The 111,277-nt window shown below is 63.4% G+C and carries 119 protein-coding genes, 1 tRNA gene and 3 pseudogenes (1 of these 123 running past the window's edge); 54 read left to right on the plus strand and 69 right to left on the minus strand.

Annotated features, from left to right (window positions below):
* Positions 1–78: 78 nt before the first annotated feature.
* The 4 genes from NYR97_RS11020 (at position 79) to NYR97_RS11035 (ending at position 6,317) form a co-directional block, all read left to right on the plus strand.
* The gene (locus NYR97_RS11020) at positions 79–633 is read left to right on the plus strand and encodes a RodZ family helix-turn-helix domain-containing protein (protein ID WP_023905004.1); all 555 of its coding nucleotides are present in this window, start codon (positions 79–81) and stop codon (positions 631–633) included.
* 421 nt (positions 634–1,054) lie between these two features.
* On the plus strand, positions 1,055–3,286 hold the full coding sequence (locus tag NYR97_RS11025; protein ID WP_316692927.1) for an NADP-dependent isocitrate dehydrogenase: 2,232 nt from the start codon (positions 1,055–1,057) through the stop codon (positions 3,284–3,286).
* 345 nt (positions 3,287–3,631) lie between these two features.
* Positions 3,632–5,371, plus strand: coding sequence for a bifunctional isocitrate dehydrogenase kinase/phosphatase (aceK, locus tag NYR97_RS11030; protein ID WP_205392722.1), 1,740 nt, complete (start codon positions 3,632–3,634; stop codon positions 5,369–5,371).
* Positions 5,372–5,432: 61 nt separating this feature from the next.
* Positions 5,433–6,317 (plus strand): energy transducer TonB, encoded by an 885-nt coding sequence (locus NYR97_RS11035; RefSeq protein ID WP_316692928.1) that lies wholly within the window; start codon positions 5,433–5,435, stop codon positions 6,315–6,317.
* Positions 6,318–6,790: 473 nt separating this feature from the next.
* Here NYR97_RS11035 and rho read toward each other — a convergent pair whose 3' ends face one another.
* Both rho and trxA read right to left on the minus strand, forming a co-directional pair.
* Positions 6,791–8,692, minus strand: coding sequence for a transcription termination factor Rho (gene rho / locus NYR97_RS11040; protein WP_316692929.1), 1,902 nt, complete (start codon positions 8,690–8,692; stop codon positions 6,791–6,793).
* 219 nt (positions 8,693–8,911) lie between these two features.
* Positions 8,912–9,253: a thioredoxin TrxA gene (gene trxA, locus NYR97_RS11045; RefSeq protein ID WP_205392719.1), complete on the minus strand. Its 342-nt coding sequence runs from the start codon at positions 9,251–9,253 to the stop codon at positions 8,912–8,914.
* 198 nt (positions 9,254–9,451) lie between these two features.
* Here trxA and rhlB point away from each other — a divergent pair, with 198 nt between their 5' ends.
* From rhlB to rpoH, 6 genes are all read left to right on the plus strand, one after another.
* On the plus strand, positions 9,452–11,185 hold the full coding sequence (gene rhlB / locus NYR97_RS11050) for an ATP-dependent RNA helicase RhlB (RefSeq protein ID WP_316692930.1): 1,734 nt from the start codon (positions 9,452–9,454) through the stop codon (positions 11,183–11,185).
* 75 nt (positions 11,186–11,260) lie between these two features.
* On the plus strand, positions 11,261–11,947 hold the full coding sequence (ftsE, locus tag NYR97_RS11055; RefSeq protein WP_023905405.1) for a cell division ATP-binding protein FtsE: 687 nt from the start codon (positions 11,261–11,263) through the stop codon (positions 11,945–11,947).
* On the plus strand, positions 11,944–12,894 hold the full coding sequence (gene ftsX, locus NYR97_RS11060) for a permease-like cell division protein FtsX (protein ID WP_316692931.1): 951 nt from the start codon (positions 11,944–11,946) through the stop codon (positions 12,892–12,894). Before ftsE ends, ftsX begins: the two co-directional genes overlap by 4 nt.
* Before the next feature lie 8 nt (positions 12,895–12,902).
* Entirely contained in the window at positions 12,903–13,745 is an 843-nt protein-coding gene (locus NYR97_RS11065) for a response regulator (protein ID WP_316692932.1), read from the plus strand.
* Positions 13,746–13,759: 14 nt separating this feature from the next.
* Positions 13,760–14,485: a uracil-DNA glycosylase gene (gene ung / locus NYR97_RS11070; protein WP_054591102.1), complete on the plus strand. Its 726-nt coding sequence runs from the start codon at positions 13,760–13,762 to the stop codon at positions 14,483–14,485.
* 197 nt (positions 14,486–14,682) lie between these two features.
* Positions 14,683–15,558: an RNA polymerase sigma factor RpoH gene (rpoH, locus tag NYR97_RS11075; protein ID WP_006453141.1), complete on the plus strand. Its 876-nt coding sequence runs from the start codon at positions 14,683–14,685 to the stop codon at positions 15,556–15,558.
* Positions 15,559–15,701: 143 nt separating this feature from the next.
* On the opposite strand, the gene NYR97_RS11080 is transcribed toward rpoH, so the two are convergent.
* Together NYR97_RS11080 and NYR97_RS11085 are read right to left on the minus strand one after the other, a co-directional pair.
* Positions 15,702–16,316 (minus strand): trimeric intracellular cation channel family protein, encoded by a 615-nt coding sequence (locus NYR97_RS11080; RefSeq protein ID WP_006453142.1) that lies wholly within the window; start codon positions 16,314–16,316, stop codon positions 15,702–15,704.
* Between the two features lie 52 nt (positions 16,317–16,368).
* A complete protein-coding gene (locus tag NYR97_RS11085; protein ID WP_316692933.1) occupies positions 16,369–17,661 on the minus strand; it encodes an NAD(P)/FAD-dependent oxidoreductase in 1,293 nt (430 codons plus the stop codon).
* Positions 17,662–17,779: 118 nt separating this feature from the next.
* On the opposite strand from NYR97_RS11085, the gene NYR97_RS11090 reads away from it, so the two are divergent.
* The 3 genes from NYR97_RS11090 to NYR97_RS11100 are packed head-to-tail and all read left to right on the plus strand — an operon-like array spanning position 17,780 to position 19,796.
* Complete coding sequence (locus tag NYR97_RS11090) at positions 17,780–18,310, plus strand: hypothetical protein (protein WP_316692934.1); 531 nt, start codon at positions 17,780–17,782, stop codon at positions 18,308–18,310.
* Positions 18,307–19,137, plus strand: coding sequence for an NYN domain-containing protein (locus NYR97_RS11095; protein ID WP_316692935.1), 831 nt, complete (start codon positions 18,307–18,309; stop codon positions 19,135–19,137). Before NYR97_RS11090 ends, NYR97_RS11095 begins: the two co-directional genes overlap by 4 nt.
* A complete protein-coding gene (locus NYR97_RS11100) occupies positions 19,134–19,796 on the plus strand; it encodes a glutathione S-transferase family protein (RefSeq protein ID WP_316692936.1) in 663 nt (220 codons plus the stop codon). Before NYR97_RS11095 ends, NYR97_RS11100 begins: the two co-directional genes overlap by 4 nt.
* A 276-nt stretch (positions 19,797–20,072) precedes the next feature.
* Here the strand turns inward: NYR97_RS11100 and NYR97_RS11105 are convergent, their stop codons facing one another.
* The gene (locus NYR97_RS11105; protein WP_316692937.1) at positions 20,073–22,295 is read right to left on the minus strand and encodes a primosomal protein N'; all 2,223 of its coding nucleotides are present in this window, start codon (positions 22,293–22,295) and stop codon (positions 20,073–20,075) included.
* Positions 22,296–22,765: 470 nt separating this feature from the next.
* Here NYR97_RS11105 and NYR97_RS11110 point away from each other — a divergent pair, with 470 nt between their 5' ends.
* From NYR97_RS11110 to sppA, 4 genes are all read left to right on the plus strand, one after another.
* Positions 22,766–23,803, plus strand: a complete 1,038-nt coding sequence (locus NYR97_RS11110; protein ID WP_316692938.1) for a hypothetical protein — start codon at positions 22,766–22,768, stop codon at positions 23,801–23,803.
* A complete protein-coding gene (locus NYR97_RS11115; RefSeq protein ID WP_316692939.1) occupies positions 23,790–24,407 on the plus strand; it encodes a DUF3106 domain-containing protein in 618 nt (205 codons plus the stop codon). Before NYR97_RS11110 ends, NYR97_RS11115 begins: the two co-directional genes overlap by 14 nt.
* 173 nt (positions 24,408–24,580) lie before the next feature.
* On the plus strand, positions 24,581–25,957 hold the full coding sequence (locus NYR97_RS11120; RefSeq protein WP_316692940.1) for an MATE family efflux transporter: 1,377 nt from the start codon (positions 24,581–24,583) through the stop codon (positions 25,955–25,957).
* Between the two features lie 84 nt (positions 25,958–26,041).
* Positions 26,042–27,940, plus strand: a complete 1,899-nt coding sequence (sppA, locus tag NYR97_RS11125) for a signal peptide peptidase SppA (protein ID WP_316692942.1) — start codon at positions 26,042–26,044, stop codon at positions 27,938–27,940.
* Between the two features lie 60 nt (positions 27,941–28,000).
* Here sppA and NYR97_RS11130 read toward each other — a convergent pair whose 3' ends face one another.
* Positions 28,001–28,216, minus strand: coding sequence for a hypothetical protein (locus NYR97_RS11130; protein WP_316692944.1), 216 nt, complete (start codon positions 28,214–28,216; stop codon positions 28,001–28,003).
* Between the two features lie 106 nt (positions 28,217–28,322).
* Between NYR97_RS11130 and NYR97_RS11135 the strand changes: the two genes are divergently transcribed.
* Positions 28,323–29,099 (plus strand): SDR family oxidoreductase, encoded by a 777-nt coding sequence (locus NYR97_RS11135; RefSeq protein ID WP_316692946.1) that lies wholly within the window; start codon positions 28,323–28,325, stop codon positions 29,097–29,099.
* A 172-nt stretch (positions 29,100–29,271) separates the two neighbouring features.
* Here NYR97_RS11135 and NYR97_RS11140 read toward each other — a convergent pair whose 3' ends face one another.
* The 9 genes from NYR97_RS11140 to NYR97_RS11180 all read right to left on the minus strand — a co-directional run bounded on the left by NYR97_RS11140 (position 29,272) and on the right by NYR97_RS11180 (position 39,047).
* On the minus strand, positions 29,272–29,940 hold the full coding sequence (locus tag NYR97_RS11140) for a DUF4124 domain-containing protein (RefSeq protein WP_316692948.1): 669 nt from the start codon (positions 29,938–29,940) through the stop codon (positions 29,272–29,274).
* Positions 29,937–30,707 carry a DUF4124 domain-containing protein gene (locus NYR97_RS11145; protein ID WP_316692950.1) on the minus strand — a complete coding sequence of 257 codons (771 nt, stop codon included), beginning with the start codon at positions 30,705–30,707 and terminating at the stop codon, positions 29,937–29,939. Before NYR97_RS11145 ends, NYR97_RS11140 begins: the two co-directional genes overlap by 4 nt.
* A 153-nt stretch (positions 30,708–30,860) precedes the next feature.
* Positions 30,861–31,436, minus strand: a complete 576-nt coding sequence (gene tsaC, locus NYR97_RS11150) for an L-threonylcarbamoyladenylate synthase type 1 TsaC (RefSeq protein WP_316692952.1) — start codon at positions 31,434–31,436, stop codon at positions 30,861–30,863.
* An 8-nt stretch (positions 31,437–31,444) separates the two neighbouring features.
* Positions 31,445–33,937 carry a DNA topoisomerase I gene (locus NYR97_RS11155; RefSeq protein ID WP_205392701.1) on the minus strand — a complete coding sequence of 831 codons (2,493 nt, stop codon included), beginning with the start codon at positions 33,935–33,937 and terminating at the stop codon, positions 31,445–31,447.
* A gap of 182 nt (positions 33,938–34,119) precedes the next feature.
* Complete coding sequence (locus NYR97_RS11160) at positions 34,120–35,355, minus strand: RDD family protein (protein WP_316692954.1); 1,236 nt, start codon at positions 35,353–35,355, stop codon at positions 34,120–34,122.
* A 61-nt stretch (positions 35,356–35,416) separates the two neighbouring features.
* Entirely contained in the window at positions 35,417–36,142 is a 726-nt protein-coding gene (locus NYR97_RS11165) for a pilin (RefSeq protein ID WP_316692956.1), read from the minus strand.
* A 40-nt stretch (positions 36,143–36,182) separates the two neighbouring features.
* Complete coding sequence (locus NYR97_RS11170) at positions 36,183–36,656, minus strand: DUF494 family protein (protein WP_006453160.1); 474 nt, start codon at positions 36,654–36,656, stop codon at positions 36,183–36,185.
* Positions 36,657–36,699: 43 nt separating this feature from the next.
* Positions 36,700–37,836 carry a DNA-processing protein DprA gene (dprA, locus tag NYR97_RS11175; RefSeq protein WP_316692960.1) on the minus strand — a complete coding sequence of 379 codons (1,137 nt, stop codon included), beginning with the start codon at positions 37,834–37,836 and terminating at the stop codon, positions 36,700–36,702.
* A 74-nt stretch (positions 37,837–37,910) separates the two neighbouring features.
* Positions 37,911–39,047, minus strand: coding sequence for a LysM peptidoglycan-binding domain-containing protein (locus NYR97_RS11180; protein ID WP_006453162.1), 1,137 nt, complete (start codon positions 39,045–39,047; stop codon positions 37,911–37,913).
* A 132-nt stretch (positions 39,048–39,179) separates the two neighbouring features.
* Between NYR97_RS11180 and def the strand changes: the two genes are divergently transcribed.
* From def to NYR97_RS11205, 5 genes are all read left to right on the plus strand, one after another.
* Positions 39,180–39,692, plus strand: a complete 513-nt coding sequence (gene def / locus NYR97_RS11185) for a peptide deformylase (protein WP_316692964.1) — start codon at positions 39,180–39,182, stop codon at positions 39,690–39,692.
* A 108-nt stretch (positions 39,693–39,800) separates the two neighbouring features.
* A complete protein-coding gene (fmt, locus tag NYR97_RS11190) occupies positions 39,801–40,724 on the plus strand; it encodes a methionyl-tRNA formyltransferase (RefSeq protein ID WP_104550011.1) in 924 nt (307 codons plus the stop codon).
* On the plus strand, positions 40,724–42,034 hold the full coding sequence (rsmB, locus tag NYR97_RS11195) for a 16S rRNA (cytosine(967)-C(5))-methyltransferase RsmB (protein ID WP_316692968.1): 1,311 nt from the start codon (positions 40,724–40,726) through the stop codon (positions 42,032–42,034). The genes fmt and rsmB overlap by 1 nt, the downstream gene beginning before the upstream one ends.
* A 47-nt stretch (positions 42,035–42,081) precedes the next feature.
* Positions 42,082–43,800: an ArnT family glycosyltransferase gene (locus NYR97_RS11200; protein WP_316692971.1), complete on the plus strand. Its 1,719-nt coding sequence runs from the start codon at positions 42,082–42,084 to the stop codon at positions 43,798–43,800.
* A 153-nt stretch (positions 43,801–43,953) separates the two neighbouring features.
* Complete coding sequence (locus tag NYR97_RS11205) at positions 43,954–45,225, plus strand: O-antigen ligase family protein (protein WP_316692973.1); 1,272 nt, start codon at positions 43,954–43,956, stop codon at positions 45,223–45,225.
* Here NYR97_RS11205 and NYR97_RS11210 read toward each other — a convergent pair.
* Positions 45,210–46,034 carry a glycosyltransferase family 2 protein gene (locus NYR97_RS11210; RefSeq protein WP_316692975.1) on the minus strand — a complete coding sequence of 275 codons (825 nt, stop codon included), beginning with the start codon at positions 46,032–46,034 and terminating at the stop codon, positions 45,210–45,212. The two genes, NYR97_RS11205 and NYR97_RS11210, sit on opposite strands and share 16 nt — an antisense overlap.
* Here NYR97_RS11210 and NYR97_RS11215 point away from each other — a divergent pair, their 5' ends adjacent.
* Positions 46,035–47,093: a CDP-glycerol glycerophosphotransferase family protein gene (locus tag NYR97_RS11215; RefSeq protein WP_316692978.1), complete on the plus strand. Its 1,059-nt coding sequence runs from the start codon at positions 46,035–46,037 to the stop codon at positions 47,091–47,093.
* Between the two features lie 174 nt (positions 47,094–47,267).
* Here NYR97_RS11215 and NYR97_RS11220 read toward each other — a convergent pair whose 3' ends face one another.
* The 3 genes from NYR97_RS11220 to ribA all read right to left on the minus strand — a co-directional run bounded on the left by NYR97_RS11220 (position 47,268) and on the right by ribA (position 50,519).
* Positions 47,268–48,773 (minus strand): PH domain-containing protein, encoded by a 1,506-nt coding sequence (locus tag NYR97_RS11220; protein ID WP_316692980.1) that lies wholly within the window; start codon positions 48,771–48,773, stop codon positions 47,268–47,270.
* Positions 48,770–49,246, minus strand: coding sequence for a PH domain-containing protein (locus tag NYR97_RS11225; protein WP_316692982.1), 477 nt, complete (start codon positions 49,244–49,246; stop codon positions 48,770–48,772). The genes NYR97_RS11220 and NYR97_RS11225 overlap by 4 nt, the downstream gene beginning before the upstream one ends.
* A 139-nt stretch (positions 49,247–49,385) precedes the next feature.
* Positions 49,386–50,519 carry a GTP cyclohydrolase II RibA gene (gene ribA, locus NYR97_RS11230; RefSeq protein ID WP_316692984.1) on the minus strand — a complete coding sequence of 378 codons (1,134 nt, stop codon included), beginning with the start codon at positions 50,517–50,519 and terminating at the stop codon, positions 49,386–49,388.
* Between the two features lie 245 nt (positions 50,520–50,764).
* Here ribA and NYR97_RS11235 point away from each other — a divergent pair, with 245 nt between their 5' ends.
* Positions 50,765–51,286 carry a GNAT family N-acetyltransferase gene (locus NYR97_RS11235; protein WP_205392687.1) on the plus strand — a complete coding sequence of 174 codons (522 nt, stop codon included), beginning with the start codon at positions 50,765–50,767 and terminating at the stop codon, positions 51,284–51,286.
* Positions 51,287–51,513: 227 nt separating this feature from the next.
* Here NYR97_RS11235 and NYR97_RS11240 read toward each other — a convergent pair whose 3' ends face one another.
* On the minus strand, positions 51,514–52,530 hold the full coding sequence (locus tag NYR97_RS11240) for a lauroyl acyltransferase (protein WP_205392686.1): 1,017 nt from the start codon (positions 52,528–52,530) through the stop codon (positions 51,514–51,516).
* On the opposite strand from NYR97_RS11240, the gene dtd reads away from it, so the two are divergent.
* From dtd to NYR97_RS11260, 4 genes are all read left to right on the plus strand, one after another.
* Positions 52,529–52,969, plus strand: a complete 441-nt coding sequence (gene dtd / locus NYR97_RS11245) for a D-aminoacyl-tRNA deacylase (protein WP_316692989.1) — start codon at positions 52,529–52,531, stop codon at positions 52,967–52,969. The genes NYR97_RS11240 and dtd overlap by 2 nt on opposite strands.
* A gap of 105 nt (positions 52,970–53,074) precedes the next feature.
* On the plus strand, positions 53,075–54,952 hold the full coding sequence (gene rpoD, locus NYR97_RS11250) for an RNA polymerase sigma factor RpoD (protein ID WP_055847682.1): 1,878 nt from the start codon (positions 53,075–53,077) through the stop codon (positions 54,950–54,952).
* A 174-nt stretch (positions 54,953–55,126) separates the two neighbouring features.
* On the plus strand, positions 55,127–55,450 hold the full coding sequence (locus NYR97_RS11255; RefSeq protein ID WP_316692992.1) for a DUF6566 family protein: 324 nt from the start codon (positions 55,127–55,129) through the stop codon (positions 55,448–55,450).
* 279 nt (positions 55,451–55,729) lie between these two features.
* Positions 55,730–55,805: transfer RNA gene (locus NYR97_RS11260), tRNA-Ile, on the plus strand.
* Between the two features lie 67 nt (positions 55,806–55,872).
* On the opposite strand, the gene NYR97_RS11265 is transcribed toward NYR97_RS11260, so the two are convergent.
* From NYR97_RS11265 to NYR97_RS11340, 16 genes are all read right to left on the minus strand, one after another.
* Positions 55,873–57,060, minus strand: coding sequence for a site-specific integrase (locus tag NYR97_RS11265; RefSeq protein ID WP_212580285.1), 1,188 nt, complete (start codon positions 57,058–57,060; stop codon positions 55,873–55,875).
* Positions 57,060–57,284: a hypothetical protein gene (locus NYR97_RS11270; RefSeq protein ID WP_104650065.1), complete on the minus strand. Its 225-nt coding sequence runs from the start codon at positions 57,282–57,284 to the stop codon at positions 57,060–57,062. The genes NYR97_RS11265 and NYR97_RS11270 overlap by 1 nt, the downstream gene beginning before the upstream one ends.
* On the minus strand, positions 57,281–57,490 hold the full coding sequence (locus NYR97_RS11275) for a DUF7696 family protein (protein ID WP_260300132.1): 210 nt from the start codon (positions 57,488–57,490) through the stop codon (positions 57,281–57,283). The genes NYR97_RS11270 and NYR97_RS11275 overlap by 4 nt, the downstream gene beginning before the upstream one ends.
* A complete protein-coding gene (locus tag NYR97_RS11280; protein ID WP_184433184.1) occupies positions 57,487–57,759 on the minus strand; it encodes a hypothetical protein in 273 nt (90 codons plus the stop codon). The genes NYR97_RS11275 and NYR97_RS11280 overlap by 4 nt, the downstream gene beginning before the upstream one ends.
* Complete coding sequence (locus NYR97_RS11285; protein WP_053045216.1) at positions 57,756–57,980, minus strand: hypothetical protein; 225 nt, start codon at positions 57,978–57,980, stop codon at positions 57,756–57,758. Before NYR97_RS11285 ends, NYR97_RS11280 begins: the two co-directional genes overlap by 4 nt.
* A complete protein-coding gene (locus NYR97_RS11290; RefSeq protein WP_104650067.1) occupies positions 57,977–58,249 on the minus strand; it encodes a hypothetical protein in 273 nt (90 codons plus the stop codon). Before NYR97_RS11290 ends, NYR97_RS11285 begins: the two co-directional genes overlap by 4 nt.
* Positions 58,242–58,424: a hypothetical protein gene (locus NYR97_RS11295; protein WP_039408452.1), complete on the minus strand. Its 183-nt coding sequence runs from the start codon at positions 58,422–58,424 to the stop codon at positions 58,242–58,244. Before NYR97_RS11295 ends, NYR97_RS11290 begins: the two co-directional genes overlap by 8 nt.
* On the minus strand, positions 58,417–58,842 hold the full coding sequence (locus NYR97_RS11300) for a hypothetical protein (RefSeq protein WP_039408449.1): 426 nt from the start codon (positions 58,840–58,842) through the stop codon (positions 58,417–58,419). Before NYR97_RS11300 ends, NYR97_RS11295 begins: the two co-directional genes overlap by 8 nt.
* Before the next feature lie 78 nt (positions 58,843–58,920).
* Entirely contained in the window at positions 58,921–59,193 is a 273-nt protein-coding gene (locus NYR97_RS11305; protein ID WP_316693012.1) for a hypothetical protein, read from the minus strand.
* Positions 59,193–59,480, minus strand: a complete 288-nt coding sequence (locus tag NYR97_RS11310) for a hypothetical protein (RefSeq protein WP_316693014.1) — start codon at positions 59,478–59,480, stop codon at positions 59,193–59,195. Before NYR97_RS11310 ends, NYR97_RS11305 begins: the two co-directional genes overlap by 1 nt.
* Complete coding sequence (locus NYR97_RS11315) at positions 59,477–59,695, minus strand: hypothetical protein (RefSeq protein ID WP_039408439.1); 219 nt, start codon at positions 59,693–59,695, stop codon at positions 59,477–59,479. The genes NYR97_RS11310 and NYR97_RS11315 overlap by 4 nt, the downstream gene beginning before the upstream one ends.
* Before the next feature lie 320 nt (positions 59,696–60,015).
* Positions 60,016–62,712 carry a toprim domain-containing protein gene (locus NYR97_RS11320; protein ID WP_316693017.1) on the minus strand — a complete coding sequence of 899 codons (2,697 nt, stop codon included), beginning with the start codon at positions 62,710–62,712 and terminating at the stop codon, positions 60,016–60,018.
* 9 nt (positions 62,713–62,721) lie between these two features.
* Positions 62,722–62,934 carry a hypothetical protein gene (locus NYR97_RS11325; RefSeq protein ID WP_316693020.1) on the minus strand — a complete coding sequence of 71 codons (213 nt, stop codon included), beginning with the start codon at positions 62,932–62,934 and terminating at the stop codon, positions 62,722–62,724.
* A complete protein-coding gene (locus NYR97_RS11330) occupies positions 62,931–63,209 on the minus strand; it encodes a hypothetical protein (protein WP_053045211.1) in 279 nt (92 codons plus the stop codon). Before NYR97_RS11330 ends, NYR97_RS11325 begins: the two co-directional genes overlap by 4 nt.
* Before the next feature lie 10 nt (positions 63,210–63,219).
* Complete coding sequence (locus tag NYR97_RS11335; protein WP_316698183.1) at positions 63,220–63,540, minus strand: ogr/Delta-like zinc finger family protein; 321 nt, start codon at positions 63,538–63,540, stop codon at positions 63,220–63,222.
* Between the two features lie 2 nt (positions 63,541–63,542).
* Entirely contained in the window at positions 63,543–63,800 is a 258-nt protein-coding gene (locus tag NYR97_RS11340) for a DNA-binding protein (RefSeq protein WP_039408422.1), read from the minus strand.
* Between the two features lie 71 nt (positions 63,801–63,871).
* On the opposite strand from NYR97_RS11340, the gene NYR97_RS11345 reads away from it, so the two are divergent.
* Positions 63,872–64,309 (plus strand): helix-turn-helix domain-containing protein, encoded by a 438-nt coding sequence (locus tag NYR97_RS11345; protein WP_316693027.1) that lies wholly within the window; start codon positions 63,872–63,874, stop codon positions 64,307–64,309.
* Between the two features lie 336 nt (positions 64,310–64,645).
* Here NYR97_RS11345 and NYR97_RS11350 read toward each other — a convergent pair whose 3' ends face one another.
* The 27 genes from NYR97_RS11350 to NYR97_RS11480 form a co-directional block, all read right to left on the minus strand.
* The gene (locus NYR97_RS11350; RefSeq protein WP_316693028.1) at positions 64,646–65,542 is read right to left on the minus strand and encodes an SEL1-like repeat protein; all 897 of its coding nucleotides are present in this window, start codon (positions 65,540–65,542) and stop codon (positions 64,646–64,648) included.
* Between the two features lie 77 nt (positions 65,543–65,619).
* Positions 65,620–65,790, minus strand: coding sequence for a hypothetical protein (locus tag NYR97_RS11355; protein ID WP_316693030.1), 171 nt, complete (start codon positions 65,788–65,790; stop codon positions 65,620–65,622).
* Positions 65,791–66,319: 529 nt separating this feature from the next.
* Complete coding sequence (locus NYR97_RS11360) at positions 66,320–67,303, minus strand: phage late control D family protein (RefSeq protein WP_316693032.1); 984 nt, start codon at positions 67,301–67,303, stop codon at positions 66,320–66,322.
* Positions 67,300–67,701, minus strand: a complete 402-nt coding sequence (locus NYR97_RS11365; RefSeq protein ID WP_316693034.1) for a phage tail protein — start codon at positions 67,699–67,701, stop codon at positions 67,300–67,302. The genes NYR97_RS11360 and NYR97_RS11365 overlap by 4 nt, the downstream gene beginning before the upstream one ends.
* A gap of 12 nt (positions 67,702–67,713) precedes the next feature.
* Complete coding sequence (locus NYR97_RS11370) at positions 67,714–70,584, minus strand: phage tail tape measure protein (RefSeq protein ID WP_316693036.1); 2,871 nt, start codon at positions 70,582–70,584, stop codon at positions 67,714–67,716.
* A 29-nt stretch (positions 70,585–70,613) separates the two neighbouring features.
* The gene (locus NYR97_RS11375) at positions 70,614–70,727 is read right to left on the minus strand and encodes a GpE family phage tail protein (protein WP_005922203.1); all 114 of its coding nucleotides are present in this window, start codon (positions 70,725–70,727) and stop codon (positions 70,614–70,616) included.
* Positions 70,728–70,735: 8 nt separating this feature from the next.
* Entirely contained in the window at positions 70,736–71,038 is a 303-nt protein-coding gene (locus NYR97_RS11380) for a phage tail assembly protein (protein WP_228314727.1), read from the minus strand.
* A 45-nt stretch (positions 71,039–71,083) separates the two neighbouring features.
* Positions 71,084–71,593 (minus strand): phage major tail tube protein, encoded by a 510-nt coding sequence (locus tag NYR97_RS11385; protein WP_011038108.1) that lies wholly within the window; start codon positions 71,591–71,593, stop codon positions 71,084–71,086.
* Between the two features lie 30 nt (positions 71,594–71,623).
* A complete protein-coding gene (locus tag NYR97_RS11390; protein WP_316693043.1) occupies positions 71,624–72,790 on the minus strand; it encodes a phage tail sheath protein in 1,167 nt (388 codons plus the stop codon).
* 11 nt (positions 72,791–72,801) lie between these two features.
* Positions 72,802–73,161, minus strand: coding sequence for a GPW/gp25 family protein (locus NYR97_RS11395; RefSeq protein WP_169707211.1), 360 nt, complete (start codon positions 73,159–73,161; stop codon positions 72,802–72,804).
* The gene (locus NYR97_RS11400; RefSeq protein WP_316693050.1) at positions 73,158–73,721 is read right to left on the minus strand and encodes a phage baseplate assembly protein V; all 564 of its coding nucleotides are present in this window, start codon (positions 73,719–73,721) and stop codon (positions 73,158–73,160) included. The genes NYR97_RS11395 and NYR97_RS11400 overlap by 4 nt, the downstream gene beginning before the upstream one ends.
* A gap of 78 nt (positions 73,722–73,799) precedes the next feature.
* Positions 73,800–74,006, minus strand: a complete 207-nt coding sequence (locus NYR97_RS11405) for a hypothetical protein (protein WP_232372850.1) — start codon at positions 74,004–74,006, stop codon at positions 73,800–73,802.
* Between the two features lie 22 nt (positions 74,007–74,028).
* Complete coding sequence (locus NYR97_RS11410) at positions 74,029–75,234, minus strand: glycine-rich domain-containing protein (protein ID WP_316693058.1); 1,206 nt, start codon at positions 75,232–75,234, stop codon at positions 74,029–74,031.
* Between the two features lie 3 nt (positions 75,235–75,237).
* A complete protein-coding gene (locus NYR97_RS11415; RefSeq protein ID WP_316693060.1) occupies positions 75,238–75,786 on the minus strand; it encodes a phage tail protein I in 549 nt (182 codons plus the stop codon).
* Positions 75,779–76,669, minus strand: coding sequence for a baseplate assembly protein (locus tag NYR97_RS11420; RefSeq protein ID WP_316693063.1), 891 nt, complete (start codon positions 76,667–76,669; stop codon positions 75,779–75,781). Before NYR97_RS11420 ends, NYR97_RS11415 begins: the two co-directional genes overlap by 8 nt.
* Positions 76,670–76,821: 152 nt before the next feature.
* Entirely contained in the window at positions 76,822–78,117 is a 1,296-nt protein-coding gene (locus NYR97_RS11425; protein WP_316693065.1) for a hypothetical protein, read from the minus strand.
* Between the two features lie 341 nt (positions 78,118–78,458).
* Complete coding sequence (locus tag NYR97_RS11430; RefSeq protein ID WP_316693066.1) at positions 78,459–78,908, minus strand: phage virion morphogenesis protein; 450 nt, start codon at positions 78,906–78,908, stop codon at positions 78,459–78,461.
* Positions 78,896–79,315, minus strand: a complete 420-nt coding sequence (locus tag NYR97_RS11435; RefSeq protein ID WP_316693068.1) for a phage tail protein — start codon at positions 79,313–79,315, stop codon at positions 78,896–78,898. Before NYR97_RS11435 ends, NYR97_RS11430 begins: the two co-directional genes overlap by 13 nt.
* Positions 79,312–79,800, minus strand: a complete 489-nt coding sequence (locus NYR97_RS11440; protein WP_316693070.1) for a hypothetical protein — start codon at positions 79,798–79,800, stop codon at positions 79,312–79,314. The genes NYR97_RS11435 and NYR97_RS11440 overlap by 4 nt, the downstream gene beginning before the upstream one ends.
* Complete coding sequence (locus NYR97_RS11445; RefSeq protein ID WP_316693072.1) at positions 79,800–80,438, minus strand: glycoside hydrolase family 19 protein; 639 nt, start codon at positions 80,436–80,438, stop codon at positions 79,800–79,802. Before NYR97_RS11445 ends, NYR97_RS11440 begins: the two co-directional genes overlap by 1 nt.
* A complete protein-coding gene (locus tag NYR97_RS11450) occupies positions 80,438–80,713 on the minus strand; it encodes a phage holin family protein (RefSeq protein ID WP_005922189.1) in 276 nt (91 codons plus the stop codon). The genes NYR97_RS11445 and NYR97_RS11450 overlap by 1 nt, the downstream gene beginning before the upstream one ends.
* Positions 80,706–81,062 (minus strand): phage holin family protein, encoded by a 357-nt coding sequence (locus tag NYR97_RS11455; protein WP_005917737.1) that lies wholly within the window; start codon positions 81,060–81,062, stop codon positions 80,706–80,708. Before NYR97_RS11455 ends, NYR97_RS11450 begins: the two co-directional genes overlap by 8 nt.
* Before the next feature lie 4 nt (positions 81,063–81,066).
* On the minus strand, positions 81,067–81,276 hold the full coding sequence (locus tag NYR97_RS11460) for a tail protein X (protein WP_005917735.1): 210 nt from the start codon (positions 81,274–81,276) through the stop codon (positions 81,067–81,069).
* Positions 81,276–81,743 (minus strand): head completion/stabilization protein, encoded by a 468-nt coding sequence (locus NYR97_RS11465; RefSeq protein ID WP_316693098.1) that lies wholly within the window; start codon positions 81,741–81,743, stop codon positions 81,276–81,278. The genes NYR97_RS11460 and NYR97_RS11465 overlap by 1 nt, the downstream gene beginning before the upstream one ends.
* A gap of 98 nt (positions 81,744–81,841) precedes the next feature.
* Entirely contained in the window at positions 81,842–82,561 is a 720-nt protein-coding gene (gene gpM / locus NYR97_RS11470) for a phage terminase small subunit (protein WP_316693099.1), read from the minus strand.
* Positions 82,562–82,564: 3 nt separating this feature from the next.
* Complete coding sequence (locus NYR97_RS11475; RefSeq protein ID WP_316693101.1) at positions 82,565–83,578, minus strand: phage major capsid protein, P2 family; 1,014 nt, start codon at positions 83,576–83,578, stop codon at positions 82,565–82,567.
* Positions 83,579–83,623: 45 nt separating this feature from the next.
* Positions 83,624–84,466, minus strand: a complete 843-nt coding sequence (locus NYR97_RS11480; RefSeq protein WP_316693104.1) for a GPO family capsid scaffolding protein — start codon at positions 84,464–84,466, stop codon at positions 83,624–83,626.
* A 142-nt stretch (positions 84,467–84,608) separates the two neighbouring features.
* Here NYR97_RS11480 and NYR97_RS11485 point away from each other — a divergent pair, with 142 nt between their 5' ends.
* The 4 genes from NYR97_RS11485 to NYR97_RS11500 are packed head-to-tail and all read left to right on the plus strand — an operon-like array spanning position 84,609 to position 88,281.
* Positions 84,609–86,372 (plus strand): terminase ATPase subunit family protein, encoded by a 1,764-nt coding sequence (locus tag NYR97_RS11485; protein ID WP_316698185.1) that lies wholly within the window; start codon positions 84,609–84,611, stop codon positions 86,370–86,372.
* A complete protein-coding gene (locus NYR97_RS11490) occupies positions 86,372–87,385 on the plus strand; it encodes a phage portal protein (RefSeq protein WP_316693106.1) in 1,014 nt (337 codons plus the stop codon). Before NYR97_RS11485 ends, NYR97_RS11490 begins: the two co-directional genes overlap by 1 nt.
* Positions 87,386–87,410: 25 nt before the next feature.
* Entirely contained in the window at positions 87,411–87,656 is a 246-nt protein-coding gene (locus tag NYR97_RS11495) for a Com family DNA-binding transcriptional regulator (protein ID WP_078586676.1), read from the plus strand.
* Entirely contained in the window at positions 87,574–88,281 is a 708-nt protein-coding gene (locus tag NYR97_RS11500) for a DNA-methyltransferase (RefSeq protein ID WP_316693112.1), read from the plus strand. The genes NYR97_RS11495 and NYR97_RS11500 overlap by 83 nt, the downstream gene beginning before the upstream one ends.
* A gap of 56 nt (positions 88,282–88,337) precedes the next feature.
* Here the strand turns inward: NYR97_RS11500 and NYR97_RS11505 are convergent, their stop codons facing one another.
* The 4 genes from NYR97_RS11505 to NYR97_RS11520 all read right to left on the minus strand — a co-directional run bounded on the left by NYR97_RS11505 (position 88,338) and on the right by NYR97_RS11520 (position 92,116).
* Positions 88,338–88,901, minus strand: coding sequence for a hypothetical protein (locus tag NYR97_RS11505; RefSeq protein ID WP_316693114.1), 564 nt, complete (start codon positions 88,899–88,901; stop codon positions 88,338–88,340).
* Positions 88,859–89,824: a hypothetical protein gene (locus tag NYR97_RS11510; RefSeq protein WP_316693116.1), complete on the minus strand. Its 966-nt coding sequence runs from the start codon at positions 89,822–89,824 to the stop codon at positions 88,859–88,861. The genes NYR97_RS11505 and NYR97_RS11510 overlap by 43 nt, the downstream gene beginning before the upstream one ends.
* A 1,169-nt stretch (positions 89,825–90,993) precedes the next feature.
* Positions 90,994–91,152: a DUF4113 domain-containing protein gene (locus NYR97_RS11515; RefSeq protein WP_316693119.1), complete on the minus strand. Its 159-nt coding sequence runs from the start codon at positions 91,150–91,152 to the stop codon at positions 90,994–90,996.
* 94 nt (positions 91,153–91,246) lie between these two features.
* Positions 91,247–92,116, minus strand: coding sequence for a LysR family transcriptional regulator (locus NYR97_RS11520; RefSeq protein WP_184352009.1), 870 nt, complete (start codon positions 92,114–92,116; stop codon positions 91,247–91,249).
* Positions 92,117–92,211: 95 nt separating this feature from the next.
* Here NYR97_RS11520 and NYR97_RS11525 point away from each other — a divergent pair, with 95 nt between their 5' ends.
* The 3 genes and pseudogenes from NYR97_RS11525 to NYR97_RS11540 form a co-directional block, all read left to right on the plus strand.
* The gene (locus NYR97_RS11525) at positions 92,212–93,183 is read left to right on the plus strand and encodes a nitrilase family protein (protein ID WP_316693127.1); all 972 of its coding nucleotides are present in this window, start codon (positions 92,212–92,214) and stop codon (positions 93,181–93,183) included.
* A 358-nt stretch (positions 93,184–93,541) separates the two neighbouring features.
* Positions 93,542–94,724 (plus strand): annotated as a pseudogene (locus NYR97_RS22455) (tyrosine-type recombinase/integrase).
* Positions 94,725–94,735: 11 nt separating this feature from the next.
* A pseudogene (locus NYR97_RS11540) lies at positions 94,736–95,170 on the plus strand (phage late control D family protein); the annotation flags it as partial.
* Here NYR97_RS11540 and NYR97_RS11545 read toward each other — a convergent pair.
* Positions 95,158–95,692, minus strand: a pseudogene (locus NYR97_RS11545) (transposase); the annotation flags it as partial. The pseudogenes NYR97_RS11540 and NYR97_RS11545 sit on opposite strands and share 13 nt — an antisense overlap.
* A 32-nt stretch (positions 95,693–95,724) precedes the next feature.
* On the opposite strand from NYR97_RS11545, the gene NYR97_RS11550 reads away from it, so the two are divergent.
* A complete protein-coding gene (locus NYR97_RS11550) occupies positions 95,725–95,949 on the plus strand; it encodes a hypothetical protein (RefSeq protein ID WP_316693134.1) in 225 nt (74 codons plus the stop codon).
* 276 nt (positions 95,950–96,225) lie between these two features.
* Here the strand turns inward: NYR97_RS11550 and NYR97_RS11555 are convergent, their stop codons facing one another.
* The gene (locus tag NYR97_RS11555) at positions 96,226–96,525 is read right to left on the minus strand and encodes a hypothetical protein (RefSeq protein ID WP_316693136.1); all 300 of its coding nucleotides are present in this window, start codon (positions 96,523–96,525) and stop codon (positions 96,226–96,228) included.
* A 577-nt stretch (positions 96,526–97,102) separates the two neighbouring features.
* Between NYR97_RS11555 and NYR97_RS11560 the strand changes: the two genes are divergently transcribed.
* The 16 genes in view from NYR97_RS11560 to NYR97_RS11635 are tightly spaced (at most 53 nt apart) and all read left to right on the plus strand, a layout consistent with a single transcriptional unit that may run on beyond the window.
* Positions 97,103–97,417: an acyl carrier protein gene (locus NYR97_RS11560; protein ID WP_316693138.1), complete on the plus strand. Its 315-nt coding sequence runs from the start codon at positions 97,103–97,105 to the stop codon at positions 97,415–97,417.
* 3 nt (positions 97,418–97,420) lie between these two features.
* Positions 97,421–98,692 (plus strand): beta-ketoacyl-[acyl-carrier-protein] synthase family protein, encoded by a 1,272-nt coding sequence (locus NYR97_RS11565; protein ID WP_425612989.1) that lies wholly within the window; start codon positions 97,421–97,423, stop codon positions 98,690–98,692.
* Positions 98,689–100,401 carry an AMP-binding protein gene (locus NYR97_RS11570; protein ID WP_316693140.1) on the plus strand — a complete coding sequence of 571 codons (1,713 nt, stop codon included), beginning with the start codon at positions 98,689–98,691 and terminating at the stop codon, positions 100,399–100,401. The genes NYR97_RS11565 and NYR97_RS11570 overlap by 4 nt, the downstream gene beginning before the upstream one ends.
* 4 nt (positions 100,402–100,405) lie before the next feature.
* Positions 100,406–100,660, plus strand: a complete 255-nt coding sequence (locus NYR97_RS11575; RefSeq protein ID WP_316693141.1) for a phosphopantetheine-binding protein — start codon at positions 100,406–100,408, stop codon at positions 100,658–100,660.
* A 12-nt stretch (positions 100,661–100,672) separates the two neighbouring features.
* The gene (locus tag NYR97_RS11580) at positions 100,673–101,512 is read left to right on the plus strand and encodes a hypothetical protein (RefSeq protein WP_316693143.1); all 840 of its coding nucleotides are present in this window, start codon (positions 100,673–100,675) and stop codon (positions 101,510–101,512) included.
* The gene (locus NYR97_RS11585) at positions 101,509–102,075 is read left to right on the plus strand and encodes a hypothetical protein (protein WP_316693144.1); all 567 of its coding nucleotides are present in this window, start codon (positions 101,509–101,511) and stop codon (positions 102,073–102,075) included. Before NYR97_RS11580 ends, NYR97_RS11585 begins: the two co-directional genes overlap by 4 nt.
* 14 nt (positions 102,076–102,089) lie before the next feature.
* A complete protein-coding gene (locus tag NYR97_RS11590; protein ID WP_316693147.1) occupies positions 102,090–103,280 on the plus strand; it encodes a type III PLP-dependent enzyme domain-containing protein in 1,191 nt (396 codons plus the stop codon).
* Complete coding sequence (locus tag NYR97_RS11595) at positions 103,277–104,263, plus strand: ATP-binding cassette domain-containing protein (RefSeq protein WP_316693149.1); 987 nt, start codon at positions 103,277–103,279, stop codon at positions 104,261–104,263. The genes NYR97_RS11590 and NYR97_RS11595 overlap by 4 nt, the downstream gene beginning before the upstream one ends.
* Positions 104,251–105,390, plus strand: coding sequence for an ABC transporter permease (locus tag NYR97_RS11600; RefSeq protein WP_316693151.1), 1,140 nt, complete (start codon positions 104,251–104,253; stop codon positions 105,388–105,390). Before NYR97_RS11595 ends, NYR97_RS11600 begins: the two co-directional genes overlap by 13 nt.
* Complete coding sequence (locus NYR97_RS11605; RefSeq protein ID WP_316693152.1) at positions 105,387–105,989, plus strand: hypothetical protein; 603 nt, start codon at positions 105,387–105,389, stop codon at positions 105,987–105,989. The genes NYR97_RS11600 and NYR97_RS11605 overlap by 4 nt, the downstream gene beginning before the upstream one ends.
* Positions 105,976–106,785 (plus strand): outer membrane lipoprotein-sorting protein, encoded by an 810-nt coding sequence (locus tag NYR97_RS11610; RefSeq protein WP_316693154.1) that lies wholly within the window; start codon positions 105,976–105,978, stop codon positions 106,783–106,785. The genes NYR97_RS11605 and NYR97_RS11610 overlap by 14 nt, the downstream gene beginning before the upstream one ends.
* A gap of 2 nt (positions 106,786–106,787) precedes the next feature.
* Positions 106,788–108,149, plus strand: a complete 1,362-nt coding sequence (locus NYR97_RS11615) for a hypothetical protein (RefSeq protein ID WP_316693156.1) — start codon at positions 106,788–106,790, stop codon at positions 108,147–108,149.
* On the plus strand, positions 108,146–108,703 hold the full coding sequence (locus NYR97_RS11620) for a 3-hydroxyacyl-ACP dehydratase FabZ family protein (RefSeq protein ID WP_316693158.1): 558 nt from the start codon (positions 108,146–108,148) through the stop codon (positions 108,701–108,703). The genes NYR97_RS11615 and NYR97_RS11620 overlap by 4 nt, the downstream gene beginning before the upstream one ends.
* A gap of 2 nt (positions 108,704–108,705) precedes the next feature.
* Positions 108,706–109,524 carry a sterol desaturase family protein gene (locus NYR97_RS11625; protein ID WP_316693160.1) on the plus strand — a complete coding sequence of 273 codons (819 nt, stop codon included), beginning with the start codon at positions 108,706–108,708 and terminating at the stop codon, positions 109,522–109,524.
* Entirely contained in the window at positions 109,499–111,085 is a 1,587-nt protein-coding gene (locus tag NYR97_RS11630) for an AMP-binding protein (RefSeq protein WP_316693161.1), read from the plus strand. Before NYR97_RS11625 ends, NYR97_RS11630 begins: the two co-directional genes overlap by 26 nt.
* Positions 111,086–111,138: 53 nt before the next feature.
* Positions 111,139–111,277, plus strand: the 5' end (the start) of a protein-coding gene (locus tag NYR97_RS11635) for an acyl-CoA dehydrogenase family protein (RefSeq protein WP_316693164.1). The gene runs 1,640 nt beyond the window's last position; 139 of the gene's 1,779 nt are visible here — the first part of the coding sequence; its start codon is at positions 111,139–111,141; the stop codon falls past the right edge of the window.

Below are 111,277 nucleotides of genomic sequence, written 5' to 3' on the forward strand. Positions count from 1 at the left end.
GCCAGGCGCTGGCTTGGTGATCCGTTTCACTCAATGCTTTCCTCAAGAAACCCCATTCGTTTAGCCGGAGATTCATCCATGCGTACCAAATCCGTTTCAAGCACGCTCGCCATTGCTCTTGTCGGCGTGCTCGCACTATCGGGTTGCAAGAAAGAAGAAGATGCAAGCGTGTCGAAGGATCCGACCTCCGGTGCCGCCACCGAAGCGATGCCCGGCCCGGCGGGCACGCCGCCCGCAAGCGATCAAGCTGGTCAGAGTACTGCTACCGGTGCTGCCAGTACCGACAGTGCTTCCGCAACCGGTGCGGCAGTGACGGTGTCCAGCGTTGCGGTCGGTACCACTGCTGCCGCAGACAAGACGGTGACCCCGTCGGCCAATATCGGCAGCAAAGACACCATCATCGTCTCGGTGAAAACCGATGGCAGCGCGAGCAACGTGGCGGTTTCGGCCAAGCTCACCTACCAGGACGGCCAGGTCGCTGGTGAGCAGAACGCCACCTTGACTACCACCGGCGCAGAAACCACCAACCTCAGCTTCAGCAAGCCCGATGGCTGGCCGGCTGGCACCTACACCGCGCAGGTGATGGTGGATGGCAAGCCGGCGGGTAATCCGCAGACCATCACGGTCAAGTAAGAAGGAGCGCGTGCAAGCATGCTGTAGGTAGGCGCGCATGTTGGCGGAGCTGGGCGGTAACACGCTGGCCCGCCAACATTTCGCCAACAGGGCGAGCGCGTCGTCGCTGTTCTTCCAGCAAGCCATCAAGCGGTAAGCCATCAGGGCGCGATCACACGATCGCGCCCTTTTGCTGCGCCACGTTGTGACGCGACACATTCGTTACAGCTGCATCCATGTCCATTGGCCGGGTCACGGGATGGAGCATCCGCCTGTGGTCGCTTTACCCGGGCGCGGCTCAGACGCGACAATGCCGTGCTGATCCATCGCCGCGTTCTACGCGCTGGCCGATCGGCGTGCCACCAGCGACCCCCGTCGCGCACGCCAACGCCATTGCCATGGACACCGGCGCTCCTCCCGACCACAAGAGCCATCGCACCTCATGTCGAAGACACCGAAGATCCTCTACACGCTCACCGACGAAGCACCGTATCTGGCCACGCAGTCGCTGCTGCCGATCATCGCTGCCTACACCGATACCGCCGGCATCGTGGTCGAAACCCGCGATATCTCGCTGGCCGGCCGCATCCTGTCGCTGTTCCCCGAGCACCTGACCGACGCGCAGAAGATCGCCAACGACCTCGGTGAACTGGGTGCGCTGGCCACCACGCCGGAAGCCAACATCATCAAGCTGCCCAACATCAGCGCCTCGGTGCCGCAGCTCAAGGCCGCCATCATCGAACTGCAGGGCCAGGGTTATGCGCTGCCGGCGTATCCGGACACGCCCAAGGACGATGCCGAAAAAGACATCAAGGCGCGCTACGACAAGGTCAAGGGCAGCGCGGTCAACCCGGTGCTGCGCGAAGGCAACTCCGACCGCCGCGCACCGCTGTCGGTGAAGAATTACGCACGCAAGCATCCGCACCGCATGGGCAAGTGGAGCAGCGACTCCAGGTCGCACGTGGCGCACATGGACGAGGGCGACTTCTTCGGCAGCGAGCAGTCCACCACGGTGGCAGCGGCGGGCACGCTGAAGATCGAATTCGTCGGCAACGATGGCAGCACCACTGTGCTGAAGGAAAAAGTGGCGGTAAAAGCCGGCGAAATCGTCGATGCCGCCGTGTTGAGCAAGCGTGCGCTGGCCAGCTTCATCGATGCGCAGATCGCCGATGCCAAGGCCAAGGACGTGTTGTTCTCGGTGCATCTGAAAGCCACCATGATGAAGGTCTCCGACCCGGTGCTGTTCGGTGTGGTGGTCGGCGAGTTCTACAAGGACACGCTGAGCAAGCATGCCGATGCGCTTGCATCGGTCGGCTTCGATCCCAACAACGGCATCGGCGATCTGTACGCACGTATCGCCACGCTGCCGGAAGCGCAGCAGGCGCAGATCAAGGCCGATATCCAGGCCGAATACGCGCAGCGTCCGGCCCTGGCGATGGTCAATTCCGACAAGGGCATCACCAACCTGCATGTGCCCAGTGATGTGATCGTCGATGCATCGATGCCGGCGATGATTCGCGATTCGGGTCAGATGTGGAACGCCGAAGGCAAGCTGCAGGACACCAAGGCGGTGATCCCGGATCGCTGCTACGCCGATGTCTACCAGGCGGTGATCGACAATTGCAAGGCGCATGGCGCATTCGATCCGTCCACCATGGGCTCGGTGCCCAACGTCGGCCTGATGGCGCAGAAAGCCGAGGAATACGGCTCGCACGACAAGACCTTCCAGCTTCCCGCCGCCGGCACCGTCAAGGTCACCGACGACACCGGCACCACCGTTTTCGAACACGCGGTGGAAGCCGGCGATTTGTGGCGCATGTGCCAGGTCAAGGACGCACCGATCCAGGACTGGGTGAAGCTGGCGGTCGAGCGCGCACGTCTGAGCGATACCCCGGCCGTGTTCTGGCTGGACAAGGCGCGCGCGCACGACGCGCAGGTCATCGCCAAGGTCGAAACCTATCTGAAGGATCACGACACCAGCGGGCTGGATATCCGCATCCTGCCGCCGGTGGAAGCGACCACCTTCTCGCTGGAGCGCATCCGCAAGGGCCAGGACACCATCTCGGTCACCGGTAACGTGCTGCGCGATTACCTCACCGACCTGTTCCCGATCCTGGAGCTGGGCACCAGCGCCAAGATGCTGTCGATCGTGCCGCTGATGGCCGGTGGCGGTCTGTTCGAAACCGGCGCCGGTGGCTCGGCGCCCAAGCACGTGCAGCAGTTCGTCGAACAGAACAGCCTGCGCTGGGATTCGCTGGGCGAGTTCCTGGCCCTGGCCGCCTCGCTGGAGCATCTGGGCAACCGCTACGACAACCCGTCGGCCACGGTGCTGGCCAAGGCGTTGGATGTGGCCAATGGCCAGTTCCTGGACAACAACAAGTCGCCGGCGCGCAAGGTCGGTGAACTGGACAACCGCGGCAGCCACTTCTATCTGGCGATGTACTGGGCGCAGGCCCTGGCCGCACAGACCGAAGACACCGCGCTGCAGGCCAAGTTCGCGCCGCTGGCCAAGGCCCTGACCGAGAACGAAGCCACCATCGTGGCCGAGCTCAACGGCGCGCAGGGCAAGCCGGTCGAGATTGGTGGCTACTACCACCCGGACCTGGCCAAGGTCAGCGAAGCGATGCGCCCGAGCAAGACCTTCAACGACGTATTGGCGACGCTGAAGGCCTGATCCAGCGCACCGCGTATCGGTGCGCTCAGCAAGTGCGACATCCAGGGCCCGCCTCGTTCAGAGGCGGGCCTTGTCGTTTCAGCGCAATGGAGACAGCGCAACCGTCATGCATCCGGCCTTGCTGCCGCTTTGCAGTGCATTGCCCGCGGCTGGGTGTTGCCCGGTGTGGCCTTGGCTGGCGAGAGTTCTTGGCGACGTGCGCTGCCTTGCCAGGATCAGCAGGGCCGGCGCGCGCACCGCGTGCTGCGGCAGGTTGACGCGTGATGCAGGTGTTTGCCCGCTTATTACATGCTCGATCGCCCGCACTGGCTGCGCGCCGTCGCAAGTGCTGAGTACACTGCCACCATGAGCCCTGTTCCGTTACCGCCGCAGTCCGAGCGTCGCGCGCTGGCGATCGGCCGCGCCGTGTATGAAGCGTTCGAGGATTACCACGCGCGCTTTGCGCAGATCACCGCACGCGCCAAACAGCGCTTCGAGACACGCGACTGGAACGGCGCGCGCGAGGATGCGGTGGCGCGTATTGCGCTCTACGACCAGTACATCAGCGAATGCATGCTGCGGCTGCGTGCGGTGTTGCTGGGGCAGGCGCACGACCGCGCGCTGTGGATGCGCGCACGCGAGCATTACGCCGCGCTGCTGACCGGGTTGATCGATCAGGAGCTGTACAAGACCTTCTACAACACCCTGACCCGGCGTTACTTCGGCACCCATGGTGTGGATGCGGAGATCGAATTCATCGCGCTGGATATCGAGCCGACCGATGCGATCACGCTGCCGGTTGCGCGGCATACCTACGCGGTCTCGCCCGGCCGGCTGACCGACATGCTGGTGCGCGTGCTGGGCGATTATTCGTTCGATGTGGCGTACCTGCACCGCACCCGTTGCGCGGCGGCAATTGCAGTGCGGCTGCAGGACGATCTTGCGCACTGGGGCGAGCATCCTGTGCGCAGTGTGGAACTGCTGGAGACCGTGTTCTACCGCGAACGGCGCGCCTATCTGATCGGGCGCGTGTTCGGCGAACATCGCTTTTCTCCCTGCGTGATCGCACTGGTCAACGATGGTGCCGGCCTGCGTGCCGAAGCGGTGCTGACCCGGCGCAGTGATGTCGCGCAATTGTTCAGTAACTCGCGCAGTTATTTCCAGGCCGATCTAGCCACCGTCGGTGATGCAGTGGTGTTCCTGCGCAGCCTGCTGACGCACAAGCCCATCGACGAGTTGTACACGATGTTGGGGCGTGCCAAGCAGGGCAAGACCGAGCGCTATCGCACGTTTTTCAGTCATTTTCAGGCGCATCCTGCCGAGCAGCTGGTGCATGCCGATGGCACGCCGGGCATGGTCATGGTGGTGTTTACGCTGCCCAGTTATCCGCTGGTGTTCAAGCTGATCCGCGACCGCTTTGCGTATCCAAAAACCATGAGCCGCGCGCAGGTTGAAGGCAAATACGAACTGGTGTTCCAGCTCGACCGCATCGGCCGCCTGCTCGACGCGCAGCCGTACCGCTTTCTGCGCTTTCCCAAGGCGCGTTTTTCGCCGGCGTTGCTGGAAGAACTGCAGACCAGCTGTGCGATGAGTCTGAGCGAAGATGGCGCCGATGTGTTGATCGCGCTGTGCTACGTGCAGCGCCGGCTGCGCCCGCTCAATCTGTACCTGCGCGAACAACTGCCCGAGGCCGCGCATGCCGCTGCGCTGGACTACGGGCAGGCGATCAAGGACATGGCGCGCAACAACATCTTTCCCGGCGACATGCTGCTGAAGAACTTCGGCATCACCCGCCATCAGCGTGCGGTGTTCTACGACTACGACGAGCTGTGCCTGATCACCGAGTGCACGTTCCGCGATTGGCCCACGCCCACCAGTTACGAAGAACAAATGTCCGCCGAGCCCTGGTTTCATGTCGGCCCGCGCGATGTGTTTCCCGAGCGTTTTGCGCTGTTCATGGGCTTGCCGGCGTCGCAGCTGGAAGCGGTCAAGCACACGCATCCGGAACTGTTCGAGCCGCAATGGTGGCGCGATCTGCAAGCGCGACTGCGCGAAGACGATTACCCGGACACGCCGCCCTACGCGGAATCGCGAAAACTGGCCTGACGATTTACGCGTATGCACCAAGGCTGGTACAACACGCGTTCAATCACGATGGAGCGCGGTCATGCAGTGGAAGCAACGCTTGGGCCTGGGGATTTTGTTGGCAATGGCGAGTATCAACGGCGTGCAGGCACGTCCCAGTGCCGCGCAGGTGCAGGCGCAGATGGAGGCCAGCATGAATGTCGCGGGCGAATTGACGCTGACTCCGGACGGCACCGTCACGGCGGTCAAGCTCACCGACGAAGCAAGCTTGCCGCCAGTGGTCCGCGACCGCGTCAAACAATCGATCGCCTCCTGGTGCTTCGACCCTGTCAAAGACGATGGAAGCGCATTGCCCGCGCAACTACCGATGAATCTGCTGCTGGTCGCCAAGCCGGGTGACAACAACACGTATGCGGTGTCGATTCGCAGCGCGCATTTCGGCAGCCAGGAGCAAGGTGCCGCCAGCGTCGCTGCCAAGGACATGCCGCCACCGGCCTATCCTGAGCATGCGTTTCGAGAGGGTGCGACAGGGGTGGTGTATCTGCTGCTCAAGATCGGCCGCGATGGCAAGGTCGAGGATCTGGTCGCAGAGCAGGTTAACCTGACCACGCTGGCGCCGGAATCCAAGCGCGCGCGCTGGCGCAAGGCGTTTGCCGATGCCGCAATCGCCAAGGCGCAGCGCTGGACATTTGTGCCGCCCACGCAAGGCGCCGAGGCCGACGCGCCGTACTGGGTCATGCGGGTTCCGGTCACCTTCGACATCGAAACCTGGCCAGGCAATCTGACCGCTGCAAAGCAAGCCAAAAAGTGGCAATCCTATTTGCCGGGCCCGCGTCAGCCGGCGCCCTGGCACGAACAGCGCGGTGCGTCAGCATCGATCGACAGTCCGGATGCGCTACCTGGAAGTGGATTGTTCTCGGCACGCGGAGTAGGTGTGCGCCTGGTGACACCGCTGCAAGGAAGTTAAGTGCAACGCCAACATCAGAGCGGCTGGCAAACTACTTCATGCTTTTTTTTGCAGAGCGAATGATCTTGGTTATTCGCTGCGAGGCGCAGTATCTGAGGCTTGGCTGCAGGGTCCTTGCCCGCCCACCATCGCAGGACACGCCGCAAGTACGTCCGTGTAGGCTCTTACGCGGCATCCATGCCGCGTAAGGTCCCGCGACGGTGGGCGGGCAAGGACCCGTCAAGATGGTCGGTGTGCATGGTTTTTAACAAAGCAGCCGACTAACTTTCTGGTGCGGTGTCCTCGCCGGTTGCGGGACCGTGTGGCGGCATGGATGCCGCTACCAAGCCTCCATGGACGGATTCACGGCGTGTCCCGCGAGCGGTGAGGGCACCGCGCACTCGACCAACCAGGCTCGTGAATGCATCCAATCGCGCACCCACAAAAAAGCCCCGCAATGCGGGGCTTTTTCTTATCGAGAATGCCGATCGAAATCAGCGCTTCATCGAACTGAAGAACTCGTCGTTGGACTTGGTGGTCTTCATCTTGTCCAGCAGGAATTCCATCGCTGCGATTTCGTCCATCGGGTGCAGCAGCTTGCGCAGGATCCAGATCTTCTGCAGCAGCTCCGGCTCGATCAACAGATCTTCGCGACGCGTACCAGAACGGTTGATGTCGATCGCCGGGTAAACGCGCTTTTCGGTGATGCGACGGTTCAGATGCACTTCGCTGTTGCCGGTGCCCTTGAATTCTTCGTAGATCACCTCGTCCATCTTGCTGCCGGTCTCGACCAGCGCCGTGGCGATGATGGTCAGCGAGCCGCCTTCTTCGACATTACGGGCCGCACCGAAGAAGCGCTTCGGGCGATGCAATGCGTTGGCGTCCACACCGCCGGTGAGCACCTTGCCGGAGCTGGGCACCACATTGTTGTAGGCGCGTGCCAGACGGGTGATCGAGTCGAGCAGGATCACCACGTCCTTCTTGTGCTCGACCAGGCGCTTGGCCCGCTCGATCACCATTTCGGCAACCTGCACGTGACGCGCAGCCGGCTCGTCGAACGTCGAGGAGATGACCTCGCCGCGCACGGTGCGCTGCATTTCGGTCACTTCTTCCGGGCGCTCGTCGATCAGCAACACGATCATGTGCACTTCGGGATGATTGCTGGTGATGGCCGTTGCCACCTGCTGCATCATCATCGTCTTACCAGCCTTGGGCGGGGAGACGATCAGCGCACGCTGACCCTTACCCTGCGGCGCCATCAGATCCAGGATGCGGCCGGTGATGTCCTCGGTGGACCCATCGCCACGCTCCAGACGGAAACGCCGGCGCGGGAACAGCGGGGTCAGGTTCTCGAACAGCACCTTGTTCTTGCTGGCTTCCAGCGGCTCGCCGTTGATGGTGTCGACGATCGACAGCGCGAAATAGCGTTCGCCGTCCTTCGGGAAGCGGATGCGGCCGGACAGATGGTCGCCGGTGCGCAGGTTGAAGCGGCGGATCTGGCTGGGCGAGATATAGGTATCGTCCGGGCCGGCCAGGTAGCTGGCTTCTGCGGCACGCAGGAAGCCGAAGCCGTCGGGCAGGATTTCCAGCACGCCGTCGGCGGCAACGCCTTCGCCGTGGCGGGTCAGCACCTTGAGCAGAGCGAAGATCACGTCCTGCTTGCGCGCACGCGCCACGCCTTCCTGGATGTTGAGCTGATCGGCGATATCCAGCAGCTTCTGCGCCGGCATCCGCTTGAGGTCGCTCAGCGAATACACCGGGAAGCCCTCCGGCACGGCCGGATGCGGACGCGCGATGAAGGGCTCGTTGCTGCCGTCCGACGACGGCATGCCGCCACCGGTTTCATTACCGAACCGATCGCGCGGCCCACGGTCGCGGCGGTTGCGGAACCGGTCACGGCGATTGCCCTGCTGGTTCTGCCCCTGACCCTGGCCTTGCTGATTCTGGCCGGCGTTCTGACCTTGGTCTTGACCTTGACCTTGCGGCTGGCCCTGGGCCTGACCCTGGTTCTGGCCTTGACCCCGGCTCTGCGCCTGATTCTGGTTCTGCTGGTTCTGCGCCTGGTTGAAGCGCTGCTGCTGCGACTGGCCACCCTCGCGGGATTCGCCATGATTGTCGCCGCCCTGGTTGCCTTGATTGCCCTGACTGGCGCTGGGGGCGTTACCGGCATATGCGCCATCGCTGGACGTCTGCGCCGGTGCCGAATCGGCAGCGTGCGACGGTGCCTGCGGCGCACGCGGAACATCCGGTACAGGGCTGGCGGGCAAGGGCAGGTTGGGCTGCTGTGCGCCACCGTCGTCATTGGCAACGGCGGTCTTGCTCACGCGCGGCTTGCGCACGCGTTTCTCGACAGGAGCGTCGACGCTCCCGGTATCGGAAGAAGGATGATCGGACAAGTGCTTGATTCCTCGCTAAGAGTGCGAGCGCCCGGCTGGGGGGCGAACTATGGTGATGGGAGTCTAGAGAGACGTTCTAGAGGGGTACGGCGGCGCACGAACGTGCTCCGGATCGACTGACACTATCACCGCTGCGCTCAACCGCGCAAGCGTCTGCCGGGGCAGGGTTTAACTGCTGGCGAAACATCGGGGGCGCCCATCGCTGGGACGCCCGCTCGCTCAGGCGGCCGCGCCGCCCAGGGTCTTGTCGATCATCTGGGTGAGTTGGCCCTTGCCAACCGCCCCGATCTGGGTTGCCTGCACCTGCCCGTCCTTGAACAGCAGCAGCATCGGGATCGACCGCACGTGGTACTTGATGGCCAGGGCGCGGTTCTGGTCCACATTGACCTTGGCAACCTTCAGTCTGCCCTGATATGTATCGGCCAGATCGTCCAGTACCGGGGCGATCATCTTGCACGGGCCACACCATTCGGCCCAGAAATCCACCAGCACCGGTTCGCCGGATTGCAGTACAGCTGCCTCGAAGTCGGCATCGCCGACATGTTGAACCTTGTCGCTCACGTTGGGTCTCCTGGAAACCAAAACGGCCCGCCCGAACGGGCAGGCCGCTACATTGCGTTAAACTGGGGCATTGCGCGACTGAATCAAGTGTCAGTCCTGAAGCCGCGCTGTCCGCCACAACAGCCGCAGTTTGCGACGCTGTCGGCATCGATGCAAGCCGCGCCCGGGCTGCTCAGGGCGCCTCACGAAGACGGAATAATGAGCGACAAACCGCTGACCGATTTGACTTTTTCCACGTTCGACCTGCATCCGGCCCTGATCGCCGGGCTGGAGAGCGCCGGGTTCACCCGCTGTACCCCGATCCAGGCACTGACCCTGCCGGTCGCGCTGCCGGGCGGCGATGTCGCAGGCCAGGCCCAGACCGGCACCGGCAAGACGCTGGCGTTCCTGGTGACGGTGGTGAACCGCCTGCTGAACCGCCCGGCGCTGGCCGACCGCAAGCCGGAAGACCCGCGCGCGCTGATCCTGGCCCCGACCCGCGAGCTGGCGATCCAGATTCACAAGGATGCTGTCAAGTTCGGCGCCGACCTGGGCCTGCGCTTTGCGCTGGTCTACGGCGGGGTGGACTACGACAAGCAGCGCGAGCTGCTGCAGCAGGGCGTGGACGTGATCATCGCCACCCCGGGCCGGCTGATCGACTACGTCAAGCAGCACAAGGTGGTCTCGCTGCACGCCTGCGAGATCTGTGTGCTGGACGAAGCCGATCGCATGTTCGATCTGGGCTTCATCAAGGACATCCGCTTCCTGCTGCGGCGCATGCCCGAGCGCGGCACCCGCCAGACGCTGCTGTTCTCGGCCACGCTGAGCCACCGCGTGCTCGAGCTCGCCTACGAGCACATGAACGAGCCGGAAAAGCTGGTGGTCGAGACCGAGACCATCACCGCCGCGCGCGTGCGCCAGCGCATCTACTTCCCGTCCGACGAAGAGAAGCAGACGCTGCTGCTGGGCCTGCTGTCGCGCAGCGAAGGCGCGCGCACCATGGTGTTCGTCAATACCAAGGCGTTCGTCGAGCGCGTGGCGCGCACCCTGGAGCGCCACGGTTACCGGGTCGGCGTGCTGTCCGGCGACGTGCCGCAGAAGAAGCGCGAGTCGCTGCTCAACCGCTTCCAGAAGGGCCAGCTCGAAATCCTGGTCGCCACCGATGTGGCCGCGCGCGGCCTGCACATCGACGGCGTCAAGTACGTTTACAACTACGACCTTCCGTTCGATGCGGAAGACTACGTGCACCGCATCGGCCGTACCGCGCGGCTGGGCGAAGAAGGCGATGCGATCAGCTTCGCCTGCGAGCGCTATGCGATGAGCCTGCCGGACATCGAGGCCTACATCGCGCAGAAGATCCCGGTCGAGCCGGTGACCTCCGAACTGCTGATCCCGTTGCCGCGTGCCGCACGCGTGCCGGTGGAAGGCGAAGAGGTCGACGCCGACGCCGGCGACAGCGTGGGCACGATCTTCCGCGAGGCGCGCGAACAGCGTGCCGCCGAAGAGCAGCGTCGTGGCGGTGGCCGCAGCGGCCCGGGTGGCGCCTCGCGCGGCAGCAGCAGTGGTGGCGGTCGCCGTGACGGCGGCAGTGCCGATAGCAAGCCGCGTCCGCGCCGCAAGCCGCGAGTCGAAGGCGACGTTGCCGCCGAGACCGCAACCGTTGCCGCAGCCTCGGAAACGCCCGTGGTCGCAGCAGCGGCTGCGCAAGCGCCATCCACCGGCGTGGCCGATGCCGAGCGCGCACCGCGCAAGCGTCGTCGCCGCCGCAACGGTCGTCCGGTCGAAGGTGCCGAGCCAGCCGTGGCGTCCACACCGGTTGCCGCGCCGGCCGCACCGCGTAAGCCGACCCAGGTGGTCGCAAAGCCGGTGCGCAGTACGACCAAGCCGTCGGGTAGCCCGTCGCTGCTGAGCCGTATCGGCCGCAGATTGCGTTCGCTGGTCTCCGGCAACTGATCTGTTGCCGCTGCAATCGCATCGCCGGCCGTCGGCGATGCGACGCAAGCGTTGGCGCTCCGGCATAATCGCTGGATGACCGTTCTGCGTTTCGACAACGTCAGCAAGCACTACGCCGGTGGCCACCAGGCGCTGACCGATGTCAGCTTCGAAGTGGCCGATGGCGAGATGCTGTTCGTGACCGGCCACTCCGGCGCCGGCAAAAGTACCTTGCTCAAATTGATCCACCTCAGCGAGCGCCCGAGCCAGGGCGCGGTGCTGCTGGGTGAGCGCAACCTGCTCAAGGTGCGCGGCCGGCACATCCCGCTGCATCGTCGCCAGGTGGGGGCGGTCTATCAGGACCATCGCCTGCTGACCGACCGCAGCATCGCCGAGAACGTGGCATTGCCATTGATCCTGCGTGGCACCCGCCGCGCCGAGATCGGCAAGCGCGTGCGTTCGGCGCTGGAGCGGATTGGGTTGGCCCATCGCGAGAAGGCCTTGCCGTCGCAGCTGTCGGCCGGCGAGCAGCAGCGCGTGGGCATCGCCCGTGCCATCGTCGGCGAACCGCGCCTGCTGGTGGCCGATGAGCCCACCGGCAATCTCGACCCGGCGCTGGCCGCCGAAATCATGCAGTTGTTCGCCGAGTTGCCGGCGCGCGGCACCAGTGTGCTGGTGGTCAGCCACGACCTGGCCTTGCTCAAGCAGATGCGCAAGCGCGTGCTGATCCTGGATCACGGCCGGCTGGTGGACGACATCTCGCCGCAGGATCTGGCCGAATGAGCAAGCCCGCCAATACCGAAGCCGCCGCACCCTCGCGGTTCGGCGTGTGGATCGACCACCATCTGCACAGCATCGCCTTCAGCCTGGGCCGGGCGATGCGCAAGCCGTGGGCCACCTTGCTGACCATCGTGGTGATGGCGCTGGCACTGGCCTTGCCGCTGGGGCTGTCGATCGCCTTGGACAACGTCAAGCTGCTGGCCGGCAGCGTGCAGCAATCGCGCGAGATCAATCTGTTCCTGAAGGTGGAGATCGGCGCCGATGCCGCGCAGGCCCTGGCTGGCGAGCTGCGTGCGCGCCCCGACGTCGCCCAGGTCACCCTGCGTACGCCCGCACAGGGACTGACCGAGCTGCGTGAAAGCGCCAAGCTCAATGGGGCGATCGATGCGCTCGGCGACAACCCGCTCCCCACGCTATTGATCGTCACCCCGACCGATGCGGCCGACGATGCGCAACTGGCCGGCGCGCTGCAGGCCTTGCCGCAGACCGACCAGGTGCAGCACGACGCGCTGTGGCGCAAACGCCTGGATGGCTGGCTGCGCTTTGGCGAGCGTCTGGTGCAGGTGCTCTCGGCACTGCTCGGCGTCGGCGCGGTACTGGTGGTCGGCAACACCGTGCGGCTGGACATCCAGTCGCGGCGCGAAGAAATCGGCGTGCTGCAGTTGCTGGGCGCCAGCGATGGCTTCATCCGGCGCCCGTTTCTGTATCTGGGTGCGTGGTACGGGCTGGGTGCCGGCGCGGTTGCGCTCGCGCTGATCGCCGCCTCCGGGTTGGCCTTGCAGGCACCGTTGGCGACATTGGCCGACAGCTATGGCAGTTCTTTTACCCTGCACGGGCTCGATCTGCTGCATTCTGCGATGGTGCTGGTCGGCACCCTGGTCCTGGGTTGGCTGGGCGCCTGGCTGGTGACCGGCCATTTCCTTCGCCAGACCCGTCCCACCGAGACCTGAGGCCTGCCATGCATCCACCAGATCTCAAACACCTGATCAGCGACGCGCCGCGCGTGATGGTGGTCGATGGCTCGAAACTGGTGCGCAAGCTGATTGCCGATGTGCTGACCCGCGACCTGCCGAATGTGCAGGTGATCGGCTGCTCCAGCATTGCCGAGGCGCGTGAGGCGCTGGAGGCCGGCACGGTGGATCTGGTCACCACCTCGCTGTCGCTGCCCGACGGCGACGGCCTGACCCTGGCGCGCAGTGTGCGCGAAACGGCGGGCCAGGCCTATGTACCGGTGATCGTGGTCTCCGGCGATGCGCAGCAGCATCTGGTGGAGCGCCGCTTCACCGAGTACGTCACCGATTATTTCGACAAGGCGCTGGGCCACGAAGCCCTGGCGACCTTCATCCGCGGCTACGTGCAGCCGGAGCCGATCGTCGGTGCGACCGTTCTCTACATCGAAGACAGCCGCGTGGTGGCCGAGGCGACCAAGCGCATGCTCGAGCGCCAGAGCCTGAAGGTCATCCATGTGCTCACCGCCGAAGACGCCTTCGCGCTGCTCACCGCCGAATCGCTGGGCCGCACCGAGCGCCGCATCGACGTGGTGCTGACCGATGTGACCCTGAAAGGCGAGCTCAACGGCCGCGACGTGGTCGAGCGCATCCGCATCGATTTCGCCTACGGCAAGCGCCGTCTGCCGGTGCTGGTGATGACCGGCGACACCAATCCGCGCAATCAATCCGAACTGCTGCGCGCCGGCGCCAACGATCTGGTGCAAAAACCCATTGAAGAGCGGCTGCTGGTGACCAAGGTGTTGTTCCAGCTGCGCCTGGCACGGCTCGAGGATCAGGCTGTCACGCTATGACTGAAATGTTAGATGTGGCCGAAGTAGAAGCACGTATCCAGCTGGAACCGTCGTGGAAGGCGCGCGTGGGTGATTGGTTATTGCGCCCGGAGATGCAGGAGCTGTCCGCCTTCCTGCGTCAGCGCAAGGCGGCCGGTGCGCGGGTATTTCCGCCGGGCCCGCAGATCTTTGCCGCTTTCGATGCCACCCCGTTCGAGCAGGTCAAGGTGGTGATCCTGGGCCAGGACCCGTATCACGGCGAAGGCCAGGCGCATGGGCTGTGCTTTTCGGTGCTGCCCGGCGTGCCGGTGCCGCCGTCGCTGCTCAACATCTACAAGGAAATTCAGGACGACCTGGGCATAGCGCGGCCGGACCACGGCTATCTGATGCCGTGGGCGCGTCAGGGCGTGCTGTTGCTCAATGCAGTGCTGACGGTGGAGCAGGGGCGTGCCGGCGCGCACCAGAACAAGGGCTGGGAAGGCTTTACCGATCACGTTGTGGAAACGCTCAACCGCGAGCGCGAAGGCCTGGTGTTCCTGCTGTGGGGCAGTTATGCACAGTCCAAGGGCAAGGTCATCGACCAGGCGCGCCATCGGGTGTTCAAGGCCCCGCATCCCTCGCCGTTGTCGGCGCACCGCGGCTTTCTGGGCTGCCAGCACTTCTCCAAGACCAACGAGCATCTGCAGCGGCGCGGGCTCGGCCCGATCGACTGGTCGCTACCACCGCGTAACGCGCTCGACACCACGCCCGCCAGCGGCTGAACGAGTCGGGTGGCACCTCAATTCGCATTGGTTTTGTCACGGTCTTCGCAGCGTGGCGGTGATAACTTACTCATCGATTCGTGGAGTTGACCGCTGGAACGCCGGTATGGTCAAAAGCCCGAACGTCCTATAAATGGAACGCTGGGAACTCTTACTGTACCCGGCAGTCCAATAGTTCGACTGCTAAGATGGTGCCTATGAACCAGACTACCTCGACTGCCCTCGTGGCAAACAATCTCCCGATTCCCAGTGCGCTCGGTTCGCTGGACGCCTACATCGGTGCCGTGCACCAGATCCCGGTGCTGTCGGTCGATGAGGAACAGAATCTCGCCCGTCGTTTCCGCGACGAGCTGGATCTGGACGCCGCGCGCGAACTGGTCCATTCCCACCTGCGCTTCGTGGTCCACGTGGCCCGCGGCTACAACGGCTACGGCCTGCCGCTGGGCGACCTGATCCAGGAAGGCAACATTGGCCTGATGAAGGCGGTCAAGCGCTTCGACCCGGAAATGGGTGTGCGCCTGGTCAGCTTCGCAGTGCACTGGATCCGTGCCGAAATGCATGAGTTCATCCTGAAGAACTGGCGCATCGTCAAGGTCGCCACGACCAAGGCGCAGCGCAAGCTGTTCTTCAACCTGCGCAAGTCCAAGACGCGCCTGGGCTGGCTCAATGCCTCCGAAGTGACTGCGGTCGCCAAGGACCTGAACGTCTCCGAGCGCGAAGTGATGGAGATGGAGTCGCGTCTGTCCGGTCGCGATATCGGCTTCGATGCTTCGTCCGATGAGGACGACGATCATGGCCCGCCGTCGCCGGTGAGCTACCTGGTCGCCAATGAGGAAGATCCGTCGCAGGCCTACGAGCGTCACGACAGCGAAGACAACCAGCTGCAGCTGTTGCGCGAAGGGCTGTCCGGTCTGGATACGCGTTCGCGCGACATCGTCAAGCGTCGCTGGCTGGATTCCGATTCCAAGGTGACCTTGCAGGAGCTGGCCGACGAGTACGGTGTGTCGGCCGAGCGGATTCGCCAGATCGAGGCGAACGCGCTGAAGAAGATGAAGGCACTGTTCGTCGCCTGATCGGTTCGATCACGCGCGTCAGGTTGCAAAAAACGGCCCGGTTTTCCGGGCCGTTTGCGTTGCAGGTGTGCAGTTTTCATGTCCTTCGAAAAGCTGACGAACCGTCCGGATGATGCGCCCGGCATTGTCGCTTTGGCCGACAGCTACTCCGGCAGGCGCGCCACTGGCAGATGCCAGCCATAACGGATCGCCATGAAACGCAGGCCAAAACACACGCCCGCACCTGTCGCCAGCGACCAGGCTTGCGGCACGTCGAGCACATGCCCGATCGCGACCAGGCCGCCGCCTGCGAGTGCGGCCACTGCATAGAGCTCCGCCTGCAACACCACCGGCGTGCGTGCGACCAGCAGGTCGCGCGCGATGCCGCCGCCGATGCCGCTGAGCATGCCGAGCAAGGTCGCGCTGAGCGGACTGAGCTGATAGTCCAGCGCCTTGCTGGTGCCGTAGACCGCAAACAAGGCCAGCCCGGCTGCGTCGAACAGTTGCACCGGGTTGCGCAGCCGTTCCACCGCGGCATGCCAGCGGAAACCGGCCACCCCGGCCAGGCAGGCGATGAGCAGATACTGCGGATGCACCAACGCAGCCGGCGGGGTGGCGCCGATCAACACATCGCGCACGATGCCGCCGGAGACTGCGGCCGCGCACGACAGCACCAGCACGCCGAACAGATCCAGGCGATTGCGCACCGCCACGGTGGCGCCGCTGAGAGCGAACACGAAGGTGCCGAGCAGATCCAGCAGGAACAGGAGAGTGGTCACGGCGCCGCAGTGGGAACGGGCGGCACAGCATCGCGCACCGCCCGTCGCACTGTCATCCGTCTTTGCTGTTGGGCGGCGGGTCGTCGGTTGCGCCACCGAAGATGATGCGTGCGGCGCGCTGGTAGCTCCAGTACGCCATTGCCCAGTTCACCAGCACCACGAAGCGGTTACGGAAGCCGATCAGGAAGTACACGTGCGCGGCCAGCCAGAACCACCAGGCGACGATGCCGGACAGCTTGAGCTTGCCCACATGCACGATCGCGGCCATGCGGCCGATGGTGGCCAGATTGCCGTAGTCCTGATAGCGGAACGCCGGCGTGGCCTGGCCGCGATGGCGCGCGCGGATCGCCTTGGCGATGTGCTTGCCCATCTGCTTGGCCGCCGGCGCCACGCCCGGCACCGGGCGGCCATCCTGCTGCACCGAGGCCAGGTCGCCGCCGACAAAGATCTCCGGATGGCCGGGCACGCTCAGGTCCGGCTGCACCAGCACGCGCCCGGCGCGATCCAGCGGCACGCCCAGCGTACGCGCCAGCGGCGAGGCGGCCACGCCGGCCGCCCAGACGACGGTACGCGCGGGCACGAAGGTATCGCCGAGTTGATAGCCGAGCGCGTCGATATGCGTCACCGGCGTACCGGTGTGTACTTCCACGCCCAGGCGTTCCAGCTGCTTGCGCGCCTTGTCGGTGAGATCTTCCGGGAACGAGGGCAGCACGCGCGGGCCAGCTTCGACCAGACGCACGCGCGCCTGCTGCGGATCGATGTGGCGGAATTCGTCCTTGAGCGTATGGCGGGCGATTTCGGCCAGCGTGCCGGCCAGCTCGACGCCGGTCGGGCCCCCGCCAACCACCGCAAAGCTAAGCCAGGCGGCGCGTGCGGCCGGGTCGGATTCGGCTTCGGCACGCTCGAAGGCCAGCAGCAATTTGCGCCGCAGCACCAGCGCGTCGTAGAGCGTTTTCAGGCCTGGCGCATGCTCGGCCCAGTGATCGTTGCCGAAGTAGGCATGGGTGGCGCCGGTGGCCAGCAGCAGCATGTCGTAGCCGAGCGTGTTGCCATCGGCAAGCACCACTTCGCGGCGGGCCGGTGCGATCTCGGCGACGTCGCCGAGCACTACTTCGACATTGCGTTGTTCGCGCAGGATGTGCCGCAGCGGTGCGGCGATATCCGGTGCCGACAGGCCGGCGGTGGCCACCTGGTACAGCAACGGCTGGAACAGGTGATGGTTCTGGCGGTCGATCAGGGTGATGCGGATGCCGGGATCATCGAGCGCGCGGGTCGCCCATAAGCCGGCAAAACCGCCACCAACCACGACCAGATGCAGTGGAGCTTGGGAGGGAGGAGAAGTCATCGTAGAGTCCGATGGAATGCGACGCGGGCTCATCAGCATGCCGCATTTGCACTGAACATGACGCCTGAATTCGGCCTGCCTGCGGCATCATGTCGCATCCCGTCGATCCGGTTCCCGCATGTCGTTGCCGCCACCGCCCTTGCCGCCGTTGTCACCTCCGCCGCAATCGCCGTTTTCCTCCTCCACGTCTGCCGCAGCGCCGTCCGCGCCGGCAGTGCGTCCCGTTCGAAAGCGGCTCAGCGGGGTCGCGATCGGCCTGATCGGCCTTGCAGGCTGCGCGATGCTGTTCGGCATGCTGGTGCTCGGGGCGCTCGGCTGGTTGATCGTCACCGGCTGGTCGCTGTTCGCCGATCAGGCGCGCACCGCGCTGCAGGACGATGCGGTGGTGCAGGAGCGGATCGGCCAGATCCACACGATGCGGGTGGATCTGTATCGCACCGGTCTTGCGCCGGGCGGCGATGATTTTGTCTTCAATGTGGAAGGCGATCGTGGCGCGGGGCGGGTGCATGCCACCTGGGTCAGCGCCGGGGCAGAAAGCGAGACGCTGACCAACGGGATGCTCACCATGCGCGATGGCAGCGAATACGCGTTGCCGGGCGCAACTGCTGAAAATACCGAAACCGACTCTGCCGATTCCTGGGAGCAATGAGCATGATCGACAACCCCGACAAACGCATCGCCTTGCTGATCGATGCCGACAACGCGCCGGCCGGCAAGATCGACGTGGTGCTGGCCGAAGTGGCGCGCTACGGTGTGGCCAATGTGCGCCGCGCCTACGGCAACTGGAAGAGCCCGCACCTGAAAAACTGGGAAGCGGCGCTGCACGATTATGCGATCCGGCCAATCCAGCAATTCGCCTACAGCTCGGGCAAGAACGCCTCTGACATGGCGATGGTGATCGATGCGATGGACCTGTTGTACGCGCGCAATCTGGACGGGTTTGCCATCGTCTCCAGCGATGCGGATTTCATCCCGCTGGTGATGCGTCTGCTCACCGATGGCATGAAGGTGTACGGCTTCGGCGAGAAGAAAACCCCGGCGCCGTTCGTCAATGCCTGCTCCAAGTTCACCTATGTCGAAGCGCTGGGCGAGCAGGCGGCGGCAGCTGGCGACACCGCTGCAGGGCGCAAGGACGCCACGGCGCTGCGCAGCGATACGCGTCTGGTGCAGATGCTGCGCAATGCGATCGACAGTGCCCGCGAAGACGATGGCTGGGCGCTGCTGAGTGCGGTGGGCAAGCAGGTGGCCAACCAGGCCTCGTTCGATCCGCGCAACTACGGCTACCGCAAGCTCAGCGATCTGGTGCGCGCGATCGGCTTGTTCGAGATCAAGCAGGACGAGCAGGCGCTGTGGCTACGCGATGCACCCAAGGGCGTGCGAGCGAAGGCTGCGCAGTCCGCTGCTGCTGGATCAGCGCAAGCCTCCGCTGCGAAGCCTGCGGCGCGCGCGACGTCCAAGCCGGCGGCAGGGAAATGACCATGGCACCTGCTGCAACGCAGCCCACCGCGCAGACACCAACGATCACGTTATGGGGGCGCCGCAATTCCAGCAATGTGCGCAAGGTGTTGTGGTGCGCCGAAGAAGCCGCAGTGCCCTACACATCGATCGAAGTGGGTGGCGCTTTCGGTGGTAACGACACGCCCGCGTATCGCGCGTTGAATCCGAACGGGGTGGTGCCGACGCTGCAGGATGGCCAGTTGGTGCTGTGGGAATCCAACGCGATCGTGCGTTATCTGGCCGCGCGTTATGCGCCGGCCCTGTATCCGCAATCGCCGGCCGAACGCGCGCTGGGCGATCGCTGGATGGACTGGACCACCTCGACATTTGCCGGTGTGTTTCGCGATCTGTTCTGGGGCGTGCTGCGCACCCCCGAGGCCGAGCGCGATCACGCACGCATCGCCGCTGCTTTGATGCGCTCAGGCGAACTGCTTGCACGCGCCGATGCGGCATTGGCGCAACAGCCGTATCTGTCCGGCGAACAGTTCGCGATGGGTGACATTCCGCTCGGCAGCTTTATCTACGCCTGGTTCGAGATGCCGATCGACCGGCCCGATTTGCCGCATCTGCAGGCGTGGTACCAGCGCTTGCGCGCGCGGCCTGCGTACCAGCGTGGCGTGATGACGGCGCTGACCTGAGTTTCGCGTTTCCGCTCATGCCAGCATGGTCCATGGCAGGCACCGCACGCGCTGCCGACACGACACGTTGCTGCAAGTACGTGGGCCTCGTACATCGCACGGCCAAATAGCTCGCGTTTTCTGTAGGAGCGCACCCGTGCGCGATGGCAGTGCCGGTAATGCCGCATCGCGCCCAGGTGCGCTCCTACAAAAGATCACGCCATGCGCGATCAGGGATCTGGGCACAGCGCGCAAAACGTGAATCTGGCTGCAGCCGCGTGTTCGACATGCCCTGCACTAATACAGATCGATCGGATCCACATCCAGCGACCAGCGCACGCGCCGCGCCTGCGGTAGCGCATAGATCGCAGGCAACTGCGCGTCCAGCAGACGATGCAGGGCCGAACGCTGTTGCGCGGACAACAACAACTGGGTTCGCTGGAAACCGGCGCGGCGCGGCATCGGTGCGGGCATCGGGCCGTAGCATTCCACTGCGGCAAACGCGGGCGATTGCGTCGTGGTGTCTGACGTGGTCAATCCACGCACTGCCATCAAAAACTGATTGGCGGCCGCCACATCCTTGGCCTCGGCGCGGAACAGCGCCAGATGCGCGAAGGGTGGAAATCCAGCGGCCTCGCGCTGCTGCAGTTCGGCATCGGCAAAGGCGTGATAACCGCCGTTGACCAGGGTCTGCAGCAAGGGATGTTCCGGGTGGTGGGTCTGTAACCAGACCTCGCCGGGGCGGTCGGCACGCCCGGCGCGTCCTGCCACCTGGATCAGCTGCTGGGAGAGTTTCTCTGCGGCGCGGAAATCGGCCGAAAACAGGCCTTCGTCGATGCCGACCACCACCACCATGGTCAGCCGTGGCAGGTCGTGGCCCTTGGCCAGGATCTGGGTGCCGACCAGGATGCCGGCTTCGGTACCGAGCCGGGCGAGTTGGGTTTCCAGGGCATCGCGGCGCAGGGTGGTGCTGCGATCGATACGCACCACCGGAAACTCCGGGAACGCCTCGGTCAGGCGTTCTTCCAGCCGCTCGGTGCCGATGCCTTGCGGCTGCAGCGCCAGACTGGCGCAGGCTGGGCAGGCCAGCGGTGCGGATTGGCGCGCGCCGCAGTGATGGCATTGCAGGCGCCGGCCGCCGGCGTGCACGGTCATCGGGGTCTGGTGCAGCGGCGTGCTGCAGCGTTGGCAGGCGGCGGTCCAGCCGCAGTCGTGACATAGCAGCACCGGCGCGTAGCCGCGGCGGTTCTTGAACACCAGCACCTGCTCGCCGCGCGCCAGGGTGGCGCCGATACCGGCAAGCACCTCCGGCGACAGGCCGTCCTTGAGCGGACGCTTGCGCACGTCGAGCACGCGCACGCGTGGCGGACGCGCCTCGCCGGCTCGACGCGACAGGCGCAGATGCTGGTAGCGCCCGGAATAGGCGTTGTGCAGGCTTTCCAGCGATGGCGTGGCGCTGCCCAGAATCACCGGCACATCCAGCGCCTTGCCGCGCACCAGCGCGAAATCGCGGGCGTGGTAGCGGATGCCGTCCTGCTGCTTGTAGCTGCCGTCGTGTTCTTCATCGACCACGATCAGGCCGGCCTTGGGCAGCGGAATGAAGATCGCCGAGCGGGTGCCGACGATCAGTTTTGCCTCGCCACGCCAGGCGGCCGCCCACACGCGGGCGCGTTCCCCATCGGACAGGCCGGAGTGCAGCGCGTGCACCGGCACGCCCAGGCGGGCGCGGAAGCGGCCCAGCGTTTGCGGGGTCAGGCCGATTTCCGGCACCAGCACCAGCGCCTGGCGTCCGGCGGCAAGGCAATCGGCGATCGCCTGCAGGTACACCTCGGTCTTGCCGCTGCCGGTGACGCCATCGAGCAGATAGGTGGCAAAGCCGGTGTGCGCACGCACGGCGGCGGCGGCGGCGTGCTGTTCGTCATTGAGTTGCGGGCCGCTGCCGGGGCGCGCCGGGATCGCATCGGCGGGTACCGCCACGCGCTCGGCATAGTCGCGCTTGGCCAGGCTGCGCGCGGCCTGCCGCCATTCCGGCAGCAACGGGTCGAGCTGTTCTTCACCCACCGCACCGGCCAGCAGTAGGGCCGCCAGCAGCGCCGGCCGGCTACCGGTGCGCAAACCGGTGGCGCCGGTGCGCCCGGCCTCGGTCAGCTGCCAGGCCCAGGCATGGGTATCGGCCAGCGGCTCGCCACGCCGCAACGGGCCGGGCAGGGCGCTGGCCTGGGCTTCGCCAAGCGGGGCGTGGGTGTAGCGCGCCAGCCAGTGCAGCGAGCGGGCCAGTTCGTCGACCAGCAGCGGGGCATCGTCGCACCAGGCCAAGGCGGGGCGTAGCCCCTCGGTCGAGGCCAATTGCCCGATGTCCACTACCACTCCGACCAGTTCGCGCGGCCCGAACGGCACCCGCACCCGGCAGCCGACCCGCGCCGGATCGGTCAGCGGGGCATCGGCCGGGGGCAGATAGTCGAACAACTGGGGCAGCGGCACCGGCAAGGCGACACGCAGGGTGGCGACGGTCGAAGACATCCGGCCAGTCTACCGACCCTGTCCAGAGGCCGGCAGTCGGGTATCAGATCGCCCCAAATCGGCACCTTGGCTTACGGCGCGTTTCTGTGACGCAAGTGATAAATACGACGTAAACCTATGTGAGGGTTAAGGAAACCGGTTTATCCACACTGCCTGTGGATAAACCTGTGAATTAGTCTCGTGCTCCACGCCGTGAAGGCGGATTCACTAGCCTCTGCAACCTCTTGGACATTTTTTAGCCACCGCGCATAAGTCATTCAATATCAATTACTTAGGCGTGAAACATGATTGCAACAGGGAAAAACCAACAGTTGACAGACGCGCACGTATCGGTATGTCTGCCGCTGTGCACAACCCGCACGGGTGGCGGTCGCGGCCCGTGTAAGGGCGGAGCAAGGCCGGCTCGATCTGTCAAGCCATCGGCGGGGGCCAGTTGCGTCGGTATCATGCCGGCCGATGCTGGAGTTCTCATGACCGTAGTCCCCGACGCCCCTGTCACCCCTGCCGCGCTGTCAGCCTTCCTGCGCGGTGTCGAACGCCGGGGTCTGGTGCTCGCGCAACTGCAATGCGGCGATGTGGCGGCGGCCGAGCGGGCCCTGGCTGCGGCGCTACGTGCCTTCAGCAGCCAGGCGGCAGGGCGCCCGATGGCCGGCTGGCCGATGCGCTTTTGGAGCCTGTTGGCAGCTGCCCCGCCGCTGCGACGTGAGCCCATGCCGGGCACCTGGCTGCCCCCGTTCACCGCGCTGGGGCGAATGCAGACCGCCGACCGGCTGGCGCTGCTGCTGCGTATCGTGGCCGGGCTGGAAGAAGAGTCCGCCAGCGAGGTGCAGGGCATCGACGTGGCCGCGTACCGGCAGTCGCTGGCCCGCGCCTGCCCGCGTAATGCAGCCGGCAATCCGGATGCGCAGGCGTGGCGGGTGCTGGCCGAGGCGGCGCAGCAGGAGTTGCGCGATCTCACCCCGGCGCAGGTGAGTCGACTGGGGCAACTCCGCGATTCGGCCCTGGCCGGCATGCCGCTGCAACCGGCGGCGGCAGCGCCTGTGGTCGCCGCTGCCGAGCCGCGTCGTCCGGCGGCGCCACGTGTGCGCCCCGCCCGTCAGTGGCATTGGCCGCGGATCTCGCGCCGCCACGCCGGCATCGTGCTGGCGGTGCTGGCATTGGCACTGCTGCTCGCAGTGCTGGGCTGGTGGTGGACCCATCGCCGGCCCGCACTGCCACCCGAGCCGGTCTCGCAGGCGCCGGCCGGCGTGCTGCATGTCACCGGCGCCGCGCCGGTGCTGGTGGAAGAACTTCCCGCCGCCGACCTGCCGGACGCAGCGGCAACCCCCGGCATGGACCCGCGCGACCAGGCGATGCTGGCCGACCCGGATCTGGAACTGGCGCGCGCGGCCGATTTCTACGCCTGGTATGCGGCCGGCCATCCGGTGCCAGCCGACGAATCCGGCGCGCATGCCACCGCCGCCGAGCCGCCTGCCGCCCCGATGGAGACCGTCGATGACGAGAATTAAGTGGTGCGGCCTGCTGTTGTGCGCCGCTGTCGGGGTGGCCGGTGCGCAAGCCCTGCCGGCGCCCTTGGAAGAAGGCAGCGCTGCCGCGCCGTCAGGTGGCTCAACGCCCGACGCCGCGACGCCCGCGACTCCAACTTCCGCGACCCCGAGCGCCGCACAGCAACGCGCGCGCTGGGATGCATTGACGCCGGCACAGCAGGCCGAGCTGCGCGCCCGCTATGCCGCGTGGAAAGGGCTCACCGCCACCGACCGGGTGGTACTGCGGCAGGCACGCGAGCGTCTGCATGCCTTGCCCGAAGACCAGCAGCGCGCATTGCGCACGCAGTTCACTGTCATGGATCGCCTGCATCGCGATGGCTGGCGCCTGGGCTCGCAGCTGGGCGCGTTCTATTCCCCGTTGCAGCCATTGATCGGCTACGTACCGCCGGCACAGCGCGACGCGCTCTTGAGCGTGCTGCGCAGCCTGGATGCCGGGCAGCTGGAGCAGCTGGCGCTGTTGGCGCAGCGCACCCCGCCGCAGGAGCGCGATGCCTTGCGCGATGCCTTGCTGGCCGAGGCGCCTGCAACGCGCAATGCATGGTTGAAGCGGCAACTGGCGCGCTGATGTCGAAACCGTTGCTGTCGAAACCCTCAACGCACCGTCGCGCGTCCGCGCGCCGCTGGCGCATGGGAGGCTGACTGACCCACGTCGCACAGTGCGGGTAAGATGTCGGCCCCGCGCGACCCGGTGCCAGCGCCTCCCGGCACGGCCGTAGTCCGCGCAGCGATCGGTTTGTCATGTCTGTTTCTCCTGCACCCACGTCCGCGACGCCAGGCTTCGCTGCGGAAGTGCGCACCACCGGGCTGCTTGCGCTGCCGCTGGTGCTCGGCCACGTCTCCACCGGCCTGATCGGTTTCGTCGACAACGTCATCGCCGGCCACCACGGCACCGCGACGTTGGCGGCGGTCACTATCGGCACTTCGTTGTTGTGGCTGCCGATGCTGGTGCCGATCGGCACGCTGATCTCGTTGACCGCCTCGGTGTCGCAACTGGTCGGTGCCGGCCGCGAGCGCGAGATCGGCCCGTTGTTCCGCCAGGCCCTGTGGCTGTCGCTGGGGCTGGGCGCTGTGATGTTCGCCTTCCTGAGCGCGGTGCCGCCGCTGCTGCCGACCTTCGGGATTGCGCCGGACATCGTGCCGGGCGCGACCGACTTCCTGCATGCGGTGCGCTGGGGCGGGCCGGCGCTGACGTTCTACTTCTGCATGCGCTACCTCAGCGAAGGCATGCACTGGACGCTGCCGACCATGCTGCTGGGCTTCGGTGGCTTGCTGGTGCTGGCGCCGCTGGGTTATGCGCTGACCTACGGCAAATTCGGTTTTGCCGAGCACGGTGCGCAAGGCCTGGGCATGGCCTCGGCGATCACCATGTGGGTGCAGGCACTGGCGTTTGCGCTGTATCTGTGGCGCTCGCGCCGCTTTGCGCATCTGCAGTTGTTCGCCCGTTTTGAGGGGCCGCGCTGGCGGGCGATTGGTGACCTGTTGCGCACCGGTCTACCGATCGGCATCACCGTGCTGATGGAGGGCGGTCTGTTCATCGTCACCGCTTTGCTGATCGGCCGGCTCGGCTCCACCGAAGCGGCAGCGCACCAGATTGCGATCAACGTCGCGCAGCTGTGTTTCATGATCCCGATGGGCGTGGCCGAGGCCACCACCGTGCGGGTCGGGCATGCGGTGGGGCGCGGCGATCCGCTCGGCATGCGGCGTGCGGCCTGGGCCGGCTACGCCATCGTGCTGGGCACCCAGGCGTTGTCGGCCAGCGTGTTGTTGCTGGGCCACGACGCCATCGTGAGCGTCTATACCGACGATGTGGCGGTGGCGGCGCTGGCCTCGGTGCTGCTGCTGTACGCAGCTACTTTCCAGTTTCCCGACGGCATCCAGGTGCTCTCCAGCGGCGCGCTGCGTGGGCTCAAGGACACCCGTGTGCCGATGTTCCTGGCGATGTTCTCGTATTGGGGCGTGGGTATGCCGATCGGTGCCGGGCTCGGCCTAGGACTTGGCTGGGGCCCGCAAGGCATGTGGATTGGCCTGATTCTGGGCCTGACCGTGGCGTCGATCCTGATGGGCCTGCGTTTCCGCCAGACCAGCCGGCGGCTGACTGCCGACGCGACCCCCTGACTTCCAGCGCATGCCGTGCGTGCTGCGCAGCCGGTATGCTGGGCAGCATTACTTGCATGCAGCGTCATTTCGACGGAGTTTTCCATGAACCACCCCGTGCGTCGCAATCCCATCGCCAGTTTCTTCGTCGGCCTGTGGGATGTGATGAATTTCACCCGGCGCCTGATCTTCAACCTGGCGTTTTTCGGCTTCTTGTTCCTGATGCTGCTGCTGTTTGTGGTGGCGATCGCGCGTGGCGACGGCACCAAGCCGCTGGCCGAGCGCACCACGCTGGTGATCAACCCGGAAGGCACCCTGGTCGAGCAGTTCAGCGCCGACCCGGTGAGCCGTTCGCTGGCCAAGGCAGTCGGCGACAAGAGCGCCGAAGAGGTGCAGCTGCGCGACCTGGTGCGGGTGATCGAGGCGGCCGGCAAGGATCGCAAGATCGAACGGGTGCTGTTGAACCTGGACAAGTTCCAGCCGGCCGGTTTCGCCTCGCAGCGCGAAGTCGCCGCGGCCCTGCAGAAGCTGCGCGCCTCCGGCAAGCAGATCGTGGCCTTCAGCGAAAGCATGAGCCAGGGCCAATACCTGCTGGCCGCGCAGGCCAACGAGGTCTATCTCGACCCGATGGGCAGCGTGCTGCTGGAAGGCCTTGGCCGCTATCGCCAGTATTTCCGCGAAGGCCTGCAGGACAAGCTGGGCGTGGATGTGCATCTGTTCCGCGTAGGCGAGTACAAGTCCGCTGCCGAGCCGTACATCCTCGACGCGGCCTCGGCCGACGCCAAGGAGGCCGATCTGTTCTGGATGAACGACGTGTGGCAGCGCTACCTGGCCGACGTCGGTACTGCGCGCAAGCTGAGCCCAGCGCAGCTGGCCGCCGGCATCGATACGCTGCCCGAAGGCGTGACCGCCGCCGGTGGCGACCTGGCCAAGTTCGCGCTGCGGCAGAAGCTGGTCGACGGTCTCAAGACCCGCGAAGAGGTCGATGCCTTGCTGACCAAGCGCGGCGTGGCCGACAGCGATGCCGATGCCGGCTTCCGCAACATCGATTTCGCCAGCTATCTCACCCAGTTGCAGGCGCGGCGTTCGATGGACAGCCGCCCGCAGGTGGCCGTGGTGGTGGCCGCTGGCGAGATCAGCGGTGGCGAGCAGCCGGCCGGCCGCATCGGTGGCGAATCGACTGCCGCGCTGCTGCGTCAGGCGCGCGACGATGAAGAGGTCAAGGCGGTGGTGCTGCGCGTGGATTCGCCCGGTGGCGAAGTGTTCGCCTCCGAGCAGATCCGTCGCGAAGTGGTCGCGCTCAAGCAGGCCGGCAAGCCGGTGGTGGTGTCGATGGGCGATCTGGCCGCCTCGGGCGGTTACTGGATCAGCATGAATGCCGATCGCATCTATGCCGACCCGTCGACCATCAGCGGCTCGATCGGCATCTTCGGCATGGTGCCGAATCTGACCCGTGCGCTGGACAAGATCGGCGTGCATACCGATGGCGTGGGCACCACGCGCTTTGCCGGTGCCTTCGACATCACCCGTCCGCTGGACCCGGCCGCCGGCCAGGTCATCCAGGCGGTGATCAACAAGGGCTATGCCGACTTCACCGGCAAGGTTGCGCAGGCGCGTCACCAATCGGTGGAGGCCATCGACAAGGTCGCACGCGGCCGCGTGTGGAGCGGGGCGCAGGCCAAGCAGCACGGCCTGGTGGACGCGTTCGGCGGCATGCAGGAAGCGGTGGCCGACGCAGCCGATCGGGCAAAGTTGAGCAAGGGCAAGTTCCGCGTGCGCTATGTCGAGAAGCCGGCCACGCCGTTCTCGCAATTCATGAGCGGCTTTGCCGGCAGTCGCATGGGCGCCTGGATGCTGGGCGATTCGGCCATGGCACGCGCCATGCTGGCGCGCTCGCTGCCGGAAGTGGATACCCAGTTGCGCTTCGTCGAAGACGCCGTGCATGACAGCAAGGCCGGTGGCACGCCGGTCAAATCGCTGGCGTATTGCTTCTGCGGTTTCTGACGCAGCACGTTTTCAAGGTGATGCATCGACAACGCCGGCCTTGTGCCGGCGTTGTCGTTTCTACTGCGTGGCTGCGTCGATCGCCTTGCGTTGATCGTCTGCTGCCTGATCGGTCGCCGCCTGCACCGCGTGCGCCTTATTCAACGGTTCCTGGATGTGCTCGCGCAAGGCGGTGGCCTGCGGCTCGGGCTTTTGATCGGTGGGCGCAGGTTGCGGTCGCTGACAGGCACCAAGCAACAACGCCAGGCTGGCTGCAGCAATCCAATGCAGTTTCATCGTCGTGACCTCGCTTGGGGTGGCGGTATCCTAACGCTCGGGCCGCACGCAGGCGTCAATCACGCTGCAGCGGCCGTTTCCTGCGTCTTGAAAGAGGATCACCCACGTGACAACCCATCGTTGGCGGTTGGATGGACAGACCGCGCTCATCACCGGTGCCAGCGCCGGCATTGGCTTTGCCATCGCACGCGAACTGCTCCGCTTTGGCGCGGATCTGCTGATGGTGGCGCGCGATGCCGATGCCTTGGCGCAGGCGCGCGACGAACTCGCCGAAGAATTCCCAGAGCGCGAATTGCATGGCCTGGCCGCCGATGTGGCCGACGATGAAGAACGTCGCGCCATTCTCGATTGGGTGGAAGACCACGCCGATGGCCTGCACCTGCTGATCAACAATGCCGGCGGCAACATCACCCGCGCGGCGATCGACTACACCGAAGACCAGTGGCGCGGCATCTTCGAAACCAACGTGTTTTCCGCTTTCGAATTGTCGCGTTATGCGCACCCGTTGCTGACCCGCCACGCGGCTTCGGCGATCGTCAACGTCGGCAGCGTCTCCGGCATCACCCATGTGCGCAGCGGCGCGCCGTACGGCATGACCAAGGCCGCGTTGCAGCAGATGACGCGCAATCTGGCGGTGGAATGGGCCGAGGACGGCATCCGCGTCAATGCGGTGGCGCCGTGGTACATCCGCACCCGTCGCACATCCGGGCCGCTGTCGGATCCGGATTACTACGAGCAGGTGATCGAACGCACTCCGATGCGCCGCATCGGCGAACCGGAGGAAGTTGCCGCGGCGGTCGGTTTTCTATGTCTGCCGGCAGCCAGTTACATCACTGGCGAATGCATCGCGGTGGACGGCGGATTCCTGCGTTACGGGTTTTAACCCGCCCGCGCGCGAGTCAGGGGTCCGCGAGGTTGCTCGCTTGCGCTGCTGGTCGGTGCACCGCACATGCCATCTGGTGATCGCTGTAGGTTGCCAGTGGCTTTAAAACATCGGCCCAGCAAACGCAGCGCCGTCGAACTGACTGACCTGCGCTGGACCGCTGGTTGCAGCATCAAGGCGTTGCGGACGGATTCGCGCAGCGGCTTTCGTCCAGCACGCGGCGCATTTGATCGAAGCGCTGTTTGCGGTCGGCCGATTGCGCCTCGTCGGAGAAACGCCAGCTTGCCTCGGCCTGCTCGGCGCGTTTGCGCCAGGCCTCGCACAGGCTCTGATCCGGAACAGGCGCGCAGCGATCGGTGACCACCTCGCAGGCGCTGCCGCCGCCGGTGGCCGGCCCGCCGGCCAGGTTGGTGGTCTGCATCGGCAGGCAGCGTGTGGCCGGTTCGCGGTCTTCGGTGAAATAGCGTCCGTTGTCGTGCGCGGTGCATTCGAACAACGGCGGCGGTGGCAGTGTGGAGGTCGAGGGCGTGGCAGGTGACGTCGGCGCAACCGGTGCTGGTGCCGCAACGGGTGCAGCAGCGGGCGCCTCGGTTTTCGGGGTGGCGCGCGGTTGTGCAGAGGGCGCTGTGCGCGTAGGCGATGCTACGCTCGATCCGCCGGGCGCAAACGGTACGGCGGCCGGCGCAGTCATCACTTTCTTTTGCTGCTGTACGCCTTTCGGGCACGGCATGTTCTGCACCGTGAGCGCGCCGGTCGGATCGGTGCAGCGGTAAATGGTCACGTCCTGGGCGCTGGCGACCGACATCCATCCCATCAACAACAACAGTAGCCAGCGCCTCATGCGCCGCCGCAATCGCGCTGCAGGCGTGCGTCGATGCCGCGTTGTTCGCGGCTGAGGTCCTCGCGCTCGCTCTGCAAGGCGCTGTTGTAGCGACGGATCAGCTCCCAGCGGCGATCGGCCAGCCGCCCGCAGACTTCCTGCTCCGGCAGGGCATGGCATTCGTCGCGGATCTGCACATTGCCGTAGGGCACGATCACCGTGCCGCCGCCGTAGCCGCCGCCGTTGTAACCGCCCTGATAGCCGCCGCCTCCGAAGCTTGCGCTTCCGCGCACGCTTCCACCCCGTCCGGAGCCACCTTGCACCGATACTGCCGGGCGCGGGCTCACCGAGATCGGCGGACGCTGGATGCCGCCGCCGTTGACCGGCGGGGCAATGCCGTTGCCCACATAGGCGGGGCCCCAGGTCGGCACCCAGCGCGGATTGCCTTCCGGGCTGTCGCTTGTGTAGCGGTTGCCGTCTTCAGTGGTGCACTCATACATCGGCTGTGGCGGCTGCACGGTGATGATGCGCACCTCGCGTGGCGGCTGCGTTGCGACGGTGGCAGGGGCGACGACAGCACGTTCCGATCGCGGCGGCGGATCTTGCGGGCGTTGCAGGTCCAGCACCTGCTGGCGCCCGCTGCTGCACGGCGCGTCCTGCAGCGCCACGGTGCCGGTGCTGCTGACGCAGCGGTAGATCCGTACATTCGGATCGGGTTTGCTGGCGGTACTGGCCGCCGACGCAGGCAGCGCGGTGGCCAGCAACAGAAGGGTCAGGACGGTACGCATGACCGCAGTGTGCGCGTCTGTCCGGCTGTGTCAAAGGGGGAGCGGCTGAACTGGTTTGGGTCATGCAGGCCGGCGGATCAGCGACGCGGCAACCGCATAGGGCTTCGTGCCCCGCCGCACGCGCCATCTGGCCCGGATCTACAATTAGTTCACTCAGTTGCGCAGGATCTGCCCGCTGCGCGCATCGCGGATCTGGGTCGGCTGCGCCAACGCGCCCACTTCGCCATCCACCACGCCATCGATGCTGGCCAGCAGCGCCTGGTCCAGCGCCTGCCGGCTGCGTGCGGGTGGCTCCCCGGCCAGGTTGGCGCTGGTGGACACCAACGGAGCCCCCCAGGCTACGCAGAGCGCGGCGACGACCGGATGCGCGCTGATGCGCACTGCCAGCCCGTCATGCGCGCCAGTGACCCAGCGCGGCACCTGTGCGGTGACGGGCAGGATCCAGGTGTGCGGGCCCGGCCAGCTGGCCAGTACCTCCTGCTTGCGCGCAGGCTCCAGCGCGTCGAAGTCCACCCACTCGTGCAGGACATCCACGCTGGCGGCCACCACGATCACGCCCTTGTCGACAGGGCGCCGCTTGATCGCCAGCAGCCGCAGCACGGCCGCTTCCTGGCGCGGGTCGCAACCCAGTCCCCACACCGCTTCGGTGGGATAGGCGATCACGCCGCCCCGGGTCAGGGCAGCGACGGCGTTATCCACACTGAGCGCGGGGCTGGGTACCGATTGCATCGTGCGACTCAGCCTGCCGCCTTGCTCGCCACTTTCTTGACCACCCGCTTGGCGGCCTTCTTGGCGGCGGCTTTCTTGGCCGGGGCCTTCTTGGCAGCGGTCTTGGTCGCGGCAGTCTTGGTGGCGGTCTTCTTGACTGCGGTCTTCTTCGGCGATGAATCCTTGACCGTATTCTTCTTCAGCGTGGCCTTCTTCGCACCGAAGCCCTTGCGCACCGGCTTGCCGGTGTCGGTCAGCAACTGCTGCACTTCTTCGAAGCTCAGCGACGCCGGCTCGCGATCCTTGGGGATCTTGCCGTTGAGCTTGCCGTCGCTGATGTAAGGGCCGAAGCGACCGTTGAGCACCTGGATGTCGCTGCCGTCGAATTCCTTGATCACCCGATTGCGCGCGATCTCTTCCTTCTCTTCGATCAGGAACACCGCGCGTTCCAGATCGATGGTGTACGGGTCGTCTTCTTTCTTCAGCGAGGCATACACGCTGCCACGGCGCGCAAACGGCCCGAACCGGCCGATGCCGACGCTGACGTCCTGTTCCTTGTCCTGGCCCAGCGCGCGCGGCATCTTGAACAGTTCCAGCGCGTCTTCGATGGAGATCGAAAAGATGCTTTGGCCCGGGCGCAACGAGGCGAACGTGGGCTTTTCTTCGTCTTCGACCGTGCCGATCTGCACCATCGGGCCGAAGCGGCCGATGCGCGCGCTGACTTCCTTGCCGCTGACCGGGTCGGCGCCGAGCACGCGCACGCTGCCGGCGTCGGTCTTGTCCAGCGAATCCTTCTTGTCCTCGACCAGTTCCTTGAACGGGCCCCAGAACTTCTCCATCAACGGAATCCATTCCGCTTCGCCACGCGAGACCGCATCCAGATCGTCTTCGAGCTTGGCGGTGAAGTCGTAATCCACGTAGCGGGTGAAATGCCCGGACAGGAACTTGGACACCGCGCGGCCCACGTCGGTGGGACGGAAGCTGCGGCCTTCCATGTCCACGTACTTGCGGAACTGCAGGGTCTGGATGATCGAGGCGTAGGTGGACGGCCGGCCGATGCCGTACTCCTCCAGCGCCTTGACCAGCGCCGCTTCGGTGAAGCGCGGCGGCGGCTGGGTGAAATGCTGATCGGTGACGATGCGGTCCAGCGGAATGTTGTCGCCAGCCTTCATCGGAGGCAGCTTGCGGCCCTCATCCTCGTCTTCGCTGCTCTTGGTGTCCTTGCCTTCTTCGTACACGGCCAAAAAGCCTGCGACCACCACGGTGGTGCCGCTGGCGCGGAACACGTGTTCGCTGCCGGCCGACAGGTCGACGCTGACGGTATTGAGCGTGGCCGGAATCATCTGGCAGGCGACTGCGCGCTTCCAGATCAATTCGTACAAGCGGCGCTCATCGTCGGACAGAAAGCGCGCGACCTGCGCCGGGGTATGCAGCGCCGAGGTCGGACGGATCGCCTCATGCGCTTCCTGCGCATTCTTGGATTTGGTGGTGTAGGTATTGGGTTGATCCGGCAACGAGGCGGTGCCGAAGTCGCGCGCGATCACGTCGCGGATTTCCGCCAACGCGTCCTGCGACAGATTCACCGAGTCGGTACGCATATAGCTGATCAGGCCGACCGAGCCTTCGTCGCCAAGCGCCACACCTTCGTACAACTTCTGCGCCACCTGCATGGTCTTGCGGGTGGTGAAGCCGAGCTTGCGCGAGGCTTCCTGCTGCAACGTGGAGGTGGTGAACGGCGGGGCGGGGCGACGCTTGCGCTCCTTGCTGGCCACGTCGGTGACATGCAGCACGCCTTGCGCGGCCTTCTGGATGCGCAGACGCGCGGCTTCAGCGGTATCGCCGTCGGTGACGGTGAACTGCTCGAATTTCTGCCCGTCCAGCTTGATCAGACGCGCATTGAACGGCTGCGACGGATGCCGGCAGTGCGCATCGATGGACCAGTATTCGCGCGCGATGAAGGCTTCGATCTCTTCTTCGCGCTCGACGATCATGCGCAGCGCCGGCGACTGCACGCGGCCGGCCGACAGGCCGCGCTGCACCTTGCGCCACAACACCGGCGACAGGTTGAAGCCGACCAGATAGTCGAGCGCGCGACGTGCCTGCTGCGCATCGACCAGGTCGGCGGCGATCGCGCGCGGCTTGAGCATCGCTTCCTTGATCGCACGCGGGGTGATCTCGGTGAACACCACCCGCTGCATCGGCTTGTCCTTGAGCAGACCGCGCTCTTTCAGGATCTCGGCGATGTGCCAGCTGATCGCCTCACCCTCGCGGTCCGGGTCGGTCGCCAGAAAGATGTCGTCGGCGGTCTTGGCGGCGCGCGCAATGGCTTCGACATGCTTTTCGTTCTTTTCGATCAGGTCGTAGCGCATCGCGAATCCGTTGTCCGGATCGACCGCGCCTTCCTTGGGGACCAGGTCGCGCACGTGCCCATACGAGGCCAGGACGGTGAAGTCCTTGCCGAGGTATTTATTGATCGTCTTGGCCTTGGCGGGCGATTCGACGATGAGCAGGTGCTTGGGCATGGTGGTTAATTCTTTGGGCAGGGCCCGGGGGGCAGGTAGCGTGGCCTAATTGGCCGGTGGAGGGAAGCAGATCGCCTGTTTCCCACACGTCAACGCCCGGGATGGTAGCCCGGGCGTTCAGTTCTCTTATTAGAAAGATCACGGCAGACGCCGCCGTGTCAAGCGGCTTCGGCCACGAACCCTCAGTTCTGGCTCATTCCGATGGCTGCAATCATGATTGCGGCGAAGATCACGCCAATCACTACTATCACCGCATAAATGGCCAGCACCACAATCGTGACTGTGTCCAGCCCCGTGGATTGCCGCTCCGGATGATCTGTGAAGGCCCAGCGATCCACCACCAGGGTCTCGCACACTTTGTCGTGGGGGGCCTGCTTGCGCTGGGTCATGCCGGCCATGAACGCCGCCACGATCGCGCCGATGCCCAGGGTGAGCACGCTGATCAGCATGTAGGCCAGATAGCGCAGCACGTTGCGCCAAAAACCGACCCGGCCGCCGTTGCTGTCGGCGCGCACCAGCTTGATGCCGCAGGCGAGCTTGCCCAGGCTGGCCTGGTGCCGGCTGGACTGCATCCAGGCGAAATACAGCGTCGGGATGGCCAGACCGATGCCATACGACACCACCATGATCGCGATGCCGAGCGCGCTGCCGTCGTCCAGGGCCGAACCGGAATCGCCGCGGGTGGTTGCCAGCGCCACGACGAACACCAACGGGATCACGATCAGATACACCGCGAAGGTGGTCACGAAGCTGTCCAGAATGCTGGCCGCCACGCGCCGCCACAGGCCGGCGTAGACAACCGGGGCATCCTGCAAAGCAACGCTTGCTGTGGGTGCGGCGGCGGCTACGGAGTCCCAGGCGCTGGGAATTGGCACGTCAGCGGGTGTCTGCGACGAGGCATCGGCGGGCGTCGCAGGCGCGTCCGAGGTCTTGGTCAGGGTCGGGCTTGAGGCCGCCGGGGGTGTCGCTGCCTCTGCCGGCGTGGTGGACCACGCCACCGGATCTGCCGGTGCAGCGTGCTCGGTTGGCGGAATCTGATGCTGATCGACTGCTGCAGGGTGATCGGCAAGGCCAGATTCGGTCTGCGCGAGCGAAGCGTCCGCAGCGGAGTCGGCAAACGGCGCCACTGCGGCGGGCGCGTTATCCGCCGGGGCGCTGGTCGGGTAAACCGTCGCCTGCGGTTCACTGCCCGGAACGTCCACCGACGTATATCCGGTCGGCTCGGGGGTCGCCGGCACTGCTGTGTCGACGCCCAGTTCGGCCGCGACCTCGCGCAGCGCCACCCACTGCGGCAGACCTTCGCGCCAGACCAGGCTGGAGCGGTCGATGATGCCTTGCGACAGGCGTGCAACCAGCGTGTCGGTGTCGATCGGCCCCTGGCGTTCGCGCTGGGCGTCGGCGTAATACCACTGCGTCATTGATGTCCCCTTGGATGAAACAATTGGCTAGAGCGTGTCATGCGCTTTGAGAGAACACGCTCTAACCGCGGCAGTCCGGCGGAACTTGGTTGTCGTCGATCTCGGAACTGCACTGCCAACTGCTGGCATCAGCGTCGAAATCCAGCCACAACGCCTTGCCGTCGAGCTTGGCCGATTTCGGTGCGTGCATCACCGCTTCGATGCCGCACTGGGTGGTGTCGAAACGGCCAACCCGCACGCTGGTCAGCACGTCGTTTGCATAATGCTCGGGCGCCTGGAACCCGCTGTCGCCATTGACCGGACAACGGCCTTCCTGCGCAAGAAATTCGGCGATCTGCGGCTTTAATGGCGCTAACGCGGCCACCGCCTTGGCGACCTTGGTGCGTCCCACATAGTCCTGATAAGCCGGCAACGCGATTGCAGCCAGAATGCCGATCACTGCCACCAGGACAAACATCCCCACCACCGCGCACAGGACCACCGCCAGCGACCATCCCGGCCCGTGGTTCGGCAGGCGATGCGCTGGCATTACAGACACGTGGGCAGGCGACATGCGTGCCGCCGCCGATGGCAGTGGCGGCGGCTGCGCTGCAGCGCTCAACTCGGTGGAAATCGGCGGCCCGAGCTCTTCGGCGCAGGCAGACAATGGCACCCATTGGGCCAGGCCTTCGCGCCAGACCAGGGTATCCAAGGCAATTGCGCGATCACGATACAGGCCCAGCAAGGCCTCGCCGGCCACCGGGCCACGCCGATGGCGGTTGCCCTCGGCGTAATACCAACTGCTCATTCCCGTCCCCACGCACGCGCTTCCATCGCGGCTTCGACCCTCAGTGTACGGGTTCAGGCTCGTCGAGGAACATCTGCGTTTCCATCCAGGCATAGGCCGCTTCGGCACCCGGCTGGTTGAACAGCACCATCAGCACCACCCACTTGAGGTCGTCCAGATCAAGCTCGTCCTGGTCCAGCGCCATGGCGCGGTCCAGCACCAACTCGCGCTGATCGGCATCGAGAATGCGGTGTTGTTCCAGGAACATCAGAAACCCACGGCAATCCACATCGAGCTTGTCCAGCTCCGGGCCGTGGTAGATACGCACCGGCCCGTCGACGTGCGGGCGCGCAACGCTGGGCCGCTGCTCGGAGAGCGCGTCCAGCCAATCGAAGGCTTTACTGATTTCTGCAGGGCTGAAGCCAGCCTGGATCAGGCCATTCTGAAGCGAGTCACGGTCACGGACCAGGTCCGCGTCTTCGCTGAAATAATGTTCGAACAGGTACAGCAGTACATCAAGAATGCTCTCTTTCATTGCCCCTCGGCCTGCGTCGCGCGACGCTGTGGAGGTGAAGAAACTAGGGATTGCGGGTATAGCGACCGTGCTCGGTGACCACGTCTCCCTCCAGTTCCATGATGAGCAGCATGGAGGACAGCGTGGCGGCCGTCAATCCGGTGCGTTCGACCAATGCATCCATAGGGGTTGGGTCGTGGCCAAGTGCCTGCCACAAGCGCTGGTAGTCCGGATCCGGGCGCGCGGTAGAGGCCTTGGGCGCCGTCCTGGCCTGATCAGTGGGGGCGGCCAGGCGCTGGCGCAAGGCATCGGCCAACTCGCCCGAGAGCAGGCGCAGCCCGTCGATGATCTGGGCCGGCTCCTGGGCCAGGGTGGCACCCTGACGGATCAGGTGATGGCAGCCGCGCGCGAGCGGATTGTGCAGCGAGCCGGGCAGGGCGAACACTTCACGCCCGGCCTCGGCTGCCAGCCGCGCGGTGATCAGCGCGCCCGAGCGCATGGCCGCTTCGACCACCAGCGTGCCCAATGCCAGCCCGGCGATGATCCGGTTGCGGGCCGGGAAGTGCCCCGCGGCCGCCGTTGTACCGGGTAGATACTCGCTGACGACCGCACCACGCGCGGCGATGCGATCGCGCAGCGACTGATGATGGGCGGGATAGGCCACATCGGTGCCGGTGCCGACCACCGCCACGGTGATGCCGTCGGCGCGGGCCAGCGCGGCCTCGTGGGCGATCGCATCCACGCCTGCCGCCATGCCGCTGACGATGCCCAGCCCGGCGCCCGCCAGGCTGGAAGCAAACGCGCGGGTGTGCTCCCTCCCTCCGGCCGTGGCCGCGCGGCTGCCGACCACCGCTACCGCTGGATGCCACAACGCATTGGGGTCGCCGTCCACGAACAAGGCCAGCGGCGGATTGACCAGATGCCGCAACAGGGCGGGATAGTCCGGATCCTGCCAGCCGATGAGGTGATGCCCGGGCTGCGCGCACCAGTGCAGCGCAGCGTCCAGCGCCTGCGCGTCGGGGACGCGCAGCAGGGCCGATTGCAGCGCGTCGCAGCCGGCAGCGCGCCATGCATCGGAGCCGGCAGCAAGGATCTCGGCCGGCGAGGCGAACGTCGTCAGCAGCGTACGGCGCGGCGGGCTGCGGCCGCCGGCCAGCAGCAGGATCAACAACGCACGCAGGTCTGGAGCAGTCAGGGCCATGCGCTCAGCGTAGGCCGCAAACGACGACGGCGCCCTCAGGCGCCGTCGCGTTACAGCATCGGATTTTGTCCCGCTTACTGCGCGTCTGGATGCTTGACGATGTAGCCCAGGCCGGTCGGCTTGACGCTTTCCATCACCAACGCATAGCTGACCTTGTCGAAGGTGCGGAACACCATCGCGTGCGAGACGTATTCGTCGGGCAGGCCGACGGTGGAACCGGCCGGACCGCTGAAATCGTCATCGGTCCGCGAAAAACGCGAGTGCTTGACGCGGTCGCTGACCGTGCGGCCCTTGCGCCAGATCGAGAACACGGTGCCGTTGTTGATGCCCTCGCGCGCGCCACCGGAGATGGCGATCACGTCGCGGGTGCCGCCGACGATGAAGGCATCGGAGATGGCCAGCACGCGCAACTCGGTCTGCGTGGCCTGTTCCGAGGGCGGATGCGGAATGAACTGCAGATCGTACGGCTGCGCCTCGACCGCGATGATGCGATCGCCCGCCCGCACTTCGCGGCCGCTGTCCTGCAACAGCAAGGTCGCCGCCTTGGAATTACCGCCTGCCGCGCTGCGGGTAATGGTGCCGACGTTGACCTGCGCCAGTTCATAACCCAGGAACTCGCGGCGACTGCTCGGCGCGATGTAGTTCTTCCAGATGTTGCCGGAGCCGGCGACGCTATTGCCGGCCATATCCAGATCATCGTTGGGCTTGGGCAGGCTGAACTTCACGGTCGGGCGCACCACTGCAAAACGCTGCCCCGGCTGCGCGTCGTCCAGGCCGACCACATACGCCAACTGGCCAGTGGTGGCACGCGAACGACCGCCCTCCAGACCGACGACATACGGCAGGCCGTCGAAGTCGTCGGTGACGCGCAGGTTCTTGAGAAACGGCTCGACGTCCGACAGCGGAATCGCATTGATCGGCGCTTCCTGACGCGGGCCGGGCTGCACAGTGCCCTTGGCGACGCGATCCAGGTAGGCCAGGCTGATCACATCGCCCGGGTAGATCAGGTGCGGATTCTGAATTTGCGGATTGGCCTGCCAGATTTCCGGCCACAGCCACGGCTTTTGCAGAAAACGCCCAGCGATGTCCCAAAGGGTATCCCCCTTGCGGACCACGTAAGTCTCTGGATGTTCGCCCACCGCTTGCGCGGCAGCGTAGGTCGCGACGGTCAGCATCGCCGCAGCGACGACCGTACGAAGTCGGTTCAACATGAGTGCCTTCTTGCCTGATTCCCCAACAGGTCCGCGCACTATAGTCCAGAAACCCCGGAGCTACGCAAGCAGTGCGCTAGAATAGGAGCGTCTTGCCGGCGCCGCGCCGGTGTTCCCAGCACGGGTAACCCCATGGCTTTGCTCCCTATTCTCGAATTTCCCGACCCGCGGCTGCGCACCAAGGCCGTGCCGGTCGATGCTGCCGAGGTCACCAGCCCGGCATTTCAACGCTTGCTCGACGACATGTTCCAGACCATGTACGAGGCGCCCGGCATCGGCCTGGCCGCCAGTCAGGTGGATGTGCACAAGCGTTTCATGGTGATCGACGTCAGCGACGAGAAGAACCTGCCGCAGGTGTTCATCAATCCGCAAATCGTCAGCAAACAGGGCGAGCAGCTGTATCAGGAAGGCTGCCTGTCGGTACCGGGCATCTATGCCGACGTCGCCCGCGCCGATGCGATCACCGTGCGCTATCTCGACCGCCAGGGCAAGGCGCAGGAACTGAGCACCAACGGCCTGCTGGCGGTGTGCATCCAGCACGAGATGGACCATCTGGACGGCAAGTTGTTCGTCGATTACCTGTCGCCGCTCAAGCGCGAGATGGTGCGCAAGAAACTGGCCAAGCAGCGCAAACACGTTGCCTGACGGCCGGGATTGGGGAGTCGGGATTGGGGATTGGAAACGCTGGTTCTCGGCCCGGTCGCCCGATCCTTTTTTACGAATCCCCAATCTCCACTTCCGAATCCCAGCCCCATGAAAATCATATTCGCCGGTACGCCGGATTTCGCCGTCGCCTCGTTGCGCGCTGCCGCGCAGCGACATGAAGTGGTGGCGGTCTATACCCAGCCGGATCGGCCTGCCGGCCGCGGCCGTGGGCTGACCGCCTCGCCGGTCAAGCTGGAAGCGATCGCGCGCGGCATCCCGGTGTTTCAGCCGCAGACGCTGCGCTCGCCCGAGGCCCTGGCGACGCTGCGCGCGCTCGATGCCGACCTGATGGTAGTGGTGGCTTACGGCTTGATCCTGCCCAAGGCAGTGCTGGCCGCGCCGACCTATGGCTGCTGGAACGTGCATGCCTCGTTGCTGCCGCGCTGGCGTGGCGCCGCGCCGATCCAGCGTGCCATCGAGGCAGGCGATACCGAAACCGGCGTGTGCCTGATGCAGATGGAAGCCGGTCTGGATACCGGCCCTGTGCTGCTGTCGCAACGTCTGGAGATCGGCGAGCAGGAAACCGGCGGGCAGCTGCACGACCGCCTCGCCGCGCTGGGTGCGCAGGTGCTGTCCGATGGACTGGGGTTGCTGCGTGCCGGCGTTCGCCCGGTGGCGCAACCGCAGCCGGCCGAGGGCGTGACCTACGCGCACAAGCTGGACAAGGCGCAGGCGCGGCTGGACTGGGCGCAGCCGGCGCAGGAACTGGCGCGGCGCGTGCGTGCGTTTAACCCCTGGCCGGTGGCCGAGGCGATGCTGGCCGGTGAGCGTGTGCGCCTGCATGGCGCGGTGGCGCTGGACCTGGCACATCGGCAGGCGCCGGGCACCCTGCTCGCTGCCAGCAAGCAGGGCATCGATATCGCCTGCGGTGCGGGTGCGTTGCGGGTACGCGTCTTGCAGCGCGAGGGCGGCAAGGCAATCACCGCCGCCGACTACCTCAACGCGCGCCGCGATCTGCCGGCGCTGACCTGATGTCGACGGAAGCTGCCACTGCCGGCGTTGCCTCGCGTCTGGCCGCAGCGCGGGTGCTGACGGCGGTGTTCGACCAGGGCCGCTCGCTCAAGGCCGAGCTGGCCGCAAGCTTGCCCGGCCTGAGCGATCCACGCGACCGCGCGCTGGTGGAGGCGATCTGTTTTGCGGTGCTGCGCCGCCGCCCGGCCTACGACGTAGCGCTGCGGCAGTGGCTGGAGCGCCCGTTGCCGCCGCGCGATGCCGAACTGAAAGCGCTGCTGATGGCCGGCTTCGCCCAGCTCGACGTGCTGCAACTGCCCGCGCATGCGGCATTGTCGGCCACCGTGGATGCGTGTCGCGCGCTGGGCCGGCCGCGTCAGGCCGGCATGGTCAACGCGATCCTGCGGCGTGCGCAGCGCGATGGTTTCCCGGCGGTGTCTACCGATGCCGGTTGGCCGTCCTGGTTGCGCAAGCAGCTGCGCGCCGATTGGGGCGATCACGCTGAAGATATCTTCGTTGCAAGCGCGCTGATGGCGCCGATGTGGCTGCGGGTGCATCGCGGGCGCACCGATCCGGCCGCGTATGTCGCGCGCCTGGCCGAACTGGGCATCGCTGCCGAAATTGATGCGATGTTGCCGGATGCGGTGCGCTTGCACAGTGCGCTACCGGTGAGTCAATTGCCGGGCTTTGCCGAAGGCGAGGTCTCGGTGCAGGACGGCGCTGCGCAGCAGGTGGCCGATGCGCTGCCGTTGGCTCCATCGGCGCGCGTGCTCGATGCCTGCGCCGCGCCCGGTGGCAAGGCTGCGCATCTGCTGGAACGCCATCCCGGCCTGCAGCTCACCGCGCTGGATGTGGATGCGCGCCGGCTGGAACGCGTGCAGCAGACCCTGCAGCGCACCGTGCCGGGCGCGCAGGTGGCGCTGCATGCGGCCGACGCCGCCGACCCCGCCGCGTGGTGGGACGGGCAGCCGTTCGATGCGGTGCTGCTGGATGCGCCGTGTTCGGCCACCGGCGTGGTGCGCCGTCAGCCGGATGTGCTGCTGCATCGCCGTGCCGACGATATCGATGCGGTGTGCGCCTTGCAGGCGCGCCTGCTCGATGCGACCTGGCGCACGCTGCGTCCGGGCGGGCAGTTGCTTTACACCACCTGTTCCTTGCTCGCGCGTGAGAACCGGGCCCAGGTGGAGGCGTTTTTGCAACGCACCCCTGATGCCCAGGCACAGCCGTTGGGTGCGCAGTTTGGTCATGCGGCAGGGCCGGGGCGCCAGCGGTTTCCAGGCGAGCAGCACTGCGACGGATTTTTCTACGCGCTTTTGCTAAAAACCTCCTGATCGCGCGCCGAGTCGGCGCTCCCTCCTGCTTCCCACTGCCGCCGGCCATGCTCAAGACCCGTGCTTCCACCGATTTCTGGCTGCTGGCCATCACCGCTGTATTGGTCATCGGTGCCGGCCTGGGATTGCGTGACCCCTGGCCGGCGGACGAGCCGCGGTTTGCGCTGGTCGCCAAGCAGATGGTGCTGAGCGGCGACTGGCTGTTCCCGCATCGCGGCAACGAGCTGTACTCGGACAAGCCGCCGATGCTGATGTGGCTGCAGGCGCTGTTCTACACGCTGCTGGGCAATTGGCGGGTGGCGTTCCTGCTGCCGTCGCTGCTGGCAGCCCTGGGCACGCTGGCCTGCGTGTACGACCTGGGGCGGCGGCTGTGGACCCGGCGCGTCGGCCTGTATGCGGCCTGGATGCTGCTGTTCACGTTGCACTTCACCTTCCAGGCCAAGAAGGCGCAGATCGACCCGCTGGTGGTGTTCTGGATCACCCTGGCCAATTACGGGCTGTTGCGCCATCTGTTGATGGGCCCGGCCTGGCGCTGGTGGACGCTGGGCTGGTTCGCCGCCGGGCTGGGCGTGATCACCAAGGGCGTCGGCGTGATCGCCTTGCTGATGCTGATCCCGGCCGGCATTGCGTCGGCGCGCGGTTGGCCGGGTGTGCGCGTGCATGTGCGCGATCGGCGCTTCTGGCTGGGGCCGCTGTTCTTCTTCGTCGCGATCCTGCTGTGGTTCGTGCCGATGATGGTGACCGCGCTGACCGCTGGCCAGCCCGAATACCGCGTGTATCTCAACGACATCCTGCTGCGCCAGACCGCCAAGCGCTACGCCAGCTCCTGGGACCACGCGCAACCGGTCTGGTACCACTTGAAGGGCATGGCCACGATGTGGCTGCCGACCATCCTGCTGCTGCCATGGGCGATCCCGGCCTGGCGCCGCCGGCTCAAGCGCCGCGATCCGCGCTATCTGCTGCCGCTGGCATGGTGGCTGTTGGTGCTGGTGTTCTTCACCATTCCCAGCGGCAAGCGCGATGTCTACATCCTGCCGGCGCTGCCGATGTTCTGCCTGGCGCTGGCGCCGTTGGCGGCGGGGCTGTTGCGCCGCGCCGGGGTGCAACGCATGTTGTTCGGATTCGCGCTGCTGCTGACGCTGGTCTTCAGCGTTGGCGGGGTGGCGATGCTGATCGGGCATCCGGGCTTCGAGCAGAAGATCATGGACAGCCGCGGGGTCGGCAGCGAGGCGACCGACCCGCTCGGCTGGCTGTTGCTGGCGGTGGGGGTGTGGGGCGTGGCCAGCCTGCTGTTGCTGCGGGTGCGCGGCTCCGCGCTTGCGGTCGCCTCGCTGCTGGGTGCGTGGTGGGTGGCGTTCGGGCTGGTCTGCTACCCCATCTTCAACGACTCCAGCTCGTCGGGCGCGGTGATGCGCGAGGCCGGGCGCCGGATTGGGGGGGCGCAGCTCGGGCTGGTGGCCTGGAAAGAGCAGAACCTGCTGATGGCCGACCGCCCCGCGCAGACCTTCGGCTTCAAGGTGCCGTGGGAACAACAGCTGCAACGCGGGGTGACCTGGCAGGCAGAGCAGCCTGCGCAACGCTGGCTGTTGGTACAGGAGACGGCGTTGCTGGCCTGCGTGGATCGCAGTCGCAGCCAATTGGTGGGGGTGGCCAACCGTCGTCGCTGGTGGCTGGTGCCGGCCGATGCGGTGCAGGGCAGTTGCGTGGCGAGCTCCAACGAGCGCGCGGTGGAAGCACAGGAGCAGGGCAACCTGGAGACCGAATGAGGGCGCCGAGCACACCTCCCGGGCGTGACTTGCGCTGCGTCAATGCCGCCGCTGGCCGCTGTCTAGCGACGATTCATGCGGGGCATCGTTAGCTTGGCCGGCATTGCCGCTGCGTGTTGCCCGCTTTAGCCTCCCTTTCGCCACCGATGCTCGATGAATTCCTTGCCCACTCAACCCGCTTCGCTGTCGCAGACTGCCTCCATCGCATCGCGGGCAGGCGTGCGCATCGCCGAACTGGGCGTGTTCCTGATGACCACGCTGGTGGTCAGCGTGCCGAGCGGCCTGCTGCCGTTCGGCGTGTGCCTGCTGCTCGGTTCGCTGGTGGGTTGGCGCAACCTGCGTGCGGGCATCGTCACGCGCGATGGGTCGCTACGTGCGCTGGGCTGGCTGACGGCGGCGGTCATTGCGATGTCGCTGCTGTCGATCGCCCTGTTCGAACATGGGCTGCGCGACGTCGATAACCGCTCGCGCTTTCTGGTGCTGCCGTGGGCTGGGTTGTGGGCGTACGCGCTGCAACCGCGCCAGGTCTGGTTGTGGCGCGGTGCACTGGCCGGCGTGTTCGCAGCCATGTTGATCGCCTTGTTGCAGGTGATGAACGGTGCCGACCGCGCGGAAGGCTTTACCAACGCGATTGTGTTCGCCGATATCACGTTGATGCTGCTGGTGGTGGCGGTGTTCTGTCGCCCGGTCGGCAACGTGCGCTGGCTGGTCGGCGCGGCCATCGCTGCGGTGGTGGTCATCGTGCTCAGTGGCAGCCGTGGTGTGTACCTGTCGTTGCTGGTGACCCTGGGTGTGTTGATCTGGGGCGCGGCCTGGCATAGCCCGCGCATGCGTTTGCTGGCTTTCATCGGGAGCGGCGTGCTGGCGGTGGGCGTGATCGTCAGCGTGCCGGCCTTGACCGATCAAATGCGTCTGGGTGAATTGCAGCGAGATTTGCAACGCTACGAGGTCGGCGACAGCGATTCGTCTGCCGGCGCCCGTATCGAGCGGCTGCATGTGGCCTGGGATACCTTGCGCGCGCATCCGCTCACCGGCGTGGGCGTCGGGCGTTTCGACGATGCGATGCGCGAGTTGCCGGTGTGTGCCGGCGATACCTGGTTGCTGCGTTGTCATTTGGGTCACGCGCATAACGATCTGGCCGAATGGGGCGCCACGCAGGGCGTTCCGGGCCTGTTGCTGTTGTTTGCGGTGTATGGCGTGCCGCTGTGGATCTTCGTGCGACTGCATCGGCGCAGCGGGCAGCGCCAGTTCCGCGGGCCGGCAGCGGCCGGCGTGATGATCGTGATCAGCTACGCGCTATGTGGATTGACCCAATCGATGTTCGCGCATCAGGTCTCGGCGAGTTTTTACACGGCGATGGTCGGTGTGCTGGCTGGTCTGGCAGCGCGTCAGGCGCAGCAGGCTGCATCTCAGCCGCTGCGTTGATCGTCCGCGCGCGGCGGGTCCTGCACCGGTTGGTTGTGCTGTAGCAGCCACAACATGATGGTCTTCTGGCGCACGTAGTTGGCACGCACATAGGCGTAGATCAGCCCGTGCCAGCCATCGCGAAAACCGCCACGCAGCAGATAGCCGCGCCAGAAACGCCAGGCCGGCGCCAGCACCAGCTTGCTCCAGGTCGCGCGTTTGCCGCGTGCGTACTCGTGCTCGGCCATCATCTGCGCATAGCGCTGGGTCTTGGCCAGCTGCTGCGCCAGTGAGCGATACGGGTAATGGATCAGATCGCCGGGCAAGGTGACGACGGTTCCATCCACACTCGCCGCTTCGTGGATCTCGCGCTTGCCGCGCCAGCCGCCACGCCGGCGATCAAACAGGCGCAGCACGCGATCCGGATAGGCATTGCCATGGCGCAGAAAGCGGCCGAAGTAATCCGACAGCCGTGCGAAGCGATAGCCTGCCGCCTCGGTGAAGCCCGCATCGCGCGCGGCGATGATCGAGCTGCGCAAGGCATCGCTGATGCGTTCGTCGGCATCCAGGCACAGCACCCAGTCGTGGCTGGACTGTTCGACGCAATACGCTTTCTGGCTGCGATAGCCGTCGAAGTCGCGTTGCAACACGCGTGCGCCAAGCGCGGTGGCCAGCGCCACGGTGGCGTCGGTGGAGCCGGAGTCCACCACCACGATCTCGTCGCAGAACGCCAGCGAGCTCAGACAGTCGCGTAGGCGATCGGCCTCGTTGAACGCGATAATGCAGGCGCTGATGCGCGGCCGTTCGTCGGGTGCGGTCAAAGAGGACATGTGATGGCCGAATACCTGCTGTTCGCAACGGAGCGTTACGCGTTGCCTATTCTGGCGCCATTGGCGCAGGCATTACAGGCCCGCGGGCACGCCGTGTCGGCGTGGTTCGAGGGCGGTGCGCGCGGGCTGGCCTTGCCGGGTGTGCGCGAGGTCGGCCTGCGCGAGGCGCTGGCGTTGCGTCCGCGTGCGGTGTTCAGCGCGGCCAACTGGGTGCCCCCGTTTATCTCCGGCGCCAAGGTGCAGCTCTTCCATGGCTTCAACGTGCAAAAGCGCGAAGACAATCGCGGCCATTTCCGCGTGCGCGGTCTGTTCGATCTGTATTGCACGCAAGGTCCTGCCACCACGGCACCGTTTCGTGCATTGGCCACGCGCGAAGGGCATTTTGCAGTGGTCGAAACCGGCTGGCCGAAGCTCGACCCGGTGTTCCGCGACGATGGCGGACACAGTGCCGCGTTGCGCGCGCCAGCCAACGGGCGGCCTGTGATCCTGTTCGGCTCCACGTTTACCGAGCGCTTGAGCGCTGCGCCTGCGCTCTATGCTGAGATCGCCGCCGATATCGCGCGCGGTACGCACTACTGGCTGCTGACCTTGCATCCCAAGTGCGCGCCGGACTTGTTCGATCGCTATCGCGCGCTGGCCGGGCCGAATGCCCGCTTCGTCGAACCCGAAGAGGTCATGGCCGCGCAGCGTGCGGCCGATGTGCTGGTGTCGGACACCTCATCGATCGTCTCCGAATTCGTGGTGCAGCACAAACCGGTGGTGACCTTTCGCAACCGCGTGCCGCAGCCGCATATGCTCGACTTTCAGCAAGCAGAGCAGTTGCCGCAGCAACTGGCGCGCGCACTGGCGCCGGATGCGGCGCTGCGTAGCGCGCTGGCCAGTTATGCCGACGCGATCCATCCATATCGCGATGGGCAATCGTCGGCGCGGGTGATTGCCGCGACCGAGGACTTCATCGGCGGCAAGCTCGGCCCGGTGCGACGCAAGCCGTTGGGTGCGCTATGGCGCGGGCTGCAGATTCGGCGCGAACTCGGGTACTGGGGTCCGGCGCAACGTTGATTGCTGGTGGTGCGCGATGCCAATGCCAATCAGCGACGCTGATCCAAACTGCCAATCCCCAATCACCAATCCCCAATCCCCAATCCCCAATCCCCAATCACCAATCACCAATCACCAATCACCAATCACCAATCACCAATCACCAATCACCAATCACCAATCACCAATCACCAATCACCAGCGCAGCTTGCGCCGCGTCAACGCCGCACCGAGTTGTGCCTGCAGCTGCTGCGCCTGCGCCAACGGCACAAAGCGCAGGCGTAACGCCGGGCCGGTTGCGCTGGCGCCGGCGGTGTCCAGCCAGAGCGTGGCGGTGCCGGACAACCGATCCAGCGGCGAGCGTTGCAGTTGCAGCGCCTGCAGCTTGTCCAGTTCGGCCAGCCGCCACCAACGCTTCCACCAGCCACCGCGCACCGCCACATACCGCGCATCCAGCGCATAGCCCATGCGCTGCACCTGGCGATACGCCTTGAACGCACTCCAGGGAAACCACAGCAACACCCACGCCGCCTGATTGCCGAATTGCCAGGCCATGCCGGCTATCAGCGGCAGCAGCAACAGCAACGTGGGCAGACTCAGCCGCCACCAGCAATGCGTGGCGATCGACTGCCACTGCGCAGGCGGCCAGGCAGCACCGGGCAGCAGGCGCTGCAACAAGGCATCGCAGCGCTGCGGGTCGGCGATTGGCGCCAGTTCCTTCAACGCGCTGCCTTCGTTATCGCCAGTGCCTGCCACGGCAGTGTCCACGCGCAACTGGCGCCGGCCGAACAGGCGATGCAGGCGGCTTTCGTACAGCGTCCACGACTGGATCCGCCGCAACGCCACGCTGCTGCGGACGCGCGTCAGCAGGCCGCGCTCCACGGTGAGACGGCGCTCGGATTCACTGAGATGAAAGCCGTGGTATTGCGCCACCGCCAAGGCCACAGAGAGCGCGCGCATAGCGAGTAACACCGCCAAAAAGCCGATTGCCACCAACGCGGCGGTGACTGCCGTGCCCGGATGGATCTGGCTGACATAGCGATACGCCAGCTCGCCATTGTGTTCGACGAAGTTGGACACCGTGCGGCGCGGAATCATCTGGTAAATCACACCGAAACTGGCTGCCACCACCACCATGCCGCGATTGGAAATCAGCCCCAGCCGGATCACTTCGCCCATCGGCAGGCGCAGCAGCGTGTTGCTGTTGTTGTCGACCTGCGGCGCGGCGGCATCGGTGTGCTGCGCACGGCGACGGATCAGGTCTTCCAGCGCCAGTGCCTGATCCAGCCGCAGCACGCGCATTTCCGCTTCGGGTTTGTGGCCACCGGCCGATTCCAGCCGCACTTCGGCCACGCCGGCCAGCCGGTGCAGCAGCGATTGATGCACCACCACGTTGTGGATACGTGCGAACGGGATGTCGCGCCTGCTGCGTTCCAGCAGGCCGCTGCGGATGGCCACGCCGTCGGTGCCGATGCGGTAGCGGTAGGTGAAGTAGCGCAGCACCGAAATCGCCACCAGCACCGCGATCACCACGCCGGTGGCGATGTGGTCGGCAAAATCGCGGCTGCCGTCGCGGCTGCCGAACAACACGAGCGCGGCCAGCGGAATCAGGAACTGGCGGATCTGCTGCAGCAGCACGAACATCCACGACAGCGGATGCAGGCGCTGTTCGGCGTCGCCGGGATGTTCGATCGCGCTCATAGCGCGTCGTCGTCGTGATCGAGCTGGCGCGCGAGGCGGTCACGCAGCCGCTCGGCGTCGTCCTGATCCAGGCCGGACAGCGCCACTGCATTGAGCCGGCTGCCGGCGGTGTGCACCACCAGTGTGGTCAGGCGCGTGGCGCGCTCGATCGGGCCGCGGCGCAGATCCACATGTTGCACGCGCGAGATCGGAATCCGCGTGTCGCTCTGCCACAGGTGGCCGCGTTGCAGCGCCAGGCCATGCTGGTCGAGCTTCCAATGGGTGAGCCGATGGCGTTTGACCGCAAACCAGGCACCCAGTGCAGCGGCCACCAACGTCACGCCCAGCACCACCGGCCAGTAGCCCCAGGCGTGCAGCGCGGTGGCCGTCACGCCAGCGGCAATCAGCCCGGCGAATCCGCCGCCCAGTGTGCCGTTCACCCCGGCCACATAGGCGCCACGCTGCGGTAGCGCCTGCCACTGCGTGTGGTCCACGGCGGGACTTTCTGCCGGAGCGGCTGGGACGATGACATCGGGGTGCGGCGGTGGAGCGTCGTGCACTAGGCTGGCCTGCAGAAGCGGTGCGCAAGCATAGCCGGGCGCCGAGGGCGGGCGCATCCGGCGCAGGCCGCGCTTACTGCGCGGCCAGAATCAGCGCATCCACATCCAGCGCGTGGCCGGCACGGGCGGCCTTGGTGCGCAGGTATTGCTCGTTTTCGGGGGTGATGTCGCCGGTGACCGGGATGCGGTCTTCGACGCTGATGCCGGCCGCGCGCAGGCGTTCGGCCTTGGCGGGATTGTTGGTCAACAGCCGGATCCGGCCAATGCCCAGGCCGCGCAGCATTGCCACCGCGCTGCCGTAGCGACGCTCGTCCGGGCCGAAGCCCAGCTGCGCATCGGCATCGATGGTGTCCAGCCCGGCATGCTGATAGCCGTAAGCGCGCATCTTGGCAGCGATGCCGGTGCCGCGGCCTTCCTGGTCCAGATACAGCAGCACGCCGCCGCCGAGGTCTTTCAGCTTGGCCAGGCCGTGCCGCAGCTGATCGCCGCAATCGCATTTGAGCGAGCCAAACAGGTCGCCGGTCAGGCACGAGGAATGCACGCGCACCGGCACCGCAGCCGAGAGGTCGGGCTGGCCGACCACGATCGCCACCTGGTCGCGCTGCGCCACCCCGCCTCGAAACACCACGAATTCGCTCATGCCCAGGTCGCGCAACGGCACCGGCGTGCGCGTGACCAGCTCATAGCCGGCGGCGGCGGATTTGGCGCAGCCGGTGCCCAGGTCGTCCAGTGCCAGCGACTGGCAGCCGGCGAAGGCGGCCTGGTCGTCCGCGTCGCGCAGGTCTACCGCCAGCATCGCCGGCAGCAATAGTCCCAGACGCGCGATCTCCACCGCGCCTGCGTCCAGTGCATCGCCTGCGGTCCACTGCGCTGGCACTGGCGTGTCGCGCAAGTACGCCAACGCTGCGAGCTGGTCGTAGCTGTGTTCGATCAGCGCCACGCGCGCGCCCTGCGGCGCGCTCAAGCCCAGCACCTGGGCGCGGGTCGGGGTGACGAACAGATAGTGACGCCCCTGCGCTGCACGCGCGAAGGCCGCATACGACTGCGCGGTGCTGCTGTCCAGCGCCAGTACCGCGCGCGCCTGCCCGTTAGCAGCCGTCAGCAGCACCGGGCGGCCGGACCGCAGTTCGGAGGCGGCGCGCTCACAGCGGATCGCCGCCGGATCACCGAAGGCGTGTGCGCTGGGGGAGGGGACGGGGCTGCTCATGCACGACTCCAGATGGGGATTGCCACGGCCGCTTCAAGGCGGACGCCGCCGCAGCCACTGCGTGGTCGCGTGACGCCATTGTCGCGTGGTTCGCAACGCCCGGTCGCCACGGCGCGGTGGAACGCTGCATCCAGCGTCCGCAGATTGAGTTGCACGGCAGGCATGGTTTGGTTGCCTGCCGGTTGCGTTGTTCATCGCCCGGCAATGCTTTTTAATCCCAAGACCCTCTGCCCGCCTAGGACCCCATGTCTCTTATCGACTGCAGCGAAGCCCGCCACGCCAGCGCCATCCTGGACATCTTCAACGATGCCATCGCCAACTCGACCGCGCTGTACGACTACAAGCCACGGCCGCCGGAGAGCATGGTCGGCTGGTTTGCGACCAAGCGGGCGGGCGGCTTTCCGGTGATCGGTGTGGAAGACGCCGGCGGCACGTTGATGGGGTTTGCCAGCTACGGCACGTTCCGCGCCTGGCCGGCGTTCAAGTACAGCGTGGAGCATTCGATCTACGTGCACCGCGACCATCGCGGCAAGGGGCTGGGGCGCACGCTGCTGCAGGCCTTGATCGCCGCGGCGCAGGAGCGTGGCGTGCATGTACTGGTCGGCGGCATCGATGCCAGCAATCAGGCCAGCATCGCCTTGCACGAACAATTCGGCTTCACCCACGCCGGCACGGTGCGCGAGGCAGGCTTCAAGTTCGGGCGTTGGCTGGATCTGGCGTTCTATCAGCGCATTCTGGCCACGCCGGCCGATCCACACGACGATTGAATGGTGGTGCCTGGCGCCGACACGGCGTGCCGCGCTCTGTTCGCACCCTTGTTTGCGCCGGGCTGAGCGGTCGGGCGATGTAGCGAGCCACTGCGGCGCGGCGTCACCCAGTGCCTGTCTGCGATGTAGGCGATCGGAATGCGCTGCGTGTCAACGCAGCGTTGCACGGGATCTGTAGCCAGGAGCGGCTAGCAAAACGTGGCCGTGCCGTCGGTTTGCTGGCCAATCTAGTGCGGATGCCGCTCCGTCGCATACGGATTGGCCTCGCCGCTGCCTGGCGGGCGCAGCGTGTAGCGCTTGTAGGTCCATTGGTATTGCGCCGGGTCGCGCCGGGCGATCTGTTCGATGCCTGCGTTGAGCGCGCTGGCCGCGCGCACCGGGTCTGCATCGGCCACCGCCGGGTCGGACGGCTGCACATGCAGCGCGAACTGCAGATCGCCACCGGCGCGCTCGCACCAGCCGTACAGCACGATCGCGCCGGTACGTTCGGCAAGCCGGTTGACCAGGGTCATGGTCAAGGCCGGAATGCCGAAGAACGGCGCAAAGACGCCATCGCCCATCTTCGGTTGCTGGTCGGGCAGGATGCCGACCGCACCGCCGTCCTTGAGTACCTTGAACAACTGCCGCACCGCCGGGCCTTCGGCACGCACCTGGCGCACGTTGTCGCCGCCGCGGGCCAGTTGCAGGAAGCCGTCCACCGTGTCCGACTCCGGCGGGCGATACACGATCGCGATCGGACCGCGTTCGGACAGCCACTGGTTGAGCAGTTCCCAGTTGCCGAAGTGCGGTGCTGCCACGATCACCCCGCGTCCGGAGGCCAGCGCTGCGTCGTAGAGCTCCTGGCCATTGCGTTGCAGGCGTGCCAGGTTCTCGGCCGGCGGGCGGGTCCAGGTGCGCAGCACTTCCAGTGTCTGCCGCGCGGTCGAACGCAGCACCTGCGCATGCAGCTGCGCGCGCTGGCCGGCATCCAGTTCCGGGTACGCCAACTCCAGGTTGCGGCGTGCCACGCGGCTCTCGCGCGCATCGAGTTTGCGCCAGCTCCAGGCCAGCGTATCGGCCACACGTTTGAGCAGCGGCCACGGCAGGCGGCCCACGGTGGCGGCGGTGGCGTAGAGCAGGCGAGCGCGAGCATCAGGTTTCATCGACGTAATTCTAAACAGCGCGGCCGCCCAAGGCCCGCGCGTGACAGTACGGGCAGTGCTGGGCATGCTGCGCGACACAGTTTGCTCAACCACGATGCCCATGCTTGCACTGATCCAACGCGTCACCCGTGCCTGCGTCACTGTCGATGCGGAGCGCGTCGGTCAGATCGGTCCCGGGCTGTTGGCCCTGGTCGGGGTCGAGCCCGGCGACAGCGATGCGCAGATCCGGCGCCTGGCCGAACGCCTGCTCGGCTACCGCGTCTTCGCCGACGACGCCGGCAAGATGAACCGCTCACTCACCGATACCGCAGGCGGGCTGCTGCTGGTCAGCCAGTTCACCCTGGTTGCCGACACCAGCTCGGGCACACGACCAGGCTTCAACACGGCCGCACCGCCGCTGGAGGCTGAACGGGCGTTCAATCAATTGGTGGCGATCTGCCGCGAAAAACATCGTGGCAGGGTGGAAACCGGGCGCTTTGGTGCCCATATGGTTGTCGACCTGGTCAACGACGGCCCGGTGACCTTCCTTCTCAGGCCCTAGCCAGCGCTACACCAGCGGTCTCGTCTTGAATCCGGCAGACGGGGCTTCACGCTGGTATAATGCTAGGTCCTCTTTCCAATCTCAAAGCCGGTGGCGCGAGCATCCATGGCCAACGAACGTCCTGCCCAGCAATCCGACATCAAGCTACTGATCAGCAAGGGCCTGGAACAGGGCTATCTGACCTACGCCGAAGTCAATGACCATCTGCCCGACGACCTGGTCGACCCGGAGCAGATCGAAGACATCATCAGCATGATCAACGGCATGGGCATCGATGTCCATGAAGTTGCGCCCGATGCCGAAACCCTGTTGCTCAACGATGGCAACACCGGCAACCGCGAGGTTGACGATACCGCAGCCGAAGAAGCTGCCGCCGCGCTGACTGCGCTCGACACAGAAGGTGGCCGTACCACTGACCCGGTGCGCATGTACATGCGCGAAATGGGCACGGTCGAGCTGCTGACACGCGAAGGCGAAATCGCCATCGCCAAGCGCATCGAAGAAGGTCTGAGCCAGGTCCAGGCAGCATTGGGCGTGTTCCCGCTGTCGACCGAAATGCTGCTGGCCGATTACGAAGCGCACAAGGAAGGCAAGAAGCGTCTGGCCGAGATCGTGGTCGGCTTCAACGACCTGATCGAAGAAGCCGATGCCGCCGCTGCGGCGCTGGCGGCCGCCGGCCCGGTTGCCGTCTCCGAAGACGATGCTGCCGACGACGACGATGCCGAAGATGGCGACGACGACGCTGCCGAAGAAGAGGCCGGCCCGACCGGTCCGGACCCGGTGGAAGTGGCCACGCGCATGGAGAACCTGGCCAACGAATACGCCAAGTTCAAGAAGATCTATGCCAAGAACGGCGCCGAGCACAAGCTGGTGGTCAAGGCGCGCGAAGACATGGCCGCCATCTTCACCACGCTCAAGCTGCCGCTGCCGCTGACCGATGCGCTGGTCACCCAGCTGCGTGGCGTGGTCAACGGCATCAAGGACCACGAGCGCAAGGTGCTGCACCTGGCTACCACCGTGGCACGCATGCCGCGCAAGGACTTCATCCGTTCCTGGGAAGGCAACCAGACCAACCTGGAATGGGTGGAAGACGCGCTCAAGCGCAAGCAGAAGTGGTCCTCGGCGCTGCGCGACGTCAAGGACCAGATCGTCTCCGAGCAGCAGGGCTCGATCGAGATGGAGAAGGCCAACTACCTGACCCTGGGCGAGATCAAGGAAATCAGCCGCGCGATGGCCTATGGCGAAGCCAAGGCGCGCAAGGCCAAGAAGGAAATGGTCGAGGCCAACCTGCGTCTGGTCATCTCCATCGCCAAGAAGTACACCAACCGCGGCCTGCAGTTCCTCGACCTGATCCAGGAAGGCAACATCGGCCTGATGAAGGCCGTGGACAAGTTCGAATACCGTCGCGGTTACAAGTTCTCGACGTATGCAACGTGGTGGATCCGTCAGGCCATCACCCGTTCGATCGCCGATCAGGCGCGCACCATCCGTATCCCGGTGCACATGATCGAAACGATCAACAAGTTGAACCGCATTTCCCGTCAGATGCTCCAGCAGTTCGGCCGCGAGGCCACGCCGGAGGAACTGGCCAAGGAAATGGACATGCCCGAGGACAAGATCCGCAAGGTGATGAAGATCGCCAAGGAGCCCATCTCGATGGAAACCCCGATCGGCGACGACGAGGATTCGCATCTGGGCGACTTCATCGAGGACACCAATGTGGAGTCCCCGATCGACAACACCACCAACATCAATCTTTCCGAGACGGTGCGTGATGTGTTGGCCGGGCTGACCCCGCGCGAAGCCAAGGTGCTGCGGATGCGCTTCGGTATCGACATGAATACCGATCACACGCTGGAAGAAGTCGGCAAGCAGTTCGACGTCACCCGCGAGCGGATTCGTCAGATAGAGGCCAAGGCGTTGCGCAAGCTGCGTCACCCGAGCCGTTCGGAGCAGTTGCGCTCGTTCCTCGATATCGACTGATATCAGGGCGATTCCAGCGCAGTGATCACAACAGCCCCGCAATCGCGGGGCTGTTGCGTTATGGGTCAGCCGAAGAACGATATTTGCAATAAGTGCGGGGGATGCATGCCGCGGCAGCGTATTGCAACGCTACGGCATTCACGCATCGGCGACGAAGCCGCACGGCGCCTCAACATGAAATCGGCGCTTCTCCAAAGGTCACGTGGTGTTTCAACCGTGCCTTCTAAGTTGATGGACGCACGCACACGAGACCGCCTTATGAGCAGGCAAAGCCGCTTTGAAACCACCACGTACCGCGATCACGAAGTCCGCGTACGCGTCGAGCGCGCTGCGCCGGATGCCAACTGGACGTTGCAGGTCGATGTGTATGCGCTTGGCGGCCAACGCCAGCCACGCATCGACGACCAGGGGCCTGGTTGGGAGACGTATCAGGACGCTATTGCGCAAGGGTTTCACGCGGGGCGGAAGCTGATCGATGCGCAGTTTGAGATGGCGTAGTGGCCGGGCTGAGGATTGGGGGCAGTGATTCGGAATTGCTGAGGTGTATGTCGCTAGATCGTTCACCCTCGAATCGCGCGGCAGGACAGATTGATCGCGTGCACATTTAGAGCCTGGCTCACGCCGGGCTTTTCTGTGTCTGCATGCGCAAACACAGGTAGGTGCGGCCACTCGTCCTCATTGACACCTGATGCAGCAGACAGCGACGCGCGCGGACAGGTAAACTTTCGCGTCAGCTGGACGGTCCGACATGCACTGCATCTCGCCAACCGCCCCGCCGGGCCTATAGCTCAACGGTTAGAGCAGAGGACTCATAATCCTTTGGTTGAAGGTTCGAATCCTTCTGGGCCCACCATAAAATCAAGGGCTTAGCTTCTGCCAAGCGCCCTGAATTGAGGCAGCCGGGAAAATTGCCGGGAAAATTAGCTGCGCTTTGGCGGTTTTACCACCGGCAGCGCATGGTCATAACGGCCTGTCGTTGCTGGTGTCACGTGCCCTGCAGCATCTTGTTTGTCGCCCCGGTTACCCACTGTGTCGGTAATGCCGCGATGCTTTAGGCCATGTAACGAAAAGCGCTCCTGCTTCGAAATGATCCCGTCTTTCATTGCGAGCGTGATGAATCGCTGCCAGGCACTATCAAGCGATGACTTAGCCATCGGATTACCGGTCTGTTCAACAAGTAGGCGCCGATCCTCAGCCTTGATCGGGACTGCAAAATTTCGACCGTTTTTGGTCCATATGGCGGTTCGTCGTGCTACGAGGAAATCCCACGCTTCGATCATCTCTGGATCCCACTCGGTAAGCGTGTCGCGTGATCCCTTGCGCCGTTGCGCATGGATGCCTGTTGGCTGCTTATGTGTGTCGTTGAGTGTGCACACCTCGATGCCGCGTAGGCGCGCGCTATACGCGAGGACCATGACTGGCGCGAGATAGCTCGGGCAGCTGCCTTTTGTATGCGGCGGAAGGGAGCCGCGCTCTCTTGCGAAGGTCAGCACCTTGTCGAACGCGGCCGGCGTCGGCATCCGGTGTTTCTTTGCTTCGCGTGCTTGCCTCACGCCGATGGCTGGATTCGATCTGCATAGGCCGACGCGCACGCCCCACGCGAGTGTGCGACGTAAATAGCGATGAAGGTGATTTGCCTTACTAGGCGTCGCTGGAAGCGCGGGTTGGTAACGGTTGGCTGGCCGCCCCATCGCGAAGACTTCTACGAGTCGCTGGACCACAGGTGTGGTGATGCGATCGACCTGCACCGAGCCCAACTTCGATCCGTCTTTGCGAAGATAGTTGGCAATGGAGTCGGCATAACGCCGGTAGTCATCTTGCGTGTCGGTTGCCAGTTCCTTGAACTCCAACGACTCGTGAAAGCGATCGAAGAGATAGCGCAACGTGCCGCGCGTGCCCCTACCTGCACGTTCCTCAACGATTCCATGCAATTCCGATAGACGAGCTCCAGCGTACGCCACGGTTTGCTTTCGCGTGGCCCCGCCTTCTGGATGCGGCTCGACGACGTACCACCGGCCATCCTCCCAATACAGGCCGCGCGGGAGCGCGGCCTGGTCAATGTGTGCCGGTATGAGTGGATTGAATTTGCGCTTGCGGCCTCGTGCCATTACATCAGCTCCTGTTCTGTATCCATCTCGGTGGCATTGTCTTGCTGCAACCCAAGGGCGGCATTGAGCGCATCTAGCGTTGTCCAGATCCCACCTCGACCGTCGTACTTGTAACGGATGCCCTGATCGTTGGCCCAACGCACCACGGTAGCTGCACGAGGGGAGGGGCCAACTGGCGCGCATAGGCGCCGCAGATCCTCAAATGTCAGTACACCTCCGCTCATGCATCTTGCTCCTTGGTCCACTCCCGCCTGTGCCGCCATTGCTCGCGCATTTCCTCCACGAGCATGTCAGCTGCGGCGTAGCCGCGCTGGGCCGCGATTCGGAGCCGTAGCTCTCGCACCTTGGCTGCATCCACATAGCCCTGCCGAAGCCAGTGGCGCGCCTCGCAAGCCCTGCGAAACCCTTCCATATTCGCGCCCTCGATCATCGCTGGCGCGTGCCAGTGAAGCGCAGGCCGAGCTGCACGACGTTTGGGGAGCAGTGACGTGGCTGGCGTGGTGCGCGGATCCGATGCGCTCGGCGCCATTCGATCATGGCCAGCTCGTAGCTAGGATGCTTCTGCGTGCGCCCACACACGCACTCGATGAAGTGCCCGCCGCCCGCCTCGGGGCGGCGGGCATCGAGCATATGGCGAGCCATGTGGCCGTTCTTGCAGGGCGGCAGCGGATTATCGTGGTCGACCTGACGTTGCGTCACGGTACCTCCAGGCGCAGCACGCGCTCGGCGTCCCGGAGATGCTGCACGGTGTCGGAGTCGATCCGGTCGAGCGCCTGGGCAATGGTGTAGTCCATCTCGGCCAGCCAATCGGCCCGATTCAGCACCAGAGCGGCGGTCAGCGCCTCCCCGGTGGACAAGGTGCCAGGCTCTCCCACACGCGCGGCAGCGCGGGCAATTTCGATCGTGCGCTCCAAGTTCATGGCTGCGTCCTCCATGCAGCGCCGAGCTGGGCGCGTGCTTCTGCGACACGCATGAGACGCAAGCCCCAGCGTACCGACCACGTTTGCGCCTGCTGTTCGTTGCAGGTCAGGATCAGCTGCCCGAAAGGTTCCAGCCGATCAGCTCGGAACGTGAACAACAAATCGTCCAGTTCGATGACCTCCTGCAGGCCGAGTTGCTGACACAGCACCTCGGCGTTGAGCGATTTGCAGCTGCCCTGCGGGCCTAGAAGGATGACGGACTCAGCCATGAGCAGCCTCCCGCCGCACAGCCATGCGGGTGCGGCGACGCAGGCGCTGCGGCACCTGTCCAACAGCCAGGCCGGTCTGCGTGAGGCGTGGACGGCGCGAGGCCCACAGCTTGTAGACCAGCGCGCCGCCGGCGGCCGGCGCCAGGATCATCGCCAAAGCGAGCAACTCAACCATGCGCCACCTCCTGCGCGGCCTGGGCCACAGCGGCGGCGGCGGCGGCAGTCGGTCGGCGCGGCAGCATGTTGGCCAGGTCGAAGGGGAAGTCCAGGCCGTCCATGAACTCGGCCAACTCTGTGCTGATCCGGTCTTCCGCCGTTGTCCACAGGCGGGGGCCGTCGATGAGTTTCCAGCCGGTGCCTGTGCCGCGACGCCGCTCCCAGGACTGACGCTCCTGGCGCAGTGGTCCCATGTCCAGGGTGGCAGTGACCACAACCGCACCATGCGTGACGTGCATGGTGATGGTCGCCGAGCAGTCACCCATGCCGCGATCGTAGGCGACGACGGCCGGCGTGCTAGCCTCCGCGCCAGGTCCGGTGCTCAAAACCAACGGACGTGCTGCCGTGGCTGGACGTGTTCCAGTGTGCTGTTGCATATCGACTCTCCTGAGTTGCGTTGGTGGAGGGCCTTGGGGCGGTGTGACAGCACCGCCCGCCGGCCCGCTGTTGCGGGGTTAGATCAGGTCGGCGCCGGATGGCGGGATGCTGGGATCAGGCTCACGCAGACGCTGCGCGCCGTTGAGCACATCAAGGAGTTCCTGGCGGATGTACTCGGCCACTGCTGCCGGTCCGTCGTGATTGATGCCTGCCTCGATCGCGACATCATTGGTCAGCGCCGCGAGCAACGCGGCCGCGTGGTACGCGCGCCAGAGGCGGTACTGCTCCTCTTCGGTGATCGAGAAATCGGCGTCCGCCGGCAGCTGTACGTTCGGGTGAGCGGCGTCCATCAGGCCACCTCCAGTGCGGGCATGCGATCGATTACCCACTCCTGCAGTGTGGCGGCCTCGGCTTCCGGAATCACAACGTGCAACGAGCCAATGGCCAGGCCAGTGCCGTCATCGACCAGGAACAACTCGGAAGCCTTTTCGATCGCGCTGCAGGCGAACATGACCGGTGGGCGGTCATGCAGGCTGTCGGCGTACAGTTCGGCCAGGACGTCGGTCGCCCGGATCTGCAGGAGCAGGTAGACGCCGGGGGCGACGCGCAGCGCTTTATGCAGGTCGCGGCGGCTCACTGGCGCACCTCTGCCAGGTCGGCATTGGTGCTGGAAATGGCGGCTTCGACATCGGCCAGCGTAAGTGCTTCGGGCGCCTTGCCCATGGCCTGCAGCTTCGCCTGCAGGGCGAGCCAGGCGGTGTGATTCCAGTCGAGGGTGTCGGCGATCAGGCCGAAGTAATGTGCGATCTGACGCGCGGCATTGGCCGGCGCTTCTTGGGCGTCGTAAGACATGCGGGCTCCTAAGTCATTGGAGTCCGGCACTTCGCTGCTAAACGAGGTGGCGGACGGTGCGCGGTTAGCAGACCGGTAGGAGTCACCGGCAGGCCCGAAGGCCTCCGCACACCGCCCGCCATAGAACTGGCTGGCACGTACCCACGTCGATGCAGCGGGCGTAAAAAAAGCGCCGTGCATCGATCGATGGGCGCTGGTGCGCCTCCTAGTCGGGCTGCTAAACCCGGTCGCCGATTGTGCGGCGACGAGGTAATGGTTGCTCCGCTCCAGGGTAGAAGTCAACGGAAATTTCTCAAAACTTCTCACATGTGCAAGCGTGCTCATTTGGCGAACACCCAGCACTTCACGGTGGTGCCGACGCCGGTCAGATCGTCCTTGAGGACGGCGCTGTTGACCGCCACGTTCGCGCCGATGAACTTGTGCCGGCGCGAGTCGCCGAGCAGCGCACGTAGCACCTTTAGATCGGGCACCGACTGACTGAACTGCGCGGCCCGCGCAGCGAAGTGATTGAGGTTGATCGCAATGCGCTGCGCGTCGCGGCTGTGGTTGACCACAGCTTTGCCGTGTCCGGTGGCTTCGAGGTATTCGTAGACCTCCCAGAACTCGTTGACCATCGCGTGGTCCGCACTGATCGCCTTCTGCCGTTCCAGGGCCATTTCCAACAGCGCGAGCCGTGTCTGCTCGACCATGTCGTCGGGGATGGTGACGACCAGGCGCAGGCAGTCGAACAGCGCCAGCATCTGCGCGTGGTTCTTGATGACGCGTTCCAGGCGCAGATCCTGCTGCGCGCGCAGCTTGGCCTCGAAGACCTTTATGCGCTCGGCGAACAGATCGAGGATGGCGCGTTCCTGGCGGATGGCACGCACAAGGAAATGGCTGACTTCTTCGACCTGCAGCGCGTTGAGATTGTCGGCCGCGATACGGCTTTCGGTGGTGACTTGCGGCCGTTTGAAGTGCAGCTTCACGATGCGCGTGAGGATCGCCTCGCTGGCGTCCACCGCAGCGTTCTGGGTGATCACGATCGTGCCGCGAAACGGCGGCTCATAGGTCTCGTTGCCGCCGTTGCGCACGCCACGGGTTGCCAGGGTGCCGCCGCCGAAGAAGTCTTTCAGCTCATCCCACTCGAACGTCTTGGAGTGCGCTCTATCAGGCTCGCTGCGGTCGGCCTCCAGCAGGACGACGGGCATGCCGGACACCTGACCCATGGCGCGCGCACGGCCGGCCTTGGACGACTTGGCCGGGTCGAAGCCCTCGTAGTCCGAGCGGCCCAGCAGCTTCCACAGGAACGTCAGCAGCGTGGTCTTGCCGGCGCCGGCTTCACCGGTGGCTTCGAGGAATGGAAAGCTCTTGTGCCCGGCCCGGATCTGCTCGGCGAATAACGAGCCAAACCAGAACGTCATGGCGACCATGCCGTGCGTGCCGAAGCACTGCCACAGCCACGGCAGCCAGTCCACGCGGAAGGCCTCGGCGTCGCGCTGAATTTCCAGACGGATGGACTTCTGCGTGGTCTTCAGGCGCAGCTTGTCGAACTCAAAATAGTCCTCTTCGTTGGCCGTTACCAGCTCACCGTCGCGTACCGCCAGGTCGCCGAGCAGGTAAGCGCGGTGCTCTTTGCTGTAGCCCACGAAGTCGATCGCGTCGACCTTTTTGATGGCCTCGGTCTGCTCCTCGATCAGGCGGTCCAACTGGTGGCCGGTACCGGTGAACATGGCGCCGGCTGCCAGAGAGATCAGGCGCTTCTTGAACTCGGACGCGCTGGAAACATGCCCACCAGTAAAGGTGCCCTTTACGCTGGGCTCGTCGTGCGGGAAGTCCACACGGAAGTAGTACCAACTCTCGTCCGTGACCTCCTGCCGCTGGAAATACAGCGCCTCCGGGTAGCAATTGGCGATCTTCTGCACGGAACATGCAGCGCGCTTGATCTTCCTCAGATCCTCGGCAGCAACCTCGTCGCCGTCGTCGGCATCGATGTCGCCCAGCTTCTCTTTACGCAGTTTGTCGAAGCGCTGGGTGTCGAAATCGAACCAGTACAGGCGGGAGCGATACTCCAGCCAGAAGTCGTTGCGGCCGTCGTGCTCGAACATCAACAGGCCTTTGTCCACCGCCGTGCGGGCCACGAGCAGGTCGCCTTGGTAGCGGGCTTCTTTGACGTCGTTGTCCCATTGCCTGGGATCGTCGGACGCGATCGCGCGCAGATGCAGGTCGTTCCAGTCGGTCTTCTTGCCGTCGTGCTGGAGGATCTGCGCCGCCCGCGAGTCAAAGCCTAGCGCCGCTGCGCCTTTGATGTGCTTGTGTGTGTACGCACGGGCGCCCGGCTCGTTGTCCAGTGCCCACACGAGCGTCGGAAGATCGGCCATGCGTGCCTTGGCCAACTCGCGCAGCGATTCTTCCGGAAATGCGTTGGAGGACATGGCCGACACTGCACACAGGCCGTGCTGCAGGAGCGCGATCGCATCGAAGATGCCCTCGACGATCCACACCTCGCGCGCGGTCTGCATGGCTGTCAGCGATGCAGGCGCCGCCCACCACACCCCTGCATAGCTCTGGCCTGGCGCAAAGCGCGCCTTCTGCTTGCCGAAGCGATGCGGACGATCAATCAGGCGCTCCCACCAGCCGCCCTTGACCAGCGCAAAGCGCACAGTCGCGGTGCCCGCGCTGATCTTGCGATCGTAGTGGCTGTCCTGGGTGTAGAGGCCTTTCAGCGGCGCCAGGTCAAAGCCACGCGAGAACTGCAGGTAGGCATCGGCCGCAGCGTTGGGGGCCGCAGCCGTTGGCTGGAAGCGCTTGGACCAGTCGTCGAACAGGTCGTCGTACAGATCCTTGACGTGCAGCTCGCGCCCGCACTTGGATTGGCGGCCGCACTTCACCACCCAAGGCTTGAGATGGTTGGTGTAAAGCTCTTTCTTGCCGCACGACGGGCACTTGCCGCCGCGCATGTACTCGGTACCACTACGGTGCTTGAGTCCGTAATCCCGTTCTAGCCGGGACAGCACCTGTTGCCGCAGATCCTCTTGCATCGAACTTCCTTAGACGCCGAGCGAGCGCCGAGGCGCGAGCGGAGCTGTGGCGTTGTCGATCACGACGTAAGCGCCGCCGGCAAGGCGGTGCGCGTCAACGGCAGCAGCGAGCAGTCGTGCTTCTTCATGCTTGGCGTGCGGCGCTATGCGCTGCGGGACATTGCTGGCCGCATCAACGAATCGCGGCTCCTGTGCGGTGAACCAGCTATTGGCGTGTCTCACGAACCGACCTCGGTGCTTACCCTTTGGAGATGGAACAAAGCCGCCGCGGCGTCGGTCAGCGCGACAAGGCGCTCGTCGAAGGCGTCAGAGGTAGCAAGGCCTTCGCGCATGAGCGCCGCAACTAGAACTGCGCCGAAGCGCTGATTTGTCTCCGGAGCGGCAGTGCGGCCGATGTAGCCGTGCTCGGTTTTCACCAAGCCGCCGTGGATGAGCGCAACTTCCAGGCAAAGCTTCGCCGTGGGCGGCAATGCCGCCCAATCAATGGTCTTTCGCATTAGGGATGCCTCAGAGGTGAGGGAAGAACTGCTCACCGCCGACGGGAAGCAGGTCGAGCTGGCGGTCGCCTAGCGATTCGCGGTAGGCCTGCAGGGCTTGGGCGCGCTGATACGCCGGTGTTGGTGGAAGCTCGCTGTGTGAGGTGGACACACCGCTGGGGCTGGCAATCCCAGTCAACTCCGAATGGCCTGTGTAGGTCGCACCACACATCGGGTTCTCGCACACGTAAGAGTCATGCCGGAGGAACTTGTGTGCGAGGACGCTGGTGCGCTTGATGAGACGTGCACTGCACGCTTCGCAGCGAAACACGATTTTTTTCCGACCAAACATGCTCACCCCCTTGAGCTCTTAGCGGTTGGGATTTCTGTGGCACTATTGGGTGGTGCCTTGAGGCCTAGGGCGATCGCCGCCTTGTGAGACTCGCCATATTTGCCTTGAGAACGGCCCCGGAGCAGGTCATGCACAATCGACCGATCCACGCCGTTCTGTCTGGCGAATGCCGAGACCGTGATGCCATTTGCTTCGAGCCACTGCCGCGCCTGTTCCGGGCTGCGGGGCGTGAACTGCTGCATTTGACTCTTCCGGGGCATGTGGCGGTTCCGTCTACTTTTGGGAATTTTGTGGACTTAACTCAACATTGTCAAGTAAGGAAATGCCTGTAATGACCGTAGGGAAACGCCTGAAGGAAGAGCGCAAGCGACTTGGCCTGACGCAGGACGAGATGGCTGTGCAACTCGGCCTCACGCGCTACGCGCAACTGAACTTCGAGAAAGACATCAATCTGCCCGGCGGAGCTTATCTACTGGCCGCGCTAGACCGTGGCGTTGATGTCATGTACGTGCTGTCTGGACATCGGGCGCAGTTGGACCCTGCTGACAGGCTCCTACTGTCTGCGTTCAAAGATGCAGCACCGGCTGCTCGCAACGCTGTGCTTGCGGCATTGGGCTTGGTAAGCGATGCCTCGTCTTCCAATACAGGGACTGGCCCGGTCCTGTCGTTCGACAACAGCGACGTGGGCCAAGCGGTTTCGACCACAGCCATCGTGGATCAAAGCAACATGCAGATTGTTGTTGGTGGACGCAAAAAAAAGAGCAAGTGATCAGCATCGCGATTGGGCAGCTGCTCGTGAGAAATTTGCCGTTATCGGCTATACCTGCCTGAACTGTAGAGCTTGCTAGCTCGAAAAGAAAAAGCCGCCGGTTTCCCGGCGGCTTTTTTAGGTGTCGGCGCATAGCTCCTTGCGATCCAATCGCCGCCATCCTGGCAGCACGAGTTGGCCTGACAACCAAAGTCAGAATGCCTGATTACTCGTGTGCCAGCTGTAGGAAATCTCCGCTTGTGTATGTAGGTGATGAGCCTGATGAGCGGTGAAAGGCGGCTATCGAACAATAGTTATAGATTTGATGCTTGGGGATAGCGATGCCATCCTAAATTCCTATCTGCAGCAGTTTTCATAGATCGCCTCAGCCTGCTCATGTGCTGCGCGCATCTGGTCTCGTGAAAGGGTACTGGAGTAGTTGTCTACGATTTTATCGAGGTAGACGTTCGATCCAGTTTTTTGAGCTGCCATGTAGTATGCGAAGGACTTCACAGGATCTTTTGGCGCCATGATTCCACGTTGACTGTCGCCCGCAATTGCGAGAAGAGCGTCAACACTGCCTTGTTGTGCGGCTCCTTCAAGGAATCGGGCAGCATCCTTCTTGTATTGAACTAATTTCTCGGGATCTTTTAGATAATCCTGCCTTGATCCGATGATGGAAGTGGAGTCTCTGGCGTACATCAACTGCGCCTCCAGAGAACCTTGTTCGGCTGCCTTCTTTAGCCACTCACCGTTCAAAAGCTCTGGGCGATTTGCCAAATTAGCGCAATCATCTAGGCTTGACTCTGCGCCCTTCAGATAGCCTTCGCCGGTCGCCGACGCCTGGTGCGCTAGCGCACTTCTGCTAGCAGACCCACTCAAAGTGTTCTTGCACTCAAGTGCAGCGAGATATATCGAATAGGTGGCAACAGCGTCGCCTGATTCTGAACGTTGAAGAAGAGAGTCGATGTACTTCGCAACATCTCCAGGAGGCCGCTTCTTATTCCTTACAATGCTGAAAGCCTTTGGACCTTGTCGTTTGACAACATCACTATCTATTTTCCTGTCAGCTATAAGAGTTGCCACTGGTGCTGAAACTCTAGGCTGTGCTCTCTGTTCCGACCGCTCTGTGTTGCCGTCCACTGTCAACTCTGGTGAACGGGTAGGACTGTGAAAGGCGTAGATGAATAAGCCCGCGATAATTAATAACGCGGCAGCGGAAAATAAGTACTTATTTTTTTTGGATATATTCAATTAAAAATCTCCGCCGCAGCACTATGCCATGCTACCTCTCAACACGACCTTAAATGGATTCAAGCGCACAGGCAACGCTATGCGCTTGACCCAAGTTTAGTTTTCTTGGGTTGGCGGACCAACGATGACCACGCCACCGCCACCGCCACCGCCGCCACCACCACCACCGCCACCACCACCGCCACCGCCACCAGTGCCAGGTTCAGGCGGATAAGTCGTAATCGGTGTTGCTGGCCCACCCATGACATTTCCGCTATCAGTCGCGGTGTAAGTCACACATGCACCCCCGTTGCAAATTGTGATTGTGTGCCCGGGTTGGAGGTCGTAAACGTATCGAAAGTAGCCAGGTCTGGACATTTCAGACCGCCAAGTGTCAATGAACACTTGGGTGATAGGGTCGGGCATCGGAGTGCCCAACAAACACGTATCGCAATTGAAAGGTCCCCAGATCTCATTCACCGCTTCCTGTGCGTAGGCATAGCCTCCAATTGCCAAGAGCAAGCCAGTACCAAGAGCAAGGCGTTGCTTCTGCTTTGTGGATAGCTTGGGTAAGAGCTTAAATCCATTCATGTGCATACTTCCTTCTGTAGTGAATTGGTGCAGCTATGCGAAGTCAGCTTCGTCATTTCTAGGCAGCGTTTAGATTTGCCACTCAATCGACTAGATCCATTGACTTCAGCAGCGAGGTTAGCTCGACTCGGGCTAAAAGTTTGTAGGGGAAATCTGATATGTTCTGGGAACGCCTGATTGCAGTGGCGTGCAGCGCGTGAACTCAAGTCAACTTGAGCTATCCAGCTCGATTTGTGTAGCGAAGCCAGTGGCCTTGATCGTGTGAATTGCTTTGGATATGAGCCATTTCATACCTGAAATTTCAGACTTAAACCCATTGACCGTGACTTCTTGCTCTGGTGACAAATCGGCGCGGCCTGTAGCAAGCACGTACTCAAATTTAGACACACCGCGTTTGATCCGCTCCAACTCAGCGTGCGCATGCTGGCGTGCTGTTGCCTCATCGGCATACGACTCGCGCAGGCGCTTGGCGTTGTCGTCTGTGCCAACCAACACCGACTGTCGCCGCGCCTTGCCCTTGTCTACCCAGTACGCACGCACGCCGGTGTAGGCATCTCGGTCGGCAACGGAGTAACGGTGTTGGTCGCCGTCGCGCCGCGTCAGGGTTACGGTAGGTAACCGCGTGCCGGTCGCTGTGGTCCCGGCGCCAATCGGCGTAAAAATCAGCGCTCCACCCTTCACCGTTGCCACTGCATCGAAGCGCTGCCCCAGGCGGGTGAGCAGATTCATATCGCTTTCGTTGGCCTGGTCGAGATGTGGCAGATTGGTGCGCGCGAGCGCCTCTGCCAAACGCGGCGTCAGTCCATGCTCGCCAGCCAGGGTGTTGAGCACTGCACCCAGCGTGGTGTTATGCCAGCTGCGTTCGCGCCGTGTGCGCATGTTGGCAGTCAGATCCGCGCTGCGCGCGCGTACCGTGATGATGTCCGGCGCGCCGCTGTACTCCACCTCGTCCACGACGAAGGTGCCTTTTTCGACCAGGCCGGTAGCTTTCCAGCCCAACGCCACGGCCAGACGCACGCCGCGTTTGGGCAGCGCCATCTTGCCGTCATGGTCATGGATCCGCAGATCCAGCTGGTCGGCTTCGCCGCCACGGCATTCGGTTAGGGTGAGATCGAGCAAGCGCGGTGCGATGCGCTCGGTGAGGTCGGTGCCATCGAGCACCACGCGCCACTGCGGAGTCGGGTAGCTCATGCTGCGGCCGCCTCGGGCGCCACGTCGTCGGTGCGGCGCAGGCTGAGTTGGAACTCGACACGGCGCGGCGTGCCATCCGGGAAGAACAGCGAGGCCGTCTCGTTGACCGCCAGCAACACATACGGCCCGTACACCCAGCCCGTGCCGTCGACCAGCGGCAGCGGCTCGCCGTCTGCTGCGAGTCTGCGCAGCGTGGTCAGCGATCCTCGCGTGCCGGTCAGGTCGGGAGCGATCAGGCCCGACAGCTCGATGGTCTCATCGCCTGGGCCCAGGAACTGGCTGGCCGCGCGCGCGCCCACGCGATCGCTGGTGGCGTGGCGCCAACTCATCTGCCGCTGCAGCTGCAGGTACGCGGCGCTATCGAGGGCAAACACAAACGTGCCGTAGGACATCATCATCGGGGTGGATCCTCAGTCGTCGCGCAGGCTGGAGCGACGCGTGGCCGCTGTGCGCCGGTCGCGCTCTTCAAGCTGGCGGGCGACTTCGCGCGCCAGTGCGGTCACATCCATACCGGGTGCGGCATTGACGTGGATGACGTAGCTGTTGCCGCCTGCAGGCGCGCTGGCGGCGCGCACAGGGGCTGACAGAGGCGCACGGCTGTCGATCGCCGCCACGGGCGCTGTAGCCGTCGCCAGGGCCAGGCCGGCGCCCACCGCCCGCATCCGGTTGCCAAGCGCCGTGACGGCCTGCACAGGCGCGCCCTGGCCGCGCTGCAGGCCCACGGTCAGGCCCTGCATGGTGAAGTCGCCCAACTGGGCAAACACGCGCGAGGGGCTGTGGATGCCCAGCAGGCCCTTGAAGCGGTCGACCACGCCGGTGCCGACGCTGGCGATTGCATCGCCGGCCGCACCGAGCTTGGAACGGATGCCCTGGATAAGGCCGCTGATCATGTCCGCGCCGGCCTGCAGCATCCGGGCCGGCCAGTTGGCCAGCTGCAGGTTGATGCCGGCCCACAGCTGCAGCAGCCCCTGGCGGATGCGATCGCCGTTGCCGGTGAACACGCCCACGATCAGCGACCACATGCCTTGGACGGTCTGCCAGACGCCGCCGAGGATCTGCTTGATCACCGGCAGCACGAACACAAACGCCTGCACCAGCCAGCCGATCGCCTTGACCGCCAGCTGCAGCTGGGTGACCAGCACCGCGCCAATGATCTGCCCGAATCCGCGACCGGCCTGAGTTGCACCGTGCAACTGGGCGGTGGTGGCCTCGAACGGCGTCAGCAGCTGCTTGACCCACGCCCAGGCCTGGCCCATCGCAGCAGCGACGGTGTCCCACACCGGCGCCAGTGGCGCCAGTGCGGCTTTCAGCTCGGCCAGCACCGGCGCGGCGACATCGACGATGCCTTGCCACACCCCGATGGCGAAGGCCTTGATCGGTCCCCAGTACTTCCACACCAGCAGCGCCACCGCCGCGACGGCCGAGCCGATCGCCAGCACCGGCAGGCTGACGCCGCCGAGCAGCGGCAGCAGCAGGCGCGTGCCATTGGCGAGCATGGGCAGCACTCGGCCGCCGAACGCCAGCCCCTGCCGCAGCAGCGCACCAAAGCCGCCACCACCCGACAGCAGCGCCACAGCGCCGTGGATCTGCGAAAACGCCATCGCGGCCACGCCGCCGGTCACCAGCAAACCGCCCAGGATCGTGACCAGCGCGGCGCCGGCGATCGCCGTCTTGGCGATCGCACCCACCACCACCGGATTGGCGCGGATCCACGTCGTGACCTGGCCGACCACCGCAGCCGTGCGCTCGGTCAGTTCCTTGAACTGCGGCAGCAGCGCCTGGCCGATCGATTGCGACACCACTACGGCGGTGTTCTTCAGCAGCTGCAGCGAGTTGGCCGAGGTGGCCACCCGCGATGCGTACTCGGCCGACATCGAGCCGCCATAGTGCTGCGCGTCGGCGACCTTGGCGAAGTTGCCCTGCAGCAGCTCCAGATTGGTCAGCAGTGGCGCGATCGCGCCGATCGACTCGCGGCCGAACAGCTGCGTCATCGTTGCGGCCTGCTCGGCTTTGGGCAGTGCGCGCAACTTCTGCAGCACCGACAGGATTGCCCCGCCTGCGTCCTTCTGCATGACCTTGGCCATGGTCGTGGCCTTGATGCCCAGCTTGTCGAAGGCCTCGCGCTGGCTCTTGGTGGCCGACTCACCCGAGGCCAGGGTGAGCAGCATGTTCTTGATGCCGGTGGCCGAGACTTCCGACTCGATGCCCATGCCGGCGACGGTGGCGCCCAGCGCTGCCAGTGGCCCGTTCTGCAGGCCGGCGACCTCGCCCAGGGCACCAATGCGGTTCACCACCGCGCTGATCTTGTTGACGCTGGCCGGGCCGGTGTTGCCGAGGTAGTTGATCTTGTCGGCCAACACGACGACCTCGTCCTGGCCCATCCGGAAAGCGGTGCGCCAGGTGGCCATGGTCTGGCCGGCTTCCTCGGCACTGCTGTCGAAGGCCACGCCCATCTTGGCCGCGTCCTCGGCGAAGCGGACCAGCTCCTGGCGCGGGATGGCGGCCTGGCCGGCGGCCGCGACGATCTTGGCAATGTCCGCCGGCAGCATCGGCAGGCGCATGGAGAGGTTCTCGACATCGCGGCCCATCTGCAGGAACTGCTGCGGCGTCTTGAAGTCCACGACCTTGCGCACGTCAGCCATGGCCGATTCAAACTCCATCGCATCGCTGATCGGCAGCACCGAGGCGCCCAGTGCGCGCTGGCCGGCGAAGGCCATGCCGGCGCCATAGGCGCTCGCCTGCAGGCCAGCGCTCTGGATCCGGGCGGTGCGACGCTGTGCGGCGTCGATCGCCACCAGCCGCTGCTGCTGGGCGCGCATGGCGGCGTTGGTGCTGTCGATCTCGCTGCGCAAACGGCGCTCATGCGTGACCAGCTCGCGGGTGCTGATTCCGGCCGTCTCCATACGACCACGCAGGCGCTGCAGGCCGGCTTCCTGCGCGCCGTGTGCGGTCTTGAGTTCGCGTGCGGTACGCACGGCGCGCTCAAACTCGGCATTCATGGCAGCGGTGGGCGTGCCGGTGGCCTTGATCTGTTGGGCAAGCGTGCGCACCGATTGGCGCTGCGCATCGAGCGCGGCCTTGGCGCGCTGTGCCTGCGCGACCTGCTCGCGATAGGCGCCGATGTCGCGTTGCTGGCTGTTGAGCTGCCGCAGCGCGTCGCGCTGATTGCGAAGTGCGGTTGCAACGCCGCGGCTACCGCTCAACACGCGCCGGAACGGGCCGGTGGCGCGGTCGACGGCCGCCAGGATGACCTGCAGGCGCAGATTGTCGGAGGCCGCCATTTAGGCGGCCTCGTTCGTGGGGTGGGGCATCATTCGGCTCCGCTTCGTAGGCGGGCACGCTCGCGCCACGCCGTGAGTTCGTGCAGCGACCAGCCGTCCATTTCAGACGGCGGCCAGTGGAAGATGGCCGCGATGTCGGCCATCGCATCCTCTACGCAGTTGGGAAGTCCGTCTCCCTCGTCGCCTTCGGCAAGAAAAAAACCACGGTCTCCTGGCCGACCGCCACCAAGTCGGCCGGATCCATCGCATTGACGTCGGCGGTGGTCAGCGTGGGCGAGGAAATGCGCGGCAGCAACGTCGCCAACGCTGTGACATCCATCTGCAGCAGATCGGCAAGCTTGAGGCCGCGCAGTTCGCCTGCGCCAGGCTTGCGCACCTTGATCTCGGTGATGGTCTGCTCACCACGCACGATCGGCTGGTCGAGGGGAATGGCTGGGGAAAAGGTCGGGGTCATCGGAAGGTCTCAGGGCTGAGGCCTGGCGGCGCCAGGCCGAAAGGGTCAGGCGCCGATGGCGCGGCGGTGAGGCGCAAGCAGATCAACGCCGTTGACGATCTCGATCATGTTCATCAGATCGATCTCGATCACGGTGGAGCCATTGATCATCAGCTTGTAATAGCTGGCGGAGGTCTTGACCGAGAACTCGGTGTCGTCGCCGGACTTGCCGGTACCGGGATCGATCTCTTTGTGACGGCCGCGCACCACAAATTCGACGGCATCCACTGCTCCGCTGTCGTCGCGTTGGTAGGAGCCGGCAAAGCGCAGCTGCACGGCGTTGTGCGTCGTGGCGCCGTACTGATTCAGCACGCTGCGCATCATGCCGCCGCACTTCCATTCGAGCTCGATCTTCTCCTGGCCGAAGTCGATATCGACCGGGCCATTCATGCCGCCGCCGCGATATTCCTCCATCTTGCGGGACAGCGTCGGCAGCTTCACTTCGACCACCTGGCCGAGATAGCTCTCACCGTTGTTGAACAGGTTGAGCGCTTTGAGTTTCTTGGGCAAAGCCATGGGTTTCTCCGGGAATCTATGGCGGGTGCGTTACGCGTTGACGCGTTCGGCAAAGTCGGCCAGGTAGCTGGTGGTGATCTTCTGGTACAGCTGCAGGTTCTCCAGCGGCGGCACCGGCGTGTAGTCGTAGTCGATGCGCAGCGCGCCATCGGCGAGCGTGGTGGCACTGTTGACCGTGCCATCGAACCAGGCGGTGGCATCGATCAGGTAGCCGGACGCCTTCATGTCGCGGAACATGGCGTTGATCGTCTCGATGACGTCTTTGACCAGCGAGGGATGCATCGGCTTGTCGACGTAGAACGCCACGCCCTCGGCGATGGTGTCGGCCAGGACCTGCGCGGTACGCGTGGCCGTCTCGAAGGCGAACATGTTGTCCTCCGCGCACGTGCGCGACCCCCAGAACCGTTGCCCGTTGAAGTTGACCAACGTGGTGATGTCGGCCTCGTTGAGCAAACCCGCATCGGTAGCCGGATCCTGCAGATCCCAATGCACATCCTTGGAGATGCCGGTGACGCCGGCCACGGGCACATTGGACAGGCTCTTGTGCCAGCCCTGTTCGGTGTCGATCTTGGCGCGCAGGCCGAGCGCACGTGCAGTGGCATAGGCCGCTGTCGTGGTGCTGGTGGCGGTGTCGAAGGCCAGGAAGTCCGGCCAGATCAGCATCAACTCGCGATCGCCGAATTGCCCACGGTAGGTGATGGCATCGGCCACGGTCTCGGCGACTGGCCGCACATAGGCCATGGCGCGCAGCTTCTTGGCGATGGTCGCCAGCGCCTTGGCGACGGGCAGCGTGTCCAGCCCAGGTGCACCCAGGATGCGCGGACGCACGCCCAGCTGTGCTTGCGCTGCGAGTAGTGCATACAGGCCGGTGTAACCGCTGGACTCGGCCTTGCCGATGACGTTGGACGAGGTCTTGCCTGCGTCTTCGCCTTCGGCCACACGCACGACCACGGTCACCGGATTGGTCTGGTCGGCGATGCCTTGCAGGGTGTCGCGCAAGGTGCCCTTGGTGCCGGCACTGGCGATAGCACCCAGCACATCGGTGACCAGCACGGCCTTGTTGAGCGGAAAGACCTTCTCGTCCGCATCGGACGCGGTAGCGACCAGGCCGACGATAGCGGTGGAAACGGTGCGGATAACGCGCGCACCTGCGCTGACTTCGATGACGCGGACGCCGTGGTGGTAGGCAGTAGACATAGGTTCCTCGATCAGGACGAGCGGAAGCGGAGCGGGATGGTCATGCGCAGGCGCGCATTGGCGGGAGCAACGTCGGTGCGTTCGCCTTCGATCGTCAGCACGAAGCTGCCAGGCGTGTCGCCGATGACCAGGTCGACGCGAGTCAGGCGCAGGCGCGGCTCCCAGCGCATCAATGCGGTAGCGGTGGCGCCGTAGAGCAGCGTGCGGGTGGCCCCGTTGGACGGCTGGTCGATCAGCTCGGGCAGCAGCGAGCCGAAGTCGCGGCGCTGCTCGCGCGTGCCGATGGGCGTGGTGAGGATGCAGGCGATCGACTGGGCCAGGTGCTGCTCGCCCTCGATCACGCGGCCGGTGGCGGCATCGACGCCGATCACTGCGGGCCGCCGCTGAGTGCGCTGCCGGCGGTCACACCGGTGGTCTTGTGGGTCTTGAGGCTGATCCCGCCGCCGATGACATCGGTGGTCGCCTTCGCGGTACCGGTGATGGTGGCATCACCATTGAGCATCGTCTTGCCGTTGACGGTCAGCGGGCCATTGAGCGTGATGCCGCCATCGGCAGTAACGGACGCGGTGCCGCCGCTGGGCAGCGTGGCCTGCAGCGCGTGCGCCTCGGTGTCGTAGTGGATCTGCGCGCCATCGGCGAAGCGCAGCACGTGGAGCGTGTCGGACGCGGCAGGCGCTGCGAATTGGTCGGAGTACAGGCCCCGTAGCACCACGCCATCGGCCAGGTCGCCAGCCGGCGACAGCACCACGACTTGTTCGCCGATTGCCGGCGCCGACCAGATGATGGTGGTGCCAGCCAGGGTGACCACCCAGGGCAGATAGTCGGTCAGCATCTCGCCGACCTGCACGCGGCATCGCGCGTTGGCAAGATTCACTTCGGCAACGGTGCCGAGGCGAATGGCGTTACTCAGTGCGGAGGATGCGTTGCCCATGCAGTCATGGTCGTCGCGCGCGTGCAGGATGACACCGCAGTTGTGCTGTAGCTGCGTGATCTACGCAGCACAGCGGCGCTACAAGTTCGCAGGCGGCTCAGGTGCGATGACTTCGCGCTGGGTGAACTGCGCGTCGAAGTAGTACAGACCATCGCCACGATTGAAGTACATGCCAGGTTCGCACACGGTCTTGTCTTGGAGTGCGCGGAACTCGAAACCGTCAATGGTGAAGGCGCTATCGGAAACGATGATGTTGACCACCACGTCGGTCCCGGCTTGGATCATCGCGTAACGTCCAATCGTCATCTCAGCACCACTCAATAAAAGCGAAGCCGGGGCACCCGGTGGCTCCATCCTTGCCGAACGTACTCACACCGGCACCGTTGGACACGCCGCCACCGCCACCGCCGCCAGCGCCAAAACCGAAGCCCTTGCGACTGGCTGACGTGGTGTCGCCTGCACTGCGACCCCCAGGCCCGCCACCGCCGAACGCACACGAGCCACCGGTGCCGGCGGGGCCATAGGGCGAAACCGCGGCGATAGATGCCGAGTCGCCGCCCGCCGGATAGCCATCTCCGCCAGCAGCGCCGCCGACCTGATTGGCGCCCGTCAGCCCGCCGCCGCCGCCCTGGCCTCCGGCCAGGGTGATGAGGTTGCCAATGACCGTTGCGCCCCCCGCACTACCAGCGGTTCCAGATGCACCGTCTGTCCTTGAGCCTGTCCCAGCCGATCCGCCGGCACCGATGACGATGGGATGGCTGACCCCAGGCGTGACCGCAAAACGCACGCGCTGGATCGACTGGCCTGCACCTCCGCCGCCACCGCCGGTCGCTGTGTAGACCCCCGTCCCATTGGACTTCTCGGCGCGCGTTCCGCCGCCGCCGCCGCCACCACCGCCGGCACAGCCGCTGACGTAGATCGCCGTTACTCCTGCCGGAACAACAAAGGTGCCGGACGCCTCAAAGCGCGCACAACCACTGCGACTATCGATCGCGGCTTTCAATGCGTCTGGTGTGACGGCACGTTGTGGGTCCACACCTGCAATCGCTTCTGCGCGCGTGGCAAGTTCGACAATGCCTTCCTTCTCGGTGGTCGCGGCCGGGTTGGTGAAGTTGGCATTGCCGAACGTCACCGAAGACACGGTGACCCCCGAAAACAGAATGTCGGCCGACATTAGCAGGTCCGAAGCGGCGGCCTTCTCCATGATCAGATCGGGCTGGGAGTAGCTACCCAGCAGCGTGCCATTTTCCAGATACAGTCCAAACCCGCGTACCTCGTAGGTAGCCCGGCTGGTGTCGTTGACGGTGACGTGGATGGTGGTGGACGACGTCGTGCCGCCCGAGATACTGGATAGCGCCAGGTGCTGACTTGGGACGCTCTTCAGGTCTTCCGTTGCAGTAAATGCTGCCGCAGTGAAGCCGATGCTGGCCACCTTGACAGTGTTGGTGCCATTCTTCTCGGCGTTGATCAGCGCCGCGCGACCAGCGGTGGTGAGGACCAATTGCAGTGCCATGGTTTACCCCTGCGCCGTCATCGACAGACGGCGGTAGTTGATGATGCGAATACCGGTGACCAGCGAGACGTTGCCGGTGGCTTGCAGCCCCTGCACAAACCCGAAGTGCGAGCGAACGGGTTTGGTGCGCTCAACCTCGGCGATGACCTCATCGACAAACCGAGCGCTCGCAGCCCGCCCGTCAGATCCATTGAGCGTGAGCGTCAGCTCGAAGGTGTGCGGCTGGCCCCGTGGCTGCTGCTGCCACCACTCGCGGATGGTCACCGCACCCCCGAACGAGGCCACCACCATGCGGACGCTGTTGGCGGTGCCCTTGCGACGCTGGATTGCCATGGCGCTACGCAGGCGCGAGCGCTTGACCGCATCGCTCCAGTCGGCCTTCCAATCATCGACCGATAGCGTCCACGCCAGCCACGGCAGATGGCCGGCCGGGCATGTGTCTGGGTTCCAGAGGTCCGGGTACGGCAGAGGGATCGCTTCCAGCCGCGAAGTAACAGCGGCAAGTGCACGCTCCATCGGCGTGGCGTTGGGCGGTAGCGGGGGGCTACTCATCGATGCCGGCGTGCACGATGTCGATCGATGTGCAATACGCAGCCTGCGTGCGGCTGATCCGGATGTCGGCTGCAGGCGAGTCCAGCTCAACACGCTGCACGCCATCGGCGAACAGCTTGGCCTTGATTGCTGACTCGGGCACGTCGCGACCGATGCGGTGTGCCTCGTCCAGATACGCCTGCAGGCTGCGCATCGCCTCGCGCATGACCACTGCCGAGTCGGGGCCAGCGTAGGTGTAGACGCGCCCACGAATGGCATACGGGACGATCTGGGCGCTTTGGACCGTGACACTGTCGGTCAGCGGGCGCACGTCATCGTTGGTGATGATCGCCGCGACCTCATCCAGTAATGCCTGGGGAGCCGTGCCATCGCCTGTGCGCGACTGCACCGTGACCAGCACTTGCCCGGGCGCTGGGCTGGTGGCGCTAGCATCTATTACATCAGCCGCCGCGCTAAGTGCGTGATAGATGTACGCGCCCTCGGGGCCGGCAACGCTGAAGCCCTCAGGCGCCAGCTGGATGCGGCGGCGAAAGTCCACGTCCGACTCAAGGATCGGTGCAACGCCGGTCTCTGTTTGGCCCTGATCGAGCACTAGTCGCGCAACACCGAACAGTGCACCTAAGTGATCGAGGTTGGTGCCGGTGGCAAAGGCCAGCATGGTCTGCTGTGCCTTGTCATTGGCGCGCTGGCGGATCAAAAGCTCGCGAGCTGCAAACAGCTGCAGGAGCTTGTAGACCGGATCCGATTCGGTGAGCGCGGAAAACTCCGGCATCAGCTGACGAAACTGGGAAAATGTGTCGGAAAGGATCTTTTCGAAGTCTAAGGCCTCGATTAGGTCCGGAGCATTGAGCTTAGAAAGATCGACAGCGGTGAAAGTAGCCATGGCGGCACCATTTTTGGGCCGCCTAAAGTTATTCTGTCAAGGGACGCTAGCAAACAAATCCCTCATGTAAATAGCACTTTTACAAAAAAATTTGACAATAAAACAAGCACCCCTCCCTAGGCGAGGGGTGCTTGTTTACTCATTTAAGTACATCAGGCGGGGGGCAGCTCTGGTGGGTTTGGATTGTCGATATGAATATAAGAGTTGTAAGTCCCATCAGATCGCCCACTCAATCCGTCAAGTGAGAAAGTAACAGGGGTTCCGCTAGGAGTATTAATAATAAATCCTTCTGGATGATCGTTCCACGGCGGATTGTTTAGGAATTCCTCGGCATCAATGGTGCCTGGGACACCGGCCTGCTCGTTATCACTCGTACGGGGGCAGCTGAAGCCCCAAGTAAATCCAGTTCCATCAGCTTGCCTTCCATGGGTGATTGCCATTTCGCAGCCACCCATATAAGTCTTTTCGTTCATGAATATAATTGGAACGTATGAGACTGAGGCAGTTAACGTTGTCCAATTTGTGCCTGGAATTGGTGGGCGACTACCAGCAGGGAGTGCTGCGGGAATATTATAAATTAGTGCATCCGAATCCGCGCCAGGGATCTTTGCATTTTGTAAAGCCCATCCAAGACTTTGCCAAACGGACCCTTGATCCCAGTTAAATACCTGGACCCTGATTGTGTACTGCCTATTTATGTAATTCCATAAGTACATAAGTCCAATGAAAACAATAGCAAAGCCAATCATGATGGCAAGGCCCCCAACAGCTGATGCGCTTACAGCAAAAGAAATCTCCTCGATACCAAATACTTCTGTCGCAACTGTTACCATCAAATTGGTAACGACAGACACTGCAAAACCTAATCCATAGGCAATTGCGCCGGAGATAGCCACACCTACAACTAGCGCCGCAGCTGCGGCTACCGCAAGCGTTGGTATGGTGATGTTGTATGTGTGAATCCCGGCAATCGAACCAGTTGCGGAATAAATCCCGATCTGAACTTCTGCCTGATATGTAGGATCATCACCCGTTGCTTGAATTTCCGTGACGCCCGAGGTGTAGGAAACGACGTACGAGCCATTACTTCCGGCCCAAGAGACATATAAGGTTGCGTTACTTCCGTCGGGAAGTGTAGTTGTAACAGGTGTCCAAGCACTTGACCCAAGTGTAGAAATATTAGTGTAAATTGGCTGAAGGTCATTTTGAGCGGTTGTCTGTAACGCACTTATTGTTGCAAAATCACTCTGTTGATAAGCGGACATCACGTCTGGAGTTGACTGTAATACTGGCGTGCCCGTCGCGGCGTAACTACCTTGGAAAGGTGTATCGCTCAAGTGTGCGCATGATGTGCGCGCCCTTGCTATGTGCTCCCCGATAGTTCCATCCAATTTGAAATCCTTCATGCTTTGCGGAAGGGTCTTATTGTTTCCAGTAGGAAGCGCCATTTAATATCCTTTATAAATGAGGGTCGTGAATCACGAAATCTCTACAGCCGAGGTAAACGCTAAAGACAACTGGAGATGCGAGTTGGCGAGCTGTCGACGAAAAATGCGGCTGACAAACTGTCGACGCTTACGGAATCTCTACTATGCCAGTTTTAAAAACCGTGACGTGACGTACAATTGTTGTCTCTTACAGAAGATATTTCATTAGTGGCGTCAAGACAGCCGGGCGCGACCATAAGATTGCGGTGAGTTATAAGCCAAGTGGTACCTTTGGGATTTTCTGTAGAGGTCGAGACGCTTGCCTCACTTTTGTTGTATTTATGTTTTTCTAATTTTACCTTTCACTTGCGTAAATGACTTAAGAGTTGTTGACGTACAAGTTCTTTGTCTTTTGCGGAAAGGCCCAGCAGCACGCGCTTCTCATAACGTGCCGTGGGTCCGCCTGGCCGTACCTGCTCAGCCAGCCCCTCTTGATGCACGCGCGCAATGCGCGACACGCGGCCCACAAATCCAACGCTTACAGCATTGGGGCTGGCGCTGACCTTGAAGTACTTAGCCTGCCGCAGCTTGGCAAACATCTTGGCGCGTTTGACCCGGTCGGACTTCTGCCGCAGCTGCGGCTTGCGCCGGGCGTACTGCGAACCGTCAGGCGCCTGCTGTTTACCGATGCGCTGGCTTTGCGAGCGCCGCAGTTCCGTCCCGATCCTGCGTGCCAGCGTGCGGCGTTCGCCCGGCTGCAGGCGCGCCAGTAATGGCGCGGCCCAGTTCTCCAGTGCAGTCAGCTCATCCATGAGGGATCGATCACCGGCTCAGGCGCATGCGTCATGTCATAGCCGCCACCATCCTTCGCGGTCACTACGACGCGTTCGGTCAGCGGCAACTTAATCGACAGGTCCACCGCGTCGTTGGCGAGGATGTCGGCCTCGAAGGCAATCTCGCCCCGGCGCGCCGGGTTGGACAGCAACTCGGATTGATTGACCTGCACCCATTCCAGCAGCGGCAGCATCACGCTGTCGGGATGGCCGGCATAGTCGGTCAGGATGAAATTGAGCGTGTACTGGTACTCGAACGACAGCCCGGGCTGGAACGTGCTGACCAGGCTGCCGGCGTCGATAAACACCAGCAGCCGGTCGGCATCACGTGCTAGGTCCGGCAGCGCGGCCACGAGATGCGCGCGCAGGCTGGCAGGTTTGATCACGGCGCCGGCTCCGGTGCGTGCAACTCGATCCAGTCCTGCAGCGAGGTCAGCTGCGTGGCGGTGGCGTGGCAGCTGGTGTAGTTGTCGGCGACGGTACCGGCGACGGCAGAGAGCGTAATGCCGGCGGCCGGCGCATCAGGATCTCCGGTGGGCGGCCCGGCAGGGTTGCCCGTGGCGGCGGCGTCGTGCATCCGCACAAAGCCAGCAGGGATAGCGCAAGCAGCGTCTGCTTTCTGGGTGACATAGATCGGGATCTCGCGTGTGATGGTGGCGCCGGCTTCGCGCACGATCTGCACGCGGTCGACGTACTGCGTCACGACGGTGGTGGAGCCTTTGGCGCTGTCGCGTTCCGCCTCGGCCCGGCGCTTGGCTTGCAGCGCGGCATCGCGGTCTGCCTGCGCGGCGCTGACGCGCCGCTCCTGCCACACGCAGCCACCGAAGAGCACCGCAATCAGCGCCAGCAGGATGATCAGGCGCGTGACCATCAGCTCACGCCCAGGATCTGCAGGGCGCGCTGCGTGCGCGTGACGCGATCGCTGTGGCCTTCGGGCAAGCGCTTGGTTCGCACGTTGCCCAAGTTGATCTTGCGGCCCAGGCCCAGCACATCGCCGTCATCGGCCAGGACGTTCAGGCCGTTGTCGTGCCAGTACGCCGCTGCACCCAGTGCGCTTGGCTCGATCTGCAGCAGCAGATCCGGCTGCTCTTCCACCGGCAAGCCGATCAGCTCACCGATACGGCGGTAGTTGCCCCGGAAGGTGTGCTGCATCGGGCCACGGCCCCGGTAGCGGTGACCGTCTCCGCTGGCGGCGTCGCCGTTGCCCAAGCGGTCGGCGTAGACGAAGTTGGCCAGGCCGATGGGATTGCGCAGGAACTTGGGCGCCTGGGCCGGTGTGATGCGTGCGCCGAAGACTTCCAGCAGCCGGGCGCTGGTGGTGTAGGTCAGCCCTTCTTCCATGCGCGACAGGCTCAGGCTTTCGTGGCCGACCTGACCGAGCCAGTGCGCGGCGCGCCGCTTGGTGATGATGCCAAAGCGGTTGGCAGCGGCAAGCAGTGGGCCGTGCCAGCGCTGTGCGCGTTGCGCGGAGCACTGCATGATCGAGGCGAGCTGGGTATCGGTGAACATCAATCGACCTTCAGGATGCGCGCCACATTGCCCTGGGCGCGGTAGGTGAGCACCGCCAGCACGATCAACGTGCCCAGGTGCCAGAGACTGACTTGCGAGCCGGCGCCGGCCAGCAGGATGTGCAGCGCCTGGCCGCCGGTGCTGGCGATCAGCAGCCACGCGCACCAGCCCGCGCCGCGTCGGTGACGCGCATCGACCGGGCGGTGGTAGGTAAGCAGGCGGACGCAGATGGCGAGCGAGGCCATCAACGTCAGGACGGTGACCAGGCTATGCACTGGGCGGACCTCCACGACGTAGGAAGGAAAAGTCGAAGGACTTGCTCTTTTCGATCAAGCCCAGCGTGACGGTGATGGCGCACGCTGCGCTGGCGAAGGCGGCCACACCGCTGGACTTGATCGGCAACCAGCGCAGGAGCTCCGGCGCCAGCTGGTAGCCGGCGATCACGCTCACCGGGAAATAGATCAACCGCGCCAGCAGCGGTTGCTTGGCGGCGGACACCACGAACAGCGCGCCGCCGGCGAAGGCGCCGATCAGGGCATCGCCGTCGATGCCAGGCAGCACGGAGGCAAGGCCCACACCGGTGGCGATCAAAAAGCCGCTCGATACGGAGGTGGGTTCGGTCATCAGATCAGTCCCATAGCTGCACAAGCGGCGTCATTGCCGCTGTGGTGGTGGTTACCTCGGGCAACTCCACTGGCGTGCCATGCGGCAGCACGGCGCCCAGTTCGGCCAGGCCGGGATTGAGGAGGTAGGTGCGCTCGACCAGGCCGGCCGTGCTGCCCAGGTGGCGCCAGCACAGCAGGTCGACGGTGTCGCCTTGCATGGCATGCACGCGCATCAGATGAGCTCCACCGTACTGCGCGGCAGGTTCTGCAGATCGCGCACCGCCCAGCGCTGGTCGCGGCGCAACTCGGTGATGCTGGGAGACAGGTCGTCTGCGCGCTGGTTGGCGCTGTCGGTGGCGTCGAAGCTGCGGTAGCGCTCTGCCACCTCGACGGCGGTGGCGCAAGCGACGGCGCGTAGGTACAGCTGCACGCGCCGCGAGATGCCATCGACGGCAGTGCTGGGCACATCGCTCAACGCCGCGTAGCCAGCCGCCTGGTGCATATCCGCCCAGGCCTGCAGCTCATCGTTGACCGTCAGCATGGCGGCGACGATCGCGTGGCGCAGCCGGGCGTCGGTGACTGTGCCATCAAGGCGCATGCTCGCCCGCACCCCGGCCGGTGCGATCGCTGGCCAGAACGGCGCATTGGCGATCGCATCAGGCGCGGTGCTGGTGGTGCCGGTGGCAGTGAATCCGCTCATGGATGGCTCGGAATAGATCGCCGGTGGTCGGGGCGTCACCGCAGCGATTGCGTGCTGTGGATCTGCCCCGAGCCGGCGAGGGTTGCGGGGACGCTCGGTTATGCGCTGGTGCCCGCAGGCTCAGCGCTGAACTTCTTCAGGAGGCGCTCGGCGCGCTCCAGATCCTTCTTGCCGCCGCAGCTGCCGTGCAGTGCGATGGCGCGCTGCAGGTCGGCCACAGCGGCGGCCACGATGGGTTGCGCCTGGTCGGCGGGCGTCTCATCGGTGATACCCGCCAGCGATGCGCGGGCGAGTGCCAGGTGCAACTTGGCGCGCACCTCATCGGGCATGTCCTGCTCGGCGGTCAGCGTGGCGGTGTGGGCCAGCACGGCCGCATCGAACGCCTGGCCGGTCTTCTGCGCTGACAACGCCGCCTCGGCGACTTCCTCGGCCAGCACGCAGCCCACCGTGCGAGAGAAGCGGTCGGGCATCTGCAAGCCGTGCTTGAGTACATAGGCGCCTAGCTCCAGCGCGCCGGCATAGTCGCCGGCATCGATGCGCCACACCATGCACGTCATGACGACCTCGTCCTGCGCGCCTTGGCCGCCGGCCAGCACGCCGGTCAAATACGGCACGTAGGTCGTCAGCAGCTGCGCCTTGAGCGCGGCCTTGCCCTGGGTGGACTGGATCTGCTTCAAGCGCAGGCGATCGCTTTGCAGCTGCGCCATGTGCTGCTCGTAGGCGGTTGCACCGGCCATCAGCTGGTGCGGGGCGCGTTGGGCGGCTTCCAGCTCGGCGAGCACGCGGCTGTGGTGGCGCTTGGCGGGACTGTCGGCCATGGCTTAGGCCTCGATCTCGATGTGCTCGACGACACAGCCCAGGCCGTAGTCTTCGACCACATAGGCATCGTTGGAGGACTCGTAGTTCTCGATGCGATCGCGCTCCGGCGCTTCCTTGATGTGACGGCGACGGCCGCCGGTCTGGTAGTAGATCGACAGGTTCGCCAGCGAGGTGACCATCAACGCGCCGTCCGGCAGGTACGGCACCTCGGCCACCTGCAGGCCGCCGACGCGGCGCTGGCTCAAGATCAGATCGGTGGCGATCTTCTCGCTGGCCGGCTGGTCCTTGTTGACCATCGGGAAGTACTTGTCGTGCATCAGGTCGCGGCCGAGCACCACCACCAGGCTCGGATCCTTGCGGTGCCACGGGTCCAGCAGGTTGCTCACCACGTCATACACCAACGCATCGAGGTTGCCGTAGTCGGCACTGGCGCCGCCGATAGCGACCTTCCCGGCCGCCTTGCCGCTTGCCAGCACGCGCTGGGCGGCGTTGGTGCGGTACTGCTGCAGCCAACCGACGTTGACGTCTTCCAGCAGCGGGAATGCGGCGCGGTCGGTATCGGCAGCGGCGTGCGTACCGTTGAAGCCGATCTGCAGACGGTCCAACGCCTGGCGCTTGACGATGGCATCGCGCAGGCGCGCCTGGAAGTCCGGGAACTTGGCCCAGGTATCGAGCAGCGCATACGGAATCGCGGTGTCGAAGTCGGTCTTCTTGGCGACGTACTCGTTCTTGTCGAGCGCGGCCATGTTGCGCGGGGTGCGGGTCTTGCCGGCGCCGGTATCGGTGCGGCTGGCAATGCTGCCGGTGACGCCGATGCCCACCTTCTGGCCGGACAACTCGTCCACCGGGATGATGTTGATCTTGGACAGGAACTCGCTCGACTCCTGCATGCGCGTTTCCAGCTTCTGCTGCACGGTCGGATCGACGGCGAACGAGTGGAAAGCGGAGTTGATGCCGTTGAGCTTGGCGATCTGCTCGGCGAACTGGTTGAACTGCAGGCGGGTGGCGTTTTGCATGGTGGCTCCGAAGGTGTGGCGCTGCGGCGTGTGTGTGGTGTGGGATCAGCAGTCGGTCAGCACGACCGCGCCGCCGCCGGTGACCACCGGGCGTGCGGGCTGTGCGGGGTCGGGCTGTTGCGACAGCGACTCGCGCAGCTGCGCCAGGTCGTTTGCCAGCTGCTCGTGTTTGCTCTTCTGCTCGGCGTGTTCGGCCTGCAGGCGGTTGAAGCGTTCGTCCTGGCCGCGCACGTGCTCGGCGATCTCTTCGACGCCCTGGCCCAGGTCTGCGAACTGCTCGGCGGTGATGCTGGTGGCGTCCTCGCTCTTGAGCGCGGTGCGGATCCGGCTGAGCAGATTGGCGACCGGGCCTTCGCTGACCTCGCTGAATTCCAGCGCCGTTTCCTCGGCGGCGGTGAACAGGTTGCCCGGTGACTGTTTGCGATCGGCCAGCGGATTGGCGTCGGGGTTTTGGCTGGCGAAGCTGAGCATGGAAGTGCCCAGGCTAGCCGGCGAGTCGGTCACGGCCAGGCCGACCAGATAGGCCTTGCCGGTGTCGGCGAACTTCTCCTGCACCTCGATGCTGGTGTAGAGCTTCTGCTTGGACTTGTTGATGGTGATCAGGTCGGCGGTCGGCTCGATCTGGGCGAACAGCGCCAGGCGCTTGGTGCCGTCGATCTCCACCTCTTCGGCCTTGACCGCAATGACATCGCCATACGCACGGAACGGCGAGTCCGGCAGCAGGCTGCGCATGTGCTCGATCCAGATGCGGGCGTTGTAGGTCTCACGGTTGTAGGTGGCGGCCATGTCGTCGATCCAGCTGCGCTGAATCGTGCGGCCATCGGTGGTGGCGCCTTCGACGGCCACGCGGAACCAGTTGGAACGGAACTTCTTGGCCTTGGCCGACATGGGTGTCCTCTGCGCTGGATGCGTTTGCGATGACCCATGGTCAAACGCGACGCACAGCGCAGCAACGTAATAACCGTGTAAATCAGGCGATTACGCGTCGTTCAACTGTCGGGATTAAGAGGTGGGCCGCACCCTGATCGGCATGCAAAGCGTTGCCACCCAGCTCCCGATGGATACCCGCAGACAGTCCAAGTTCCTGTACTGGATGGGATGGCGCGTGACCGAAATTGCGCAGGCCATCGGCGAGAACGAGAAGACTGTACACAGCTGGAAGTCGCGTGACGAGTGGGATCGCGCAGATAACGTCGAGCGCATCGGCGGCGCATTGGAAGCGCGCCTGGTCGTGCTGATCATGAAGCCGGAAAAATCCGGCGGCGACTTTAAGGAAATTGATCTGTTGCACCGGCAGCTGGAGCGCCAGGCGCGCATCCAGCGCTACCAGGGCGGCGGCAACGAAGCCGACTTGAATCCGGCGGTGGCCAACCGCAACGCCGCCCCGAAAAAGAAGCCCAAGCGCAACGACTTCACCGAGGAACAGATCGAGCAGCTGACCACGGCATTCGTCGACGGCTGCTTCGATTACCAACGCGACTGGTACCGGGCCAGCAATGAGCGCACCCGCATCATCCTCAAGTCGCGCCAGATCGGTGCAACGTTTTACTTCGCCCGCGAGGCGCTGATCGATGCGCTCACCACCGGGCGCAATCAGATCTTCCTCAGCGCCTCCAAGGCGCAAGCGCATCTGTTCCGTGGCTACATGCAGCAGTTCGTGCGCGAGACGATCGACGAGACGCTGTCGGGCGGCGATAGCATCGTGTTTCCTAACGGCGCCGAGCTGTTCTTCCTGGGCACCAATGCGCGCACCGCGCAGGGCTACCACGGCAACTTCTACTTCGACGAGTTCTTCTGGACCTACGGGTTCAACGAATTGAACAAGGTCGCCAGCGGCATGGCGATGCACAAGAAGTGGCGCAAGACCTACTTCAGCACGCCGTCCAGCATGGCGCATGAGGCCTACACGTTCTGGACCGGCGAGCGCCGCAACAAGGGCAAGCCGGCCGCGCAGCGGATCCAGATCGATATCTCGCATGACGCGCTGGCCGGCGGTCGCCGCTGCCAGGATCGCGCCTGGCGGCAGATCGTCAACATCCTCGACGCCCAGCGCCGTGGCTGCGACCTGTTCGACCTCGACGAGCTGCGCGAGGAATACAGTCCGGACGCCTTCGCCAACCTGTTGATGTGCGAGTTCGTCGACGACGGCGCCAGCATCTTCCCGCTGGCGATGCTGCAGCCGTGCATGGTCGACAGCTGGGTCGCGTGGGGCCAGGACTACAAACCGTTCGCCGCGCGCCCCTACGGCGATCGCGCGGTGTGGATCGGCTACGACCCGGCCGAGACCGGCGACACCGCCGGCCTGGTCGTGGTGGCGCCACCGCAGCTGCCCGGCGGCAAGTTCCGCTTGCTGGAGCGGATCCAGTTCAGGGGCATGGACTTTGCCAAGCAGGCCGCCGAGATCGAGCGCATCACGCGCCGGTACTGGGTGACCTATATCGGCATCGACACCACCGGCATGGGCAGCGGTGTGGCGCAGCTGGTAAAGCAGTTCTTCCCGAATCTGGTCACCTTCAGCTATTCGCCCGAGGTCAAGACGCGCCTGGTGCTCAAGGCGTTCGACGTGATCCACAACGGGCGGCTGGAGTTCGATGCTGGCTGGACCGACGTGGCGCAGTCGTTGATGGCGATCCGCAAGACCATGACGGCCGGCGGCCGGCAATCCACCTTCACCGCCGGCCGCTCGGAAGAGACCGGCCACGCGGACCTGGCGTGGGCACTGTTCCACGCGCTGCAGAACGAACCGCTGGAAGGGCGCACCGCGCGCAACTCCGGCTTCATGGAGATCTCTTGATGTTGACCGACCAGCTGCCCGCGACCGCGCCTGCAGCGCCCAAGCGTCCCGAGGCCTTCACCTTTGGCGACCCGACGCCGGTGCTCGATGGGCGCGGCGTGCTGGACTATCTGGAGTGCTGGCAAAGCGGGCGTTGGTACGAGCCGCCAGTGGCCCTGGATGGCCTGTCCAAGACCACGCGCAGCAATCCCTTCCTACAGTCCGGGCTGATCTTCAAGCGCAACATGCTGGCGCGCACCTTCAAGCCGCACCGGCTGCTGACGCGCGAGGCCTTCGAGCAGCTGTCACTGGACTGGATCACTCTGGGCAATGGCTACCTTGAGCGCCGCCGGAACCGCATGGGCGGTGCGCTGGCGCTGACTGCGCCGCTGTCCAAGTACATGCGGCGCGGTATCACCGAGGGCGAGTACTTCCAGGTGCGCACCTGGCACGACGAGCACGTGTTCGAGCCGGGCAGCGTGTTCCAGCTGCGCGAAGCCGATGTCGATCAGGAGCTCTACGGCCTGCCCGAGTGGATGCCGGCGATGCAGTCCGCGCTGCTCAACGAGTCGGCCACGCTGTTCCGTCGCAAGTACTACAACAACGGTTCGCATGCCGGTTTCATCCTGTACCTGACAGACCCGCAGCAGAGCCAGGAAGATGTCGATGCGCTGCGCAACGCCATGAAGGGCGCCAAGGGGCCGGGCAACTTCCGCAACCTGTTCCTGTACTCGCCAGGCGGTAACAAGGACGGGCTGAAGCTGATCCCGGTCAGCGAGGTAGCGGCCAAGGATGAGTTCAGCGGCATCAAGGGCATCACACGCGACGACATGCTGGCCGCGCTGCGCATCCCGCCGCAACTCATGGGGATCGTGCCGCAGAACGCTGGTGGCTTCGGCTCGATCCGTGAGGCCGCTGCCGTGTGGGCCGCCAACGAGCTGGAACCGCTGCAGGCGCGCATGCTGAAGATCAACGACTGGGTGGGCGATGAGGTGATCTCGTTCACCCCGTACGCGCCGCCAGCGACCGCGTAATCCTTTCCCACCGCAAGACCACGCAATGCTCAAGAACCTCCGTTGTGGCGAATGCGCCCGCTTGCTGTGCAAGGCCGGCGCCTTCGATGAAATCCAGATCAAGTGCCCGCGTTGCGGCACGCTCAATCACCTGAAGGCCGAGAGCCTCACCTCCGATCGCCGCGAGCGAATCCAAGAAGGCTCTCACCATGAAAAATCAGCTCCTGCAGGGCGACGCCCTGACCATCCTGCCCACGCTCGAAGCGAATTCGTTCGACGCGCTGATCACTGATCCACCGTATGCGAGCGGTGGCCTGCACGCGGCCGCGCGGGCCAAGCCACCCTCGCAGAAATACGTCCAGGGCGGCGGCGCCCAACTGCATGCCGACTTTGTAGGCGACGAACGCGACCAGCGCTCACACCTGAAGTGGATGCACCTGTGGCTGTCCGAGTGCGCGCGTGTACTCAAGGACGGCGCGCCTGTGTTGCTGTTCACTGACTGGCGGCAGCTGCCGCTGACCACCGACGCGCTGCAGGCGGCCGGATTCACCTGGCGAGGGGTGGCGGTGTGGGACAAGACTGAGGGGGTGCGCCCGCAGCTCGGGCGGTTCCGCAACCAGGCCGAGTACGTGGTGTGGGGCAGCAAAGGCGGCATGCCGCTCAATCGCCGCGCGCCGGTGCTGCCGGGGGTGGTACGGAGCCCGGTCCTCAAGGCGGACAAGCACCACCTGACTGGCAAGCCCACCGAGCTAATGCGGCAGCTAGTGCGGATCTGCGAAGTGGGCGGGCGGATCCTCGACCCGTTCGCCGGCAGCGGTACAACGTTGGTCGCAGCCGAAGTAGAGGGCTATCAGTACACGGGGATCGAGATGACCTCGCACTATGTTGATGTGGCGCGCGCGCGTCTCACTGGCTAGATCACTCGTCGGCGGAGGCTTATGTCTCCGTCGACCTTAGCGCCAGGAAGGTGCTGTCATCCTTTCTGGGCAGCCTTAGCAAGCCTGTCAAGCTCTGCCTGTTGCCTCGCCTTCCTCTCTTTTTCAGCGATCAGAGCAGTAGTGAAGCGCCGGAGTTCTTGCCACATTCCAGGAAGGCGTCCACACAGAAGAGCAGAAGTGACCTGCAATGCCGTAGCTGCAAACAGCAGCCTGCTTTGACTGGTCTGGTCGGCAATTGCGCTCGCTAAACGCGGCAATAGTGCAGAAAGCGCCACTGCGAAGAAGAGTGCCCAAAGGCGTCGAGACTTCACGGTAACCATTTCGTCGAGCTGGATGCGTTGCAGAGACGTTAGGCCAGCAAGACCGGCGATATCACTCTGAAGCTTGTAGATCAACGCCACTATTGCGGCTACAAGGACACCCTGAATGATCCAAGTGTCCTTCAACAGGGCTTCCCAGGCGGACACACGCAAATATGCCATGCCCACGTATCCGGCCAGCGCGCCAGTCGTCAACGCCGCGCTGAGCAGGAGGAAGTTCTTTAGGCTGTTGGAACTCACTGCGGCACTATGGATGTTGCTATGGCTGTGCGTAGCCATGAATGCACCTTGTTCCAGAGGTCGAATTCATCAATTAATCCTGAGTCAAGCACCCTTACAGTAATAGGGGTCTGAACTTTCAGGTCGGTGCCCCTTAGTGTACCGCCCTTGTGGAGGTGAACGCGCGTCGAGTCAACATCAAAATGTCGGCCGGCTACGGCTAACTTCTGCATCATTTCGAAACCCTCGTCAGACTTGCGCCTATTCGAGTAGTTAAGCTTCAGCGTAGCTTTAATTCGTTCATCTTTGCCGAGAGCCTTGGTCAAGGGAACATCGCCGAACCAGTCACCGATCATAGATCCAAGCATATCGGCCACAGGACCGATTGGGCGAACGCTCTTGTAGCCTGGGACTGTTTCCCGGTCCCTCGTCCTGCGTTGAGTCTTAACTTGCTCGACTACCTCGAACTCCAGCTCGGCACCAATCGTGACGCTGTCAACGGGGTGCTTAGCCAATCGCTGTTCGGCACTGGCTGACTGCTGGTCGGCCAAGATCACGTAGTCATCCGTCGCAATCTTCGCAAACTTTTTAAGCAGCCAGTTCAGATGATCTTCGAGCGCTTTCGAACCTAGGTGAAGAGCTGCTACAAACATGACGTGTGACGCGGATAGAGCTAGGAATGTGATCGATTCAACGAACTCCCTCTGCGCACTTGTGTCGCTGTCGGGCACGCTAGTCGTGTCAAGCTTGTAGTCACCAGTGTCACTGTCTTTCTCTAGAAAGTGTGCTTTCTGGCCTACGGTGAATTGCATGAACTTCGCGGTTAGCATGCCGTTCGTATTGCCCACCCCCGACAAGACGCGGCGAACGCTTTCTCCCTCCTCGCGATCCTCCACATTCTGTGAATCGTCGATGGCACCAGCCACAAGCGCCTGAAGATCCAACGGCGCACCGGAGAGTAGCTTCGCGCGCTTGTAATGCATCGATCTGGTTCTATCTACAGCCATTATTCCCCCTGAAAAGGCATCGAAGGTGCCAGGTACCAATTCAGTTGGTATCGCCGGCAGCCCTGCTTAACGTGGCAGCGATCGTCGAATCGGGGACTTCGAAGTCTTCCTGTGCAGTTGTCGTGCACAGTGGACGCGGGCGGAACAGCGATCGCGCGCGCCCCTTTCGGTCGTCCCAACTGACCCAGCATCTTGATCCTTGCTCCGAAATCATCGCACCAAAAGATGGCGCAACACTAGAGCGGCGTTATAGGCGGCCTGAGCTGTTGTGGGCGGGCTGCAGAGCCGAGCGTTGAGGCCACGCAAGGCTTCGACCGCAGCGCGGCCCGAGCGACCCAGGGGCGAACAAGGGCACGGGTGGCTTCTATGAACGAAGGACATATGGGAGTACGGCGCGTAGCGACGCGACGGCAACATGCGAGTGCTGGCGAGGTGGTGCAGGGCGCTTGTCGCCCCTCGGCGCGCGCAATCGTCGCCCCGCCACGCCTGCGGGCTTCATACCCCTGTTTTTCTGCGGCACTGCGGACCACTGCTGCACGCGCCAGTGTTGACGCTTGGGCCGGTTCCAGCTCGTCGCGGATCCCTGCGGATCCCTGCGCATCTAGCCCCTCCCGCAGGCCTTTGAGCATCTCCAGCGAGCGGCTGTCTGGTAGCCAGAATTTCCAGATGACCATCGGAACCAGGTAACCGGGTAATTCCATGCGTTAAATCGGATTTAAGTAATTGATTTATATGGTAATTTGCAGGTTACCTCTTGGGGTAATGTGAGGTAATCCGCCAGGCCGGAAGAAGTAATGTCATTGATTCTCAAGGGTTTTTTTTACCTGTCAAAATTACCTCGGCAAAAGGTAATGCCATTACCTCTCAATTACCCTTTAATTACCTTTGATATTTTTAAATAAGTAATTGATAAATTTAGGGATATTCGTATTTCTGAGGACGGATTACCTAAATTACCTAACTCCGATGGTCATCCCAAAAATTGCCCATTAGGGGCCTTTAACGGGGCTCCAGCTACCGCACTTGCGTCTACGCTCGAGCACGCGCGCACTGACCGCCCATCTCTCGTGGATGGCCAGGCCTGCACGGTGCCGCAGAAATTGGGGCCAGTCCGAGCCGCCTGAGCCAGGCCTGTTGGCGCGCGATCAGCACGTGGCGCGGGGAAGATCTGCCAGTGAGGTAGTGAAGCGTCCAGACAAGAGCTCTTGTCGCGAAGCCCATGCTGGAGAGTTCTGCCACCCGCTTGCACCGAGGCCGGCCGTACCCCGCCCGAAGCGGCGGTTGATAGCGTCTAAGGCGCTCATCAGCTTCTCGTCGCCGATGGGAGCTGGAGTGAACAGGTCGCGCTGCAGGTCGTTAGGTTTAGCCAGCTTAGTCAGGTAGATGCCGAGCTTCTAGCTACGCATGCTCGATCAAGGCAAGAAATCTCCATAAGGCCGGGTTGTCTCGGTCCGACCGCCACGCGGCGCCGATCGTCCATTCCGCGTACGGCCCCTTCAACGGAAATAGGTCCACGCCTGTTCCAGATAAACGCACGGCCTGCTGCGGCACGATCGAAAAACCAACCCCTCCTGCCACTAGAGCCAACACGGTCTGGAGGTCATCCGCGAGCTGCAGGATTCGTGGTTCCAGGCCGACCTCGGCACACCAGTGGTCGATCTGCGCGCGCAATCCCGGGCCCCGCGCGCGATCAAGCATGACAAAGCCGCTCGCGTTCAAGGCCTCCAGGTTAGATATGTCTCCGTTTGAAGAGCAGCCCTTAGGGCAGGCTAACGCCAGTGTGTCGCGGGCCAGCGATCGACTTTCCAGTCCGGAGGCTACAAAGGGAAGCCGCACGAAGCCAACGTCTAGGCGCCCGTCCCGAAGCCGTTCAATCTGCTCAGCCGAGGAAAAATCGTTGAGGGACACAGCCACCGCTGGATGCGTGCGTCGGTAGGCGCCGACCAGCCGTGGTGCTATTTCGATGCTCGAAAGGCCGAACCCGATATCCAATTGGCCCGCGGTACCTTGCACGACATGGCGGGCGCGAATCAGCAGTGCATCGGCTTCACTCGTGATCCGCAGTGCGTCCGGAAGCAACGCGATCCCGATCGAGGTAAGGACCGTTCCAGTGCGGTCGCGCTCAAAGAGTCTAGCGCCGATCACACCCTCCAAGAGCCGCAACCGCTTGGTCAATGCGGGCTGGCTGATATGCAAGCGGTCGGCGGCACGTCCGAAATGTCGTAGCTCAGCAAGCGCGACGAATGCGCGCAGATGCGGTAAGTCCATTCCCCATTGTTATCACGAAAGCACCAAGTTTTCATTGGATTTCATGAGGTAGGCGCGTGATCGTGTGTTCGACCGATCACCAAGGAGTACACAAGATGCCAACACGCCTGCGTATTGCCACCGTGCAATTCCAGCACCGGGCCGGCGACAAAAGCTACAACCTGTCGCGGATCGCGGACTTGGCTCGCCGCGCCCGTTCGTGTGGGGCAGCGTTGGTGCTGATGCCGGAGATGTGCATCTCCGGGTACTGGCACATTCCTGGTCTCGACGCCGAGGGACTGGCCAGGCTTGCCGAGCCGGGAGATGGCCCATCGTTACGAGAGGTCGCTACCCTTGCGACATTGCTGGGAATCGCAATCGGAGTCGGTTGGCTGGAGACAGCCGAAGATGGCCGCTTCTACAACGCATATCGGCTTTGCCTACCTGACGGCTCGAGTCACACGCATCGCAAATTACATGCATTCGAGCATCTGCTGATTCACAGCGGCCAGGGCTACACCGTGTTCGATACACCCTGGGGCGTGCGGATGGCGATCCTGATCTGCTGGGACAATAATCTGGTGGAAAATGCACGTGCATGCGCCCTGATGGGTGCACAGGTCTTGCTGGCGCCGCACCAGACCGGAGGAACCCAGTCGCGCAGTCCTCACGGGATGCAACGCATCCCCGTCGAACTGTGGCAACGCAGAGCAGCCGACCCGGAGGCCGTGCTCCGGGCATTTGCGGGCCCCAACGGCAAAGCGTGGTTGATGCGTTGGCTGCCCGCCAGGGCTCATGACAACGGCATGTTCGTGGTCTTCAGCAATGGCGTGGGTCGTGATGAGGACGAGCTTCGCACCGGCAACGCCATGATTCTGGATCCCTACGGCCGCGTCGTCGCCGAAAGCACGGCTATCGATGACGATGTCGTTATCGCTGACCTGGATCTCGATCTGGTAGCCGGCAGCAGTGGCCAACGCTGGATGACAGGCCGGCGTCCTGAGCTATACCACCTGCTTGCGGAGCGCCGTGGAGATGAGCGCTCGGCACACGCGACACGCTTTGATCTGGACGAACCTACAGATTGATCGATATTCCGGAGATCATCGTCCAAAAACTCCGGGAAAATTGACGTGCCAACCACCTTTATCAGCAACCTCAAGAGGTGCAGCCCGGGAAAATTAGCGTAGCCAAGTAATTGATAAATAAGCTTAAGTGTGCTGCCTCATAATCCTTTGGTTCCAGGTTCGAATCCTGGTGGGCCCACCAAATTGCAGTTCAAAAACGTCCGATGTAGTCCGGAAAGTTCAAGAAATCCCCTGAAAACCGTTGGTACTTGGTCTTACGAGGTCCAGCTGGATCCAGTTTCATCCATGTGTGAAGTGAGTCAGGCTGTGAGTCGTCCTAGTGCATTTTGCCTGCCCGACTCACAGGCGTCTGACTCACATGCTTACAGATACAAAGCTTCGCGCGCTTAAACCTAGGGATGCTGCCTCTCGGGTAGCTGACTCAAATGGTTTGTGCATTGAGGTGCGTACCACTGGTGCAAAGGTTTGGCGGTATCGCTCCCGGTATGCAGGCAGGCCAAGCATGGTGACCATCGACGAGTACCCGGCGCTTTCACTGATGCAGGCTCGCGCAGAGTGCGACAAGCTACGCATGCTGCTGAAGGGTGGAGCTAACCCGGCCCATGTCGCTCGGATTGAGCGAGCCGTCCAAGCCGAGCGCGTGAACACTACATTCGGAACCATTGCGCTTGAGCTCTTGGCTAAGCGAGCGAAGGAGGGGCTAGGTCCAGGTTCGGTAAAGCGAGAGCGCCGTCTGATCGAAAAGGATCTGGCTTTTATTGCTGACATGCCTATCACTGATGTCAGTGCTCACATTCTTCTGGCTGCTCTGAGGAAGCTGGAGCAAAAAGGGCGTGGTGGAGACTGCCCACCGGGCGCGGTCTCATGCAGGACGAGTTTTCCGGTACGCGATCGTGACGGGTAGGGCTCATCGAAATCCTGCTGCAGACCTTGTGGGTGCATTGGAGTAGCCGCAGACCAAGCATTTCGCAAGCCTGACCGAGCCTGGGCGAATTGGCGAGCTTCTACGCGCGCTGTGGGCTTACCAGGGCTCGCCTGTGACCTGCGCGGCCCTCAAGCTGGCTCCCATGCTTTTCGTGCGCCCTGGCGAACTGCGGCAGGCCAAGTGGACGGATATCGACTTGGAAGCCGGTGAGTGGCGCTAGGTCACCAGCAAGACCAAGACCACGCACATCGTTCCCTTGTCCGCACAAGCATCGGTAGTGCTTGAGGAACTGTGGCCACTAACCAAGCGCAGCGACTACGTGTTTCCCAGCGTACGTAGCGCCGATTGCCCCATGAGTGAGAACACGGTCAATGCCGCGCTCCGCAATTTGGGTTTCGATGGCGAAACCATCGTAGGTCACGGCTTTCGTGCAATGGCGCGCACCGTGCTGGATGAAGTTTTGGGGTTTCGCCCAGACTATATCGAGCACCAGCTCGCGCATGCCGTGCGTGATCCATTGGGGCGAGCCTACAACCGCACGGCGCACCTGCCTGAGCGCAAAAAGATGATTCAAGCGTGGGCGGCCTATTTAGAAGATTTAAGGAAACATCGGTAGACAAGTTGAGATTAGTCGGCAAGGGCACCTTCACCGTAGATGAGGTCGAATACAGCGATGCACCGGACATCAGCACCGTGCGGGCGCGAAGTGCAGATCTGACCACGGACATGCGCATGCAGCGCGAGCGCTGCTGGCACAACACCACGCTGTGGGCCGTCCTCAACCCCCTGGCAGGTGAGCCCGGGCTGACGCAGCGCATAGCCGCAAAGTTGACGAACAATAAGTTGCCACATCTGGACCAGGCCAACGAAAGCAATATGAACCTTCTAACCAGCCTGGGCATCGCTTCGACGCAGCCACCACGGTCAACGCCGGAGCATTGGTGTTTGCGTCGATGGTGCCGGCACTACGGCCGCGGGCAAGCCATTTGGTCACCGTCGTACTGACGCGGCGACCACCACCATTACTCAGTTGCCGACGGCGATGCCTACACAGGCTTGCGTTTGCGTCTGCGACGCCGGACCTGCAGCTGCTGCTCGCGGTACAACCGCTCCACACGCTTGTAGTTCACGATGCGTCCTTCTTGTTGCAATTTGAGATAGATCATCACCACGCCATAACGGCGATGGCGATGCGCCAACGCGCAGATGCGTTCGCGCAGTTCGACGTTGCGATCTTCGCGCAGGCAATAGCGCAGCGCACTGGCGCTCATACCGATCACTGCCAAGGCACGGCGCTCGCTGGAACCACGCCCGATCCACTCGCGCACCAGCGTACGACGCGCCGGTGCGCTCACCGCTTTTTCGCAGCGCATCCTTGATCAGGTCGTTCTCGAACAGCTGCTCGGCTAGGAACTTCTTCAGTCGAGCATTCTCTGACTCAAGGTCTTTGAGCCGCTTGGCATCTGGCACGCTCATCCCGCTGAACTTGCTGCGCCACAGATAGTACGAGGCCTCGCTGAAGTCATGCCGCCGGCATAGGTCCTTGATTGCCACGCCGCTTTCGGCTTCGCGCAGAAAGCCGATGACCTGCTCGTCAGTAAAACGTTACTTAAGGCATGGACAGAGCCGAGTTGCGCATCCATCTCGATCACTTGGACGCAGCAGTGCCGGCACTGCGGGCATCGAGTCCGGACCGCTACCGCTTCTTGCGAGCGTTCGCAGGCATGGCGCAGCTAATTAAGGCGAAGGCGCTCACGTCCAAAGATGCTAATTTCGTCAGACGACGTATCGACGGGATTTTTTCCTGGCACGGGCTGACAGGCCCCGAAGACAAGAGTTAAGCCAATCGGTTAATAGGCTGCGCTTACCGGGCCTGTGCTCGATACATGGCACGTGATCATCCACTGCTTGGCGTATTCATACGCATCGCTTTGATCAGTGAAGCCCTAGGGGATAAGAGCCGACCAAGCGCGTCCAAAAAATAAAGGCTCAACGCCAACTTTAGATGGACGAGGCATCTTGCTCGCAGCAACCACTATCCTCGCATAATGCCTTCGATGGCAAGGCCCCATCCATAGTCTCGACCAAGTCAGCGACTACCTGATTGCTCGCTGCGCTCAACTGCGGCATGAAGTCTTCGGTGTCGTTTCATCTAAACAACAGGCGACACATTTTCTCACGGGCACTTGTTCCAAGACATCGTCGGTGCCTGCGACGTTCACCTGCGGCTTGTCGCTAAGCCCGATCTTCAGCTCAACGTAATCGCCGTCATCCTGCTCCACACCCACCCGATCCGGAGCCAAGCGAAACCGACCGCATAATCTCTCTTTAGCATTGGTCACGAATAGCTGAAAATGATAGTGCTCAGTAGGCCGACGCTCCAGTTCGCCACCGCTGTGTCGTTCGGAATCGGCCATGCCCCTGTGCTACAGCGGGACCTACCTGCGATGGTGCAGAACACGATTTCGTGCCGAGCGTAGTTGTTGTGTCCGATTGCAAACGCTTACAGGTGGGCCCATAAATTGAAAAAAATTGGGTTCTTCCAAGGCTGCGGGTAACGCTTGCGTCCTCGCCAACTCCGTCCCGCGAAAAAGCCCTTGACATAGAGATCATTTGTATTAACTATCAGTAAACGGACTCACGGAGTGACATGGATATGTCGTACAAGAGTAATGTGTTGGTGGTCGAGAGCGCTATGCCTCACTGGCGTACAGTTGAGCTCGATTATGGCAGTCTGAAACTAATCGATAGCTGCGAGTATCCCCCTGATTAAATGCTGCCGATCCTTGATTGGGAGGCGGGCTTGCCCTGTATGCAGGTCCGGCGAGGATCTAAAGCGCCAGGTGCATGGTTTCCGGGATATGAAATTATAAATAACTTTTCCGGGGGTGCCTGGGAATTGCTGTTTTTTTTTCTAGATAGCTGAATTAAATAAAGGTGGCTGTGGCCGCCCATGATTTCTTTTGCCATTTTTCCAGTCGGAAGGAGTGAGTAATGAGCGAAGACATTGGAACAATCATAAATTCATTTATTGCAAACTATGCGGGTGTGCCAGCGGAATCGCTCGCCGACCCGGATGTGCGCCTGGATTCACTAAATATCGATTCCCTTGGGGTAGTCGAACTCCTATTCGATATTGAAGAAAAATATGCGGTGCATATCGATGATCCGCTGCAGCTTAAAGATCTGACTTTGCAAGAGCTGCACGCGATGGTTGCAGAGCTGATTGAGCGCAAAGCTGCGGAAATTCCGCCAGCGGAAACGATCGCGAGCGCGGTTAGCGCCGGGACCGCACCTGCGCAGGTTTGATCGATGGTCCGGGACGTTGTGATCACGGGACTGGGTGCATTCACCTCGCTAGGTGATTCCATGCAGGAGACCTTCAATCGCTGTCTGCGTGGGGAAGGGGCAATTCGGCAGGCATCGCCGGAGCTCTGCAAATGGCATCCTGCCGCGATCACAGCACATATTGACCGAGACTTCAGCAGTCTGCTTGCACCGGCAGAGCGTGGATTCGATCGCGCTACTCAGCTTGCGCTGGTCGCTTCCCGAGAGGCAATGACAGATAGTGGATTGGAGCTTGATGAAGACCAACGCGCTAATGCCGGTGTCTATTGTGGTATCGGTCTGGGCGGCGCTACGACACTTGAGTCCGTCTATACCCGCTTTTATCACCGCCTGTTCAAGATTAATGGCGAGACGGGCGATCCGACAGTTGTCCACCCGTTTACCGTAACTAACACGATGCCCAATGCTGCAGCTTCGTGGATATCCATATTCAACGGCCTAAAGGGACCAACGCAGACATACAGTGTTGCGTGCGCATCTTCTGCCGTGGCAGTGGGAGAGGCTTGGCGCGCGATCCGACATGGTTACGTAGAATCGGCAGTCGTCGTTGGGACTGAGGCGATGCTCGCTGCGGGTCCTTATCTTGCTTGGCATGCATTACGCGTCATGGCACCTGGCGATGCGCAAGACATTGCAGCAAGCTGCCGGCCATTCTCGCGGGACAGGCGCGGCTTTGTACTCGGGGAAGGCGCCGCTGCCATGGTGCTGGAGACACGTGAGCGCGCGCGCAAGCGAGGGCGCGCGCCTTACGCGACCCTTGCAGGCTATGGCATCTCTAGTGACGCCACCCACATCACGATGCCGGACAGCCACGGACAAGCCCGTGCGATTGCGATGGCCCTCAAGGAGTCACGTTTAGCGCCGGAACGGATCGGCTATATCAATGCGCACGGCACGGCGACCCAGGCAGGTGACCTGAGTGAGACCACCGCGATTAAGCAGGTCTTCGGGGAACATGCGCAACGCTTGAGGATCAGTTCCACCAAAGCTATGCACGGCCACGTCATCGGTGCGGGCGGCACTCTAGAGTTCGGTATTGCGGTCAAGGCGTTGCATCAGGGTGTGGTGCCGCCCACTGCCTACCTGCGCGAGCCGGATCCAGCGCTTGACCTGGACTACGTGGCTGGCGGTCCGGTGGAGATACCGGGCCTGTCGGCGGTGATGTCCAACTCATTCGCCTTCGGTGGCACGAACGTGTCGCTGATAGCAACGCACGAAGCTGGAAGGGACGGATGATGATCGAGCCATGGATGGATATGCTGACATTGGTCGATGTATTGCGCTCGTATGTCGACGGTAGTCGACCGTCGAGCGCCAGCCTGAGCATCGTGCGCGAACGTGGCGGGCCAGAAGCAGTGGAGCGCCGCAGTTTCACCACCGCGGTGCAGGAGGCGTTGATGCTGGCGGCTCGACTACGTGCTCATGGCATTCGAATCGGTGATGTTGTATTCATCGCGATCCCGACCAGCCAGCAATTCCTCGATGCCTGGATTGGTTGCGTGCTCTGCGGCGCTCTGCCATGCGCCATTCCCGGCGCGGAACAGGGTACGACGCCGTTCGCGCGTCATATGCAGGCAGCCGCTGGTGCACTACGTCCTGTTCTACTGTTGACCACGCCAGCGGTCGCCCACAACACGATACCGGCGTTTGCAGGCGTTGCTTCGATAGCAATCGAAGATCTTCCAGATGCATCGCCGCTGGATTGGAGCGACGTACATCGGCCACTTGCAGGCGATCTGCTGCATCTTCAGTTGACTTCCGGATCTACCGGCGTTCCCAAAGCGGCGGCGTTAAGCCACCGAAGCACCATCGCCAACGTCGCTTTGACTGCAAGAGCCGGCGAGGCAGACCTAAGCAGGGATCGCGGCGTGCTGTGGCTTCCCCTGTTTCATGACATGGGGCTTATCTCGTTGGTGTCCGCGCTATATCACAACTGTGATCTTGTACTACAGCCGCCTGAAGATTTCATCCGAAATCCGCTCGGGTGGCTGCGACAGCTGGCTCGCCAGCGTGCGACTACCTCGGCGGTTCCCAACTTCGCGCTTGCCTACTGTGTACGCCGCTATCGGCCGCAGTTGATGGAGGGCGTGGACTTGGGTTGTCTGCGCGCACTGGTGGTTGGCGCAGAGCGCGTTCATGTGGAGACCCTTGAGGCCTTTGCGCGCACGTTTGCCCCGCACGGCTTCCGGGGTGACGCGTTCTATCCCTGCTATGGCGCGGCTGAATTAACCCTCGCCATCACGGTGCCCACGCGCGACAAAAGCGATCCGCTCGGAAGCAACATTGGTCGCGACATCCAAAACCATGAAGCAAGAGCGTCGAGCGATACCGTGCTGAGCATGGGAAGGCCACTTCCGTCCACGAGCATCGTCATCCTGGACGAGGACGGACATTCGGTTGTAGACGGTTGTGCAGGCCAGATACACGTGCGCAGTGTCTGCATGATGGAAGGCTATTACAACGCGCCGGAAGAGACGTCCAAGGTAGTAAGGAATGGTTATTACGATACTGGAGACCTTGGCTATCTGCGCGAGGGGGAACTGTATGTATTGGGGCGCAGCAAGGAGTTGATCATCCTGCGTGGTCGAAATTATTACCCACATGAGTTCGAGGAATGTGCGGTAGAGCATCCACTGGTCGATGCCGGCAGGGTGGCGGCCGTTGCCGTGCCTGATGCCGTTTTGGGCACCGAACGGCTGGTTCTGGTGGTGGAGCCGGAGAGCTACCACGCTCTGCCACGACTTCGTCAAGAGCTGCAGACGCTACTACGCAGGCGATTCGGATTCGGTGCCAACGCGGTGATGTTCGTCAGCAAAGGTGCTATTCCCCGTACTACATCCCGAAAGATCCAGCGGGTCGCCTGCGCTCAGCAAGTAGCGCGCGACGAGCTGGTCGCATTCGATGGTTCAGAAACAGCAGTTATCGACACCTATCTGGAGGCATGACGTAATGGAAACCACTGAGCGCACCACCCTGGAACTGCTTGCCCGCGAGCTGGAAAAGATTACTGATTCGGAGCGCTGCCCGGTCGATGTCAGTCTGACCGAGCTCGGTGTGGACTCGATCAATATCATCGAGATGATCGTATTCTGCGAGTCGCTGTATGGCGCCTTTGATCCCGAGAAAATCGAGATCAATAACTTCACCACGCTGGAGGGGCTTGACCGTCAGCTGACGGCGTTGACCGTCCCTGTGGTCGCCTGAGGCGCACGACGCATGTCCTCCCTTCCCGCCGCGGCAATCGTCCTGCAGCGCCTGCACTACGCGCCGCTGCCAACGCCATTTGTGAATGTAGACGTTGATCCGGCACACGCAGCGGGGGATCTGGCTATGCGTGTTGGTGCGGCAGCGGCCGCGTTTGAGGCAGAGAGTACTGAAGTTGCAGATGACTACTTCATCGGTTCCACGCTTGGCTCGCACTATCTTTCCGATCCGGACAGCACGGGCCGCGAGTACAAAGCCGAAATTGGCCGGCACGCAAAGCGACCAGTGGATGCGGCGGTGAACGTCTATGAGTGTACCAACTGGGCCTTCTTGCTACGCGAGGGCCTTGATCGTTCGCGCAGAACTGGCTTGCGCCGGCGGCTGCTCATGCAGGTGGTTGACTGTGACATTCATGGTATCGAAGCTGCGTGGCGCACCCGAACCTATGGCAATGCGCAGTTCGGCATTCTCAATCTGGATGTCGTGGTTGACGCCAAGGGACTGGACTCCGACATCGCCATAGACGTAGCCCCGCTGTCGGTCTCCATGCTCAAGTTCGGCTCCCGCCTGCGCTCGCGTGCTGCTGCCCTGACGTGCGTCGTGTCCCCCCCATTTTTTCCGGAGGCCACCAGCGCTGCGTTCCGGAAGACCTTGCGTGGTGTCGAGGTGCTGCGCGAGCACCACGTTCAATTCGGTCATTGCTTTGGTGCCGATCCCTGGATCGGACTCGGCCTAGGTCACCACGGCCAGACGGCACGCTATGTTGTTGGCTCACTTGCACTTAACGGGTACCACGCCATCAGCACGATTACTGTCGCTGCTGATGCGCGCCTGGAGGTCTCCCTGCCATGACCGATCTGCATGTATGGCGACAACGTCTGGTGCGTAGCCCTTATCCGGAGCCGGCGGAAGCAGACGCCGTGCTCTTGCCGTACCGGAGCCTTTCCGACTACCAAGCGGTCGACGGCTTTGCAAGATCGTTGCTGCCTGCTCCCGTGTTGGTGGGTTATTTTCAGTACTACCGATTGCTGATCGACGTCATCGCGCAGCTCCGGCAGCATCTGGACATTGATGCTCCAGTCCTGGTGGAGATCAGTCGCCCGCTGGGCGTAGCGCTGCCGCGCGGGCTGCTAGAGGAGGGGGTGCTTGTCACCGACGACACTGCGCCGCAGGCAGTCTGGTGGGCGAGACAGGGTGCGCTGCGTACGGTGCAGATCCGTTCGCGCATCCGTCGCGATCTGCATGAGTTCGGCGACAACAGTCTTACCGTTCTGCTGCAGTCAACCGTTGATACGCACGACCCACTGCCTGCCATTCTTGGTGGCACCTCTTTTGCCTCCGCTTTTATCGAAGAGAAAAACGCCATCTTGTCCCGCCTGAGCCCGGCGGCTATTGATGCACTGGAGTGCGCGTGATGAATGATTGCGTGGTGAGCCGTCAGCTGATGCCTACACCGAACAGTAGCGGGCTGGACGTTGAGGGGCTGCAGATGAGGCCTGTGGATCAGAACGAAGCGGATAAGCTTGCCACTCCGGCCTACCTGTTTGATCCGGCGGTGGCTGTCCGGCGCTATACCGCCCTGCGCGATGCGCTTGGCACGCGGCTAGTGGTCTCGTTCAAGGCTAATAGCCTTGTGGATTTGCTGGTGCGGTGCGGGCATGCATTCGTCGATGGTGTTGAGTTAGCGAGCATCGGTGAGCTCGGCGTGGTGACTGGACGTATTGCGCAGCATCGCTACGTCAACAACCCAGCCATGGACACTGACTTCATGCGCGCCGCGTTGATTTCTGGATGCGATTTCATCATCGACAGCGTCGAGCAGGCACGGACACTGGCTGCGATGGACGTGGGACAGCGGCGGCCCCGTGCGCTGCTTCGGCTGAATGCCGGAGCAATCAGTGCGAGTGCCGGTACCACGATGCATGATCATTTCGGCATGGACGTGATACAGGCGCGCGAGGCAGCGTCCATCCTCTCACATTCGCAAATAACGGTAGTAGGCGTGCATTCGTTTGGCGGGGCCAACACCTTTGCACGCGACGGGCAGGCCCATGCACGCAATGTACGTCGCGCGGTTGATGAGTTGCAGACGTCAATCCCCCAAATGCTGGCAGAGATCAATCTTGGCGGCGGGTTTGCGACGGACTGGGAGAAGGATCTGTCGTGCATCGCAGCCTATCGGCGTCTGGTTGAAGACCTGTTTCCAGACACGTGCTTGTTACACGAGGCGGGGCGCGGAATCTTTGGTCGCGCAGGCGCCTTCCTGACTCGTGTCGTTGCAGTCAAAGCGCTTGGTGAGCGTCGAATTGCAGTCTGTGATGGCGGCATGGCACAGAACTTCCTGCTTGCCTCTACCGAAGGCATGCTGCGCCGCCATGGTCTACCGATGCTGTTACGTGCAACCCCTGCACTGCCTGGGCCGGCGCCGGTTGATGTCCATTACGTTGGAAGCAGTTGCAATCGACAGGACGTGATCGGCAGGGATCAGGCGGCCGTGGCACCACCGTCGGTAGGCGATATCAGTGTGTTCCCGGACTGCGGCGCCTACAACAGCACTTACACCATGCGCGACTTCCTTATGTTGCCATCCGCACGCAGTTACTTGCGGGCTGCACCGTGAATACGGGTCTGTGTGGCAAGCGCCAGAGCGGTGCAGGATCTGCAGCGCTTCTGGATCTTGAGCTTCTTAGCGTGCATCAAGGCAGCTTCACCCTGTCGTTGGAGCGCCTTGAACTTCTGCCAGGCGCGCGCCTGGGCATCGTCGGGCGTAACGGATGTGGCAAGACAACGCTGTTGGAGTCAGTCATCGGAATGCGCGATACGACCTGCATGCGGGGGCACCTCTTCGGGGTCGCACTTCCAGCTGCGATCCGCCAACCAGCCCTGCGCCGCCGCATGGGTTGCCAGCTGCAGAGCACACGCTTCTCCCGCCACGTCACTGTGAATGAGCTGCTGGATCTGCATCTGGCCCTGTATGGACGTGGTAGCGAGCGCCTTATGAGCGTGCTGCAGATCAACGAGTTACGCGGGCTTCGGGGCGGGTTGCTTTCGCGTGGTCAGCGTCAGCGGATGGAGCTTTACATGGCGCTGGCGCACAGCCCGGACATCGTGGTTCTGGACGAGCCCATGACAGGGCTTGACCGGCGCTTCTGTGAAGCGTTGCTGCGCTTCGTCAATGAAGATCTTTCGCCAGAGACCGTCTTGATGGTTGTAGGCCATAAGGAAGAAGAACTTTCACTGGTGAATGAGATTGCATGGTTGCAGGACGGCGCTCTGCTTGATCGTGGAACGGGTGCTGCGCTGGTGTCGCGTCACGCAGGCGCCGAGCTGGTATGTCTGCGTTTTCACCGGATGGAGCGTTTGGTCCAGGCACGTTCCGTGCTTTCCGAAATTGCGGGTCTGCGATGCTGGCAGCATCTCGATGACCTTCAGCTCACCCTGTGCGGCGAGGGAGACATCGTGCAACGAGTGCTAGCTTCATGCCCAACCCAGGACGTCCGTTCCTGGGAACATACCCGCACCAGCGTGACAGATCTGGTTCGTCTAGGGTCTCGCCCTGTGGTGCTTGCTCACGAACAGGAGCGTGCTCCATGCATGGTCTGAGCACACCAGCCGAGGGTGGCATCAGCGGGCTGCCAGCAATCTGGAGGGTGCTCGTCCGCAACGAGCTGCGCGTACTGCTGCGCAATCGAACCGCGTTGTTCTGGGTGTTCCTGTTTCCGTTACTGCTGTTCTTCACGCTCGGTCTTGCATTAAGTGGCGGTGGACGCATCGGGGTGGAGGTCGTCGACAACAGTGGCACTTCCGAAGGTGCAGCGCTGGCGACGTACCTGCGTGATGAGTTGGTTCATTACACACGTTCAGATTACGCATTCGTCGTGCCAGGAACTGGAAAAGCGCGGCCCCGACTTTCAGTGGAGACGGTTCGGGCGCTGGCGAGCGGGGTACCCACCCTGCAGGTCCGTCTGGATATCGCCGGTCGCCTAGTGCCAGGTGCCACAACCGCGTTGGAGCAGGCCGTGCAGAACCTGCTGCGCGACCAGGCGCTGGGCCAGCACGCTATAAGTGCTGCGCCACTGGTGAGCGGAGTGCGCGAAGAGAGCGAAACGCAGGCTTATCGCCGCTTCCTGTTTTCGGGTGTGCTCGTGCTGATGTTGCTTTCAGGTGGGTTGCTGTCAGTAGCGCTGATGCTTATCGGGCAGCGCGAGCAGGGCATCCTCTGCCTTCCTGCGGTATGGCCGATTCATCCGCGCGCGTGGCTATGCGCTGTGTTGGGTACGCGTGGTGCGGTGCTGGTTGTGGCCGCGCTGACCTTTCTGATTCTGGGCCACCTGTTACTCGACATGGGAGTACGGGTATCTCCGATGAGGATCCTCGACACGGTCGTGATCCTGTCGCTCGGCGTCGTGGCGTTTCTGTCGATGGGTCATGCGGTGGCCGCACGCTGCGGCTCTTCGGCGACGGCAGAGCTGGTTGCCAACAGCCTCTATTACCCGATGCTGCTGTTGGGCGACCTGACAATTCCCTTGCGCGAACTGCCGTTCGGCATCGACCGGGTGCTTGTGTGGCTGCCTACCACGCAGATCGCTGGCGGTATTCGTGCCGCGCTCTGGGCGCCGGTACATGACGCCCCAGCCTGGACATTATATGGGTATTTGGTAATAGCGGCGGCACTGTCCTTCCTGATCGCAGGCAAAGGGTTCAAATTTTCAGATAGGGGTGGCACTTGAAAGCCTGGAACCGATTCAAGCGGAGCTCACCCTGGCGGGTGGCGCGTTATTTCTTTATTGGCACCGCGGCGTTTCTACCGGCAGTGATCTTCCTGCGCTTCGCTCAATGGAACGGCATCGTCAGCGATGATCGCTGGATGCTGGCATTCCAGATTTCATCGCCCTTCGCTTGTGTCTACCTGTTGGCAGCCGCTCTGCGAAGATCACCGGCCAATCGATTAGTACTGGCCACCAACCTCTATTTACTGGGTGGCGGCATCATGTCCTTCTTCCATTACTGGCCGGGACTAGCGTGGTACGGCCGGCTACGCGAAGCGGCGGTGATGCTATTGGTGGTAGTGGTCGGTGTGATGGCGATCCTGTTTACGCGCTCGGGATTCATTGCAGTGCAATACGGCGATCCTCAGCGAGTACGACGCGACTCACTGTTACTGCTGGCGGCAGCCATTGCGGGAGTCGCGGTGGCCTACGCATGCAGAGGTAACCCGTTTGTCGCAGTGGTTGTTCCGATGATGTTGTTATCGCTGTTGGGACACCATCTCAGAAGCGCCTACGAAATCCATGCAGTCGCACTGGGGAACGTCGATGAGCCGGCATGAACTCATAGGGCTAAAAAAATTGCGCTGGGTGACGTTTTTGGCGCTCGCGATCACTTTGTTGGTCCCGCGTGCAGCGATAGCGGATGAGCTGCAGGCACATGCCTTGCTCGCCAGGAGCGATGAGATACGCAATCCCGGACGTTCGTTCCGTGTTGACGTGGAACTGCTTGAGTATCGCAGTGGTGCGCAGGCCAACACCATGGCGCTTCAGGTTTTTGCACGTGCCGAACCCGGTCAGGACCGCTTCGGCAATATCGTTCGCTTTGCCAAGCCAGTTCAGGACATGGACAAGCTGATGCTGTTCCAGGGCAAAGATCTCTGGTTCTACGATCCGGACTCGAAGGCCAGCTTTCGTCTGTCGCCACAGCAGCGTTTGATGGGACAGGCAGCCAACGGCGATGTGCTCGCCGTGCGCCTGGCGACCGATTACAGTGCCGCCCTTGCAGGCCGCGAGACGATCATTGATGCGACCAAGGCGCCGCGCGAATGTGATCATCTTGTGCTGGAGGCCAAGACGCCGCAGGCGGTATACGCGAAGATCGAGTTCTGGCAAGACGCCACAACAGCCGAGCCCATCAAGGCGCGCTTTTATAGCGATAGCAGTCAGCTTTTGAAGACGGCGTTCTACCGTCGTCCGGTGACATCGCTGGGAAGACTGCGCCCCTCCGAAGTGCTGATCATCGATGGGCTCAACTCGAGCCTGGTGACGCTGATGCGCTACACAAACTATGCCTGGCAGGACGTGCCGGCAGCGTGGATGCAGCGGGACTTCCTGCCGCGATTCCGGCAGCCTTGATCGTGAAACCATACCGCATCTGTCTACGCTTTTTCGCTCTCGCCTTAGTGCTGCCATTTATAGGGGAAAGCGTTGCGGGAGCGCAGGAAACGGCGATCGATATTCCCCAGTCGGAGATGGCTGCGTTGGATCTTGCAATCGAAACGCCAGCGCAGGCCGACGACACCCGCGCTGCAGGGAAATGGTTAGTCGAGGCAGCTGTGGGGCACGACCGTTGGCGTGCGTGGACGTTCGCTGGTGATAGACCCGATCCCTGGCGAGGCCGTGTTTCGGGTCAGTACAACAGTCGCTGGACGCTGGACTCCGGTTGGCAGGCTGTGCTCTCGAACCGCGTGGACGTCGGATATCGCAATGGTCAGGCGGGACTGCATGGCGAGGACGTGGCCTACACCCTGAGCGAAGCCTACCTGGCCTACGGGGGGCAGCGCGTGTTCGTCGATGTGGGGCGTATGAACGACCGCACGGGAGTTGCCTATGCTTACAATCCGACCGATGTATTCCGGAGCAACAGCGTTGTCGCACGCGTTTCGGAAGACCCTTCGCTGCTACGAAGCATGCGTTTGGGTGTGGTGGGCGTCCGAGCGCAGTATCTGCATGACGATGGCTCACTTACGCTGATCGCCGCTCCCGGCCTCAGGCAGCGCGACTCGGGTGGAGTGCTGTCGCCGCGGTTTGAGAATACCAACAGTGATACGCGGATCATGCTCCGCGCCAGCCGAAGGCTCAGCGAGCAGAGTTTGATTGAAGGTGTACTGGTGCATCAGCCCGGCGCTGGCTGGGAGCCTGGTGGCAACGTGTCCACCCTGTGGGGCAACCACGTCGTTATCTATGGCGAGTTACTGCTCACGCGAGATCGCGACATCGACACGCGTAGTGAAGCATTAGATCCGCTAGCGCCCTATGCATCTCCGAATGGTCGAACCCATTATCGGCCGCGCACTGCGGCGGGTATGAGCGCCGCGCTGGGCCAGCGCTACACGGTGGTGGTGGAAGGCCACTATGACGCGACGGCGCTAGATGGTCACCGACTCGAAGCGCTCGGCGAGCCGCAGGATGCTGCAGCGTTGGCACGCTATCTGCGGCTTCGTCAGTACGCTGCTGACAGCCAGTCGCAGCTTTCCCGCCGATACATCTTCAGCCGTCTCTCGCTGGCGCGCCCCTTTGGCGAAAGCACCTCATTGGCGGGCTTCGTCCGCTACAGCCTGGAGGACGACAGCAGCTACCTCTGGCTGCAGGCAGGCCTCCAGCGCGGCGCGTTCAGCTGGTTGGCAACCGTTGCCGCACCGCTTGGCAGACGCGCCACAGAGTATGGAGACCTCCAGGCATCAAACACCTTTCTGCTGACCATGGAATGGAGAAGATGAGTACATCGCTGGCTCTACCAGATAACGCTCTCTCGTCTGCGGTGGCACATAGGCCGACGCCTTCGGCTGCCGTTGCATCGGTTTCGATCGCCTACAGTCGTACGGAGATCGAAGCACTCATCCCACATCGCGGGGAAATTCTTTTCCTGCAAAGTCTGACAACGCATGGCGACAGGCACTTCACAGGAGTCGCGTACTGGGACGTGGATACGATGGGATTACGCGGCCATTTTCCGCAGCAGGCGGTAGTGCCTGCCGTATTCCTAGTTGAAGCAGTGGCGCAATTGGCCGGTGCCGGTGTATTGGCCACGCGAGCGGCGCAGCAGGATACGACACCCAAGGTAGGCGTGATGATGGCCATCCGACGCTGCGCGTTTCGCCAGGTAGTTCATGTGAATCAGCAGGTGCAACTGGATGTGTGTACGCGGCAGATGGGGGAACAGGTTGTTATGTGCGAAGGAACCGTATCAAGGGACGGTATTTCAATAGCTAGCATCGAGGTGCTGATTGGCGAAGTTCCGCAAGATGTGATTTTGACCAGGAAGGGAGACTGACAATGAGAGTCATGCTGTTGATTGCGTTGGTACTGATGCTACTGGAACGGCTCTGGCCGGCGAACGAGCAGCCCTCCTCAAAGCGCTGGGTACTGCGGGCGCTGATTCTTGGCTTTGCCGGCGTACCGCTGCTTATGCTCGGCCAGGCGACCTGGATACCGTGGTTCCGTGATAACGCCTTGACGCATGCTCTTCGCGGCCTTCCTCCGCTACTGAATGGTTTCATTGCCTTCCTGGCATTTCAGTTCTTCCTCTACTGGTGGCATCGACTCAAGCACACCAATAATTTTCTGTGGAGGACATTACATCAGCTCCATCACAGTCCGCGTCGCATTGAGGTGTTGACTACGTATTACGGTCATCCGGTTGATGGCATGGGCAATCTCATCCTCAGCGCGTTCGTGTGCTGGTATCTGCTTGGCATGAATTGGCAAGCCGTGGGCTGGTTCGCCCTAATTGAAGGTCTTTACGACTACTTCACCCATTCGAACCTCCGCACACCTTACTGGCTCGGCTACTTCATCCAGCGGCCCGAGATGCACCGCGTCCACCATGAGTACGGCAAGCATCGCTCTAACTACTCACTACCGATCTGGGACATGTTGTTCGGCACACATGTCAATCCGAAGCTGGGGGAAGAGATCAAGCAATGCGGGTTTGATGAGGATAAGGAAATGATGCTGGGGAAGATGCTGATGTTCGTTGATGTGCACAGGCTTTCCGCACCCGTAGTGACTGTGGCCGCATCCGCGGAAGAAGGCGAGACCAAGGACACCGTGGCATGGAGGGCCGACAATGCAGCCGACCTACCGAATCAATAGCCTTACCTCGCTGTTCCAGCTGCTGCGCTTCGTCGAAGGCATATACCCGCGAAACGCCGCAATTGCCGACGATATCGGAAGCACCGATTACAGCTCTCTGCTCGAGAATGTTCAGCGGGTTGCAGCGGGACTTGCCGCAGCCGGCATCCGGCGCGGCGACCGAATCGCGGTGTTTGCCAACAAGGATCGCAGGCTGTTGATACTTCTGTTGGCATGCAATGCCGTCGGTGTCGTCTTCGTTCCAATCAACCCGCACTTGAAGCAGGCACAGGTACTGCATATTCTCACCGACTGCCATCCGGCCTTGCTGGTCAGCACCTCCCACCGTGTTGCCCAGCTCAGCCTTACCAGCAACCAGCCGGATCTGCGCTGGCAGGAGATGGATGCGTTGGTGGAAGCAGAACCAGCGCCTGGACAGGTACTGGACTGGGCGCGCGGTGCCGTGGATGGAGATGCGGCAGCGATTTTGTACACATCAGGCTCCACCGGATTGGCAAAAGGTGTGGTGGTGAGCCAGCGCAATCTCGTTTCCGGCGCCCTCAGCGTTGCGGACTACCTTGGTCTGGAAAGCCAAGACGTTGTATTGGGCGTGTTGCCGCTGAGCTTCGACGCAGGGCTGAGCCAGCTGACCACGGCACTGGCGGCAGGTGCCTGCTATGTTGTCCACGAGTTTCTTTCAGCTGCACAATTCCGGCGAGCAGTGCAGCAGCATCGCCCAAGCGTGATCACTGCGGTCCCTCCATTGTGGCATTTGATTACCGAGTCTGGCTGGTCGGCGGATGGTGCTGACAGTGTGCGGCTGGTTGCCAACACTGGTGGACATATGAACAAGGCACTCTTGGATCGCGTGCTAGCCATTTTCCCGCAGGCTCGCCCGGTGTTGATGTACGGCCTTACTGAGTCGTTCCGCTCAACCTGGCTTCCACCTGAGCAGTTGGCGCGCCATCCGGATTCCATGGGCTTCGCAGTTCCCAATGCGCAGTTGCTTGTCGTCCGTCCCGACGGTACCGAATGCGGGCCCGATGAGCCCGGAGAACTGGTGCATCGGGGAAGTTTCGTGACCCTGGGCTACCTTGGAAATCCGGAACTCAATGCGCAGCGGTTCAGGCCCTGGCCGCTACCCACGGATCGCTGGAATCAGCAGGAGTTGGCTGTCTGGTCGGGTGATGTGGTACGTCGCGATGTCGAAGGCTACCTCTATTTCATCGGTCGCACCGACGAGATGTTGAAGGTCTCCGGGCATCGTATAAGTCCGACCGAGGTGGAAACCGCCCTGCTCGCGATGCCGGGCGTGCTGGAGGCCGCTGTCTTCGGTATGCCCGACGAGCGCCTCGGCCAGACCATCGTAGCCTGCGTTGTACTCCAGGCCGCTACCGGAATGGAGCAGCTGCCAGCCTTGTGTCGCAAGCAGTTGCCTGCATACATGCAGCCTGCTTCCTTGGTATGCATGGATGCGTTGCCGCGCAACGGCAACGGCAAAATTGATCGTGGCGTGCTGCGCGCCCAGTGGTTGGAGCGCAGTAAGCCTTCTCTTACCGCAGCGGTGGAGGCGATCGCGTGAGTACGCATTTTCGCGCTGACCTGCAGTCCCTGCGTTTCCACCTATGGAATGTAATGGGGCTTGAAACCTTGCTGGGCAAGGCGCCATTCCACCGAATGGACCGCAACCGCATCGACGCGCTGCTGGAACGAGGGCTGGCCTTCGCTGAGGACATGGCACAAAGCTATCGCAGCGCCGATGTGCAGGGCTGCG

Source organism: Xanthomonas hydrangeae (assembly GCF_032697525.1).
GTDB lineage: Bacteria > Pseudomonadota > Gammaproteobacteria > Xanthomonadales > Xanthomonadaceae > Xanthomonas > Xanthomonas hydrangeae.

Bases quoted from the DNA above. Each gene is read 5' to 3' on its own strand.
- NYR97_RS11105 (WP_316692937.1), bottom strand. From the start codon at position 22,295: ATGTCTTCGACCGTCGCCACCCTGCGTGTCGCCTTGCCGGTGCCGCTG.
- NYR97_RS11275 (WP_260300132.1), bottom strand. From the start codon at position 57,490: ATGATCGAGGGCGCGAATATGGAAGGGTTTCGCAGGGCTTGCGAGGCG.
- NYR97_RS11400 (WP_316693050.1), bottom strand. From the start codon at position 73,721: ATGGGCAACGCATCCTCCGCACTGAGTAACGCCATTCGCCTCGGCACC.
- NYR97_RS11210 (WP_316692975.1), bottom strand. From the start codon at position 46,034: ATGTCCTCTTTGACCGCACCCGACGAACGGCCGCGCATCAGCGCCTGC.
- NYR97_RS11300 (WP_039408449.1), bottom strand. From the start codon at position 58,842: ATGCAACAGCACACTGGAACACGTCCAGCCACGGCAGCACGTCCGTTG.
- NYR97_RS11520 (WP_184352009.1), bottom strand. From the start codon at position 92,116: ATGGACTTACCGCATCTGCGCGCATTCGTCGCGCTTGCTGAGCTACGA.
- NYR97_RS11355 (WP_316693030.1), bottom strand. From the start codon at position 65,790: ATGTCATGGGTGGGCCAGCAACACCGATTACGACTTATCCGCCTGAAC.
- NYR97_RS11620 (WP_316693158.1), top strand. From the start codon at position 108,146: ATGAGTACATCGCTGGCTCTACCAGATAACGCTCTCTCGTCTGCGGTG.
- NYR97_RS11065 (WP_316692932.1), top strand. From the start codon at position 12,903: ATGCATCCACCAGATCTCAAACACCTGATCAGCGACGCGCCGCGCGTG.
- NYR97_RS11495 (WP_078586676.1), top strand. From the start codon at position 87,411: ATGCTCAAGAACCTCCGTTGTGGCGAATGCGCCCGCTTGCTGTGCAAG.
- NYR97_RS11165 (WP_316692956.1), bottom strand. From the start codon at position 36,142: ATGAGCAGTTGGTATTACGCCGAGGGCAACCGCCATCGGCGTGGCCCG.
- NYR97_RS11420 (WP_316693063.1), bottom strand. From the start codon at position 76,669: ATGGCTACTTTCACCGCTGTCGATCTTTCTAAGCTCAATGCTCCGGAC.
- NYR97_RS11510 (WP_316693116.1), bottom strand. From the start codon at position 89,824: ATGCATTACAAGCGCGCGAAGCTACTCTCCGGTGCGCCGTTGGATCTT.
- NYR97_RS11430 (WP_316693066.1), bottom strand. From the start codon at position 78,908: ATGGATGAGCTGACTGCACTGGAGAACTGGGCCGCGCCATTACTGGCG.
- def (WP_316692964.1), top strand. From the start codon at position 39,180: ATGGCTTTGCTCCCTATTCTCGAATTTCCCGACCCGCGGCTGCGCACC.
- fmt (WP_104550011.1), top strand. From the start codon at position 39,801: ATGAAAATCATATTCGCCGGTACGCCGGATTTCGCCGTCGCCTCGTTG.
- NYR97_RS11580 (WP_316693143.1), top strand. From the start codon at position 100,673: ATGTCCTCCCTTCCCGCCGCGGCAATCGTCCTGCAGCGCCTGCACTAC.
- NYR97_RS11380 (WP_228314727.1), bottom strand. From the start codon at position 71,038: ATGACCCCGACCTTTTCCCCAGCCATTCCCCTCGACCAGCCGATCGTG.
- NYR97_RS11630 (WP_316693161.1), top strand. From the start codon at position 109,499: ATGCAGCCGACCTACCGAATCAATAGCCTTACCTCGCTGTTCCAGCTG.
- NYR97_RS11575 (WP_316693141.1), top strand. From the start codon at position 100,406: ATGGAAACCACTGAGCGCACCACCCTGGAACTGCTTGCCCGCGAGCTG.
- NYR97_RS11410 (WP_316693058.1), bottom strand. From the start codon at position 75,234: ATGGCACTGCAATTGGTCCTCACCACCGCTGGTCGCGCGGCGCTGATC.
- NYR97_RS11330 (WP_053045211.1), bottom strand. From the start codon at position 63,209: ATGCGAAAGACCATTGATTGGGCGGCATTGCCGCCCACGGCGAAGCTT.
- dtd (WP_316692989.1), top strand. From the start codon at position 52,529: ATGCTTGCACTGATCCAACGCGTCACCCGTGCCTGCGTCACTGTCGAT.
- NYR97_RS11160 (WP_316692954.1), bottom strand. From the start codon at position 35,355: ATGACGCAGTGGTATTACGCCGACGCCCAGCGCGAACGCCAGGGGCCG.
- NYR97_RS11375 (WP_005922203.1), bottom strand. From the start codon at position 70,727: ATGGCCGACATCGCGGCCATCTTCCACTGGCCGCCGTCTGAAATGGAC.
- sppA (WP_316692942.1), top strand. From the start codon at position 26,042: ATGAACCACCCCGTGCGTCGCAATCCCATCGCCAGTTTCTTCGTCGGC.
- NYR97_RS11240 (WP_205392686.1), bottom strand. From the start codon at position 52,530: ATGGGCATCGTGGTTGAGCAAACTGTGTCGCGCAGCATGCCCAGCACT.
- NYR97_RS11255 (WP_316692992.1), top strand. From the start codon at position 55,127: ATGAAATCGGCGCTTCTCCAAAGGTCACGTGGTGTTTCAACCGTGCCT.
- NYR97_RS11025 (WP_316692927.1), top strand. From the start codon at position 1,055: ATGTCGAAGACACCGAAGATCCTCTACACGCTCACCGACGAAGCACCG.
- NYR97_RS11365 (WP_316693034.1), bottom strand. From the start codon at position 67,701: ATGATGATGTCCTACGGCACGTTTGTGTTTGCCCTCGATAGCGCCGCG.
- rsmB (WP_316692968.1), top strand. From the start codon at position 40,724: ATGTCGACGGAAGCTGCCACTGCCGGCGTTGCCTCGCGTCTGGCCGCA.
- NYR97_RS11485 (WP_316698185.1), top strand. From the start codon at position 84,609: ATGCAAAGCGTTGCCACCCAGCTCCCGATGGATACCCGCAGACAGTCC.
- NYR97_RS11130 (WP_316692944.1), bottom strand. From the start codon at position 28,216: ATGAAACTGCATTGGATTGCTGCAGCCAGCCTGGCGTTGTTGCTTGGT.
- NYR97_RS11285 (WP_053045216.1), bottom strand. From the start codon at position 57,980: ATGAACTTGGAGCGCACGATCGAAATTGCCCGCGCTGCCGCGCGTGTG.
- NYR97_RS11295 (WP_039408452.1), bottom strand. From the start codon at position 58,424: ATGGTTGAGTTGCTCGCTTTGGCGATGATCCTGGCGCCGGCCGCCGGC.
- NYR97_RS11475 (WP_316693101.1), bottom strand. From the start codon at position 83,578: ATGCAAAACGCCACCCGCCTGCAGTTCAACCAGTTCGCCGAGCAGATC.
- rpoH (WP_006453141.1), top strand. From the start codon at position 14,683: ATGAACCAGACTACCTCGACTGCCCTCGTGGCAAACAATCTCCCGATT.
- NYR97_RS11565 (WP_425612989.1), top strand. From the start codon at position 97,421: ATGGTCCGGGACGTTGTGATCACGGGACTGGGTGCATTCACCTCGCTA.
- gpM (WP_316693099.1), bottom strand. From the start codon at position 82,561: ATGGCCGACAGTCCCGCCAAGCGCCACCACAGCCGCGTGCTCGCCGAG.
- NYR97_RS11120 (WP_316692940.1), top strand. From the start codon at position 24,581: ATGTCTGTTTCTCCTGCACCCACGTCCGCGACGCCAGGCTTCGCTGCG.
- rpoD (WP_055847682.1), top strand. From the start codon at position 53,075: ATGGCCAACGAACGTCCTGCCCAGCAATCCGACATCAAGCTACTGATC.
- NYR97_RS11035 (WP_316692928.1), top strand. From the start codon at position 5,433: ATGCAGTGGAAGCAACGCTTGGGCCTGGGGATTTTGTTGGCAATGGCG.
- NYR97_RS11345 (WP_316693027.1), top strand. From the start codon at position 63,872: ATGACCGTAGGGAAACGCCTGAAGGAAGAGCGCAAGCGACTTGGCCTG.
- NYR97_RS11550 (WP_316693134.1), top strand. From the start codon at position 95,725: ATGGACAGAGCCGAGTTGCGCATCCATCTCGATCACTTGGACGCAGCA.
- dprA (WP_316692960.1), bottom strand. From the start codon at position 37,836: ATGGCCCTGACTGCTCCAGACCTGCGTGCGTTGTTGATCCTGCTGCTG.
- NYR97_RS11100 (WP_316692936.1), top strand. From the start codon at position 19,134: ATGACCATGGCACCTGCTGCAACGCAGCCCACCGCGCAGACACCAACG.
- NYR97_RS11115 (WP_316692939.1), top strand. From the start codon at position 23,790: ATGACGAGAATTAAGTGGTGCGGCCTGCTGTTGTGCGCCGCTGTCGGG.
- rhlB (WP_316692930.1), top strand. From the start codon at position 9,452: ATGAGCGACAAACCGCTGACCGATTTGACTTTTTCCACGTTCGACCTG.
- NYR97_RS11220 (WP_316692980.1), bottom strand. From the start codon at position 48,773: ATGAGCGCGATCGAACATCCCGGCGACGCCGAACAGCGCCTGCATCCG.
- NYR97_RS11610 (WP_316693154.1), top strand. From the start codon at position 105,976: ATGAGCCGGCATGAACTCATAGGGCTAAAAAAATTGCGCTGGGTGACG.
- NYR97_RS11440 (WP_316693070.1), bottom strand. From the start codon at position 79,800: ATGGTCACGCGCCTGATCATCCTGCTGGCGCTGATTGCGGTGCTCTTC.
- NYR97_RS11235 (WP_205392687.1), top strand. From the start codon at position 50,765: ATGTCTCTTATCGACTGCAGCGAAGCCCGCCACGCCAGCGCCATCCTG.
- NYR97_RS11340 (WP_039408422.1), bottom strand. From the start codon at position 63,800: ATGCCCCGGAAGAGTCAAATGCAGCAGTTCACGCCCCGCAGCCCGGAA.
- NYR97_RS11110 (WP_316692938.1), top strand. From the start codon at position 22,766: ATGACCGTAGTCCCCGACGCCCCTGTCACCCCTGCCGCGCTGTCAGCC.
- aceK (WP_205392722.1), top strand. From the start codon at position 3,632: ATGAGCCCTGTTCCGTTACCGCCGCAGTCCGAGCGTCGCGCGCTGGCG.
- NYR97_RS11265 (WP_212580285.1), bottom strand. From the start codon at position 57,060: ATGGCACGAGGCCGCAAGCGCAAATTCAATCCACTCATACCGGCACAC.
- NYR97_RS11200 (WP_316692971.1), top strand. From the start codon at position 42,082: ATGCTCAAGACCCGTGCTTCCACCGATTTCTGGCTGCTGGCCATCACC.
- NYR97_RS11570 (WP_316693140.1), top strand. From the start codon at position 98,689: ATGATGATCGAGCCATGGATGGATATGCTGACATTGGTCGATGTATTG.
- NYR97_RS11460 (WP_005917735.1), bottom strand. From the start codon at position 81,276: ATGCGCGTGCATGCCATGCAAGGCGACACCGTCGACCTGCTGTGCTGG.
- NYR97_RS11455 (WP_005917737.1), bottom strand. From the start codon at position 81,062: ATGACCGAACCCACCTCCGTATCGAGCGGCTTTTTGATCGCCACCGGT.
- ftsE (WP_023905405.1), top strand. From the start codon at position 11,261: ATGACCGTTCTGCGTTTCGACAACGTCAGCAAGCACTACGCCGGTGGC.
- ribA (WP_316692984.1), bottom strand. From the start codon at position 50,519: ATGAGCAGCCCCGTCCCCTCCCCCAGCGCACACGCCTTCGGTGATCCG.
- NYR97_RS11335 (WP_316698183.1), bottom strand. From the start codon at position 63,540: ATGTTTGGTCGGAAAAAAATCGTGTTTCGCTGCGAAGCGTGCAGTGCA.
- NYR97_RS11385 (WP_011038108.1), bottom strand. From the start codon at position 71,593: ATGGCTTTGCCCAAGAAACTCAAAGCGCTCAACCTGTTCAACAACGGT.
- NYR97_RS11390 (WP_316693043.1), bottom strand. From the start codon at position 72,790: ATGTCTACTGCCTACCACCACGGCGTCCGCGTCATCGAAGTCAGCGCA.
- NYR97_RS11560 (WP_316693138.1), top strand. From the start codon at position 97,103: ATGAGCGAAGACATTGGAACAATCATAAATTCATTTATTGCAAACTAT.
- NYR97_RS11270 (WP_104650065.1), bottom strand. From the start codon at position 57,284: ATGAGCGGAGGTGTACTGACATTTGAGGATCTGCGGCGCCTATGCGCG.
- NYR97_RS11415 (WP_316693060.1), bottom strand. From the start codon at position 75,786: ATGAGTAGCCCCCCGCTACCGCCCAACGCCACGCCGATGGAGCGTGCA.
- NYR97_RS11090 (WP_316692934.1), top strand. From the start codon at position 17,780: ATGTCGTTGCCGCCACCGCCCTTGCCGCCGTTGTCACCTCCGCCGCAA.
- NYR97_RS11155 (WP_205392701.1), bottom strand. From the start codon at position 33,937: ATGCCCAAGCACCTGCTCATCGTCGAATCGCCCGCCAAGGCCAAGACG.
- NYR97_RS11625 (WP_316693160.1), top strand. From the start codon at position 108,706: ATGAGAGTCATGCTGTTGATTGCGTTGGTACTGATGCTACTGGAACGG.
- NYR97_RS11085 (WP_316692933.1), bottom strand. From the start codon at position 17,661: ATGACTTCTCCTCCCTCCCAAGCTCCACTGCATCTGGTCGTGGTTGGT.
- NYR97_RS11405 (WP_232372850.1), bottom strand. From the start codon at position 74,006: ATGATCCAAGCCGGGACCGACGTGGTGGTCAACATCATCGTTTCCGAT.
- NYR97_RS11525 (WP_316693127.1), top strand. From the start codon at position 92,212: ATGCCAACACGCCTGCGTATTGCCACCGTGCAATTCCAGCACCGGGCC.
- NYR97_RS11095 (WP_316692935.1), top strand. From the start codon at position 18,307: ATGAGCATGATCGACAACCCCGACAAACGCATCGCCTTGCTGATCGAT.
- NYR97_RS11290 (WP_104650067.1), bottom strand. From the start codon at position 58,249: ATGGCTGAGTCCGTCATCCTTCTAGGCCCGCAGGGCAGCTGCAAATCG.
- NYR97_RS11180 (WP_006453162.1), bottom strand. From the start codon at position 39,047: ATGTTGAACCGACTTCGTACGGTCGTCGCTGCGGCGATGCTGACCGTC.
- NYR97_RS11205 (WP_316692973.1), top strand. From the start codon at position 43,954: ATGAATTCCTTGCCCACTCAACCCGCTTCGCTGTCGCAGACTGCCTCC.
- NYR97_RS11370 (WP_316693036.1), bottom strand. From the start codon at position 70,584: ATGGCGGCCTCCGACAATCTGCGCCTGCAGGTCATCCTGGCGGCCGTC.
- NYR97_RS11140 (WP_316692948.1), bottom strand. From the start codon at position 29,940: ATGAGGCGCTGGCTACTGTTGTTGTTGATGGGATGGATGTCGGTCGCC.
- NYR97_RS11585 (WP_316693144.1), top strand. From the start codon at position 101,509: ATGACCGATCTGCATGTATGGCGACAACGTCTGGTGCGTAGCCCTTAT.
- NYR97_RS11320 (WP_316693017.1), bottom strand. From the start codon at position 62,712: ATGCAAGAGGATCTGCGGCAACAGGTGCTGTCCCGGCTAGAACGGGAT.
- NYR97_RS11425 (WP_316693065.1), bottom strand. From the start codon at position 78,117: ATGGCGCTTCCTACTGGAAACAATAAGACCCTTCCGCAAAGCATGAAG.
- NYR97_RS11305 (WP_316693012.1), bottom strand. From the start codon at position 59,193: ATGGACGCCGCTCACCCGAACGTACAGCTGCCGGCGGACGCCGATTTC.
- NYR97_RS11500 (WP_316693112.1), top strand. From the start codon at position 87,574: ATGAAAAATCAGCTCCTGCAGGGCGACGCCCTGACCATCCTGCCCACG.
- NYR97_RS11490 (WP_316693106.1), top strand. From the start codon at position 86,372: ATGTTGACCGACCAGCTGCCCGCGACCGCGCCTGCAGCGCCCAAGCGT.
- NYR97_RS11600 (WP_316693151.1), top strand. From the start codon at position 104,251: ATGCATGGTCTGAGCACACCAGCCGAGGGTGGCATCAGCGGGCTGCCA.
- NYR97_RS11480 (WP_316693104.1), bottom strand. From the start codon at position 84,466: ATGTCGGCCAAGGCCAAGAAGTTCCGTTCCAACTGGTTCCGCGTGGCC.
- ftsX (WP_316692931.1), top strand. From the start codon at position 11,944: ATGAGCAAGCCCGCCAATACCGAAGCCGCCGCACCCTCGCGGTTCGGC.
- NYR97_RS11555 (WP_316693136.1), bottom strand. From the start codon at position 96,525: ATGGCCGATTCCGAACGACACAGCGGTGGCGAACTGGAGCGTCGGCCT.
- NYR97_RS11145 (WP_316692950.1), bottom strand. From the start codon at position 30,707: ATGCGTACCGTCCTGACCCTTCTGTTGCTGGCCACCGCGCTGCCTGCG.
- NYR97_RS11020 (WP_023905004.1), top strand. From the start codon at position 79: ATGCGTACCAAATCCGTTTCAAGCACGCTCGCCATTGCTCTTGTCGGC.
- NYR97_RS11505 (WP_316693114.1), bottom strand. From the start codon at position 88,901: ATGGCTACGCACAGCCATAGCAACATCCATAGTGCCGCAGTGAGTTCC.
- NYR97_RS11360 (WP_316693032.1), bottom strand. From the start codon at position 67,303: ATGAGCTACCCGACTCCGCAGTGGCGCGTGGTGCTCGATGGCACCGAC.
- NYR97_RS11315 (WP_039408439.1), bottom strand. From the start codon at position 59,695: ATGTCTTACGACGCCCAAGAAGCGCCGGCCAATGCCGCGCGTCAGATC.
- NYR97_RS11445 (WP_316693072.1), bottom strand. From the start codon at position 80,438: ATGTTCACCGATACCCAGCTCGCCTCGATCATGCAGTGCTCCGCGCAA.
- NYR97_RS11465 (WP_316693098.1), bottom strand. From the start codon at position 81,743: ATGAGCGGATTCACTGCCACCGGCACCACCAGCACCGCGCCTGATGCG.
- tsaC (WP_316692952.1), bottom strand. From the start codon at position 31,436: ATGCAATCGGTACCCAGCCCCGCGCTCAGTGTGGATAACGCCGTCGCT.
- NYR97_RS11170 (WP_006453160.1), bottom strand. From the start codon at position 36,656: ATGAAAGAGAGCATTCTTGATGTACTGCTGTACCTGTTCGAACATTAT.
- NYR97_RS11515 (WP_316693119.1), bottom strand. From the start codon at position 91,152: ATGAGCGCCTTAGACGCTATCAACCGCCGCTTCGGGCGGGGTACGGCC.